Source organism: Enterobacter sp. MEB024 (assembly GCF_030209635.1).
Taxonomy (GTDB): Bacteria; Pseudomonadota; Gammaproteobacteria; order Enterobacterales; family Enterobacteriaceae; genus Enterobacter; species Enterobacter ludwigii.
On sequence record NZ_JARVRQ010000003.1, the window covers coordinates 515,995 to 612,483 of the forward strand.

89 protein-coding genes and 1 riboswitch (1 of these 90 only partly in view) are annotated in these 96,489 nt (G+C 55.0%); of the genes, 58 read left to right on the forward strand and 31 right to left on the reverse strand.

From position 1 onward, the window contains the following. The 4 genes from QRN24_RS08655 to yebS all read right to left on the reverse strand — a co-directional run. Positions 1 to 85, reverse strand: partial view of a YebV family protein gene (locus QRN24_RS08655; protein ID WP_020883412.1) — the 5' portion only. The gene continues 155 nt to the left of window position 1, outside the view; 85 of the gene's 240 nt are visible here — the first part of the coding sequence; its start codon is at positions 83 to 85; the stop codon falls past the left edge of the window. Between the two features lie 105 nt (positions 86 to 190). After that, positions 191 to 1,633, reverse strand: coding sequence for a 16S rRNA (cytosine(1407)-C(5))-methyltransferase RsmF (gene rsmF, locus QRN24_RS08660; RefSeq protein ID WP_032678423.1), 1,443 nt, complete (start codon positions 1,631 to 1,633; stop codon positions 191 to 193). Positions 1,634 to 1,709: 76 nt separating this feature from the next. Further along, on the reverse strand, positions 1,710 to 4,343 hold the full coding sequence (locus QRN24_RS08665; RefSeq protein WP_020883414.1) for a PqiB family protein: 2,634 nt from the start codon (positions 4,341 to 4,343) through the stop codon (positions 1,710 to 1,712). After that, positions 4,312 to 5,595 (reverse strand): membrane integrity lipid transport subunit YebS, encoded by a 1,284-nt coding sequence (yebS, locus tag QRN24_RS08670; RefSeq protein WP_020883415.1) that lies wholly within the window; start codon positions 5,593 to 5,595, stop codon positions 4,312 to 4,314. The genes QRN24_RS08665 and yebS overlap by 32 nt, the downstream gene beginning before the upstream one ends. Positions 5,596 to 5,727: 132 nt before the next feature. On the opposite strand from yebS, the gene msrC reads away from it, so the two are divergent. The 4 genes from msrC (at position 5,728) to htpX (ending at position 10,151) form a co-directional block, all read left to right on the forward strand. Then, positions 5,728 to 6,225: a free L-methionine (R)-S-oxide reductase MsrC gene (msrC, locus tag QRN24_RS08675; protein ID WP_014170613.1), complete on the forward strand. Its 498-nt coding sequence runs from the start codon at positions 5,728 to 5,730 to the stop codon at positions 6,223 to 6,225. A gap of 96 nt (positions 6,226 to 6,321) precedes the next feature. After that, positions 6,322 to 7,008 carry an RNA chaperone ProQ gene (proQ, locus tag QRN24_RS08680; protein ID WP_014170612.1) on the forward strand — a complete coding sequence of 229 codons (687 nt, stop codon included), beginning with the start codon at positions 6,322 to 6,324 and terminating at the stop codon, positions 7,006 to 7,008. A 19-nt stretch (positions 7,009 to 7,027) separates the two neighbouring features. Beyond that, positions 7,028 to 9,076 (forward strand): carboxy terminal-processing peptidase, encoded by a 2,049-nt coding sequence (gene prc / locus QRN24_RS08685; RefSeq protein ID WP_284942616.1) that lies wholly within the window; start codon positions 7,028 to 7,030, stop codon positions 9,074 to 9,076. A 193-nt stretch (positions 9,077 to 9,269) separates the two neighbouring features. Then, entirely contained in the window at positions 9,270 to 10,151 is an 882-nt protein-coding gene (gene htpX, locus QRN24_RS08690; protein ID WP_014170610.1) for a protease HtpX, read from the forward strand. Positions 10,152 to 10,199: 48 nt separating this feature from the next. Here htpX and QRN24_RS08695 read toward each other — a convergent pair whose 3' ends face one another. Continuing rightward, positions 10,200 to 11,573: an MFS transporter gene (locus QRN24_RS08695; protein WP_063858486.1), complete on the reverse strand. Its 1,374-nt coding sequence runs from the start codon at positions 11,571 to 11,573 to the stop codon at positions 10,200 to 10,202. Positions 11,574 to 11,751: 178 nt separating this feature from the next. Between QRN24_RS08695 and kdgR the strand changes: the two genes are divergently transcribed. Then, positions 11,752 to 12,543 (forward strand): DNA-binding transcriptional regulator KdgR, encoded by a 792-nt coding sequence (gene kdgR, locus QRN24_RS08700; RefSeq protein WP_014170608.1) that lies wholly within the window; start codon positions 11,752 to 11,754, stop codon positions 12,541 to 12,543. Between the two features lie 64 nt (positions 12,544 to 12,607). On the opposite strand, the gene QRN24_RS08705 is transcribed toward kdgR, so the two are convergent. Continuing rightward, positions 12,608 to 12,847 carry a YobH family protein gene (locus tag QRN24_RS08705; RefSeq protein ID WP_020883418.1) on the reverse strand — a complete coding sequence of 80 codons (240 nt, stop codon included), beginning with the start codon at positions 12,845 to 12,847 and terminating at the stop codon, positions 12,608 to 12,610. A gap of 159 nt (positions 12,848 to 13,006) precedes the next feature. Here QRN24_RS08705 and mgrB point away from each other — a divergent pair, with 159 nt between their 5' ends. The 7 genes from mgrB to rlmA all read left to right on the forward strand — a co-directional run bounded on the left by mgrB (position 13,007) and on the right by rlmA (position 18,240). Continuing rightward, a complete protein-coding gene (mgrB, locus tag QRN24_RS08710) occupies positions 13,007 to 13,150 on the forward strand; it encodes a PhoP/PhoQ regulatory lipoprotein MgrB (RefSeq protein ID WP_014170606.1) in 144 nt (47 codons plus the stop codon). Positions 13,151 to 13,224: 74 nt separating this feature from the next. Further along, positions 13,225 to 13,515: a YebO family protein gene (locus QRN24_RS08715; protein ID WP_049023015.1), complete on the forward strand. Its 291-nt coding sequence runs from the start codon at positions 13,225 to 13,227 to the stop codon at positions 13,513 to 13,515. A gap of 23 nt (positions 13,516 to 13,538) precedes the next feature. Beyond that, positions 13,539 to 14,528 (forward strand): MBL fold metallo-hydrolase, encoded by a 990-nt coding sequence (locus tag QRN24_RS08720; RefSeq protein WP_284942617.1) that lies wholly within the window; start codon positions 13,539 to 13,541, stop codon positions 14,526 to 14,528. Positions 14,529 to 15,053: 525 nt separating this feature from the next. Further along, a complete protein-coding gene (locus QRN24_RS08725; protein ID WP_032611517.1) occupies positions 15,054 to 15,170 on the forward strand; it encodes a DUF2627 domain-containing protein in 117 nt (38 codons plus the stop codon). Positions 15,171 to 15,209: 39 nt separating this feature from the next. After that, positions 15,210 to 15,419, forward strand: a complete 210-nt coding sequence (gene cspE, locus QRN24_RS08730) for a transcription antiterminator/RNA stability regulator CspE (RefSeq protein WP_001062678.1) — start codon at positions 15,210 to 15,212, stop codon at positions 15,417 to 15,419. Between the two features lie 231 nt (positions 15,420 to 15,650). After that, entirely contained in the window at positions 15,651 to 17,357 is a 1,707-nt protein-coding gene (ftsI2, locus tag QRN24_RS08735; RefSeq protein WP_284942618.1) for a peptidoglycan DD-transpeptidase FtsI2/PBP3(PARA), read from the forward strand. A 67-nt stretch (positions 17,358 to 17,424) separates the two neighbouring features. Next, a complete protein-coding gene (gene rlmA / locus QRN24_RS08740; protein WP_284942619.1) occupies positions 17,425 to 18,240 on the forward strand; it encodes a 23S rRNA (guanine(745)-N(1))-methyltransferase in 816 nt (271 codons plus the stop codon). On the opposite strand, the gene mntP is transcribed toward rlmA, so the two are convergent. The 5 genes from mntP to manX form a co-directional block, all read right to left on the reverse strand. Further along, complete coding sequence (gene mntP, locus QRN24_RS08745) at positions 18,237 to 18,803, reverse strand: manganese efflux pump MntP (RefSeq protein ID WP_014170601.1); 567 nt, start codon at positions 18,801 to 18,803, stop codon at positions 18,237 to 18,239. The two genes, rlmA and mntP, sit on opposite strands and share 4 nt — an antisense overlap. Before the next feature lie 10 nt (positions 18,804 to 18,813). Next, a riboswitch (yybP-ykoY riboswitch) is annotated at positions 18,814 to 19,003 on the reverse strand. 198 nt (positions 19,004 to 19,201) lie between these two features. Beyond that, positions 19,202 to 19,660 carry a DUF986 family protein gene (locus QRN24_RS08750; protein WP_284942620.1) on the reverse strand — a complete coding sequence of 153 codons (459 nt, stop codon included), beginning with the start codon at positions 19,658 to 19,660 and terminating at the stop codon, positions 19,202 to 19,204. A 54-nt stretch (positions 19,661 to 19,714) separates the two neighbouring features. Next, positions 19,715 to 20,566: a PTS mannose transporter subunit IID gene (locus QRN24_RS08755; RefSeq protein WP_006810994.1), complete on the reverse strand. Its 852-nt coding sequence runs from the start codon at positions 20,564 to 20,566 to the stop codon at positions 19,715 to 19,717. Between the two features lie 12 nt (positions 20,567 to 20,578). After that, positions 20,579 to 21,379 (reverse strand): PTS mannose transporter subunit IIC, encoded by an 801-nt coding sequence (gene manY, locus QRN24_RS08760; protein WP_014170599.1) that lies wholly within the window; start codon positions 21,377 to 21,379, stop codon positions 20,579 to 20,581. Positions 21,380 to 21,426: 47 nt separating this feature from the next. Next, positions 21,427 to 22,389, reverse strand: coding sequence for a PTS mannose transporter subunit IIAB (gene manX, locus QRN24_RS08765; RefSeq protein ID WP_014170598.1), 963 nt, complete (start codon positions 22,387 to 22,389; stop codon positions 21,427 to 21,429). Between the two features lie 316 nt (positions 22,390 to 22,705). Between manX and QRN24_RS22825 the strand changes: the two genes are divergently transcribed. Together QRN24_RS22825 and yoaE are read left to right on the forward strand one after the other, a co-directional pair. Then, positions 22,706 to 22,864 (forward strand): protein YoaL, encoded by a 159-nt coding sequence (locus QRN24_RS22825; protein ID WP_376740023.1) that lies wholly within the window; start codon positions 22,706 to 22,708, stop codon positions 22,862 to 22,864. Then, entirely contained in the window at positions 22,852 to 24,411 is a 1,560-nt protein-coding gene (gene yoaE / locus QRN24_RS08770; RefSeq protein WP_014170597.1) for a CNNM family cation transport protein YoaE, read from the forward strand. The genes QRN24_RS22825 and yoaE overlap by 13 nt, the downstream gene beginning before the upstream one ends. Positions 24,412 to 24,417: 6 nt before the next feature. On the opposite strand, the gene pdeD is transcribed toward yoaE, so the two are convergent. The 4 genes from pdeD to pabB form a co-directional block, all read right to left on the reverse strand. Further along, a complete protein-coding gene (gene pdeD, locus QRN24_RS08775; protein WP_020883423.1) occupies positions 24,418 to 26,016 on the reverse strand; it encodes a cyclic di-3',5'-guanosine monophosphate phosphodiesterase PdeD in 1,599 nt (532 codons plus the stop codon). A gap of 141 nt (positions 26,017 to 26,157) precedes the next feature. After that, positions 26,158 to 27,522, reverse strand: coding sequence for an L-serine ammonia-lyase (gene sdaA / locus QRN24_RS08780; RefSeq protein WP_020883424.1), 1,365 nt, complete (start codon positions 27,520 to 27,522; stop codon positions 26,158 to 26,160). A 184-nt stretch (positions 27,523 to 27,706) separates the two neighbouring features. Further along, a complete protein-coding gene (locus tag QRN24_RS08785) occupies positions 27,707 to 28,285 on the reverse strand; it encodes a CoA pyrophosphatase (RefSeq protein WP_014170594.1) in 579 nt (192 codons plus the stop codon). A 6-nt stretch (positions 28,286 to 28,291) separates the two neighbouring features. Beyond that, positions 28,292 to 29,638 (reverse strand): aminodeoxychorismate synthase component 1, encoded by a 1,347-nt coding sequence (pabB, locus tag QRN24_RS08790; protein ID WP_047955762.1) that lies wholly within the window; start codon positions 29,636 to 29,638, stop codon positions 28,292 to 28,294. Between the two features lie 61 nt (positions 29,639 to 29,699). Here pabB and QRN24_RS08795 point away from each other — a divergent pair, with 61 nt between their 5' ends. Beyond that, positions 29,700 to 29,882 carry a YoaH family protein gene (locus tag QRN24_RS08795; protein ID WP_020883426.1) on the forward strand — a complete coding sequence of 61 codons (183 nt, stop codon included), beginning with the start codon at positions 29,700 to 29,702 and terminating at the stop codon, positions 29,880 to 29,882. A gap of 6 nt (positions 29,883 to 29,888) precedes the next feature. Here QRN24_RS08795 and QRN24_RS08800 read toward each other — a convergent pair whose 3' ends face one another. Continuing rightward, on the reverse strand, positions 29,889 to 30,233 hold the full coding sequence (locus QRN24_RS08800; protein WP_014170591.1) for a RidA family protein: 345 nt from the start codon (positions 30,231 to 30,233) through the stop codon (positions 29,889 to 29,891). A 131-nt stretch (positions 30,234 to 30,364) separates the two neighbouring features. On the opposite strand from QRN24_RS08800, the gene yoaA reads away from it, so the two are divergent. From yoaA to rnd, 5 genes are all read left to right on the forward strand, one after another. Continuing rightward, positions 30,365 to 32,275, forward strand: coding sequence for a DNA repair helicase YoaA (gene yoaA / locus QRN24_RS08805; RefSeq protein ID WP_014170590.1), 1,911 nt, complete (start codon positions 30,365 to 30,367; stop codon positions 32,273 to 32,275). A 66-nt stretch (positions 32,276 to 32,341) separates the two neighbouring features. After that, positions 32,342 to 33,037 (forward strand): tRNA (adenosine(37)-N6)-threonylcarbamoyltransferase complex dimerization subunit type 1 TsaB, encoded by a 696-nt coding sequence (gene tsaB / locus QRN24_RS08810; protein ID WP_014170589.1) that lies wholly within the window; start codon positions 32,342 to 32,344, stop codon positions 33,035 to 33,037. 37 nt (positions 33,038 to 33,074) lie between these two features. Further along, positions 33,075 to 33,656 (forward strand): Slp family lipoprotein, encoded by a 582-nt coding sequence (locus QRN24_RS08815; protein WP_020883430.1) that lies wholly within the window; start codon positions 33,075 to 33,077, stop codon positions 33,654 to 33,656. A gap of 202 nt (positions 33,657 to 33,858) precedes the next feature. Continuing rightward, the gene (gene fadD, locus QRN24_RS08820) at positions 33,859 to 35,544 is read left to right on the forward strand and encodes a long-chain-fatty-acid--CoA ligase FadD (RefSeq protein WP_284942621.1); all 1,686 of its coding nucleotides are present in this window, start codon (positions 33,859 to 33,861) and stop codon (positions 35,542 to 35,544) included. 83 nt (positions 35,545 to 35,627) lie between these two features. Continuing rightward, a complete protein-coding gene (gene rnd, locus QRN24_RS08825) occupies positions 35,628 to 36,743 on the forward strand; it encodes a ribonuclease D (protein ID WP_284942638.1) in 1,116 nt (371 codons plus the stop codon). Between the two features lie 77 nt (positions 36,744 to 36,820). On the opposite strand, the gene minE is transcribed toward rnd, so the two are convergent. From minE to minC, 3 genes are read right to left on the reverse strand one after another with little or no spacing between them, the layout of a single operon-like run. Then, positions 36,821 to 37,090 (reverse strand): cell division topological specificity factor MinE, encoded by a 270-nt coding sequence (gene minE / locus QRN24_RS08830; RefSeq protein WP_008500504.1) that lies wholly within the window; start codon positions 37,088 to 37,090, stop codon positions 36,821 to 36,823. A 3-nt stretch (positions 37,091 to 37,093) separates the two neighbouring features. Beyond that, complete coding sequence (gene minD / locus QRN24_RS08835; RefSeq protein WP_014170584.1) at positions 37,094 to 37,906, reverse strand: septum site-determining protein MinD; 813 nt, start codon at positions 37,904 to 37,906, stop codon at positions 37,094 to 37,096. A 23-nt stretch (positions 37,907 to 37,929) separates the two neighbouring features. Beyond that, a complete protein-coding gene (gene minC, locus QRN24_RS08840; protein ID WP_020883433.1) occupies positions 37,930 to 38,637 on the reverse strand; it encodes a septum site-determining protein MinC in 708 nt (235 codons plus the stop codon). Positions 38,638 to 38,761: 124 nt separating this feature from the next. Between minC and QRN24_RS08845 the strand changes: the two genes are divergently transcribed. The 3 genes from QRN24_RS08845 (at position 38,762) to ycgN (ending at position 40,281) form a co-directional block, all read left to right on the forward strand. Continuing rightward, entirely contained in the window at positions 38,762 to 39,037 is a 276-nt protein-coding gene (locus QRN24_RS08845; RefSeq protein WP_020883434.1) for a YcgL domain-containing protein, read from the forward strand. 47 nt (positions 39,038 to 39,084) lie between these two features. Beyond that, entirely contained in the window at positions 39,085 to 39,744 is a 660-nt protein-coding gene (locus QRN24_RS08850; protein WP_020883435.1) for a fumarylacetoacetate hydrolase family protein, read from the forward strand. Between the two features lie 93 nt (positions 39,745 to 39,837). Then, positions 39,838 to 40,281 carry a cysteine cluster protein YcgN gene (ycgN, locus tag QRN24_RS08855; RefSeq protein WP_020883436.1) on the forward strand — a complete coding sequence of 148 codons (444 nt, stop codon included), beginning with the start codon at positions 39,838 to 39,840 and terminating at the stop codon, positions 40,279 to 40,281. A 27-nt stretch (positions 40,282 to 40,308) separates the two neighbouring features. Here the strand turns inward: ycgN and dsbB are convergent, their stop codons facing one another. Next, positions 40,309 to 40,839, reverse strand: coding sequence for a disulfide bond formation protein DsbB (gene dsbB / locus QRN24_RS08860; RefSeq protein ID WP_020883437.1), 531 nt, complete (start codon positions 40,837 to 40,839; stop codon positions 40,309 to 40,311). A gap of 143 nt (positions 40,840 to 40,982) precedes the next feature. Further along, positions 40,983 to 42,521, reverse strand: a complete 1,539-nt coding sequence (nhaB, locus tag QRN24_RS08865) for a Na(+)/H(+) antiporter NhaB (RefSeq protein WP_020883438.1) — start codon at positions 42,519 to 42,521, stop codon at positions 40,983 to 40,985. A 201-nt stretch (positions 42,522 to 42,722) separates the two neighbouring features. Between nhaB and fadR the strand changes: the two genes are divergently transcribed. After that, complete coding sequence (gene fadR, locus QRN24_RS08870; RefSeq protein ID WP_025203875.1) at positions 42,723 to 43,442, forward strand: fatty acid metabolism transcriptional regulator FadR; 720 nt, start codon at positions 42,723 to 42,725, stop codon at positions 43,440 to 43,442. Positions 43,443 to 43,509: 67 nt separating this feature from the next. Here fadR and QRN24_RS08875 read toward each other — a convergent pair whose 3' ends face one another. Beyond that, positions 43,510 to 45,042 (reverse strand): SpoVR family protein, encoded by a 1,533-nt coding sequence (locus QRN24_RS08875; protein ID WP_020883440.1) that lies wholly within the window; start codon positions 45,040 to 45,042, stop codon positions 43,510 to 43,512. Positions 45,043 to 45,363: 321 nt separating this feature from the next. Between QRN24_RS08875 and QRN24_RS08880 the strand changes: the two genes are divergently transcribed. Further along, positions 45,364 to 46,662, forward strand: a complete 1,299-nt coding sequence (locus QRN24_RS08880) for a D-amino acid dehydrogenase (protein WP_020883441.1) — start codon at positions 45,364 to 45,366, stop codon at positions 46,660 to 46,662. Between the two features lie 9 nt (positions 46,663 to 46,671). Beyond that, positions 46,672 to 47,742, forward strand: coding sequence for a catabolic alanine racemase DadX (gene dadX / locus QRN24_RS08885; RefSeq protein WP_025203876.1), 1,071 nt, complete (start codon positions 46,672 to 46,674; stop codon positions 47,740 to 47,742). Positions 47,743 to 47,802: 60 nt separating this feature from the next. On the opposite strand, the gene QRN24_RS08890 is transcribed toward dadX, so the two are convergent. Both QRN24_RS08890 and ldcA read right to left on the reverse strand, forming a co-directional pair. Further along, positions 47,803 to 49,536 (reverse strand): potassium/proton antiporter, encoded by a 1,734-nt coding sequence (locus QRN24_RS08890; protein ID WP_014170573.1) that lies wholly within the window; start codon positions 49,534 to 49,536, stop codon positions 47,803 to 47,805. A gap of 96 nt (positions 49,537 to 49,632) precedes the next feature. Then, positions 49,633 to 50,547, reverse strand: a complete 915-nt coding sequence (gene ldcA / locus QRN24_RS08895; RefSeq protein ID WP_014170572.1) for a muramoyltetrapeptide carboxypeptidase — start codon at positions 50,545 to 50,547, stop codon at positions 49,633 to 49,635. 107 nt (positions 50,548 to 50,654) lie between these two features. Between ldcA and emtA the strand changes: the two genes are divergently transcribed. Beyond that, the gene (gene emtA, locus QRN24_RS08900) at positions 50,655 to 51,266 is read left to right on the forward strand and encodes a membrane-bound lytic murein transglycosylase EmtA (RefSeq protein WP_014170571.1); all 612 of its coding nucleotides are present in this window, start codon (positions 50,655 to 50,657) and stop codon (positions 51,264 to 51,266) included. A gap of 37 nt (positions 51,267 to 51,303) precedes the next feature. On the opposite strand, the gene ycgR is transcribed toward emtA, so the two are convergent. Continuing rightward, on the reverse strand, positions 51,304 to 52,035 hold the full coding sequence (gene ycgR, locus QRN24_RS08905; RefSeq protein ID WP_020883443.1) for a flagellar brake protein YcgR: 732 nt from the start codon (positions 52,033 to 52,035) through the stop codon (positions 51,304 to 51,306). A 207-nt stretch (positions 52,036 to 52,242) separates the two neighbouring features. Between ycgR and QRN24_RS08910 the strand changes: the two genes are divergently transcribed. Both QRN24_RS08910 and QRN24_RS08915 read left to right on the forward strand, forming a co-directional pair. Further along, the gene (locus QRN24_RS08910; RefSeq protein WP_010432765.1) at positions 52,243 to 52,497 is read left to right on the forward strand and encodes a GlsB/YeaQ/YmgE family stress response membrane protein; all 255 of its coding nucleotides are present in this window, start codon (positions 52,243 to 52,245) and stop codon (positions 52,495 to 52,497) included. 111 nt (positions 52,498 to 52,608) lie between these two features. After that, positions 52,609 to 54,711 (forward strand): TonB-dependent siderophore receptor, encoded by a 2,103-nt coding sequence (locus tag QRN24_RS08915; protein WP_284942622.1) that lies wholly within the window; start codon positions 52,609 to 52,611, stop codon positions 54,709 to 54,711. 72 nt (positions 54,712 to 54,783) lie between these two features. On the opposite strand, the gene QRN24_RS08920 is transcribed toward QRN24_RS08915, so the two are convergent. Beyond that, positions 54,784 to 56,469: an alpha,alpha-trehalase gene (locus QRN24_RS08920; RefSeq protein ID WP_047955757.1), complete on the reverse strand. Its 1,686-nt coding sequence runs from the start codon at positions 56,467 to 56,469 to the stop codon at positions 54,784 to 54,786. A gap of 362 nt (positions 56,470 to 56,831) precedes the next feature. Beyond that, entirely contained in the window at positions 56,832 to 57,788 is a 957-nt protein-coding gene (locus QRN24_RS08925; protein ID WP_025203880.1) for an AraC family transcriptional regulator, read from the reverse strand. 115 nt (positions 57,789 to 57,903) lie between these two features. Between QRN24_RS08925 and QRN24_RS08930 the strand changes: the two genes are divergently transcribed. Further along, positions 57,904 to 59,091 (forward strand): MFS transporter, encoded by a 1,188-nt coding sequence (locus QRN24_RS08930; RefSeq protein ID WP_032678410.1) that lies wholly within the window; start codon positions 57,904 to 57,906, stop codon positions 59,089 to 59,091. A 70-nt stretch (positions 59,092 to 59,161) separates the two neighbouring features. Here the strand turns inward: QRN24_RS08930 and gap are convergent, their stop codons facing one another. Both gap and QRN24_RS08940 read right to left on the reverse strand, forming a co-directional pair. Then, positions 59,162 to 60,172, reverse strand: coding sequence for a type I glyceraldehyde-3-phosphate dehydrogenase (gene gap, locus QRN24_RS08935; protein ID WP_040017756.1), 1,011 nt, complete (start codon positions 60,170 to 60,172; stop codon positions 59,162 to 59,164). 78 nt (positions 60,173 to 60,250) lie between these two features. Then, positions 60,251 to 61,231: a GlxA family transcriptional regulator gene (locus tag QRN24_RS08940; RefSeq protein ID WP_059305786.1), complete on the reverse strand. Its 981-nt coding sequence runs from the start codon at positions 61,229 to 61,231 to the stop codon at positions 60,251 to 60,253. A 165-nt stretch (positions 61,232 to 61,396) separates the two neighbouring features. Here QRN24_RS08940 and QRN24_RS08945 point away from each other — a divergent pair, with 165 nt between their 5' ends. After that, complete coding sequence (locus QRN24_RS08945) at positions 61,397 to 62,368, forward strand: fatty acid desaturase (RefSeq protein ID WP_284942623.1); 972 nt, start codon at positions 61,397 to 61,399, stop codon at positions 62,366 to 62,368. Next, positions 62,361 to 63,113: a phosphate/phosphite/phosphonate ABC transporter substrate-binding protein gene (locus QRN24_RS08950; RefSeq protein ID WP_284942624.1), complete on the forward strand. Its 753-nt coding sequence runs from the start codon at positions 62,361 to 62,363 to the stop codon at positions 63,111 to 63,113. The genes QRN24_RS08945 and QRN24_RS08950 overlap by 8 nt, the downstream gene beginning before the upstream one ends. A gap of 12 nt (positions 63,114 to 63,125) precedes the next feature. On the opposite strand, the gene QRN24_RS08955 is transcribed toward QRN24_RS08950, so the two are convergent. Together QRN24_RS08955 and QRN24_RS08960 are read right to left on the reverse strand one after the other, a co-directional pair. Further along, positions 63,126 to 64,028, reverse strand: a complete 903-nt coding sequence (locus QRN24_RS08955) for a LysR family transcriptional regulator (protein ID WP_284942625.1) — start codon at positions 64,026 to 64,028, stop codon at positions 63,126 to 63,128. 23 nt (positions 64,029 to 64,051) lie between these two features. Further along, positions 64,052 to 66,340 (reverse strand): FdhF/YdeP family oxidoreductase, encoded by a 2,289-nt coding sequence (locus tag QRN24_RS08960; RefSeq protein ID WP_284942626.1) that lies wholly within the window; start codon positions 66,338 to 66,340, stop codon positions 64,052 to 64,054. A 1,002-nt stretch (positions 66,341 to 67,342) separates the two neighbouring features. Between QRN24_RS08960 and QRN24_RS08965 the strand changes: the two genes are divergently transcribed. The 26 genes from QRN24_RS08965 (at position 67,343) to QRN24_RS09090 (ending at position 96,354) form a co-directional block, all read left to right on the forward strand. Then, the gene (locus QRN24_RS08965; protein WP_014170557.1) at positions 67,343 to 67,837 is read left to right on the forward strand and encodes a hypothetical protein; all 495 of its coding nucleotides are present in this window, start codon (positions 67,343 to 67,345) and stop codon (positions 67,835 to 67,837) included. A gap of 23 nt (positions 67,838 to 67,860) precedes the next feature. Beyond that, positions 67,861 to 68,364, forward strand: coding sequence for a type VI secretion system lipoprotein TssJ (tssJ, locus tag QRN24_RS08970; RefSeq protein WP_014170556.1), 504 nt, complete (start codon positions 67,861 to 67,863; stop codon positions 68,362 to 68,364). A gap of 28 nt (positions 68,365 to 68,392) precedes the next feature. After that, the gene (gene tssK / locus QRN24_RS08975) at positions 68,393 to 69,736 is read left to right on the forward strand and encodes a type VI secretion system baseplate subunit TssK (RefSeq protein WP_020883454.1); all 1,344 of its coding nucleotides are present in this window, start codon (positions 68,393 to 68,395) and stop codon (positions 69,734 to 69,736) included. 17 nt (positions 69,737 to 69,753) lie between these two features. Beyond that, on the forward strand, positions 69,754 to 70,992 hold the full coding sequence (locus QRN24_RS08980; RefSeq protein WP_020883455.1) for a DotU family type VI secretion system protein: 1,239 nt from the start codon (positions 69,754 to 69,756) through the stop codon (positions 70,990 to 70,992). Positions 70,993 to 70,994: 2 nt separating this feature from the next. After that, on the forward strand, positions 70,995 to 74,615 hold the full coding sequence (gene tssM, locus QRN24_RS08985; protein WP_284942627.1) for a type VI secretion system membrane subunit TssM: 3,621 nt from the start codon (positions 70,995 to 70,997) through the stop codon (positions 74,613 to 74,615). Positions 74,616 to 74,631: 16 nt separating this feature from the next. Beyond that, complete coding sequence (gene tagF, locus QRN24_RS08990; RefSeq protein WP_020883457.1) at positions 74,632 to 75,348, forward strand: type VI secretion system-associated protein TagF; 717 nt, start codon at positions 74,632 to 74,634, stop codon at positions 75,346 to 75,348. Positions 75,349 to 75,359: 11 nt separating this feature from the next. Continuing rightward, complete coding sequence (gene tssA, locus QRN24_RS08995) at positions 75,360 to 76,376, forward strand: type VI secretion system protein TssA (RefSeq protein ID WP_020883458.1); 1,017 nt, start codon at positions 75,360 to 75,362, stop codon at positions 76,374 to 76,376. A gap of 75 nt (positions 76,377 to 76,451) precedes the next feature. After that, positions 76,452 to 76,976, forward strand: a complete 525-nt coding sequence (gene tssB, locus QRN24_RS09000; protein ID WP_008502644.1) for a type VI secretion system contractile sheath small subunit — start codon at positions 76,452 to 76,454, stop codon at positions 76,974 to 76,976. A 3-nt stretch (positions 76,977 to 76,979) separates the two neighbouring features. Next, complete coding sequence (gene tssC / locus QRN24_RS09005; protein ID WP_014170549.1) at positions 76,980 to 78,479, forward strand: type VI secretion system contractile sheath large subunit; 1,500 nt, start codon at positions 76,980 to 76,982, stop codon at positions 78,477 to 78,479. Positions 78,480 to 78,544: 65 nt separating this feature from the next. Beyond that, entirely contained in the window at positions 78,545 to 79,051 is a 507-nt protein-coding gene (locus tag QRN24_RS09010) for a type VI secretion system amidase effector protein Tae4 (protein WP_020883459.1), read from the forward strand. Further along, entirely contained in the window at positions 79,048 to 79,473 is a 426-nt protein-coding gene (locus QRN24_RS09015) for a T6SS amidase immunity protein Tai4 family protein (protein ID WP_284942628.1), read from the forward strand. Before QRN24_RS09010 ends, QRN24_RS09015 begins: the two co-directional genes overlap by 4 nt. A gap of 180 nt (positions 79,474 to 79,653) precedes the next feature. Then, positions 79,654 to 80,136, forward strand: coding sequence for an Hcp family type VI secretion system effector (locus QRN24_RS09020; RefSeq protein WP_014884229.1), 483 nt, complete (start codon positions 79,654 to 79,656; stop codon positions 80,134 to 80,136). 70 nt (positions 80,137 to 80,206) lie between these two features. Further along, the gene (locus QRN24_RS09025) at positions 80,207 to 81,196 is read left to right on the forward strand and encodes a hypothetical protein (RefSeq protein WP_047955750.1); all 990 of its coding nucleotides are present in this window, start codon (positions 80,207 to 80,209) and stop codon (positions 81,194 to 81,196) included. Next, positions 81,190 to 81,606, forward strand: a complete 417-nt coding sequence (locus tag QRN24_RS09030; RefSeq protein ID WP_032680802.1) for a hypothetical protein — start codon at positions 81,190 to 81,192, stop codon at positions 81,604 to 81,606. Before QRN24_RS09025 ends, QRN24_RS09030 begins: the two co-directional genes overlap by 7 nt. Positions 81,607 to 81,695: 89 nt before the next feature. Beyond that, entirely contained in the window at positions 81,696 to 83,480 is a 1,785-nt protein-coding gene (tagH, locus tag QRN24_RS09035) for a type VI secretion system-associated FHA domain protein TagH (protein ID WP_284942629.1), read from the forward strand. Beyond that, positions 83,477 to 84,274 (forward strand): PP2C family protein-serine/threonine phosphatase, encoded by a 798-nt coding sequence (locus tag QRN24_RS09040; protein WP_014170545.1) that lies wholly within the window; start codon positions 83,477 to 83,479, stop codon positions 84,272 to 84,274. The genes tagH and QRN24_RS09040 overlap by 4 nt, the downstream gene beginning before the upstream one ends. Before the next feature lie 16 nt (positions 84,275 to 84,290). Further along, positions 84,291 to 85,277 (forward strand): hypothetical protein, encoded by a 987-nt coding sequence (locus tag QRN24_RS09045; RefSeq protein WP_020883465.1) that lies wholly within the window; start codon positions 84,291 to 84,293, stop codon positions 85,275 to 85,277. 9 nt (positions 85,278 to 85,286) lie between these two features. Continuing rightward, positions 85,287 to 86,099 (forward strand): type VI secretion system accessory protein TagJ, encoded by an 813-nt coding sequence (locus tag QRN24_RS09050; protein ID WP_284942630.1) that lies wholly within the window; start codon positions 85,287 to 85,289, stop codon positions 86,097 to 86,099. Further along, on the forward strand, positions 86,092 to 86,655 hold the full coding sequence (gene tssE / locus QRN24_RS09055; RefSeq protein ID WP_284942631.1) for a type VI secretion system baseplate subunit TssE: 564 nt from the start codon (positions 86,092 to 86,094) through the stop codon (positions 86,653 to 86,655). The genes QRN24_RS09050 and tssE overlap by 8 nt, the downstream gene beginning before the upstream one ends. A gap of 2 nt (positions 86,656 to 86,657) precedes the next feature. Continuing rightward, positions 86,658 to 88,529, forward strand: a complete 1,872-nt coding sequence (gene tssF, locus QRN24_RS09060; protein ID WP_020883467.1) for a type VI secretion system baseplate subunit TssF — start codon at positions 86,658 to 86,660, stop codon at positions 88,527 to 88,529. Then, positions 88,526 to 89,569, forward strand: coding sequence for a type VI secretion system baseplate subunit TssG (gene tssG, locus QRN24_RS09065; protein WP_059305780.1), 1,044 nt, complete (start codon positions 88,526 to 88,528; stop codon positions 89,567 to 89,569). Before tssF ends, tssG begins: the two co-directional genes overlap by 4 nt. Positions 89,570 to 89,603: 34 nt before the next feature. Next, positions 89,604 to 92,219, forward strand: a complete 2,616-nt coding sequence (tssH, locus tag QRN24_RS09070; RefSeq protein ID WP_284942632.1) for a type VI secretion system ATPase TssH — start codon at positions 89,604 to 89,606, stop codon at positions 92,217 to 92,219. A 24-nt stretch (positions 92,220 to 92,243) separates the two neighbouring features. Beyond that, on the forward strand, positions 92,244 to 93,680 hold the full coding sequence (locus QRN24_RS09075; protein WP_251884828.1) for a serine/threonine protein kinase: 1,437 nt from the start codon (positions 92,244 to 92,246) through the stop codon (positions 93,678 to 93,680). A gap of 36 nt (positions 93,681 to 93,716) precedes the next feature. Further along, the gene (locus QRN24_RS09080; RefSeq protein ID WP_050736959.1) at positions 93,717 to 95,135 is read left to right on the forward strand and encodes a Tle-like phospholipase domain-containing protein; all 1,419 of its coding nucleotides are present in this window, start codon (positions 93,717 to 93,719) and stop codon (positions 95,133 to 95,135) included. A gap of 35 nt (positions 95,136 to 95,170) precedes the next feature. Next, complete coding sequence (locus QRN24_RS09085; protein ID WP_198921950.1) at positions 95,171 to 95,893, forward strand: ankyrin repeat domain-containing protein; 723 nt, start codon at positions 95,171 to 95,173, stop codon at positions 95,891 to 95,893. After that, positions 95,869 to 96,354, forward strand: a complete 486-nt coding sequence (locus tag QRN24_RS09090) for a hypothetical protein (protein WP_224212625.1) — start codon at positions 95,869 to 95,871, stop codon at positions 96,352 to 96,354. Before QRN24_RS09085 ends, QRN24_RS09090 begins: the two co-directional genes overlap by 25 nt. The last annotated feature ends 135 nt before the right edge of the window (positions 96,355 to 96,489 follow it).

Here is a 96,489-nt window from a genome sequence, read left to right on the forward strand (position 1 = left end):
TTAACGTTCGTTCGCCCTGTGCTTCGCCGCGCAATTCTGCGTCGTCGATTTCGAAAGCGCCAATACGCACGCTGGTTTTCGTCATATTGCTCTCCGGGTGTGTTATCAAAATCTGGTATGACCAGTATGGGCATCCATTTTTGATCGTAGACAAGGAGAGCAAAATCGCCAGTAAAAAAATGCGCTTTTTTCAGCCGGTGCGATCGTTACCGGTAAACAATCGCCCATCACGAACCAGCTCTCGCGGATAGCTGTTTTTCAGTCGCGAACCCACCTTTTTCGCCAGCCCTAACGGATAACCCTGATAGGTCACCACCACTTCATCATGCGATGGCGTGTTGTCCGGATATACATCACGGCCCCGGTACCACTCTTCGGCTTCCTGGTGCGTCAGGGCGAACGTATTCTCGCTGCCGGCGAGGGCGATAACAGCCTCATGCTGCCAGCGATAGCCTTTATTGTGCACTTCCGCCAGGCGGAGCCCGATGCGGGAAAAACGTACCTTGCCGATAAGCGGCTCAATATTTGCCGGGAAAAGCCAAATCTCTTTATCGCGAATCCAAAGATGGCATGTGTCATCCCAGGCCAGCCCGACCTTAGCGGCGGCGGTAGTGACTTGCTCCGCCTCACGCCTTTTCATGGGGGCGAAGGGGAAATTGCCGACCTTAAACGTCGGGGCTGGCAGTGGCTCAACCGTCTGCGTTTTACGCAACCGTGCGACAAAAAAACCTTCGCAGTCATAAATCTGGGGGAAAACGTGCAGAAATCCTTCAGGCGTGACGGCTTCATTGGCTGAAGCGAACAAGCCGTTTAACGGCAGGAACTCGACGGCATCAGGGTATTGCGCCTTGAGCCACAGACAGACGTCCTCGTTCTCGTCACGGTTTAAGGTGCAGGTCGAATAAACCAATGTGCCACCGGGACGCAGGGCATGGAAGGCGCTGACGATCAGTTCGCGCTGGGTGGCGGCAATCTCAAGGTTACTCTCCACAGACCAGTTTTTTAACGCATCAGGATCTTTACGCACCACCCCTTCGCCGGAGCAGGGCGCGTCCAGCAGGATGGCATCAAACGCTTCTGGCAGGGCTGCGCCAAATACGCGGCCATCGAAGTGCGTCAGGGCAACGTTATGGATCCCGCAGCGGCTGATGTTAGCGTGCAGAACTTTAACGCGACTGGCTGAAAACTCGTTGGCGAGAATGGCCCCGCGATTCCCCATCCTGGCGGCAATCTGCGTGGTTTTGGAGCCCGGCGCGGCAGCGACATCCATGACGCGTTCTGGCGCATTATCATCCGCAAACAGGGCGGCAACCGGCAGCATCGAGCTGGCTTCCTGGATATAAAACAGACCACTCAGATGTTCTGCGGTACTGCCCAATGGCAACGACGCTTCGTCATCCCGTTCAATCCAAAAACCCTCTGCACACCACGGTACTGGCGTCAGTTGCCAGTTATACGGCGAGACCAGCGTCAGAAAATCGGCGACGCTTATTTTCAGCGTGTTGACACGGATACTCCGGCGCAACGGCCGCTGACAGGCGGCGATAAAATCGTCTAACGAGAGGTGAGAAGGAAGCGCCTCGCGCATCTGCGCCAGGAATTGTTCAGGAAGAAATACGGAGTTTTGAGCCACGTGCACACCACAGGGAAAAGTTCAGGGGCGCAGTGTAACATAAAGGCTCCGGTGCGTTGACACCGGAGCCCTGAGATTAACGCGGCAGGGCAGTGCCCCATTCACGCCACTCTTTCGGCTCGCTTTCGAGCAGCAGGAAGTGTTTGCCCGGTTGCGCTTTCGGCGCCAGCGGCGTCCCCGGTGGTGTAGCGAAAGCAATACCGCCACGAATGAACTGGTTGAAGGTGCCGGTTTTAACCACCCCGCCCGTCAGACCGAAGTCCAGTGAATAGCCGGAGGCCAGCCAGAACACCGAGTTATTACGCACAAGGTGCTGGTAACGATCGCTGATGCGTAATGCCACCATCACGCGGTCAGAGAGCGTACCGAGCGTCAGGCCCGTCACTGTGCCCACCTCAATCCCGCGGAACAGCACCGGTGTGCCGATGTTCAGCGAGCCTGCTTCCGGCACTTCCACCACAATGCTCAGGCCATCCAGATAGCGAGAGTCAGTGATCGTGGCTTCCTGCAGTTCAAAGTCACGGCGAGCATTCCCTTTACCGGGTTCGACGTTGATATAAGGCTGCAGGATGGTGTCGAGGTGCTCAACGCCAGCGGCCGAAATCTGTGGCGTCACCACCGAGAAGCGGGAGCCTGAGCGGGCGAAGGTTTGAACATATTCCGGGTAGAGCACGGCGGTGGCCTGCACCTCGTTACGCGCGGTGATAAGCGTCAGCTTCTGGATCTGCCCGATATCAATACCCAGATAACGGATAGGCATCCCTTCCGCCAGCTTCCCTGCATCAAAAGCATGCAGGGTAATCTGTCCGCCAACGGCACGGGCAGCGGTTTCAGACGGGAAGAGAATACGCTTATCGCCTTTACGCAGGTTTGCACCCGCACCGCTGAGGTTATCGAAGCTGATCGCTCCGCGCAGCGCACGTGAAAGCGGGGAGGCCTGCACGGTCAGCCCGTTACCGTTAAGCTGCACTTTCGCACCACCTTCGGCCCAGAACACGCTATTCGGGGTCAGCAACTTGCGATACTCCGGTTTGATATGCAGTTCGATATCAAACGCGTCCGCATGAGGGCGTACGGCAATCACTTCCCCGACCTCAAACTTACGGTACAGCACGACGGAGCCAGCCTGGACATCAGGAAGCGTCTCGGCGCTTAGCGTCAGTGTCGTGGTTGGGAGATCGCTCATGCTGTTTTCAATCGCTTTGTCCAGGTTGGCATACAGCGGATAACTGTCGCGCACCGGGCCTTTATTGCCCGGTAAAATGCGGATCCCGCCGTTAACCCATTCGCTGGCGCTGGCACCGAGGAACTCAACGCCGTCGAGGCCAACCTTCACGTCGACGCGGCTGTTCACCACAAATTTACTGTCGCCATGGACAAGGTCGCTGTATTGCGGATCGATAGCCACCGAGAAGCTCACGCCGTTTTCAGAGAGCGTACGCTCCAGCACCTGGCCCACCTGGACGCCATGCAGAATCAGAGGCTGGCCGGCTTCGATACCGTAACTTTCAGGCGCGGTCAGTTTCACCGTTACGACGCCCGGTTTTTGCAGCAGCGCTTTATCTGCTGGCGCAACAACGAAACTGTTGCTGGGTTGACCTTCACCGGGGATCAGTTCAAACGTATTGCCGGTCAGAAGATTGCTCAGGCTGGTATCGTTCAGAGACAGTTTTGGGCTGCGCATCTCGATACGCGTTTTTTCACGCAGGAGATCAACCACGCTCGGGTCGACGGTCATCTCACCGGTCACGGAACCGCCTGGATTGAGCGTCATTTTGGTGAGCTGCCCAACCTGCAATCCCTGATACATAAGCGGTGTAGAACCCGCTTTCAGCCCTTTAGCATCGGGCAGGGCGAGTTTGACGATCACGCCGCGCTGGCTGTGCGCCAGGTCAGCATACAATCCGAAGGTGTCATCTGCCGTGGCCGGGCTGGAGTTTTCCGGAGAGTCGAAGGCAACGGCACCGTTGACCAGTGCGGCCAGGCTCTCGAGCTTCACTTTGGCACCGCTCAGGCTGAGATCGGCATCCACGCCGGAGACGTTCCAGAAACGGCTGCCTTTTTTCACCAGGTTAGTGAAGCGGCGATCGATTAACACATCAATCGTCACGCCCTGTTTATTCGGGTTGATGGCGTAATCATAAACGCGACCTACCGGAATTTTACGGTAATAAACCAGTGAGCCACTGTTGAGGGAACCCAAATCCGGTGCCTGCAGATGGATCATCAGATCGCCGTTATTCAGTCGGTATTTGGGTTGGGTATCCAGCGCAACAAAGTGATCCTGCGGTTCACCTTTACCCGGCATCATGCCGATGTAGTTACCGCCAACCAGTGCATCCAGCCCTGAAACACCCGCCAGAGAGGCCTTAGGCGTTACCAGCCAGAACTGCGTTTCGCTGCGCAGCGCATCCTGCATATCGGACTTAATGCTGGCGCGGACCTGAATTTTATTCAGCCCTTTTCCAAGGCTGATGTCCTGAACGGTACCCACCTCAACCCCCTGGAAGCGGACAGGGGTTCGCCCGGCCACAATGCCGTCGGCAGACTGGAAGTCAATGGTGATGGTGCTTCCGCGATCTTCATAGCTCGTCCAGATAAGCCAGCCTGCAATCATCAGGGCGATGACAGGCAGCAACCAGAATGGAGAAATGCGGCGTTTTGTTTTAATTCTCGCTTCAGTCGGCGAAGCGGGCGTTTCCTGACTCATGTGCATCCCAAAGTAAGCGGCTATCCAGCCATTCCACAGCAAGAATAGTCAATATCACCGCGGAGCCGAAATAAAAAGCTGCGGGTCCCATTGTAAAAGCCAATAACTGGTCGCGATTGATCAGCGACATCATCAACGAAATCACGAACAGATCCAACATCGACCAGCGGCCAATCCAGGTGACGAATCGCAAAAGCAGAATTCGGGTACGTAAACCTTGCTCACATTTGAAGTGAATACTCAGGAGCAGGGTAAACATCACCACCACTTTGGTAAACGGCACCAGAATACTGGCGATAAACACAATTGCCGCCACCCCCACGTTGCTGTGGGCGAGGGAGATGATCCCGGAGAGGATGGTATCCTCCTGGCGTCCACCATTCACGTAAATGATGGAAATCGGCAGCATATTGGCCGGGATCAAAAAGACCAGCGAGGCAATCAGCGCGGCCCAGCATTTTTGCAGACTGTTGTTGCGCCGCAGTCTCAGGGGAATATGACACCGCGGGCAACGGCCACGTGGGTCGGGCAAGCCAGTATAGTGACACCCCAGACAGACCCGGAGACTTTCATCCGGTCGCGTGGCCGGGCGCTGAGGGTAAAAGCGCTCCCAGAGCTGTTCGACGTTCAGATGAATGAGTGTGAGGATGCTGAGCAAGACCAGGCAAATAAATGCAAAGAGTCCGACCCCGGGCTGCAAGAACGCATAGTCCTGCACTTTTATGGACGCCACGCCGACGCCCACCAGGTAGATATCCAGCATGACCCACTCTTTCAGTTTGTCCAGCATCAGCAACACGGGGCGGAGATTCATCCCCAGAATGTTACCAAACCAAAGATAGGCAATGGCGGCGACCAGCACCAGCGGCGCGCCGACCGTACAGAAAAGCACCATGGCGGCGGTGAGCGGGTCACCCTGGCGCGTCATCTGCCAGATCCCCTGCAGTACGTTGGCATCAATACGCACACCAAGCAGGTACAGCTTCAGCAGCGGTTCGCCCCAGGCAAACGGCATAAGAAGCAGCATGGTGATGGCCATCGCGGCGAGACGGGTCAGCGACCAGTCGCGGCCGTCGCGAATTTTAGCGTCGCAGCGGGGGCAAAAAGCACTTTCATGCGATTTCATCTTCGGCAACATAAAAAGCGTATCGCACTGCGGGCAACGCTGATAATGTGCACGAGGCAAAGCTTCGCTTACCGTATGGACAGTTATCTTTTTTGTCGGCGTAATTTTGGTTGTTTTTAAGGCCATCAGCTGCGCACAAATAAGTATTGTTGAACGTTATATTAACTCATGAACGGATTCATCTTGAGCATGAGCGCATTTAATGCTTATTTTAATAGGCTATGCGGTAATTTTGTAAGACAACTAAGTGATTGAATAATGAACAAAACAGAATTCTACGCGGATCTTAACCGCGATTTTAAGGCATTGATGGCGGGTGAGACCAGCTTCTTAGCCACTCTGGCAAATACTAGCGCATTGCTGTTTGAACGGCTATCAGACGTTAACTGGGCCGGTTTTTACCTTCTGGAAGGTGAAACGCTGGTGCTTGGCCCGTTCCAGGGGAAAATTGCCTGCGTGCGTATTCCCGTAGGACGCGGCGTTTGTGGTACAGCGGTCGCGACTAATCAGGTACAGCGCGTCGAAGACGTCCATGCGTTTGACGGACACATTGCCTGTGACGCAGCCAGTAATTCTGAAATCGTTCTGCCTCTGGTGGTAAAAAATCAGATTATTGGCGTTCTGGATATCGACAGCACGGTCTTCAGTCGCTTCACAACCGAGGACGAACAAGGGCTGCGCGAGCTGGTGGCGAACCTCGAAAACGTTCTCGCCGCAACCGATTATCAAAAATTCTTTGCGAGCGTAGCAGGATAATCAACGGATAACGTAGCATTTACTGATAGCGTCATTATAATGACGCCTGTTCATGCCTGCGCTTGTTGGCAACGTCCGTTGTAATCAGGAAATTTCATGGAAAATCAACCTAAGTTGAATAGCAGTAAAGAAGTTATCGCATTTCTGGCCGAGCGTTTCCCACAGTGCTTCAGTGCTGAAGGTGAAGCTCGTCCCCTGAAAGTCGGTATTTTTCAGGATCTGGTGGCACGCGTTGAGGGGGAAATGAACCTCAGCAAAACTCAGCTTCGTTCCGCCTTACGTCTTTATACTTCGAGCTGGCGTTACCTGTACGGTATCAAAGCGGGCGCGACGCGTGTTGATCTTGACGGCAACCCTTGTGGTGAGCTGGACGAGCAGCACGTTGAGCACGCACGTAAACAGCTGGAAGAAGCCAAAGCACGCGTTCAGGCACAACGTGCAGAACAGCAAGCGAAAAAACGCGAAGCCGCAGCGGCAAACGGCCAGGAAGAAGCGCCTCGTCGTGAGCGTAAACCACGCCCAGCGCCGCGTCGTAACGATAATAACGATCGCAAACCGCGTGCTGACAAACCAGCAGCTAAAGCCCCGCGCGCCCCTCGTGAAGAGCCGCGCCATACGCCGGTTTCTGACATTAACGCCCTGAGCGTGGGTCAGGCACTGAAGGTGAAAGCGGGTAACAACGCAATGGACGCCACCGTACTGGAAATCACCAAAGATGGCGTTCGTGTACAGCTGACTTCTGGTATGTCAATGATTGTACGCGCAGAACACTTGTTGTTCTGAAACGGAGGCCAAGCCTGGCATGAACACTTTTTTTAAGCTCACCGCGTTGGCGGGCCTGTTTGCTATAACAGGCCATGCTTTCGCAGTGGACGATATCACGCGTGTTGATCAAATTCCGGTCCTCAAGGAAGAGACGCAGCACGCGACGGTGAGCGAGCGTGTGACCTCACGCTTCACCCGTTCGCACTATCGTCAGTTCGATCTCGATCAGGCCTTTTCGGCCAAAATCTTTGACCGCTATCTGAACTTGCTGGATTACAGCCATAACGTATTGCTCGCCAGCGATGTCGAGCAGTTCGCTAAGCGTAAATCCGGGGTGGGTGACGAGTTGCGTTCAGGCAAGCTGGATCTGTTCTACGATCTCTATAACCTGTCGCAAAAGCGCCGCTTTGAACGCTATCAGTATGCGCTGAAAGTGCTGGAACGTCCGATGGACTTCACCGGCAACGACACCTTTAATCTGGACCGCAGCAAAGCGCCCTGGCCGAAAGACGAAGCCGAGCTGAATGCGCTGTGGGATGGAAAAGTAAAATACGACGAGCTGAGCCTTAAGCTGACCGGCAAAGATGAAAAAGAGATCCGTGACACGCTGACGCGTCGTTACAAATTCGCTATTCGTCGTCTGGCTCAGACCAATAGTGAAGATGTTTTCTCACTGGCGATGACCGCTTTCGCTCACGAAATCGATCCGCATACCAATTATCTCTCGCCTCGCAATACCGAACAGTTTAATACCGAAATGAGCCTGTCTCTGGAAGGTATCGGTGCGGTGCTGCAGATGGACGATGATTACACCGTGATCAACTCAATGGTCGCCGGTGGCCCGGCGTCGAAAAGCAAAGCGATAAGCGTAGGCGATCGCATTGTTGGTGTGGGTCAAACCGGACAGAACATGGTCGATGTGATCGGCTGGCGTCTGGATGATGTGGTTGCGCTGATCAAAGGCCCGAAAGGCAGCAAAGTTCGCCTTGAAATTCTGCCAGCCGGTAAAGGCACCAAAACCCGTATCGTTACCCTGACGCGTGAGCGTATCCGCCTGGAAGACCGCGCGGTGAAAATGTCGGTGAAGACCGTGGGTAAAGAGAAGGTGGGTGTTCTGGATATCCCGGGCTTCTACGTCGGGCTGACTGATGATGTAAAAGTCCAGCTGCAGAAGCTTGAAAAGCAGAACGTGAGCAGCGTCATTATCGACCTGCGCAGCAACGGTGGTGGGGCGCTGACCGAAGCGGTTTCACTGTCTGGGCTGTTTATCCCGTCTGGTCCGGTGGTTCAGGTGCGCGATAACAACGGTAAAGTACGTGAAGATGCCGACAACGATGGTGTGGTCTATTACAAAGGCCCGCTGGTGGTCTTAGTCGATCGCTTCAGTGCTTCCGCGTCTGAAATCTTTGCCGCCGCTATGCAGGACTATGGCCGTGCGCTGATTGTCGGTGAGCCGACATTTGGTAAAGGTACCGTACAGCAGTATCGTTCTCTGAATCGTATCTACGATCAGATGCTGCGTCCGGAATGGCCTGCACTGGGTTCGGTTCAGTACACCATTCAGAAATTCTATCGTGTGAACGGTGGCAGTACGCAGCGTAAAGGCGTGACGCCGGATATCATGATGCCGACAGGCACGGAAGAGACTGAAACCGGCGAGAAGTTTGAAGATAACGCATTGCCGTGGGATAGCATTAACGCCGCGACTTACGTGAAAGCGGGTGATATGACGCAGTTTGGTCCTGAACTGCTGAAAGCGCACAACGATCGCATCGCCAAAGATCCGGAATTCCAGTACATCATGAAGGACATTGCTCGTTTCAATGCCCTGAAAGATAAGCGGAATATTGTTTCTCTCAACTACGCTCAGCGTGAGAAAGAGAACAACGAAGATGATGCAACGCGTCTGGCGCGTATCAACGATCGCTTCAAGCGTGAAGGTAAGCCTCTGCTTAAGAAACTGGACGATCTGTCAAAAGATTACCAGGAGCCGGATCCTTACCTCGACGAGACGGTGCATATCGCTCTTGACCTGGCGAATCAGGAAAAGGCGAAACCCGCCGTGCAACCCGCACCGGCAAAATAATCCCCCAACAGGCACAAGAAATTGTGCCTGTTTCTTTTTGTTCCGCATTCTCCCGTCAGGCAAATTTCCAATTGTGTAAAGTTGTGTCTTTCTGGTGACTTACGCCCGATGGATGCTTGAAAATAGCCGTAATACCCATACGATGTGGGTAATCGCATAGTGCGCTTTGTTAAACTGAGGTTAAAAGAAAATTATGATGCGAATCGCGCTCTTCCTGCTCACCAACCTTGCGGTGATGGTGGTTTTCGGGCTCGTGCTAAGCCTGACAGGAATTCAGTCGAGCAGCGTTCAGGGTCTGTTGATTATGGCGCTGCTGTTTGGTTTTGGTGGCTCATTCGTTTCACTTCTGATGTCGAAATGGATGGCACTGAAATCGGTAGGTGGTGAAGTCATTGAGCAACCGCGTAACGATATGGAACAGTGGCTGATGAATACTGTGGCTCAGCAATCGCAGCAGGCGGGTATCGCCATGCCGCAGGTGGCCATTTACCACGCGCCAGATATTAACGCCTTTGCCACAGGTGCCCGCCGTGATGCGTCTCTGGTTGCCGTCAGCACCGGGTTGTTGCAGAACATGAGCCGTGACGAAGCCGAAGCGGTTATCGCTCACGAAATCAGCCATATCGCGAACGGCGACATGGTCACCATGACCCTGATCCAGGGCGTAGTGAACACCTTTGTTATCTTCATCTCCCGTATTCTGGCGCAGATCGCGGCAGGCTTTATGGGCGGGAACCGCGATGAAGGGGAAGAGAGCAACGGCAACCCGCTGATCTACTTCGCGGTTGCGACGGTACTGGAGCTGGTATTCGGTATTCTGGCCAGCATCATCACCATGTGGTTCTCCCGTCACCGTGAGTTCCATGCGGATGCCGGCTCGGCGAAACTGGTTGGCCGTGAGAAGATGATTGCCGCGCTGCAGCGTCTGAAAACCAGCTATGAACCGCAGGAAGCGACCAGCATTATGGCATTCTGCATTAACGGTAAATCAAAATCGCTGAGCGAGCTGTTTATGAGTCACCCGCCGCTGGATAAACGTATTGAAGCGCTGCGCAGTGGTGAATACCTGAAGTAACGCTAAGAAGAGCAATGAGCCGGGCTGGAGATATCCGCCCGGCTTTTTTTATGCCTGTACTCTGGGCTGGGTAATGCGCAGCCCGCTGATGATGGCGGCGAGGGTGGCAAGGGCGCCTGCGGTGAAAAGTGCAACGTGGTTGCCATTTTGCCCGGCAAGATTAAACATCAGCGCGACCAGGGCCGCGCCGGTGCTTTGTCCCAGCAGACGTGCGGTGCCCAACATACCGCTGGCACCACCGCTGCGATGGCGCGGCGCTGAGGTGATGATGGTGTGGTTGTTAGGCGACTGGAACAGACCGAACCCTGCACCGCACAGGATCATGCGCCAGATGATATCCAGATCGGTGGGTGATGAGGGGAGTAGTGCGAGTGCGAACAGCCCCGTGGCCATGACGGCAAGCCCCAGCGCGCCAAGCAATCCGGCGTGGACGCGCTCAATCAAATACCCTGCCAGCGGCGCCATTACCATCGTCGCCAGTGGCCACGGCGTTAACAGCAGTCCGGTCTCGACTTCAGTACGTCCCACCACACTTTGCAGGAAGAAGGGCAGAGAGACCAGGGCCAGCATCTGAGCGCAGAATGAGCAAACAGAAGTACAAATCGAGAGAGAAAAAAGAGGAATACGCAGCAGATCGACAGGCAATAAAGGGACAGGGAGCGCGAGCTGGCGGCGTACAAAGAAGAAGCCAATCACCAGCAGCGCAATGAGCTCCGCGGCGGTAAGTATAAGGGACTGACCTTGTGCAAAGCCGCTCAGGGCAGTAATCAGCAGGCCAAAGGTCAGGGCATTCATCACTGCGCTGATAAGGTCAAAGCGTGGCATCGTGCTTTTGGGACCGTTCGCGGGAAGATAGCGCAGAGCAAAGAAGAGGGCCACAATACCCAGCGGTACGTTAATGGCGAATAACCACTGCCAGGACGCGACAGAGAGTATGGCCGCCGCAAGGGTTGGCCCGGCCGCAGACGAGACGGCGACAATAAACGAGTTTATCCCCATACCGCGTCCCAGATGACGCTGCGGATAGATTAAGCGGATCAACGCCGTGTTGACGCTCATCAGTGCCGCGCCCCCAAAACCCTGTGCTATGCGCGCAAGCGTCAGAGTATGCAGCGAATCAGAAAGGGCACAGAAAAGGGAAGTAAAGGTGAACACCAGCAGGCCGCATTGATACACCCGTCGGTAACCGAACATATCGCCCAGGAAAGAGAACGAGAGCAGTGAAACCACGATCGCTATCTGGTAGGCATTGACTATCCATATAGAACTGGCAGGGGAGGCATGCAGGTCGCTGGCAATGGTTGGCAGGGCAACGTTAGCGATTGCACCGTCAAGGACGGCCATTGAAATACCGATAACAATTGTGGCGATAGCGCCATACCGCTGGGGCAAAGGCAGGCCATCGGACAGGTTTTTTTCCATTAGGGATGAAAAGCTCAGTGTGAAATTATTCTCAGGGTAACTATTTTAGCATCGTTATTTCAGTTTTATGTCGCAGATTTGTAACGAAGTAAACGAGGATCGATTGCAGGTAACATGACGGGAATTTATAATAAAAACCGGTTCTGATTTTTATAAAACACTCTCTATGAGGTGGTAAATGGCAATTGCAGATTTGGATAAACAGCCAGATTCTGTTTCTTCCGTGCTGAAGGTGTTTGGAATCTTACAGGCGCTCGGAGAAGAGCGTGAAATTGGTATTACAGAGTTGTCGCAGCGTGTGATGATGTCGAAAAGCACCGTTTATCGCTTTTTGCAAACCATGAAGTCACTGGGTTACGTCGCACAGGAAGGCGAGTCTGAAAAGTATTCTCTGACGCTGAAACTGTTCGAGCTCGGGGCCCGTGCGCTGCAAAACGTGGATTTGATCCGCAGCGCAGATATCCAGATGCGTGAGATCTCTCGCCTGACCAAAGAGACTATCCACCTGGGGGCACTGGATGAAGACAGCATTGTCTACATCCATAAAATCGACTCCATGTACAACCTGCGCATGTATTCACGTATCGGTCGTCGTAATCCGCTTTACAGTACCGCGATTGGCAAAGTGCTGCTGGCGTGGCGCGATCGCGAAGAAGTGAAGCAGATCCTCGAAGGCGTGGAATATAAGCGCAGTACTGAACGCACCATTACCAGCACTGACGAGTTATTGGCCGTGCTCGACAAAGTACGGGAGCAGGGGTATGGCGAAGATAACGAAGAGCAGGAAGAAGGGCTGCGCTGTATCGGTGTGCCGGTATTTGACCGCTTTGGCGTTGTCATTGCCGGGTTGAGTATCTCTTTCCCGACCCTGCGCTTTTCTGAAGAACGTCTGCATGAGTATGTGGCGATTCTCCATACAGCCGCACGCAAGATTTCTGAACAAATGGGCTATAACGACTACCCGTTCTGATCCTTACGGGCACAAAAAACGCCGCACACAGTGCGGCGTTTTTTATCAGTATCAATCGGAGTGATTAGCCGTTATCAATGACGACGGATGTTTTACGCAGAACCGGACAGTTGGTTAAACCAATGATCCCGCTGTCAGAATGAATATATTGTGCCGTGCTCATGCCCTGCGCGGTCATGTATTTGCATTGAATACCTAATCCAGCGGCGTTTTCGGTGCTTCCCACAAGCACGCCATAGCCGGTTAACAGAAGGCCAACCCATACTACGGCCAGTGCAATAATTGTACGAATGATTAAATGCATCATTGCCTCTTTATCTTTGTTGTCATGCAGTAAGCCTAAACGGTTTACTCTATGAAACAAGTGCATGATTCTGAAAACGACCAGATGGCGGTACAGTTAGTCCTTGTTTAAGATAGCCGTGATAACCTGGTTATATCGGGCCTTTAGACGGAGTGTGGAGTGAAAAAAATACGCTGGGTGATTCTGATTATTGTGCTGGTAGCCTGTGTGGTGTTGTGGACGCAGACTATCAATGTGATGTGCGATCAGGATGTACAGTTTTTTAGCGGCGTTTGCGCAATCAATAAGTTTATTCCGTGGTAACACGCATTTTTTCTCAAGGTGATTTCCTTCCTTCGCACCAGTGGTAAGATAGACGTTTTTATTGAGGTGGTGAAATGGGTGAGTTACTGAATTCAGGGCTGCTAAATATGGCATCCCTGATGATCTCGTTGGTTGTTCTGCTGGTGGGGCTTGTCATTTGGTTTTTCGTAAACCGTGCCAGTTCCCGTACAAACGAGCAGATCGAACTGCTGGAAGCGCTGCTTGACCAACAAAAACGTCAGAATGCGCTGTTACGTCGTCTGTGTGAGGCTAACGAACCAGAAGAGAAAGCGTCGGCGAAAGACGCAGTTGCTGAAGACAACACTGACCAGGATGACTTTATCCGCCTGGTGGCTGAGCGTTAATTTGTCTTATCCGGGAGGTGGCTGTGGTCTGGAAAAATCCCTGGTATGACCCCTCCCTGAAACATCACACGCCGAACGGTTTTCGTAATACTGACCCCGTCGGGCATCAGCCCGGTGACGTTGATCGCTGGCGAAAAGCGCGCAAAGAAGCTGGCTTACCCCGCCCCCCGGCAAACGGATATGAGGACTTTATCCGCCAGTGGTGGCAGCCGGCAATGCTTAAGCAGCCGCAGGAAAATGGGGTATGGTGGCTCGGACACGCAAGCCTGTTGTTGCACATTGATGGCAACACCCTGCTGACCGACCCCGTTTTTTCTCGCCGCGCCTCTCCCTTACCTTTCCTCGGACCACAACGTAAAACGCCTCCCGCTCTGTCTGTCGAACAGCTCCAGCAGCTCGATGCAGTGGTTATTTCCCATAATCATTACGATCATCTGGATGACGCGACCATTCGCCGGATCCTTAAACGCTTCCCCGACGTCACTCTGTTTGTTCCCTTAGGTCTGGCAGACTGGTTTCGCCGCCGGGGGGCAAGACGCATTGTTGAGCTCGACTGGTGGCAGAGTTTCACCTGGCAGGGGATAACGCTGTCCGCCGTACCGGCGCAGCACTGGAGTATGCGCACGCTCTGGAACCGCAATCGCTCCCTGTGGTGTGGCTGGGTGTTTGAAGGGCGGCATTATCGTTTCTGGTTTAGCGGCGACACGGGCTATTCACCTGAACTGCTCCGAATACCGGAAAGGCTGGGTAAAATTGACGCCGCGGCGTTGCCCGTTGGCGCTTATGCACCACGGTGGTTCATGGCCGTACATCATATGGATCCGCAATCTGCCGTTGCGTTGTGGCAACAGTTGGGATGCCCACTGGCGTTTCCCATTCACTGGGGCGTGTTTGAACTGGCTGATGAATCGCTTGATGACCCCGTGCGAGAGTTAACTGCAGTCCTCGATAATTTAGCACCAGTTAATAATTCCTTCAGGATACTGAAAATTGGTGAATATTTATCCTTATAAACGAAGCGCTGGATTGTTGCATATATTCTGTATGTCTAAGGTCTAAAGAATGTTTTATTTTTATCGAAACGTTTTGCTTGCCTTGTTTTGATGCAGAGTCATAAAAATTTCATTATTTTGGTGCATAACATTCTTTATTAGCTGGTGCTTTTTAATACAGTTTAGCGTGAAGGATTAACATTGTATTTCCACTGTAACAATACAGGGGCGTTACAATGATTTAAGCATAAGTTTTCACAAATTGTTCTAACTCAATCAATGTAGGGGTTTTTCTTAGCGGGTTGCTGGACGCACTGGAATGATTGAGCTATGTTAAAAAAGTCTTAGATAACAGCGGTTGTGAAAGCAACGGCGAGTCTGTGTAAGTGAGCAGGGCTGTCCATATGTCATGCGCATAATTGTGCAAAAGCATACCGGCACAGTTCGAATTTGTGCGGCGGATCGAGACATGTTTAAAAATGGCTTGCCATATTAAACATAGTGTGTGATAACACGTTTTGGGTCAAACGAGGTACAGTTCTGTTTATGTGTGGCATTTTCAGTAAAGAAGTCCTGAGTAAACACGTTGTCGTTGAATACCGCTTCTCTGCCGAACCTTATATTAGTGCCTCATGCAGTAATGTCTCAGTTTTATCTCAGTAATGCCTGCGGGCTAAGAAAACACTCTAAGGAATTTTGCAAATGGCAAAGATTAAAGGTCAAGTTAAGTGGTTCAACGAGTCTAAAGGTTTTGGTTTCATTACTCCTGCTGACGGCAGCAAAGACGTGTTCGTACACTTCTCTGCAATCCAGGGTAACGGCTTCAAAACTCTGGCTGAAGGCCAGAACGTTGAGTTCGAAATTCAGGACGGCCAGAAAGGCCCAGCTGCAGTTAACGTAACTGCTATCTGATCGAACCACTGCTGACTGAAGCACGTAGTACTTCACTCTCAGATATAAAGCCTCGCATATAGCGGGGCTTTTTTATGTGCCTTATCTTTCAAAATATTACCATCCCCGCTCTTGTTAGTAACTTGTTGCAAAGCTACGAGGTTAGTAGCACTGTTTTCCCTCCCTCTGGCCGTCTTTTCCCGTTAAATCAGGGCGTTGTTTAACAGTCCTGGGGTTCAGGTGAAGAAGAAAATGATAACGACCGCCGGCAATTTCACGCCGGCGCGTTTTGCGCTGCTCTGTTTAGCCATTTTTTGCAGTCTGGCGTTTTTGCTGGGCCGCGTTGCCTGGCTGCAAATTATTAAACCTGACAACCTGGTCAAGCAGGAGGATATGCGATCGCTACGCGAACTGCCGATTGATGCTCCCCGCGGAATGATCATGGATCGTGAGGGCCGGCCGCTGGCGGTCAGTGTCCCGGTCAGGGCCGTGTGGGCCGACCCAAAAACGGTGCTGGCAAAAGGGGGCGTGGGCTTTGACGATCGCTGGCAGGCGCTGGCGAATGCGTTACATCTCTCCCTGAACACCCTGTCATCACGGATTAACGCGAATCCACAGGGGAGGTTCATCTACCTTGCCCGGCAGGTGGATCCTGCTCAGGCAAAATGGATCGATAAGCTGAATTTGCCGGGTATCAATTTACGCGATGAATCACGCCGTTTTTATCCTGCCGGGCATGTGGCGGCAAACCTGATTGGTTTCACCAATATTGACGGTCAGGGTATTGAGGGGGTAGAGAAAAGTTTCAACACCCAGCTAACAGGCAAGCCGGGCGTCCGCCAGGTCAGAGAAGACCGTTACGGTCGCGTGGTGGAGAATCTGACGGAAGTCGCGCCGGTGCCTGCGCACAATATTCAGCTCAGTATTGATGAGCGCCTGCAAACCATCACCGAAGATGCGCTTGATAACGCAGTGGCCTGGAACAAGGCGGAGTCGGGGGCATCAGTGCTCATTAATATCCCCACCGGTGAAATCCTCGCGATGGCGAGCTATCCGGATTTCAACCCCAATAACCGCCAGGGCGCGATAATAGACGATTTTCGTAACCGTGCCATCAGCGATACGTTCGAGCCAGGTTCAACCGTGAAGCCGCTTGTGCTGATGACGGCATTGCAACAGGGGCTGGTGCAGCCTGACAGCGTCATTGACACCCATCCGTATATGCTTGACGGGCACCGCATTCGGGATGTGGGTTACTACCCTGAACTCTCGATGACCGGGATCCTGCAAAAATCGAGCGACACTGGCGTATCTCGCCTCTCGCTGGCGATGCCTGTTCAGCACCTGATTGATACCTACCGGAACTTTGGTTTTGGTACAAACACCGGGCTTGGCTTAACCGGCGAGAGCGCCGGTCTGTTACCCCAGCGTAAATACTGGAGCCAGCTCGACAGGGCGACCTTCGCCTTTGGCTATGGTCTGATGGTCACCCCCCTCCAGTTGGCGCACGTCTATGCCACCATCGGCGGCTTCGGGCTGGAACGGCCCCTCTCAATTACCCGTATCGATCCACCCGTTATCGGGCACAGAGTCATGCCGGAAGAGATTGCTCATCAGGTCGAGCATATGATGGAGAGCGTTGCGCTGCCGGGCGGGGGCGGCGTTAAGGCTGCGGTGCGTGATTACCGTGTGGCGGTGAAAACCGGTACGGCGAAGAAAATCGATGATAGCGGCAAATATGTCGATAAATACGTTGCCTATACCGCGGGCGTCGCGCCTGCCAGCGATCCGCGTTTTGCGCTGGTGGTCGTGATTAACGATCCTCAAAACGGAGCGTACTATGGCGGCGCCGTCTCCGCACCGGTATTCAGCGAGATTATGGGTAACGTATTGCGTCTTGAGAACGTCAAACCCGATGGTCTGGCGCCTGATTCCTCGCACCTTATCGTCATGCGTTAACCCAGGCGTTTTATACCGGGGCGAATAGCGGTACACTTCGCCCTTTGATTTACGCCCCGGAGCTGCCATGTCCTTCAGTTGTCCCCTTTGCCACGCGCGTCTGACGCGATCAGAAAAAAGTTATGCCTGTCCGCAGGGACATCAGTTTGATATGGCGAAAGAAGGCTACGTGAATCTTCTGCCGGTGCAGCATAAGCGCTCGCGCGATCCGGGTGACAGTGCTGAGATGATGCAGGCACGCCGGGCATTTCTCGACGCCGGGCACTATCAGCCACTCAGAGAGGCCGTCGCGCAATTGCTGGAAGATAATCTGACTGACAGTGCAGCAGGCGTGCTGGATATTGGCTGCGGGGAAGGGTATTACACCGCGCGGTTTGCTGAGGTTGCACAAGAGAAGGGTGCGCAGACATTTGGTCTGGATGTTTCCAAAGTGGCTATCCGCGCGGCGGCAAAACGCTACTCCGGCGTGACGTTCTGCGTGGCATCGAGCCACCGGCTGCCGTTTGACGATGCCAGCATGGATGCGGTTATCCGCATCTATGCGCCCTGTAAGGCGCAGGAGCTGGCACGCGTTATCAAACCGGGCGGATGGGTCATTACCGTCACGCCAGGTCCCCGACATCTGATGGAGCTTAAAGGGCTTATCTATGATGATGTTCGGCTGCATGCGCCACATTCTGAGCAACTGGCGGGCTTTACGCTGAAGCAGGAGCAGACTCTGGCCTACGAGATGAACCTGGCAGGGGAAGAAGCTGTAGCGTTGTTGCAGATGACGCCATTTGCATGGCGGGCGAAACCGGACGTGTGGGAAACCTTAGCGAAGCAAACAACGTTTCGCTGCCAGACGGATTTCAGTATCCACTGCTGGCAGAGCGAAGATTAACCGGCGAAGTGTGCCCAGAGGATCTGGGCACCAATGCCAATCAGCACGATACCGCCCAGGATCTCGGCGCGTTTGCCCAGCAGAGGGCCAATAAACCGGCCAACCATCATTCCCAGCGTCGACATAATCAGCGTGGCACAACCAATGGCCAGCGCGGTCGCAATAATATTGACCTGCAGGAATGCCAGGCCCACGCCGACGGCCATGGCGTCGAGACTGGTGGCGATGGCAGTGGTCACCAGCAGCCAGAAACCGTGGCGGTGCTGCGGCTCGTCTTCCTCATCGCCATTGCCGCGAAAACCTTCAATCACCATTCGCCCCCCCAGAAATACGAGCAGCACGAAAGCGATCCAGTGGTTCCACTCCAGTATGAACTGGCTTGCCAGCATACCAAGACCCCAGCCGATGAGCGGTGTCAGCGTTTCGATAGCACCAAAGATAAGGCCTGTGCGAAGCGCTTCAGAGAATTTGGGTTTGTGCAGCGAGGCACCTTTACCGATGGAAGCGGCAAAAGCGTCCATGGACATACCGAAAGCAAGAAGAAGGGTTGCGGAGATATTCATTAAAGCGTCCAGACCGGGAGATATCCATATGACACATCACTGCCCCCAGTAAACAGCAGTTGATGTATCTATGGTCTCGCCTGACCGCCTTGCACAAATCTGTGCGGCAAACGGTCCGTACGTGCCACGTTTTTCAACGAGTATGTTGACACGTACATTTCCTGCGAACAGGAAATCAGCTACTCCCCAACGACGGGCGCAACCTTAACATATTTTGAGAATATAAAACAACAATGAAACGGCATTATTTCGTCAAGGCGTTGATAACGATTTTCATTTAGATTTATGCGTGAAAATAACGTTAATAAATATAAGAGAAATGACAGAATGGAATATAGCTTTGGCTATATCAGGTGCGCAAAATAAACGCAGAATATAGCCAAAGCTATGTGGTTAACTTACTGAGTTTTAAGCATAAGTTTGTATATTCTTTCCAGGTCGTCAATATTCTTGACCCGAATAAGCAGCTGGCGTTGCTCTAATTGCATCACCAGTACACCGTCTTCCGATAAATTCATCTCTTTAATACGGTTATATTCTATCCATACATTGGCAAAGAAAAATCCGCGGCTTTTAAAAATGATTTTCGGAACACGGATCCAGAACAGATAAATCGCCATTAATGCCAGCGCACATAATAACCATGTGGTTAATATTGCACCATGACCGGTCACGTTGTTGTAAATTAGAATGACGATGAGACCGGCGAAGATAAACGCATCCACGCGGCCGCGTCGCAGAAGGGGCAGGGAGAGCAGCGTTTCGCCGTGGCGGCGGGGCATGATGAACTCGTCATAGATCGCATATGCCAGAAGGGCCACAATAAACAAAACCAGTACGATGTCCGTGACAGTCATTCATCCTCCAGATAAAAAAACCGGGGGCAAGCCCCCGGCGTATTACGTGATGTCTTACAGGCCCAGCAGACCGACAGCGTAGCCCGCGATACCGATGACGAAGAAGCCAACAATGATCCACAGCGGGTTAACTTTCTTACGCAGCAGCCACATACAGGCGAAGGTCAGCAGCAGCGGTACCAGACCCGGCATCAGCTGGTCCAGAATCGTCTGCACGGTGGTAACACGGGTCTGACCATCCTGACCGGTGATGGTGGACACCACCAGCGGGATGTTCACGTGCGTCCACTTGTTAACCAGTGCCCCCATGACAAACAGGCCGAGGATTGACGCCCCCTCAGTCAGTTTCTGCAGGAAGCCGCCGCCCATATCCTTAACGATGTCCACCCCTTTACGGTAACCGTAAGCCACACCGTAGTAACGGGTCAGCAGACGCACCGCATTGAACAGGATGAAGAACAGCAGTGGCCCAAGCAGGCTTCCGCTCATGGCGATACCGGCACCCAGCGCCGCGAAGACCGGACGCACGGTACCCCAGAAGATCGGGTCACCGACGCCTGCCAGCGGACCCATCAGACCGACTTTGATACCGTTGATGGCACCATCGTCAATCTCTGCGCCGTTTGCACGCTGCTCTTCCATCGCCAACGTCACGCCCAGAACCGGAGCCGCCACATAAGGATGGGTGTTAAAGAATTCCAGGTGACGCTTAATCGCCTGACGGCGCGCTTCGTTGTTTTCCGGATACAGGCGTTTGATAGCCGGTACCATGGAGAAACAGAAGCCCAGCGCCTGCATACGTTCGAAGTTCCATGAACCCTGAAACAGGTTAGAACGGATGAACACGCCACGAATATCACCCGGAGTGAGTTTTTTCTCAGTGGTAGTTTTTGTCATATCAACCATTTCGCTCACCTGCTAGTCCAGTTCGTTATCGAGATCGTTATTACCAGCAGCCTGCGCTGGGGCACCCGCAACGCGGTTATATTTCGGGCTGAGCTGGATGTAGAGAATCGCCATCACTGCACCAATCACACCCAGCGCAACCAGGTTGAAGTTGGTGAACGCAGCAGTAACGAAGCCGAGGTAGAAGAACGGCATCAGGTAGCCTGCGCGCATCATATTGATAACCATCGCATAACCAACCACCACAATCATACCGCCTGCGATGTTCAGACCGCCGGTGACCACTTCTGGAATGGCGTTCAGCATGCTCTGTACTTCGCTGGTACCGACGGAGATCGCAACGATAACGGCCGGGATCGCGATACGCATCGCCTGCAGGAACAGGGACGAGACGTGGATCCAGGAGAGCGCCGTCAGGTTGCCATTTTCGGCCGCCTTATCCGCCGCGTGCTGGAAGGCCACGGTGATAGTACGCACGATGATGGTCAGTACCTGACCTGCTGCTGCCAGCGGGATGGCCAGGGCAATACCTGCACCGATACTCTGGTGACCGGCAATAACCAGAACCGTAGAAATGATGGACGCCAGCGCGGCATCAGGCGCAACTGCCGCACCAATGTTCATCCAGCCCAGGGCAATCATTTCCAGGGTACCACCGATGATGATCCCGGTTTTCATATCACCCAGAACGGCACCAATCAACGTACAGGCCACCAGAGGGCGGTGGAACTGAAATTCATCAAGTACGGATTCCATACCCGCAATACACGCGACGATGAACACCAGCACAATCTGAAGAGTGGTAATCTCCATTGTACTTCTCCTATTACATAAGCTTTATGTGAAAAACCGGCGCGGGCTTATTTCCCAACTTTACCGATCAGATCCATCATTTTCAGTTTCTGATCCGTGGAAACCTTACGGGCTTCCAGTTCGATACCGCGTGCATTCAGCTTGTTGAATGCCTCGATATCTTTCGCATCGACTGAAATGGCGTTGTTGACCTGCGTTTTGCCCTGACGGAATGCCATACCACCAATGTTTACGGAGGTAATTTTCACGCCGCCTTCAACCAGGCGTTCAACGTCTGTCGGGTTTGTGAACAGCAGCATCACGCGCTCGCCCGCATATTTCGGGTTGTTATAAACGCGGATCATTTTGGCGACATCCACCACGTGCGCGGTAACGCCAGGAGGAGCAACCTGTGTCAGAAGGGTTTTACGTACGGTATCAGCAGCAACTTCGTCGCTGACGACAATAATGCGTCGAACGTTGGTCTCTTTGGTCCAGCGCGTTGCCACCTGGCCGTGGATTAAACGGTCATCGATACGGGCAAGGCCGATCACCATGTAATCATTCGGGCCCATGGGCTTCGCCGGGGCTGCGGCTTTTGGCGCCGCGGCCACTGGAGCAGGCTTCTCAACCGGTTGTGCTTTCAGCGCTTTCACGCCTTCGCGACCGGTTTCAACTGCCAAAGCGACCAGTTCATCGAAACTCGGATTGTCGTCGCGTGCCATGAAGGTTTCCACCAACATGGGGATATTCACCCCGGCGACAACTTCATAATGCTCTTTATCGACGACAATGCGGCTGGCAGCATTGAACGGACTGCCTCCCCATGTATCAACGAGAAACAGCACGCCTTTGCTGGTATCCAGTTTCTGCAGTTGAGCAGTGTACTTCTCAATCAGCGTTTCAGCGTTTTCACCGGGAACGAAATCGATCCAGCCGACGTTTTCCTGCTCACCCAACAGCATCTCTGCTGTTTTGAGTAACTGCTCTGCAGCCCAACCATGTGTGCCTATGACAATAGCAATGGTCACTTGCTACCTCCTTTTATTATCATTAATACGCCTGCCAGGCAGTCGCACTGTGAATCGTATCTGGCCAACCGAATCGATTCAGAAAAGGGTTAGAGTTAAAAAACTAAGACTTCCGCGAATTATTTTAGATAGTGAAAAAATAATTTATGTGATGAAGATCCGTAATTTAGCTATGGGTTACAGAATTATCTGTAAGGTAAAGCAGCTGTGTTACAGATCTTTGCAAAGGAACGTAAATCTTTGCTAAAAACGCATTGTCTCTGATATGTTTAGCCTCCGTTTAATTGTTCAGGAGTATAGGGCTACAGCCCACTATATGGACCGTCACCGACGTCAGTCATCCTCCAGGCCATTCCGCGCCTGTTTCACCGGCGATCCTCGCCACGTATCGACTCTGTCTACATCTGTTTTGCCCACGTTGAGTGGGGCACCGTTTGGTCATTCCGTTAGCAGGAGCGTTTCATGGAATTCTTAATGGACCCGTCAATCTGGGTGGGATTGCTCACGCTGGTCGTGCTTGAGATTGTTCTCGGCATTGATAACCTGGTGTTTATTGCCATCCTTGCGGACAAACTGCCGCCAAAACAACGTGATAAAGCGCGTCTGATCGGCCTCTCTCTGGCACTGGTCATGCGTCTGGCACTGCTGTCCGTGATCTCGTGGATGGTTACGCTGACGAAGCCGCTTTTTTCCGTCATGGATTTCACCTTCTCCGGCCGTGATTTGATCATGCTGCTCGGGGGGATATTCCTGCTTTTCAAAGCGACGACAGAGCTTCACGAGCGGCTGGAAAATCGCCAGCACGATGATGGACACGGTAAAGGCTATGCCAGTTTTTGGGTCGTGGTACTGCAGATCGTGGTGCTTGATGCGGTCTTCTCGCTGGATGCGGTGATCACGGCTGTCGGCATGGTGAACCACCTCCCGGTGATGATGGCTGCGGTGGTTATCGCGATGGCGGTGATGCTGCTGGCGTCTAAGCCACTGACGCGCTTTGTGAATCAGCATCCGACGGTCGTGGTGCTCTGCCTTAGCTTCCTGCTGATGATTGGTCTGAGCCTGGTGGCGGAAGGTTTTGGCTTCCATATACCAAAAGGCTACCTGTACGCAGCCATTGGCTTCTCGATCCTCATCGAGCTGTTTAACCAGATTGCACGACATAACTTTATCAAGCAGCAGTCTACCCAGCCGCTGCGTGCGCGTACGGCTGATGCGATTCTGCGTCTGATGGGCGGTCGCCGTCAGGTCAACGTACAGAATGACAATGAAAGCCGTAACCCGGTTCCCGTCCCGGAAGGGGCATTTGTGGAAGAAGAGCGCTATATGATTAACGGCGTGCTCTCCCTGGCCTCCCGCTCGCTGCGCGGCATCATGACCCCGCGCGGTGAAATCAGCTGGGTCGATTCCCGCCTGAGTGTTGATGAGATTCGCCAGCAGTTGCTCTCTTCACCGCATAGCCTGTTCCCGGTTTGCCGGGGTGAACTGGACGAGATCATCGGCGTGGTGCGTGCGAAAGAGATGCTGGTGGCGCTGGAAGAGGGGATTAACGTCGAAGCTGTCGCCGCCGCATCACCGGCGATTGTGGTGCCGGAAACGCTGGATCCTATCAACCTGCTTGGCGTCCTGCGCCGCGCACGCGGTAGCTTTGTTATCGTCACCAATGAATTTGGTGTGGTGCAGGGTCTGGTGACGCCGCTCGACGTGCTTGAAGCCATTGCCGGTGAATTCCCGGATGCGGATGAAACCCCGGAAATTGTCTCCGACGGTGACGGCTGGCTGGTGAAAGGCACCACCGATCTGCACGCGCTACAGCACACGCTGGGTCTGGAAAACATCATCAACGATGAAGAGGACATTGCGACCGTGGCTGGGCTGGTTATTGCCGTCAACGGACAAATCCCGCGAACCGGCGATATCATCGAACTGCCTCCGCTGCAGATCACGATAATCGAAGCGAATGACTATCGCGTCGATATGGTGCGCATTGTTAAAGAGCAGTCGGCCCACGACGAAGAAGAGTAACTGAGCCTAGCGTAACGGCATCAGCGGAACGATATGCCCGTTACGCGGTGCTGGCGGAGACGAACTCTCCGCCAGCCATTGCGGAAATTCCCTCAGCGGCATAGGCTGCGCAAACAAAAATCCCTGCAGTACCTCTACCCCGTGATGACGCAAATACCGCGCCTGCTCGGGCGTTTCTACCCCTTCAGCCACCAGCTCAATGCTAAGCCGTTGACCGAGCGCAATGATGATGTCCGTCACCGTGGAGTTCACGGCATCAGTGCCGATAGCGCTGGTAAAAGACTTATCAATTTTCAGCACGTCCGGATGCAGCTTTTCCAGCCACGAGAGTGAGCTATTGCCGGTGCCAAAATCATCAATGGCCAGCTTCACGCCCTGACGGTGTAACTCTCTTACAATGCGGTAATCCACGTCCTGCAGCGCGTCACGCTCCGTCAGCTCAACAATCAGCTGCTGGGTGGGATGCGCACTGAACCAGTAGCGGTTCAGGTCCTGAATGAGCGTTCCATGCCGGAAATGGCTGGCGGCGGCGTTGATGCCAATGTGGAAGCCGGGCGTTGCCGGAAAATAGCCAATCTGACTCACCGTCTCGTTAATGACGTAACGTGTGAGAGGGATAATCAGGTTGTGCTCTTCGGCGAGCGGAATAAAAACGTCCGGGGAGATCCATCCCTGACGGGGGTTGTTCCAGCGCAGCAGGATCTCCACCCCCACGCATTTCTGCGTGCGGGCATTCAGCAGCGGCTGGCAAAACAGCTCAAATTCACGCGCGGCCAGGCCAAGGTTAATTTCCCAGGTAAAACTCATGCGGTTCGCGGTCGCAAGCCAGGCGACGTAACCCATCAGGAGACTGAGCATCAGCGCCAGCGGCAGCTGAGAGGGCAAATATATCAACGCCAGCTCGCTGGCTCCCGGGCCACTGACGGTAATGGTGAACGGGAAATGGCTGGATTGCTGGCGCAGAACCCTCTCATCATCGTTTATTGTCAGCGAGTCGGAGACATTTTCACCGTAGCGCAGGTATTTATCCCCTACGGTCAGGGCCACGTCGGTGATAAGCGGGCGCTGTGGCTCCAGCATCAGGCGAGTGATGAGATCGATATTCACAATCTGCATCACACCATCTTCTCCGCTATCAGAAACCGGATACCACTGGATCAGGATCGGGCTTCCCTTGAGCAAGGATTTGTCGGTGGAGAGCACCAGTTTTGTTTCGGCGGAGGGCAGGGCAGGCTGAATCTCTCGCAACGGGACGTCGCGATTGCCGAAAATACTTGAACAGTAAAGGATACCGTCTTTGACCAGTGCAATTGAGCGCACCGTTTGCAGTGAGGCCGCCTGTTTTCGTAACACTAAATGCGCCTGAGAGCAGGGCGCTCCGACCAGTGCCAGCAGCGGGTTGCGCCCTTTTTCCAGCGGCAATAAGACGTTATCCAGCACGTTGACGGAGTGCGCCGCAAAGTTCAGGGTGTTTTGCTGATTTACGTTACGCTGTGAAATAAAGCGTATACCCAGCGTAATGATGAGCGTAAGAAGCGCAACCATCACGCAGACGATGACGCGTTTTCGGCGATACTTTTTTATGATCCTCTGTGCTGTTTGCATGGGAGGCCGCCCAATACGCCTTCAGCACCAAAAGCCGAGGCAACACAGCAAGTGTAGTGGGGAAATATTAAGTCGACGAGAAAGGGATAAAAATTCGCCCATCCGTGGAAGATGGGCGAGAGAGGCGTTGAGGCGAAACGGTTAGTCGCACTGCACCTTTATCGCCAGACCGCCGCGGGAGGTCTCACGATATTTGGCGTTCATGTCTTTACCGGTTTCGTACATGGTCTCGATAACCTTGTCCAGCGAAACGCGTGGCTCGCTGGTACGGCGCATGGCCATACGCGTGGCGTTGATCGCTTTTACCGATGCGATAGCGTTACGTTCAATGCACGGTACCTGCACCTGACCCGCAACCGGATCACAGGTGAGACCGAGGTTATGTTCCATACCGATTTCAGCCGCCACGCAGACCTGCTCCGGGCTGGCGCCCAGCAGTTCTGCAAGACCGGCCGCGGCCATAGAACAGGCCACGCCCACTTCACCCTGACAGCCCACTTCAGCGCCAGAGATAGACGCATTCATCTTGTACAGCGCACCAATCGCCCCTGCTGCCAGGAAGTAGCGAATGTAGATATCAGGCGTTACGGGTTCAATAAAGTGATCGTAGTAGGCCAGTACCGCCGGAACGATACCGCACGCGCCGTTCGTTGGTGCAGTCACCACCCGGCCACCCGCGGCGTTTTCTTCGTTCACCGCCAGCGCAAACATGTTCACCCAGTCGACCACGTTCATCGGGTCGTTAGAGAATTTGTCTGTGGTGACCAGCATACGGCGCAGCGCAGAGGCGCGACGCGGTACGCGCAGTGGCCCAGGCAGTACGCCTTCGGTGTTCATGCCGCGATCGATACAGGCCTGCATGGTTTGCCACACGTTCGCAAAATAGTCTTCAATTTCTTTTTTGCTGTGCAGCGCCAGTTCGTTCTGCATCACCATGCCGGAAAGTGACAGACCGGTTTCATGGCAGTAGTCCAGCATCTCTTTGGCGGACTTGAACGGGTAAGGTACGTTCACATCACCCGTTGTATCTTTGCCGAAGTGTTCCTCATCAACAATAAAACCACCGCCAATGGAGTAATAGGTTTTGCTGTAGATCACTTTGTCGCCGTTAAAGGCGTGGATCTGCATACCGTTTTCATGCAGGGAGAGGTTATCGCTACGAAAACGCATGCCGTCATCATGCGGGAAATCCACTTCATGTTGACCGTTTGCCAGCAGCAGGCGGCCGCGCGTTTCCACGTCGCGGATAAATGCCGGAATGGCATCAATATCCACGGTATCCGGCATATTGCCCGCCAGACCCATAATAATGGCGATATCGGTGTGGTGGCCTTTACCCGTTAATGACAGTGAGCCGTAAACATCCACGGCGACACGGGTAACGCTTTCCAGTAATCCTTTTTCGACCAGATCATCGACGAACTGTTTACCGGCCTTCATCGGGCCAACAGTATGGGAAGACGAAGGGCCAATTCCCACTTTGAACATGTCGAATATACTAATCACTTTCACACTCCTGACAGGGTTACCGGGGTTCCAGTAACGATGTTATAACTGCGCATAGTGTAAGAGGGAAGACCGACCTCGGCTTAACTATTCACATGAATTAAACTAATGGTTAACGATGGTTTTGCTAATAGCGCGACGCCGATCGCAAACCTGGCAGAAGAGGGTGGAATGTAAAGTATAGTCAAGGCTTCAGGCCGATTTGCAGCGCCAGTTCACGAATGATGCCCGCCGTCATGCCCCAGACAAAATAATGCTGATACCAGGACAACCACACCCGGTGCGCATGACCCCGACGCTGGATATCCAGCGGATGATAACGCCCGAGCCGAAGAGCCTCTTCCAGCGGCATCTCAAACACCGCAGACACTTCATCGACGCTGGCGTGATATTGCAGATCCGGCGGGATAATGCCGACCACCGGTGTGACCTGAAAACCGGTCACGCTGTCGACCGGCGGCAGCACGCCAATGATCTCAACCGCTTCAGGCGGAATGGCGACCTCTTCCTGGGCTTCACGCAGCGCGGCGGCAATCAGCGAGGCGTCAGAACTGTCCACGGCACCACCCGGAAAGGCGACCTGACCGGCGTGCTTACGTAAATGTGGCGAACGCTGGGTGAGCAGCAGGCCCGGCTGCTCACGACGGACCACCGGGATCAACACCGCTGCCTGACGTTGATTGAGGGCTTCGCGGCTCACGTTGGGCCGCAAAAGCTGAAAGCGCGACAGAAAATCATCCAGCGTCAGGTTCTCTTTTTCCACCCGTCATTACTCCAGTTGTTTCAGGATACGGTTAACTTTATCAAAGGTTTCCTGATATTCCGCATCGACCTGGCTATCAGCAACAATTCCGCCCCCTGCAGAACAGTACAGATTCCCGTTACAGGCGGTCAGCGTTCGAATGGTGATGCTGGTATCCAGCGTACCGCAGAGACTGATATAGCCAATGCTGCCGCACCAGGCGTTTCGACGATGCGGTTCCAGCTCATCGATTATTTCCATTGCCCGCACTTTAGGCGCGCCGGTTATCGAGCCCCCCGGGAACGCGGCGCGAAGCAGATCGCAGGCCGTGCGCGAGGCGGGCAGTTGTGCGGTAATGGTGCTGACCAGGTGATGCACCGCGGGGAACGGCTCGACGACAAACAGTTCAGGGACACGCACGCTTCCCGGTACGGCGACCCGGCCAATGTCGTTACGCATGAGGTCGACAATCATCAGGTTTTCAGCGCGATCTTTTAACGAGGCCGCCAGTTTTTCCGCCTGCTGGCGGTCGGCAACAGGATCGGCCAGGCGGGGAAGCGTGCCTTTAATCGGTCGCGTCTGAATAGTGCCATCGGCAAGATGAATAAAACGCTCGGGCGAGAGGCTCAGGATAGCGCCCTGTTCCAGGCGCAGAAATGCACTGAACGGTGCCCGGTTACTGGCGTTGAGGCGGGTAAATGCCTGCCACTCATCGCCTTCACAGGTTGCCTGAAAACGCTGGGCAAGGTTGACCTGATAGCAATCACCACTCTGCAGATAGCCCTGAACCCGCTCAAACTTCGCGGCGTACTCCCGCGCGGTCATGTTGGCGCGCCACGCAGAGGTCAGGTGGAAATCCGCTGTCGCGACGGGGACCTGTGCCTCAAGCCAGGCAAGCCGGGCGGACACATCCTGATGGCTGAGCAGAGAGACCGCCTGCTTGTGGTGATCGACGATTATTGCCCAGTCGTAAAGCCCCACCGCCATATCCGGCAGCGGAATGTCGTCCTGCGCAGTCTCCGGCAAGGTTTCGAAGCGGCGACCTAAATCATAGCCGAACAAGCCCAGCGCACCTCCCTGGAAGGGAAGGTCGGGATTTTGCGGGACGGTTAAGTCCAGCGCGTCCAGCGCCTGCTGAAGTAATGACAGCGGATCGTCCGTTGACTGCGTTTCGCCCGTCGTAGTCACATTCCCTTGTGTTATCAGGGTCTGCAGAGGGTCGGCAACCAGAATATCAAAGCGGCTATAGGGATGATCCGCATAACCGGAGTGCAGCAACATCGCAAAAGGAAGATGGCTGAGACGTGCAAACCAGAATTCCGCGGCGTCTGAACGCCAGGGTAACGAAATGACTGTAGGGGGTAACGGGTTCATGTGTGGCATACTACCGGGCAGCGTGAAATAATTAGCGCGGATAATTTAGCAGGAGTTGACAATGTTTGCAGGTTTACCTTCTCTGAGCCATGACCAGCAGCAGAAAGCGGTTGAGCGTATTCAGGAACTGATGTCCCAGGGGATGAGCAGCGGACAGGCGATCACGCAAGTTGCTAATGAACTTCGCGCCACCCACACCGGCGAGCGGATCGTGGCGCGTTTTGAGGATGATGAAGAGGAGTAATCCGGCTTAAACCGCCGCGATAATCTTAATTTCGACTTTGTATTCCGGCTTCATCAGCGTCGCCTGTACGGTACACCGTACGGGCGCATGTCCCGCCACAACCCAGGCATCCCAGGCTTTATTCATCGCCGCAAAATCGTCTTTACTGGCAAGAAAAATGGTCGCATCCAGAATGCGTGATTTGTCGCTGCCTTGCTTTTCCAGCACGGCGTCAATCTGCGCCAGCGTATTCGCCGTCTGTTCGAAGGCATCTGCGTCGAGATTTTCCGGTACACCGGTGTAGTAAAGCGTCTGGTTATGGATGACCACATCAGACCAGCGTGCTTCGGCATCAATGCGCACAATTGTCATAAACGTTTCCTCGTTATTTTCATGTCAGTCGGCAAGACTGCCATATTGTGTTCCCCTCGTCACTATTTGGGGTGGCACTGGAGAGGATGGGCTGACATAATCCCTGTGCAAAAATACAGTGAGAGAGCAACGTGGCAGACGATTTTTCCCCAGAAGGTCAGTTAGCACAGGCGATTCCCGGTTTTAAACCGCGTGAACCCCAGCGGCAGATGGCGCATGCCGTGGCCCGCGCAATCGACACCGCGCAGCCGCTGGTGGTGGAAGCCGGTACCGGCACGGGCAAAACCTATGCCTACCTGGCGCCAGCGCTGCGGGCTAAAAAGAAAGTGATCATCTCCACCGGGTCTAAAGCGCTGCAGGACCAGCTTTACAGCCGCGATCTGCCCACGGTCGCCAACGCCCTGAAGTATAAAGGCCGCCTGGCGTTGCTGAAAGGCCGCTCCAACTACCTCTGCCTTGAACGGCTTGAGCAGCAGGCGCTGGCGGGCGGTGATCTGCCGGTGCAGACGCTCAGCGATGTCATTATTCTTCGCGCCTGGGCCAATCAGACGGAGGAGGGGGATATCAGCACCTGCGCGAGCGTGCCGGAAGACTCTCCCGCCTGGCCGCTGGTCACCAGTACCAACGACAACTGCCTGGGGAGCGACTGCCCGCTGTATAAAGATTGTTTTGTGGTGAAAGCGCGTAAAACCGCCATGGATGCGGATGTCGTGGTGGTAAACCACCATCTCTTCCTTGCCGATATGGTGGTTAAAGATAGCGGCTTTGGCGAACTGATCCCGGAAGCGGACGTGATGATCTTCGATGAAGCCCACCAGCTTCCTGACATCGCCAGCCAGTATTTTGGCCAGTCGCTCTCCAGCCGCCAGCTGCAGGACTTAGCGAAAGATTTCACCATTGCCTACCGCACCGAGTTAAAAGATACCCAACAGCTGCAGAAGTGTGCTGACCGCCTGGCGCAAAGTGCGCAGGATTTTCGCCTGCAACTGGGGGAGCCGGGCTATCGCGGTAATCTGCGTGAGCTGCTGGCAGACAAAAATATCCAGCGCGCGCTGTTGCTGCTCGATGATGCCCTTGAGCTTTGTTACGACGTGGCGAAACTATCGCTCGGCCGTTCTGCACTGCTGGATGCCGCCTTCGAGCGCGCCACGCTCTATCGGGCACGCCTCAAACGGCTGAAAGAGATAAACCAGCCGGGGTTCAGTTACTGGTATGAATGCACCTCCCGCCATTTCACGCTGGCCCTGACGCCGCTGACGGTAGCGGATAAATTCAAAGAGGTGATGGCGCAAAAACCGGGAAGCTGGATCTTCACGTCGGCAACCCTTTCGGTGAATGACGATCTACACCACTTTACCGGGCGTCTGGGGATTGAGGAGGCGGAGTCGCTGCTGCTGCCCAGCCCGTTTGATTATGAAAAACAGGCCTTGCTCTGCGTTCCGCGTAATCTGCCTCTGCCTAACCAGCCCGGCGCGGCGCGCCTGCTGGCGGCAATGCTCAGGCCGATGATCGAGGCCAACAACGGCCGCTGTTTTATGCTCTGCACCTCCCACGCGATGATGCGCGATCTGGCGGAGCAGTTCCGCGCCACCATGACTTTGCCGGTTCTGCTTCAGGGCGAGACCAGCAAAGGGCAACTGTTACAGCAGTTTGTCAGTGCCGGTAACGCCCTGCTGGTAGCCACCAGCAGCTTCTGGGAAGGGGTGGACGTGCGGGGAGATACCCTGTCACTGGTGATCATCGATAAACTGCCGTTTACTTCGCCGGACGATCCGCTGCTGAAGGCACGTATGGAAGATTGCCGTTTGCGCGGCGGCGATCCTTTTGATGAGGTCCAGCTACCGGACGCGGTGATCACCCTTAAACAAGGGGTAGGACGCCTGATTCGCGACACAGACGACCGCGGCGTGCTGGTCATATGCGATAACCGGCTGGTGATGCGCCCTTACGGTGCGACCTTCCTTGCCAGCTTGCCGCCCGCGCCGCGCACGCGGGACATTAAACGCGCGGTTCGCTTCCTGGCAAACCCAACGGCGGAGTAATTTGCCCGTGAGTATGCTAAGATGCGCGCCATTTTGTGACTGACCATTGCGAGAGCGCGACGACTGATGCGAATTCTGGCTATTGATACCGCGACAGAGGCCTGTTCTGTTGCTCTGTTGAACGACGGTGCTATCTCTGCTCATTTCGAAGAGTGCCCACGAGAACACACCCAACGCATTCTGCCTCTGGTTAAAGAGATTTTAACCCGGGGCAACACCACCTTAACCGACCTCGACGCACTGGCCTTTGGCCGTGGCCCCGGCAGCTTTACGGGCGTACGCATTGGAATTGGCATTGCGCAGGGGCTGGCGCTGGGCGCAGAACTGCCGATGATCGGTGTTTCTACGCTGGCAACCATGGCGCAGGGCGCATGGCGCATGACCGGGGCAACGCGCGTTCTGGCGGCCATTGACGCCCGAATGGGGGAAGTTTACTGGGCAGAATACACCCGCGATGAAAACGGCATCTGGCACGGTGAAGAGACCGAGGCAGTCCTCAAGCCGGAAGCGGTGACCGAGCGGCTGAAACAGCTGTCCGGCGAGTGGGCGACAGTAGGCACCGGATGGCCGGCATGGCCAGAGATGGCTAACGGTACCGGGATCACGCTGACAGACGGCAACATGCTTCTGCCCGCCGCAGAGGATATGCTTCCCATCGCCTGCCAACTGCTTGAGGCGGGCAAAACCGTGGCCGTTGAGCATGCGGAGCCGGTTTATTTGCGAAACACCGTCGCGTGGAAGAAACTTCCAGGCCGGGAATGAATCTCAGTAACAGGAACTGAGAAAAAGGAGTCGCATCATGGCGGTTCAGACTAAAGTTGTACGCCTTTTTATGGCAGGCGCAGTGGCCATAGCACTGAGCGGATGCGTTTCCGTTCCTGATGCGATTAAGGGCAGCAGCCCCACGCCACAGCAGGATCTGGTTCGCGTGATGAATGCGCCTGAGCTTTACGTCGGCCAGGAAGCGCGCTTTGGCGGCAAGGTTATCGAGGTGCAAAACCAGCAGGGGAAAACCCGTCTGGAGATTGCCACCGTTCCGCTGGATAGCGGTGCGCGGCCGATCCTTGGCGAACCTTCCCGCGGGCGTATTTATGCCGACGTTGGCGGTTTTCTCGACCCGGTCGATTTTCGCGGACAGCTGGTCACCGTCGTCGGCCCGATTACCGGTTCGGTAGAGGGCAAAGTCGGCAACACGCCGTATAAATTTATGACCATGCAGGTCAACGGGTATAAGCGCTGGCGGCTGACACAGCAGGTCATCATGCCACCTCAGCCGATGGATCCGTGGATGTGGGGTCCACATCCTTATCGGTATGGCTACCCGGGCTGGGGCTGGTATAACCCGGGACCTGCACAGGTTCAGACAATCGTTACTGAGTAACTCCCTGTAATTGTTAGAAAAGAGACAGCGGCTCAGCCGCTGTCTCTGTTTTTTACGAATAAAACGAAAAAAAAGAGTGACGCGCTTCGCAACCTTAAATCTGAACAATTAATAAACTGGTACGCTGAGTTAATATAATGTTAACAAACTGTTTATTATCGGGGTTGTGATGACGACGAACACTCATTTCAGAGGTGATGCATTGAAGAAGGTTTGGCTTAACCGTTATCCCGCAGATGTTCCTGCCGAGATCAATCCTGACCGTTATCAATCCCTGGTTGAATTGTTTGAACACTCGGTGAGGCGTTACGCAGACCAGCCTGCTTTTGTGAATATGGGCGAGGTCATGACGTTCCGTAAACTTGAGGAGCGTAGTCGGGCGTTCGCCGCCTATCTGCAGGAAGGGCTGGGGCTGCAAAAAGGGGACCGCGTCGCGCTGATGATGCCGAACCTGCTGCAATACCCGGTGGCGCTGTTCGGTGTCCTGCGTGCCGGGATGATTGTTGTCAACGTTAACCCGCTGTATACGCCGCGGGAGCTGGAGCATCAGCTCAACGACAGCGGTGCCGCCGCCATTGTGATTGTCTCTAACTTTGCCCACACGCTGGAAAAAGTGGTCGACAAAACCCAGGTCAAACACGTCATCCTGACGCGTATGGGGGATCAACTCTCAACCGCCAAAGGGACACTGGTTAACTTTGTCGTCAAATACATCAAACGTCTGGTGCCGAAATACCACCTGCCGGACGCGATCTCCTTCCGCAGTGCGCTGCAGGCGGGCTACCGCATGCAATACGTTAAACCGGAAGTGGTATCAGAAGACCTCGCGTTTCTGCAGTACACCGGCGGCACAACGGGTGTGGCTAAAGGCGCCATGCTGACCCACCGTAACATGCTGGCAAACCTTGAGCAGGTGAATGCCACCTACGGACCGTTGCTGCACCACGGAAAAGAGTTGGTGATCACCGCGCTTCCGCTTTATCACATCTTCGCGCTGACCATGAACTGTCTGCTGTTTATTGAGCTGGGCGGTCAAAACGTATTGATCACGAACCCGCGCGATATTCCGGGGCTGGTGAAAGAGCTGGCGAAATATCCGTTCACCGCCATGACCGGGGTGAATACGCTGTTTAACGCGCTGCTCAACAACAAAGAGTTCCAGAAGCTCGATTTCTCCACGCTGCACCTCTCTGCGGGTGGCGGTATGCCGGTTCAACAGGCCGTTGCCGAACGCTGGATGAAACTGACGGGTCAGTATTTGCTGGAAGGCTATGGCCTGACGGAATGCGCCCCGCTGGTCAGTGTGAACCCGCACGATATCGACTATCACAGCGGAAGCATTGGCCTGCCGGTTCCGTCGACCGAAGCCAAACTGGTTGATGATGACGATAACGAAGTGGCACCAGGTGAACCGGGCGAACTCTGTGTTAAAGGGCCGCAGGTGATGCTGGGCTACTGGCAACGTCCCGATGCGACCGATGAAATTATCAAAGACGGCTGGCTGCACACCGGTGATATTGCCGTGATGGATGAAGAGGGCTTCCTGCGTATTGTCGATCGTAAGAAAGACATGATCCTGGTTTCCGGTTTCAACGTCTACCCGAATGAAATCGAAGATGTGGTGATGCAGCACAGCGGCGTGCTCGAAGTGGCTGCCATAGGCGTCCCTTCCGGGAGCAGCGGCGAGGCGGTGAAGATTTTTGTGGTCAAAAAAGACCCTTCTCTTACGGAGGAGGCGCTGATCACCTTCTGTCGTCGTCAGATGACCGGCTACAAGGTGCCGAAGCTGGTTGAGTTTCGCGAGGAACTGCCGAAATCGAATGTCGGAAAGATATTACGACGAGAATTACGTGACGAAGCCCGTGGCAAAGTAGACAATAAGGCCTGAGCTTCACGCTAATCGCCCAGACGCCGGTTAAGCCGGCGTTTTTTATGGGCGCAAACAAAAGAGAATCCGTTTTGAATTACCAGATGATCACGAACAACGACGAGCTGGCTTCGCTGTGCGAAGTGACGCGCGACTTTCCTGCCATTGCCCTGGATACCGAGTTTGTCCGCACCCGGACCTACTATCCGCAGCTGGGGTTGATTCAGATGTACGACGGTAAACACGTGTCGCTGATCGACCCGCTCGGCATTACCGACTGGACGCCGATGCGTGACCTGCTGCTCGATACTGCGGTAACGAAATACCTGCACGCAGGCAGTGAAGATCTGGAAGTCTTTCTGAATACTTTTGGCGTCATGCCACAACCGTTGATTGATACACAGATCCTCGCGGCCTTCAGTAATCGACCGCTCTCATGGGGCTTTGCCGCCATGGTTGAGGAGTATACGGGCCTGACGCTGGATAAAAGCGAATCCCGCACCGACTGGCTGGCACGCCCATTAACCGAGCGTCAACTGGAATACGCGGCGGCAGACGTGTTTTACCTCCTGCCGATTGCCGGCCAACTGATGAAAGAGGCGGAAGCGTCAGGTTGGTTGCCCGCCGCGCTGGATGAGTGCCGAATGACGCAGCAGCGTCGTCAGGAAGTGGTTGATCCGAAAGAGGCCTGGCGCGATATCAGTAACGCCTGGCAGCTGCGTACGCGTCAGCTGGCGTGTCTGCAGCTGTTAGCGGACTGGCGTTTGCGTAAAGCACGCGAGCGCGATCTGGCCGTTAACTTTGTGGTACGCGAAGAACACCTCTGGGCGGTCGCGCGGTATATGCCGGGCAGCATGGGCGAACTGGACAGCATCGGGCTTTCCGGCAGCGAGATCCGTTTCCACGGTAAAACCCTGCTTGCGCTGGTGGCAAAAGCGCAGGAAATGCCGGACGAAGCACTGCCGGAGCCACTGCTGAATCTCATGGATATGCCGGGCTATCGCAAGGCGTTCAAGGATATCAAAGCGCTGGTGCAGGACGTCGCGACGCAAAGCAAACTGAGCGCGGAACTGCTGGCGTCACGCCGTCAGATTAACCAGCTGCTGAACTGGCACTGGAAGCTGAAACCTCAGAATGGTTTGCCGGAAATGATGGCGGGCTGGCGCGGGGAATTGATGGCCGATCGCCTGAATACTGTGCTGGAAGGTTATCCGCGATAATGAAAATGCCGGGTCATGCTGACATGCCCGGCACATTTCCCCGGCGGCATACGCTTACCGGGATACACAATCCCGAACTACGGACGTGACTCTTCGGCTTCCGGGAGCGTAACGTTCAGCTCCAGAATCGAAATATCCCCGTCTTTTTGCTCCAGCTGCACCGTGACCATCTCCGGGTCAATCTGCACATACTTACAGATCACTTCCAGGATGTCCTTACGCAGCTGCGGCAGGTAGTGTGGCTCGGCGTCACTACGACGACGCTCCGCAACGATGATTTGCAGTCGTTCTTTTGCGATGTTGGCGGTGTTCTTTTTCCGCGAGAGAAAAAAGTCCAGTAATGCCATAACTTATCCTCCGAACAGGCGTTTGAGGAAACCTTTCTTCTCTTCTTCAATGAAGCGGAAAGGACGTTCTTCTCCCAGCAGACGGTCAACGGTATCCGCGTACGCTTTACCTGCATCTGCCATTGTATCCAGGATCACTGGCTCGCCCTGGTTAGAGGCGCGCAATACGGATTGATCTTCCGGGATCACGCCGACCAGTTTGATGCGCAGGATCTCCAGCACGTCTTCCATGCTAAGCATGTCACCTTTGTTCACGCGACCCGGGTTATAGCGGGTCAGCAGCAGGTGCTCTTTAATGGGTTCTTCGCCATTTTCCGCACGACGCGATTTGGAGGCGAGGATCCCCAGAATACGGTCCGAGTCACGCACGGATGAGACTTCAGGGTTGGTGGTGATGATGGCTTCATCAGCGAAGTAGAGTGCCATCAGGGCGCCCGTTTCGATGCCGGCAGGGGAGTCACAGACAACGAAGTCGAACTCCATTTTTTTCAGCTCGTCGAGCACCTTTTCCACGCCTTCGCGGGTCAGGGCGTCTTTATCACGCGTCTGAGAAGCCGGAAGGATGTAGAGGTTTTCGGTGCGCTTGTCTTTAATCAGCGCCTGGTTCAGTGTGGCGTCGCCCTGAATGACGTTCACGAAGTCATAGACCACGCGACGTTCACATCCCATGATCAGGTCGAGGTTACGCAGACCGATATCGAAATCGATAACGACGGTTTTCTTTCCCTTCTGGGCCAAACCAGTAGCGATGGCCGCGCTGGAGGTGGTCTTGCCAACGCCTCCTTTACCCGAAGTAACAACAATAATGCGTGCCATAGAAATTCCTTGTTAAAAAGGGATCAATTCAACGGTTGAACGGTCAACGCGTCGTCTGCCAGTCGCAGACGAGCCGCTTTGCCATAAAATTCGGCTGGGATCTTGTCGCTCAGCCAATATTCACCTGCGATGGACACCAGTTCCGCCGTCAGATGAGTACAAAATATTTGCGCATCCCTGTCACCACTTGCACCCGCGAGTGCACGCCCACGCATCATACCGTATACGTGAATATTGCCATCTGCAATCAGCTCTGCGCCAGCGCTGACGTGGCTTGTAACAATCAGATCACAGTTTGGTGCATAAATGCGCTGACCGGAACGAACCGGCACATCAATCAATCGCGTTTTTGTGACAGGTGTAACGTTTTGCACCGGAGGAGGGGGCGTTTGGACTGCCGCTGGGGCAGGACGCGCGGCTTTTTCTTTGCCTTCGGTCAGAATGGGCAGACCCGCCCGGTCAATTTCTGCTTTTAGCTCAGCATCTTTGCAGCCGCTGATACCGACGATACGCAGCCCGGTCGCGGCCACAGCTTGCTGGAGAAGTTTCCAGTTGACCGGTGCATCCAGACCACTGACATTCACGACGACGGGGGCATGTTTCAGAAAAGCGGGAGCCTGCGCAATTTTGTCTTCTAACGCCTGACGAATAACCTCGGGTTTTGCATCATGCAAATGTACCACTGATAAGGTGAAGCTACTGCCTTTAAGCTCGATTGGCGTGTTTGACATCCTGGCCTTACTCAATTTGCTATTAACCGCAACACCGCCGTTGCGATATTCCGAAGAGTATCAGGCATGTTATAGTCAGGAGTATATTGAGGCAAGCAACCACCCATTAATTCAGAGTAAAAACATGTTTTGTGTGATCTACAGAAGTACAAGTCGTGACCAGACCTATCTTTATGTCGAAAAGAAAGACGATTTTTCGCGCGTACCTGAAGAATTAATGAAGAACTTTGGCCGACCTCAGCTGGCGATGCTGCTGCCGCTGGATGGCCGTAAGAAACTGGTCAACGCCGATCTGGAAAAAGTGAAAACCGCATTAGCGGAGCAAGGCTATTATTTACAGCTCCCGCCACCACCCGAGAATTTATTAAAACAGCATCTTGAGGTGAACGGGAAAAAATAGTCCCGGCTGTTTTCGGGGTTAACACATCAACCGTTTAGGGGTCGTACATGTATCAACATCATAACTGGCAAGGTGCATTACTGGATTATCCCGTCAGCAAAGTGGTCTGCGTAGGCAGTAACTATGCCAAACATATTCAGGAGATGGGCAGCGCGACGCCAGACGAGCCGGTCCTGTTCATCAAGCCAGAAACCGCGCTGTGCGACATTCGCCAGCCGCTGGCGCTGCCGCAGGGGTTGGGGTCGGTGCATCATGAAGTGGAGCTGGCCGTGCTGATTGGCGCGACGCTGCGTCAGGCCTCCGAAGAGCATGTGCAAAAGGCGATTGCCGGATACGGTGTCGCGCTCGACCTGACCCTGCGTGATGTTCAGGGCAAAATGAAGAAAGCGGGGCAGCCGTGGGAAAAGGCCAAAGGGTTTGATAACGCTTGCCCGATCTCCGGTTTTATTCCGGTAAGTGAATTTACCGACGATCCGCAGAACACCCCGCTCAGCCTGAAGGTTAACGGCGAGATCCGCCAGCAGGGCACCACGGCAGATATGATCCATAAAATTGTGCCGCTGATTGCCTACATGAGCCGCTTCTTTACCCTGAAACCGGGCGATGTGATCCTCACCGGTACGCCAGAAGGTGTCGGCCCGCTGCAGGCCGGTGACGAACTGGACGTCAGTTTTAACGGTCTGTCACTGAAAACTCGCGTGCTGTAAAAGCATCTTGCCGCCTGAAGAGGGCGGCAAAACTTGCAACAACGTGCCAGACTCGTTATAAGGTGCGCTCTCTTTTGACGTGTGGACATCCTGATGAACAACATTCCTTTCTGGCAAAGCAAAACTCTCGACCAAATGACAGACGTGGAGTGGGAATCGTTGTGTGACGGTTGCGGGCAGTGCTGCCTGCATAAACTGATGGATGAAGATTCGGACGAAATCTATTTCACCAACGTTGCCTGCAAGCAGCTGAACATCAAAACCTGCCAGTGTCGCAACTATGAGCGTCGCTTCGAGTACGAGCCGGATTGCATCAAGCTAACCCGTGAGAACCTGCCCACCTTCGAATGGCTGCCGCATACCTGCGCCTATCGTCTGCTGGCGGAAGGCAAAGACCTGCCAAAATGGCACCCGCTGCTGACGGGCTCCAAAGCGGCGATGCACGGTGAACGCATCTCTGTGCGTCATATTGCGGTGAAAGAGTCAGAGGTACAGGACTGGGAAGATCACATCATGAATCATCCCAACCGTGGATAAGAAAAACCCGCCGAGGCGGGTTTTTTTTTACCTGCCAAACAGGTCGCGTTTCTTGGGTTTGAACGGCTGTGCGATGAGCACCAGCAGCGCCACAATGAAGTAGGCCACAAAAATCCCCACCAGCCACTGCGGCATCTCAAGGCTCAGGAATTCCCACTGGCGCACAGAGCAGTCACCGGAAGCAACAAACACCTGCGGCAGCCATTTATCAAGCGGCAGCCAGCTCGGGAAGCGGGCGGCGAAATCACAGGTCATAAAAGGTGACGGATGCAGTTGCATCATGGTGTGCTGCCAGGAGAGCTCAATACCTTTCCAGGCGCTGTACAGCCAGATGGCAATTGCGGCATAGCGTAACGGCGATTTAGGGGCAATCGCACCCACCAGACCCGCACCCATAATGCCGAACAATGCACAGCGTTCGTAAATACAGAGTACGCAAGGCTGAAGTCCCATCACATGCTGGAACCACAGCGCGACCATTTCCAGCGCAAAGGCGGTCAGGGCCATTAACAACCACGCTCCGCGACCGCGAGAGCACTGGTTTAAAAATCTCAACATAATCATTTCCCTGGAACATGCTTAGAAAGCGCAGTGTAAACGAATTCGTTTTTCGCGCCACCTGTACCTGACGAAATAAAACGTAATTGGATGTTTATCGTGCGAAAAGGTAAACGGGCAGCAAGCTGCCCGATATATCAGGTTTACTGCGCGGCAAGTATACCCGCTTGTATCAACCATTGCGTACAGGGAATAAGGGTAATTTTGACGCAAAGCAATCCTACAAGCGTGAGCACCAGCGTATAGGGAAGCGCCATCCAGACCATTCGCCCATAAGAAAGACGTATGAGTGGAGCCAGCGCAGAGGTCAGCAGGAACAGGAACGCCGCCTGACCGTTGGGCGTCGCCACCGACGGCAGGTTGGTCCCGGTGTTAATTGCCACCGCCAGCAGTTCGAACTGTCCGGCGCTGATGACGCCTTGCTCCATGGCCGTTTTGGCCTCGTTGATGTAGACCGTGCCAACAAACACGTTATCCGAGATAGACGACAGCAGCCCATTAAACAGATAAAACAGCGAAAGCTGAGCATCCGGTGCCGCCTGCAAGACAAAGGTAATGATCGGCGCGAAAAGCTTCTGGTCGATGATCACCGCGACGACCGCAAAAAAGACGGCCAGCAGGGCGGTAAAGGGCAGGGCTTCCGTAAAGGCTTTGCCAATCGCATGCTCATCCGTCACGCCGGTAAAACTGGTGGCGAGAATAATCACCGACAAGCCAATTAAACCGACTTCGGCAAGATGAAACGCCAGCGCGGCGATAAGCCAGACGCCGATGACGCCCTGTGCAATAAGACGCAGCGTCTCCTGACGCGTCCGCTGGCTACGGCTTTGCTGGTCGAATTTCTGCAGTTCCTGACGCACGGGCGCCGGAATATGCGCACCATAGCCAAAGAGGCTGAATTTCTCCACCACTACACAGGTCGCCAGACCGCACACCAGAACCGGTATGCTCACCGGTGCCATTCGCAGGAAGAAATCACCGAAATGCCAGCCCGCAGCTTTAGCAATGATCAGGTTTTGCGGTTCACCCACCATCGTCATCACGCCGCCCAGGGCGGTCCCGACGCCGGCATGCATCATCAGGCTGCGCAGGAAGGCGCGGAACTGTTCCAGCACCTCGCGGTGGTCATTATCGACCTGGCTGTCATCAAGCAGGTCATCGCCGGGACGTGAAGAGGCCACCCGGTGATAAATACCATAAAACCCGACCGCGACGCTTATCACCACGGCGACCACCGTCAGCGCATCCAGGAAGGCTGAAAGAAATGCCGCAGCCACGCAGAAAGCCAGCGACAGGAGCGTTTTTGAAGGAATGCTCAGCAGCAGGCGGGTAAAAATAAACAGCAGCAGCTGTTTCATAAAGTAGATGCCGGCCACCATAAACATCAGCAGCAGAAGCACTTCAAGGTTTGAGGCCAGTTCTGCCTTTACATGCTCGGCGCTGGTCATGCCAATGACAACCGCTTCAATGGCCAGCAAACCGCCAGGCAGCAGGGGATAGCACTTCAGCGCCATGGCCAGGGTGAAGATAAACTCCGCGACCAGCAGCCACCCGGCAATAAACGGGTGCACAATAAAGATGAGAGGATTAACAACCAGGAACACCAGAAGTATCAGCTTGTACCAGTCGGGAGACTGGCCTAAAAAATTGCGCCATAACGCGCGCCCAAAAGAAATTTCCACGACAGACGTTCTTCCCCGTGAAGTAAAACAAAACATCAGTATACGCAAAAATCACGGTCTGGAGGGGGATTCGGCTGCAATGTAAATTTCATAAAAATGAAACGGCGATCCCTCTTTTCTCTCACTGCTGCGCTATCTGCCTCTGCGAGCCTCTGGTATGATGAGTGCAATTTGCTAAAGCTGTGTAATGGAAATCTCACTATGGTCATTAAGGCGCAGAGCCCGGCGGGTTTCGCGGAAGAGTACATCATTGAAAGCATCTGGAATAATCGTTTCCCTGCAGGGTCCATTCTTCCGGCTGAACGCGAACTCTCTGAACTGATTGGCGTCACTCGCACCACGCTTCGGGAAGTGCTCCAGCGACTGGCGCGTGATGGGTGGTTGACGATTCAGCATGGCAAGCCAACAAAAGTAAACAATTTCTGGGAAACCTCCGGGCTGAATATTCTTGAAACGCTGGCGCGCCTCGATCATGAAAGCGTGCCGCAGCTGATTGATAATCTGCTCTCCGTGCGTACCAATATCGCCACCATCTTTATTCGTACGGCTTTCCGTCAGCACCCGGAAGATGCGCTCCAGGTTCTGGCCAGTGCCAACCAGGTGGAAGATCATGCGGATGCGTTTGCTACCCTTGATTACAACATCTTCCGCGGCCTGGCGTTTGCCTCCGGTAACCCGATTTATGGCCTCATCCTTAACGGCATGAAAGGGCTCTATACCCGTATCGGCCGTCACTACTTTGCCAATCCGGAAGCCCGCAGTCTGGCGCTGGGTTTTTACCACAAGCTGAGCGAGCTCTGTTCCACCGGTCAGCACGATCAGGTGTATGAAACCGTGCGCCGCTACGGTCGCGACTCCGGTGAAATCTGGCACCGGATGCAAAAAACACTGCCGGGTGACCTGGCCATCCAGACCCGCTAAAAGAAAAAACCTCTCAGCTGAGAGGTTTTTTTTCGCCCTGACGCGGGCGTTTCGGTTCAGGCCGGCACTACAGCGTATTCATTCGCGTCGGGCAGCGCTCCAGCAGCTCCACGCTACCGTCTTCATTCTGCTGCTCCAGCAGCACGTCAAAGCCCCACAGGCGATGCACATGCTTCAGCACCTCTTTGCGCCCTTTATCCAGCGGGGCACGGTTGTGCGGGATGTAGCGCAGCGTCAGAGAGCGGTCTCCGCGGAGATCCACGTTCCATACCTGAATATTGGGTTCAAGATTGCTCAGGTTGTACTGGGAAGAGAGGCGAGAGCGGATCTCCCGGTATCCCTCTTCGTTATGAATCGCTGAAATTTCCAGGAAGTTGTTACGGTCATCATCCAGCACGGTGAAGAAGCGGAAATCGCGCATGATCTTCGGCGACATAAACTGGCTAATAAAGCTCTCATCCTTGAAATCGCGCATCGCAAAATGCAGCGTTTCCAGCCAGTCCGAACCGGCAATATCCGGGAACCAGTATTTGTCCTCTTCCGTTGGCGACTGGCAGATACGTTTGATGTCCTGGAACATCGCAAAGCCGAGGGCATACGGGTTGATGCCGCTGTACCACGGGCTGTTGTAAGGCGGCTGGAACACCACGTTGGTATGGCTGTGGAGGAATTCCATCATAAACCGTTCGGTGACTTTCCCCTCGTCATACAGATGGTTGAGGATGGTGTAATGCCAGAATGTCGCCCAGCCTTCGTTCATCACCTGCGTCTGTTTTTGCGGATAGAAGTACTGGCTGACCTTACGCACAATGCGCAGGATCTCACGCTGCCATGACTCCAGCAGCGGCGCATTCTTCTCCATAAAGTAGAGCAGGTTTTCCTGTGGCTCAGACGGGTAGCGGCGCGCCTCAGCGACAGCTTTCTCTTCTTCACGCTTAGGCAAGGTGCGCCACAGCATATTCACCTGGCTTTGCAGATACTCCTCGCGGCTTTTCTGCCGGGCTTTCTCCTCCTGCAGGGAAATTTTCTGCGGCCGTTTGTAGCGGTCTACGCCGTAGTTCATCAGCGCATGGCAGGAGTCGAGCAGTTTTTCCACTTCATCGACGCCGTAGCGCTCTTCGCAGTCGGTAATGTATTTACGGGCGAAGATCAGGTAATCGACGATCGAGCTGGCGTCCGTCCAGCTGCGGAAAAGATAGTTATTCTTGAAGAAAGAGTTGTGCCCGTAGCAGGCATGCGCCATCACCAGCGCCTGCATGGTAATGGTGTTCTCTTCCATCAGGTAAGCGATACACGGGTTGGAGTTGATGACGATTTCATACGCCAGCCCCTGCTGGCCGTGTTTATACAGCCGTTCCGTTTCAATAAATTTTTTACCAAACGACCAGTGCGGATAATTGATCGGCATCCCGACGCTGGAATAGGCATCCATCATCTGTTCGGAGGTTATGACTTCAATCTGGTGAGGATAAGTATCCAGGCGATAGAGTTTTGCTACCCGGTCGATTTCAGCGAGGTAGACATCCAGCAACTCAAAGGTCCAGTCGGGTCCATCGCTGAGACGTGTGTTGTCCTTGTTCAGGGAATCAATAGTAGCCATTAGCGCGCCCTCGTTGTGGGTGCTCTCTCTGTCTGGAGAGCCTCCTTTCAAGCATAGATCAACGTGTTAAAAAGCGTGCTGGAGCAGAAATTTTTTCTTTACGATTTCCCGTTTTCAATACGGTAAAAAAAGCGGTTCACGCAGAGTTTTATGCTGGTTAAAAATAACGCGCAGCAGGAGATCCCAAATAAGTCCTTTCCCCGCCAGTAGGGGAAGATGTGAGATAAGTCACCATAAAAAAGTCGTATGTTGAATAATATTTTCAACTAGGTTATCAATCTGTAATTAGAAGATTGTTCTTTTGCACATTATGGAGTGGCTATGCGTGTTGTCATACTGGGAAGTGGTGTGGTTGGCGTAACCAGCGCCTGGTATTTAAGTCAGGCGGGGCATGACGTTACCGTTATCGATCGTGAGCCAGGCCCTGCGCTGGAAACCAGCGCGGCGAATGCCGGGCAAATCTCTCCGGGCTATGCGGCACCGTGGGCGGCTCCCGGCGTGCCACTGAAGGCGATTAAATGGATGTTCCAGCGCCATGCGCCGCTGGCCATTAGCCTCGACGGCACGCAGTTCCAGCTTAAGTGGATGTGGCAGATGCTGCGCAACTGCGACACCCGCCATTACATGGAAAACAAAGGGCGTATGGTGCGTCTGGCGGAATACAGCCGTGACTGCCTGAAAACCTTGCGCGCCACCACCGGCATTGAGTACGAAGGCCGTCAGGGCGGTACGCTGCAGCTGTTCCGCACGGCGCAACAGTACGAAAACGCCACCCGCGATATCGCCGTGCTGGAAGATGCCGGTGTTCCGTATCAACTCCTCGAGGCCAGTCAGCTGGGACAGGTTGAACCGGCGCTGGCGGAGGTGTCCCACAAACTGACGGGCGGCCTGCGTTTACCCAACGATGAAACCGGCGACTGTCAGCTCTTTACCCAGCGTCTGGCGCAGATGTGCGAGCAGGCAGGGGTAACATTCCGCTTTAACACGCCCGTCGATAAATTGCTGTCGGAAGGCGGTAATATTTACGGCGTGAAGTGCGGCGAAGAGGTGATCAAAGCGGATGCCTACGTCATGGCCTTTGGCTCTTACTCCACCGCCATGCTGAAGGGCATTCTGGACATTCCGGTCTATCCGCTGAAGGGGTACTCCCTGACCATCCCGGTGAAAGAGGACAGCGGCGCCCCCGTCTCCACCATTCTGGATGAAACCTATAAAATCGCCATTACCCGCTTCGATAACCGTATCCGCGTAGGCGGCATGGCGGAGATTGTCGGCTTCAACACCGAGCTGCTGCAGCCGCGTCGTGAAACGCTGGAGATGGTCGTGGGCGATCTCTTCCCGCGCGGCGGTTTTGTCGAGCAGGCCACGTTCTGGACCGGTCTGCGTCCAATGACGCCAGACGGCACGCCGATTGTGGGCCGCACTCCGTTCAAAAACCTGTGGACGAATACCGGACACGGCACCCTCGGCTGGACAATGGCCTGTGGCTCAGGTCAGCTGTTGAGCGACTTGATTTCCGGTCGCACCCCGGCAATTCCGTTTGACGATTTAAGTGCCGCGCGCTATCAATCTGGGTTCACCCCCTCGCGTCCACAGCACCTGCACGGCGCGCATAACTAAGGAGTTGTCATGTCCCGTCCTGTTCTGGCTCAGCTGGACTTGCAGGCCCTGAAGGATAACCTGCAGATTGTTCGCCGTGCTGCGCCAGGTTCACGCGTCTGGTCGGTGGTGAAAGCGAACGCCTACGGCCACGGTATTGACCGCATCTGGAGCGCGCTCAGCGCGACCGACGGTTTTGCGTTACTGAATCTGGAAGAGGCCATTTTGCTGCGCGAGCGTGGCTGGAAAGGCCCTATATTATTGCTGGAAGGGTTCTTCCATGCCGACGATCTACCGTTGCTGGATAAGTACCGGCTGACCACCAGCATTCACAGCAACTGGCAGGTTAAAGCCCTGCAGGACGCCAGACTGCATGCTCCGCTCGACATTTATCTCAAGGTGAACAGCGGCATGAACCGCCTGGGCTTCCAGCCCGAGCGGGTACATACGGTATGGCAACAGCTGCGCGGCATCAAGAATGTGGGCGAAATGACGCTGATGGCGCACTTTGCCGACGCGGAAAAACCCGATGGCATCGCCGAGGCGATGGTGCGGATTGAGCAGGCGGCTGAAGGTCTGGCGTGTTCGCGCTCGCTCTCTAACTCGGCGGCCACGCTGTGGCACCCGGAGGCGCACTACAGCTGGGTACGCCCGGGGATCATTCTGTACGGCGCGTCACCGTCAGGGCAGTGGCAGGATATTGCTAACAGCGGCCTGAAACCGGTGATGACCCTGCGCAGCGAAATCATCGGCGTACAAACGCTGAAGGCCGGTTCCACGGTGGGCTACGGCAGCCGTTACCGGGCGACAGGCGAACAGCGAATTGGCATTGTGGCGGGAGGCTATGCCGACGGCTACCCGCGCATCGCTCCGACCGGCACGCCGGTGTGGGTGGATGGCGTTCGCACGGGTACCGTGGGGACGGTCTCAATGGATATGCTGGCGGTAGACCTCACGCCGTGCCCGCAGGCGGGGATTGGTTCACCGGTTGAGCTGTGGGGAAATGAAATTAAAATTGACGATGTGGCCGCTGCTGCAGGGACCGTTGGCTATGAGCTGATGTGCGCTCTGGCGCCGCGCGTACCGGTTGTGACGGTGTAACTATGCGATGTGCCGGGGGGCGATAATGCCTTCCCCGGCCAGTAAGACATGTCACCTAAACTACTCTGACTCTTCTTCCATCGGCCTTACGCCGACTTTGCGTACCGCGTTATCTTCTTTCTCGGCCACCGTCCAGATCATCCCGGCAAACTCGACTTGGTCACCAACAACGGGTGCTGCGCCAAGCAGTTGCTGGATAATTTCCCCCAGCGTTTGCTGCTTATCGCGATACTCCAGCCCTTCATCCAGACCGTAAATCAAGGCAACATCCGCAAATTTGGCGCTCGCTTCCAGAATAAAATCGCCGAAGAAACGCTGATCCAGCGCCACCGGTGGCGACTGGCTGAACAATTTACCCAGCGCGGGCAGGTCGCGCTCGCGGCCAATCACGCACAAAATATCCCCTTCACGCAGACGGGTGCTGCCGGTAGGGTGAAGCAGAACATTGTCGCGGAACAAGGCGGCAATCCGCGTTTCGGCGGGCATATGCAGATCGCGCAGCGACGCGCCCACGCACCATTTGTCTTCGCTAAGCTGATACACAAACTGTTCCCACGGGTTTTCCGGATGAATATCCAGCCCGACGCGGGAGACGGGCCAGCCAACGGGGGGGATCACCACTTTTGCCTTTTTCGCCGCCCAGCCGAGTGACGTGCCCTGGAACAGGAGTGAAATCAAAACAACGAAGAATGCGACGTTGAAGAACAGTCGGGCATTATCCAGGCCCGCCATCATCGGGAACACGGCAAGGATAATCGGCACCGCGCCGCGCAAACCCACCCAACTGATAAAGATACGCTCGCGCAGGTTAAAGCCGCGAAACGGCAGCAGGCCTGCAAACACCGACAGTGGACGGGCGAAGAAGATCATCCATGCCGACAGCATCAGCGCCGGCACGGCGATAGGCAGCAGGTCTGAAGGGGTAACCAGCAGGCCAAGCACCAGGAACATGCCAATTTGCGCCAGCCAGGCCAGTCCGTCGAAGTTCTGCAAAATGGCGTGACGGTTGCGAATAGGGCGGTTACCCATCAGGAAGCCGCAGAGGTAGACGGCAAGAATGCCGCTGCCATCCAGCGCGGTGGTGACGGCAAAAATCAGAATGCCGCCGCTCAGCGCCAGCAGAGGGTAAAGCCCGGCCGGAAGTGAAATCCGGTTGATCATCTGCTGCAGCAGATAGCCGCCGCCGAGGCCAAGAATAATCCCCAGACCAAACTGCTGCAGGATATGCCAGGCAAACATCCAGCTCAGCCCGCTTTCGTGCTGCTGGATCATCTCAATCAGCGTGATGGTGAGAAACACCGCCATGGGATCGTTACTGCCGGATTCAATCTCAAGCGTGGAGCCAACACGTTCGTTAAGCCCTTTACCGCCAAGCAGGGAAAAGACCGCCGCCGCATCGGTTGAACCGACAATAGCGCCAATCAGCAAGCCTTCCATGATATTGAGATGGAACAGCCAGGCGGCCATCATCCCGGTCAGGCCGGATGTGATTAATACGCCTACGGTCGCGAGCGACAGCGCCGGCCCTAAGGCGACGCGGAACGAGCTCGCCTGAGTGCGCATCCCGCCGTCCAGCAGGATCACTGCCAGCGCGAGGTTACTCACCATGTAGGCGAAAGGGTAGTTATCGAAAGGAATACCGCCGATGCCATCGATGCCAGCCAGCATGCCGATAGCAAGGAAAATAACGAGAATAGGTATGCCGAGACGCGATGAAAATGAACTTAATAATATACTACAGGTTACAAGCACAGAACCCAGAATGAAAAGGCTGATTATCGCTGCGGCATCCAATGTTGTCTTACTCCCACCTCAATGTTAACGCTGTTACTAAAACCCTAACATATTAACCACGGCAACAGCGTTTTATTAAGGGGTTTAACGGCTTTTTTATGCCTTTATGACCGGATGACCGCTTATTGTTAACCGACTGCCTGAATCATCATGTATCAGGGACGCATGTGCCCCCAGCGCAAGGGTTACGGTTTGTTGCTCATGGCCAAAATCCAGACCAGTGATAACCGGGATATCGAGACGGGAACGGATGAAATCAACCATCGTTTCAAGGGAGTAACCGGCGTCGTAATCATTGGGTGCCGCACCGCTAAAACTGCCCAGCACGATTGCTGACTGACGTTCAAGGATCCCGGCATGATAAAGCTGCAATAACATGCGCTCGACGCGGAACGGATGTTCGTTAATATCTTCCAGCACCAGAATGCCGTCTTCGATGTCCGGCAACCACGGCGTACCGATGAGCGAGACCAGCATTGCCAGGTTACCCCCCCAGAGTTGGCCTTCACAGGCCCAGTGCGGCCCCTGGCCTTGCCACGTTATGCTGTAGGTTGGGTTTCGCAGGGCGCGCCAGAAATGCTCAAGGGTAAACGCATCGAGCGCCGGCGCACCAAAATTTCCGGCCAGCATCGGGCCGCTGAAGGTAATGACGTTATGCAGCGCCAGCAGCCCAAGCTGGATCACCGTGAAGTCGCTGTGGCCGCATATCAGCAGCGGGTCCTGCTGTTGACGCTGCGCCAGACCTTGCCAGTCAATGCTCTCCAGTAACCGGCTCGCGCCGTAGCCCCCCCGCACCGCAAGCACGATCCGATCCTCACCCTTCAGGTTCACCAGGCTGTTGATATCATTCAGTCTCTGGGCCTCGGTTCCGGCAAAACGCTGCTGGCGGCGAGGGATAATCGTCTGATTTTCTACCTGGTGGCCGAAGCCCAGTAAGCGCTGAACGCCCCGTTGTGCCGCGTCCTGATTGATGCAGTAGCCCGACGGTGCGATAAGATGAAACTGAGACATGGCAATTCCTTGCTGAATGAGAAACTAATTGTCTATATCATGCCGCTTATACGCTGCCCGCTTCAAGGGGCGGCGCACTGCGATGACCGGCTATAAGGATAGATGACGTGAAATTGAGATGGTTTGCTTTTTTGATTGTGTTGCTTGCGGGCTGTAGTTCCAGACATGACTATCAAAATCCGCCCTGGAACCCGGAAGTGCCGGTGAAACGGGCCATGCAGTGGATGCCGATCAGCGAGCAAGCCGGGAAGGCATGGGGCGTCAGTCCGCGTCTTATCACCGCGATCATTGCCGTTGAATCCGGCGGTAATCCCACGCTTGTCAGCAAATCAAACGCAGTGGGGCTGATGCAGCTTAAAGCGTCTACCGCAGGTAAAGAGGTCTACCGCTACATGGGCTGGAGCGGTCAACCGTCGACCAGCGAGCTGAAGAACCCGGAGCGTAATATCTCCATGGGGACAGCCTATCTCAGCATTCTGGAGCATGGCGTACTGAAGGGCATCGACGACCCGGAAGTGATGCAATACGCGCTGGTGGTCTCTTACGTCAACGGGGCCGGGGCGCTGTTGCGAACCTTCTCCTCTGACCGTAAAGAGGCGATAGAAGAGATTAACGGCATGGACAAAGATGAATTCGTTGAACATGTGGCGAAAAATCATCCGGCACCACAGGCTCCGCGTTACATCTGGAAAGTACAGAAAGCGATGGATGCCATGTAATGCCGCAGGCGGGCGGCGGTCACGCTGCCCGTTTTCCTCACAGAACTTTATTCGCACGTTCCCGTGCTTCGCGCTCCAGTGCAAAGATAATGCGCTGCAGTTCGCGCTCTGAACCGGGTCCGACGTTCAGGAAGCGAAAACTCAGACGCGGCGTGGTAATCGTTTCGTTTTTGCTGTCCACCACCTTACGCTCGCTGATGGCAATCAACTGGGCATCAAAATAAAACCGTCCCCAGCCGGCCATATCCAGTTCAATTTGCGAGAATCGCATGCCTTCGACCAGTCCGTCAGGTTTCGGCGTATCCATCAGCGCGCCCATACCGCCCAGCGACAGGTCGAAGAGGCGGAAGCGGAGCTCTTTTTTGTCCGGCATTTTAGCCTTACAAAAATAGGCAGGGTGGAGGGGGGCGCTGATGCGGAAATATTCCCGGCGCTGCACAAACCACAGGTTGGCAGGCAGTGGTGTGACAAACGCGGGAAGACCCTGGTATTCGCTCATTTCGAGGCGCGGGAGCACAAATTCCACTTTTGCACCGTGGGTCTCTGCCATCACCGCGAGTTTCTCTGCTTTCAGTGCGGCGCGGTTTTCATACTCCTGACTGCCCAGATCGATAACCAGTCGCTCCTGCGAGACGTCGAGGATCTTGCTGATGAACTGATTGTTTGACCAGCTGATGCGCAGCGGCACTTCACCTTTTTGCAGGTCACGCAATACCCCTAATACAGCCAGCGGATTTTGCTTGAGGAACTGCTCACTGTAATTACTCACGCCGGATGGCTCCTTGATAGATGACAGACTGTCTTTGCGTTATCGGCACTGCACAATGAAACTTAATACAAACCGATGAGTTTTTTTTCAGATTGCAGAGAAGATAAGTCGGTGAGATGAAATTAGTTTTCCAGGGATGACCTATACTTAAGTTACCTGCGCAGAAGGTTTTCTGCGCATGCATTAAACCTGCAAGAGGGCATCGCTATGGGTATTATCGCCTGGATTATCTTTGGTCTAATTGCTGGCGCTATCGCTAAACTTATCATGCCGGGAAATGATGGTGGCGGCTTCATACTGACGTGTGTGCTCGGTGTCGTGGGGGCGGTTGTAGGCGGCTGGCTGGCGACGATGTTTGGCTTTGGTGGCAGCATCAGCGGTTTTGACCTGCACAGTTTCCTGGTGGCTGTCGTGGGTGCCATTGTGGTGCTGGGCATTTTCAGGTTACTGCGACGGGCATAACTTCACTAAAACGGCTCTCAAGGAGGGCCGTTTTTTTACGTGCATATTGATTTGCTAATCGAAATGATAATAATTGTCGTTCCTGATTACATTTAATCACAAGACGACTTTATGAACCCCTCTCGTTTCACGTTATGCGCGTTGGCAGGAGCCGTGACGCTGGCATTGCAGGTACAGGCGTTTGCCGAAGAATCAACCATCGTAGTCACGGGCTCAGAGCAGGGCAGCGTACTGCCCGGCTGGACGAACAGCGCAACAAAATCAGCCGTTGCCGAGAGTAAAACCCCGCAGGTGATCAATACCCTGTCGGCACAGGAAATCGATAAACGTCACGCGAACTCCGTGAATGAGATCCTGCGCTATGCACCGGGTGTGTCGACCGAGGTGCGCGGAAACACCTCCTACATGAGCGAATATAAAATTCGCGGATTTACCGTCGATCAGGAGTTCTACAACGGGCTGCAGTTACCCTATAACGTCACCGGCAATACCAAAGCCCGCATCGATCCGCTGTTGGTTGAAAGCGTTGATATTCTCAAAGGTCCTTCATCGGTACTGTACGGCGGTGCCTCGCCGGGTGGGCTGGTGAATATTCAGAGTAAAAAACCGCAACAAGCCGCACGGACCGAACTGGGCTTTAACACCGGCAACCGTAACCTGAAAGAGGGGTATCTGGATTCGACCGGGCAAATTGCCGATAGCGACTGGAACTACCGTCTGCTGGGGAAAGCGACGGAGAGTGACGATCAGCCGCACACCTCCCGGTATGAAAACTACCTGGTTGCGCCGTCTGTCACCTGGCAACCGGACAACAAAACGCGCCTCACCCTTGATGCGCTGGCGCAAAACTCCCCAAGCCTGACGCCGTCTAACCCGCTGCCGCTCGCCTGGCTGCGTTCGAAATATGCGGGCAAGCGAGATTATGCCGGCGACGAATGGAGCGGGTTTAAACAGCGCCAGTGGATGCTGGGTTACAGCTTTGAACATGAATTTGACAGCGGCTGGGGCTTTAACCAGAAGGCGCGCTATTTTGACATCGATACCCACCAGCGCAGTATTTATGCAACCGGGCCGGGCAGTGAAGTCAATCAGCTTAACCGCTTTGCCTACACCACGGATGAAGATCTCCGGAGCTTCAACATTGATAATCAGGTGACCAAAACCGTTGCGCTGGGTAAGTGGAAACACCATCTGCTGGCCGGGTTTGATTACCAGAAGCTGAATTCCCACTTCCACTACCGCTATGCCTCGACAACACCGGGGATTGATATGCGCAATCCGGACTATTCACAGGTCCATGAGGATGCGCTGGGGCTGTATACCGCGCAGAAAAACCGTCTGAGCTATCAGCAGAATGGGTATTACCTGCAGGATCAGGTGGAGTTTGGCGGCTTAAATCTGTTGGGCAGCCTGCGCTATGATGATTATCGCTCCGTCACCACCGATTATCTGCATAACGGCGACAAGGCGTGGGTATCGCAGGATCGTGTTACCAAACGACTGGGCGCGCTCTACGCCTTCGACAACGGTCTCTCTCCGTTTGTCAGCTATTCAGAAGGGTTTGCCCCGGTCTCGCCGCAGGGAACCCTGACGGCGAAAGAGGTCAAGCCGACCACCAGCAGGCAAGTGGAGGGCGGGGTGAAATATCTGCTGGCAGAGTACGCCACCACCTTTACCGCCTCAGTGTTTACTATTCGCCAGAAGAATGTCGTTACCTCCGATCCCGGCTTCCTGAACTATCGTCAGACCGGCGAAGTGGAGTCTAAAGGGGCGGAGTTGTCTGTGATTGGCCGTCCGACAGACAATCTGAACCTGATTGCCAACTACGCATACACTCACGCCATCAATACGCAGGACGATAAGTATCAGGGCAAACGCCCTACGCAGGTGCCGGAAAATGCATTCAACCTGTGGGGGGATTACACCTTTGAGAATACGCCACTGAAAGGATTGATGCTGGGGGCCGGGGCGCGCTACACCGGGCCGATGGAGATTTCACCGGCGAACGACGCGGGTAAACTCGGTGGCACCACGCAGTACGATCTGGCGGCATCCTATCGGATGGGCGAAATTCTGCCTTCGCTTGAAGGGCTGACCCTGAAAGCGAGCGCGCAGAACATCACCAATAAAGAGACGTTGACCTGTTACGATGCGACCAACTGCTGGATTGGACGTGACCGAACCTATCAGTTAGGCGCGAGCTACAGCTTCTGATGCCCTGTTAAACCCCGTAAGACGGCCCATTCACCCTCTCCTGGCGGGAGAGGGTGAGGGAATGAGGCCGCTTTATTGCGCCGTACTTTTCGCCGGTGCGACAGCATCGTTTGCCGCCGGCTGATTCTCCGGCACGCTGTCGCACGGTTTCTCTTTCGGACAGACCAGATCCAGCATTTTCAGCGTCACGCCGTTGCTCCAGCCGAAGCCATCCTGCAGCGGATATTCACCGCCACCGCCCCCTGTACCGGTACTCGAAACGTCATACTTCTCTACCAGCTTCTGTTCGCGGTCATAGGTATGCTGAACATTTTTCAGGAAGCGCCAGGTCACATCCATTGCCACCTTATCCTGCCCGTAATTCTGCAACCCCTCTGTCGCCACCCATTGCAGCGGTGCCCAGCCGTTAGGTGCATCCCACTGCTGGCCGCTGTTGATGGTGGTGGTGGAAATGCCACCCGGTTTGAGCAGGCGTGACGATGCCGCTGCAGCGACCTTATCAGCGCGATCCTGCGAAGCCGCCTTCACATAGAGCGGATAAAGTGCGGCTGCCGTAAGCTGATTACGTACCTTTTTACTCTTAAGATCGTAATCCGCGTACCAGCCCTCTTTATCATTCCACAGATGGCTCTCGATCGCTTTCTGACGCGCGGTCGCCAGCGCGTCATACTTGCTGGCAGCGGAGGTATCGCCGGATGCCTGGCTTGCCCTGGCCAGCAATTTTTCCATCTTAAACATCAGGGCGTTAAGATCGACAGGCACAATGCTGGTGGTGCGGATCGTGCCCAGTTTTTGCGGATCGTCCATCCAGCGGGAGCTAAAGTCCCACCCCGAGGCGGCCGCTGAGCGTAAATCGCGGTAGATCTCCGTGGCCGGTCGGTTAGGATTGCTTTTAGCGGTGGTCATATCATCGAGCCAGGATTCAGGACGCGGCGTATCGCGGTCATCCCAGTAGCGGTTGAGCACTGAGCCATCGTCCAGCTTCACTACACGTTTGTTGGCTTGTCCGGCCTGCAGCGTGTCGGCCCCCTCCATCCAGTAGGCGTACTCTTTCTCCATTTGCGGACGGTATTTCTTCAGCGCATCGCTGTCATGGGTCGCCAGCAACTCGACCATCAGCGCGAAGAACGGAGGCTGGGAGCGGCTCAGGTAGTAGCTACGGTTGCCGTTCGGGATATGTCCCCAGCTGTCCAGCTCGTAAGCGAAGTTGTCCACCATATCGCTGATTTTGTCCCAGTGGCCACTCTCAGCCAGCCCTAACATGGTGAAATAACTGTCCCAGTAGTAGACCTCGCGAAAACGTCCACCAGGCACGACATAGGGTTTAGGCAGCGGCAGAAGGGAATCCCACTTATTACTCGCTTTATCGGTGGTGCGGGTCAGTACGGGCCAGAGGTCATCAATGTGTGCACGTAAAGTTTGCCCGGCTGGCGGGACGTATTTTTCACCCTCCGCTGGCAGCGTAAAGTTCATTTCCACAAAGTGCTTCAGATCGAAGCCAGACTGGGTACGCTGCATCCGATAATCCGCCAGAATCATCAGCGGATCGCTTTTCGGCACGGCGTCAGCAAAGGTCTTTTGATCGGGAAACAGTTTGGCACTTTGCACATCATTAAAGAGAGGACCAAGTAAAATATCGGGGGAGCTTGTCTGGGTGGTGAGTTGTTCTTCCGCATAACCCCATGTTGTCACACCGAGTAACGCGCCGCCCAAAGCCAGGTGCAAAAGAGCAGGGCGTAGTGTACGAGGTCTTATCATCGGTTCATCTCCTGTATTCGCTGAGCAGCGTTGCCGCTGTTATCAATCACCTGAAAACCTTAGACGAATATTGGCCGCTTCGCGTGTCGAATATCCCATTTTGCGCATAACCAGACAATTTACCGTCTGGTTATGCGCCGGAAGGGATTGGGAGAATTTGCTATCTCGATGAAAGGTAATTCTTTTTTATGATAAATAATTATATTGCTTTTAATTTAATCAACGGGCGCAAATCATGGCGCGATAATAATATGCGCGGAATGCTCTTTTATTCCGGAATAGCGCAAGGTGCTCCCTTAGCACGCCCCATAATTAAATCGCGAAAGGCGACTGGCAAAAAATACGCAGCGCTAACGCCTGGCTCAGACCTCTTCCGGGGTCTGGCTGGTCTCGCGCAACGTGCCCGGCGCATGCCCAATAATGCGCTTAAATGCCCGACTGAACGCGGCCAGTGAACCGTACCCCAGACGCAACGCGACGGTTTCAATAGGCTGGTTTTCGTGGCGGATGTACTGAATGGCCAGCCGCATCCTCAGTTCGCTGAGATATTTTGCCGGTGTGGTTCCCGTGGCCGCCAGAAAACGTTCAGCAAACACGGAGCGGGAAGTGCCCGCTTCTTTCGCCAGATCCGCCACGCTCCAGTTCAGGCCTGGCTGCTGATGCATGGCGTAAATGGCCCGGCTCAAACGCGGGTCGCGCAATACCTGCACCCAGCCGGTAGCTTTGCCGCAGCCACCTTCAACCCAGCCACGTACGATCAACGCGGCCACCACGTCGGCAAGTCGCGCGAGGATCCCGGCGAAACCGGCCTGGCGGGTCATTGATTCCCGCTCCATCGCTGCCAGCAGCGGATGAATTTCCGGCCATGTGGACATCAGCCGGCTCACCATCATCACTTCCGGCATCGCCTTGATCAGCGGCTGCATCCCGCCCAGTTCAAAATCCATGCATCCACTGAAGATGATGGTGTTCTCGCTTTCAGGACACGGCTCACAGGTGATCGCACAGACCGAACCGCAGATAGGCTCGCTGGGGAATGCACTGACCGGGGTAATGCTGGCGTGCTCGTCAGAGAGCAGGGCATGGGCGTTGCCGTTCGGGATAAAAAGGGCGTCGCCGCCATTCAGCGTGAAGGTGGCGCCACTCTCCATACGCAAAAGGGCGCTGCCGTGGCTGACAAAATGGAACTGGGCTTTGCCGGGCGCCTGGTGAAACGCCACGCCAAACGGCGCGCTGGCCTCAATTCGACGGTATTTCACGCCCGACAGGCGCATGCCGTGCAAAAGTTCGCTAATCAAATCGGGTGACTGAGCGGTCATGACGCAACTCCGGACGGATAATCAATAAGTGGAGATTATATGTCATAGATCGTCCAGGGTGAACCCACTATGCTTTTGCGACAGTTGTCACATTTTTATAACGGGAGAACAACAGATGAATTCATGTGTCGTGGCGAGAGAGGCGGTCACGCCTGCAAAACCCGCCTGGCGAGCCGTCTACTCACTGGGGCTCGGCGTATTCGGCCTGATCACAGCAGAATTCCTGCCCGCCAGTTTGCTGACGCCGATGGCCGCGAGCCTGGGGGTGTCCGAGGGGATGGCCGGACAGGCGGTGACGGCCACTGCGCTGGTGGCGCTGGTCACCGGGTTGCTCATCACGCCGGCCACCAAAAATATCGACCGTCGCTGGGTATTGATGTTCTTCTCGGTGCTGCAGATCATCTCCAGCCTGCTGGTGGCCTTTGCGCCCACGCTGCACGTCCTGCTGATGGGCCGGCTGTTGCTGGGTGTGGCGATCGGGGGATTCTGGGCGATGTCGACCGCCACGGCGATGCGCCTGGTGCCCGCCGATAAAGTGCCGAAAGCGCTGGCGGTGATATTCTCCAGCGTCTCGATTGCGACGGTGGTGGCGGCGCCGCTGGGAAGCTATCTGGGTAGCCTGATTGGCTGGCGTAACGTCTTTATTCTCTGCATTCTGCCGAGCATGCTGGCGCTGCTGTGGCAGCTCTGGGTACTGCCGTCCATGAAGCCGGAAAGCAGCGGCAGCCTGAGTACGCTGTTCCGCGTGCTGCGTCGTCCGGGGATGATTGGCGGCATGCTGGCGACCATTCTTATCTTCAGCGGCCACTTTGCCTTCTTTACCTACCTGCGTCCGTTCCTTGAAACGGTGGGGCAGGCGAGCGTGGAGAGCATCTCGCTGATCCTGCTGGGCTTTGGGATTGCCAACTTCATCGGCACCTCCGTCGCCGGGCATCTGCTGGCGCGTAATCTGCGCCTGACGCTGGCACTGGTACCGTTCGCGATGGGCGTGCTTGCTCTCACCATGGTGGCGTTTGGTCATCTGGCGATGCTGGACGGGTTACTGGTCGCGCTGTGGGGCTTTGCGTTTGGTCTGGTACCGGTGGGCTGGTCAACGTGGCTTGCCACCACCGTGCCGGATGAAGCCGAAAGTGCGGGTGGTTTGCTGGTGGCCTCTATCCAGCTGGCGATAAGCGCCGGTGCGGCAGTGGGTGGTGCTGTATTCGACCTCAACGGTGCCAGCGGCGTCTTCGCGGGCAGCGGTTTCCTGCTGGTGACAGCCATGGTAATTGTGTTTATGGGCGTGAAAGTCAAAGCAGAGTGACGAACGCGTGCCCGGTCAGCGAAAGGCTACCGGGCAGCGATACCCACTCAGAGTGGGAACGGGGGGAAGGTTACAACCCTTTCTTATCCATCAGCACCGCCAGATCCACCAGACGGTTTGAGAATCCCCATTCGTTGTCATACCACGCCAGGATCTTCACCATTTTGCCGCCAATCACGAGGGTGGAGAGCCCGTCGATAATTGACGAGCGCGGGTCGCCCTGATAATCACTGGAAACCAGCGGTTCATCGCTGTAACCCAGAATGCCTTTCAGGGGGCCACTGGCAGCGGCTTTCCGGAAGGCGTCATTCACCTCCTCGGCGGTAACGTCACGGCTCAGGGTTACCGTCAAATCCACAATCGACACCACCGGAACCGGCACGCGCAGGGAATACCCGGTCAGTTTACCGTCAAGTGAGGGGATCACTTTCCCCAGCGCTTTCGCCGCACCGCTGGAGTAAGGCACAATCGACAGCGCTGCCGCACGAGCACCGCGCAGATCCTTCTCTGGCTGATCGTGCAGTGCCTGACTGTTGGTATAAGCGTGCGTGGTGTTCATCAGGCCATGCTCAATACCGAACTGCTGATGCAAAACCTGAGCGGCGGGGGCCAGGCCATTGGTCGTACAACTGCCGTTACTCACTACGTAATGCTGAGCCGGATCGTACTGTTCATGGTTGACGCCCATGACCACCGTCAGGTCATCGTTTTTGCCGGGGGCAGAGATGATGACGCGCTTAGCCCCACCGTGCGTGATATGCACGGCTGCTTTTTCCCGCTCCGTAAAGAAGCCTGTGGCTTCTATAACCACGTCAACGCCGGCATCACGCCACGCGATATTCGCCGGATCGCGTTCGCTAAAGACGACGATCCGCTGGCCATCGACCTGCAGCGCACCGTCCGCGGCTTCAACGGGAGCCGGCAGCGTGCCGAGAAGGGAATCATGTTTGAGCAGATGGGCGAGGGTTTTGCTGTCCGTCAGATCGTTAATTGCCACAATCTGCACATCCGGGTTACCCAGCGCCGCGCGCAGGAAATTACGTCCGATACGGCCGAAACCGTTAATGCCGACCTTAACCATAGTGCACTCCTTATCTCTGTTGTCTGGAGTCACTGTAGGCGTTAGGCCGGATGGCGTAAACGACAAAAAAGGATCACATTATGCCATTTTGCGACAGTGGAAGCGCTGACGATACTCGCCAGGCGTGAGGTGGAGTTGTTTCTCAAAGACGCGACGCAAATTGATGCTGCTGCCAAACCCGCTCTGCTCAGCAATGCGTTCGAGAGGGTAGCTAGTCTGTTCAAGCAGTTGCCGGGCGGCGGCAAGGCGTGCTTCGGTGACATAACGCGCCGGAGAGGCGCCTGTTTCACGGGTGAACACGCGGGTGAAATTGCGCGGGCTCATCGCCGCTTTTTGCGCCAGATTTTCCACGCACAGGTCAGCGGTCAGGTTCTCCAGGATCCAGGTTTGCAGGTCGCTTATCGGGCCGGAGGTGCCGGGCTGCTGAAGATTATAGCGACTGAACTGCAGCTGCCCGCCGGGGCGGCGCAGATACATCACCATATCCTGCGCCACCTCGCGAGCGAGGGTAAAACCGTAATCATCTTCCACCAGCGCCAGGGTCAAATCAAACCCGGAGCTAACCCCACCGGAGGTCCAGATGGGACCGTCCTGAATATACAGCGGGCCACCTTCCACATGGATGGCCGGGTACTGGGTTTGCAGGGTCTCCAGCAGCCGCCAGTGGGTGGTCGCCCGGCGTCCATCAAGCAGGCCGGTCTGGGCCAGCAGCATCGCGCCGCCGCAAATGGAGGCTATCCGCCGCGCGTGTGGCGCAGCCAGGTGCAGCCAGTCCACCACCGCCGTGCTCTCCTGCTCGTTCATTCCGCGTCCGGTGATAATAATCGTATCAAGCGGTTCACGCGGATCCAGCTCCGGCAGGCGATAATCCGCCAGCAGATTCAGGCCGGACTGGCCGTGGATCACCTGGTGAGGCTGGGTGGTGGCGATGATAATGCGGTAACAGGGATGGGCTAGGCCTTCCGGATGCAGCCGGTTCGCCTGCATCAGAATGTCTGCGATACCGGCGGCTTCAAACAGCATGCCGCCGTCAGGGACGATAATCAGGATCTTCTTCATGTCCTGAAAAGTACCTTTATTGCAAAATAAGTCAAGCTGCGAACGAGAGGGAGATCTCGCGCTGCCCGCGTTTCTGGCAAAGCAAAGCGATATAAGTTCTTTGTTATTTCAGGCGTTTTCCCCGATCGTCAGGGCATTCTCTCTGGCGAAACGGCGTCTGAAGGCATGGGTAAACGAAGCTCCCTCTATTTACATCCGCAACAACGCGATCAAATTCACCACCTCGCCTCGGGGTTTTTGTGGCGAAGCGAACTGCCCACGTGGATCGTCATCATCACCCTTTACAGTGGCTGGTTTGCCACGCTGGCGTACTGGAAAACGCTGGGATTGCTGCCCGCCACGCTGCTGCTCATCGGATTTACCGCCTGGTATATGTCACTCCAGCATGAACTGATCCACGGCCATCCCACGCGCTTTGCCTGGCTTAACGCGCTGTTTGGCACGCTTCCGCTGGCGGTGTGGTATCCGTATGGTCTGTACCGGGACTCTCATCTTGCCCATCATCGCCACGATAGCCTGACGATCCCGGTGGATGACCCGGAGTCGTACTATTTTACCGAGGAGAGCTGGGCACGCTTTTCGCCCTGGCACAAGCGCGTGATCCATGCACGGAATACCTTCTGCGGCCGGCTGTTGCTGGCACCGCTGCTGGATATCCTGCAGACGCTGGCCAGTGCCGTGACGGCGTTTCGCCATCTTCACCTGCGCGCAATGGCAATGTGGCTCGTCCACGCGTCGCTGCTGGCAGCGCTGTTTGCCTGGATGATGCACAACGGTTTCTCACCCGTCTGGTTTGTGCTGGCGGTAAGTTATCCGGCGCTGGCGCTGACTAAAGTGCGCTCCTTCTATGAACATCGCGCGGCGGATGATCCGCTGGCGCGTTCTGTCATCAACGAAGCAGGGCTGTTCTGGCGGGTGCTGTTTTTAAATCTTAACTACCATTCAGTCCATCACGATTTACCGGGTGTTCCGTGGTATGGGCTAAAAAGCGTCTATCTGCAAAACCGGGCGGCGTATCAGAAGCGTAACCATGGTTTTCTGGTCAGGGGTTATAGTGAATGGATGCGACAGTTTTGGGGGCGGGCGGTCAACGTCACCGCTCACCCAGGGCGTCAACACGAGGGAAGTCATGAGTAACCCGCTGGCGTTTCCGATGTATGCCATTAATCGTGCCGACACGGATGCCCTCTGGCGAGCGGTACAGCACCTGCTTGCCGAACGCGGCGTGCCGGTGAGCGAAGGCGTACCCGATGATTCTCTGCTGGCCCACTGGCAGCAGCCCGGGCTTGTCCTCAGCCAGACCTGCGGCTACCCGCTGATGACGCAATTGCCGGACGTACAGGTCGTGGGCTGTTTTCACTACCAGGCGCCGGGCTGCGAAGCGTTTTATTACCGTAGCCTTCTGGTGACGCGCGCCCAGAAGCGTACCCGGACACTGGCTGATTTTCGCGGCCGATGGGCGGTATGCAATTCTGCGGATTCGCAGTCCGGTTATCACGCGCTGCGAAAAAAAGTGGCGCCACTTGCACCCGATGGCCATTATTTTGCCCGGACGACCTTTAGCGGCAGCCATCGCCAGTCGCTAATTGATCTAAAAGAGGGTATGGGCGATATCGCCGCTATCGACTGCGTGACGTACGCGTTACTGCAGCGTCATGAACCGGCGTTGCTCGACGGGCTGGCGGCGATCGACAGTACTCCCCTGACACCCGGGTTACCGCTAATTACCGCGCACAACACATCCCCTGAAACGCTTAGCGCTATCTGTGATGCGCTGAACACGCTGGTGAATGCCCCGCAATACCGGGACGTTTGCAAGGCGGTGCTGATCGGCGGGTTCAGTGTGGTGACGCGTCAGTCTTATTCAGTGTTGCTCGACTGACGCGTTATCACCTCACTCAATGCCGTTGTTCTCTGCAAGATAAAGCGCCTGCGCGTCGGTGAAACAGCGCAGTGCCAGTGAGGAGACGGGGGCCTGTCGCCGCATGATCAGGCCGATCGGGGCTTCGATGTTCGAGTCGGTGATGGGGGTTATCCGGAAGTGGCTGTTCAGGTTCTCCAGCCCGTTGTTCAGCGGCATCACGGCACAGCACACGCCGCTTTGTACCGCCTGAATGATCTGGAACGTGGAATCGCTTTCAAAGACAGACTCGGGATTAATGCCGGCAGATTTAAAGCTCACCTCCATATGCTCGCGATAATGCATCCCCTTGGTCAGAAACCCCAGCGGAAATGCCATCAGTTCCTGCCAGGTCAGCGTCTCCTGATCCAGCTGGAAGTGGCGGATATCGTGCAGCAATCCCATTTCGGTTTTTGGCAGCTGGATAATGTCAAACGGACGGGTGTCGATGCTGTTCAGGTAGCAAATCCCCAGTTCAAGCTGATTCCGGCTGACGCCGTCGGCAATTTGTTGTGAGGACATTGAGTAGAGGCTGTAGGTCAGCTCCGGGTATTTTTGCGTCAGCTGGCGGATAAAGATCATCGGATCCACGCTGGCCAGCGGCACCATTCCCAGACGCAATTCACCCACCACTTGCCCTTTGCACAGCGAGGCTTCGGCCCGCAGGCCGTCGTGAGCGGCCTGCACCGCGCGCGCCCATGCCAGAATGCGTTCGCCTTCGGGCGTAAAGCCTTCAAAACGTTGCCCGCGAGTAATCAGCACCAGCCCCAGCTCCTCTTCCAGGCTGCGAATACGCATGGAGAGGGTCGGCTGGGTGATGTTGCACTGCGAGGCTGCTTTACCAAAATGCCGGGTCTGATCGAGTGCGATTAAGTACTTTAGCTGTTTTATATCCATCGTATTTCTCTGCGCGGAAAGCCTTACAGCACGCGGATCTCTTTCGAACGCAGGATGAGGCGGACCGGAACCGATTTATAAGACGGCGTACCGCTGTCCTTATCCAGATAATCAAGCGGAACCAGTACGTTGGCCTCCGGGTAGTAGGCTCCGACGGAACCCGGCGCAATGCTGTAGGCCACAACGGTAATGTCTTCCAGACGCTGAACGCTCCCCGGCAGGGCGGTTTCGATATCCACGCGATCGCCATGTTCCAGGCCTGACTGCGCCATATCATCTTCATTCATAAACAGCACATCGCGACGGCCAAAGACGCCGCGGTAGCGATCATCAAGGGCGTAAATGGTGGTGTTGTACTGGTCGTGGCTGCGCAGCGTGATCAGGCGCAGCACATTATCGCCTTCACCACTGGCGTTCTCATTGACGCCGTCGAAAACCGAAAACATCGCTTTGCCCGTCGCCGTTGGCCAGATACGTTCTGTGGGCGGCAGCGGCATGCGAAAGCCACCGGGAATGCGGATCCGTTCATTGTAATTCTCGAAGCCCGGAATGGTCTGCTCAATCAGGTTGCGGATACGGTCATAATCCTCAACCAGCGTCATCCAGTCCACGCGGGTCTCCCGCAGGGTGGCTTGCGCCATTCCGGCGACAATGGCCGGCTCAGCGCGCAGGCGCGGAGAGGCGGGTTTCAGCTTGCCGGAAGAGGCATGCACCATCGACATAGAGTCCTCCACGGTAATGGACTGGCGTCCGGTGGCCTGGACATCCAGCTCGGTACGACCGAGGCACGGCAAAATAAAGGTCTCTTTCCCCACCAGCAAATGGGTGCGGTTGAGCTTGGTACCGATGTGCACGCTCAAATCCAGCGTATTCATTGCCGGAAAACCGTTCTCGTGATCGGGCATCGCCACCGCAAAATTTCCCCCCAGACAGATCAGCGCTTTTGCACGTCCGTCGATCATGGCCTGCGTTGCCTGCACCGCATCATGGCCGTGGTGGGCAGGGGGCTCAAAACCGAATACCTCCTTCAGGCGGTTGAGAAATGCCGGTGTCGGTTTCTCGCTTATACCCACGGTGCGGTTACCCTGAACGTTCGAGTGGCCGCGCAGAGGGCATATCCCCGCGCCGGGTTTGCCAATGTTACCGCGCAGCAGCAACAGATCAGCGATCAGGCGGACATTCGCGGTGCCTTTATTATGCTGGGTGATGCCCATCCCGTAGGTGATGATGGTGGCATTCGATTTTGCGTAGGCCTCGGCCACGGATTTGAGCGCTGCCCGGCTCAACCCGGACTCACGCTCAATGGCCTCCCAGTCGGTTTGCGCAATATCCGCAGTAAACGCCTCAACGCCCTGGGTGTGTTCAGCAATAAAGGCGCGATCGAGCACGTTTCCGCGTTCGTTCTCCATCTCCAGCAGGTGTTTTGCGATCCCTTTTAACGCAGCGGCATCGCCCCCGGCTTTCACCTGGAAATAGGTGGAGGCGATATCGGTAGAGCTGTAGGTTGCCATCTCAATAACGCTTTGCGGATCCGCGAAACGTTCCAGCGCGCGCTCGCGCAGGGGATTAAAAACGATAATCGGTACGTTGCGGCGAGCCAGCTCATGCAGCGTGCCCATCATCCGCGGATGGTTGGTCCCAGGGTTATGACCAATGGAGATAACCAGCTCCGTTTTATCGAAGTCATCAAGTGAGACGGTCCCTTTCCCGATACCAATGGAACGGGGTAAACCGACGCTGGTGGCTTCATGGCACATATTCGAGCAGTCGGGGAAGTTATTGGTACCGTACTCGCGGGCGAACAGCTGGAACAGATACGCTGCTTCGTTCGAGGCTCTGCCGGAGGTATAAAATTCGACCTGGTCAGGCTCAAGACCGCGCAGCACCTCACCGATACGCTGGAAAGCGTCGTCCCATTCCACTGGCTGGAAGGTATCACTTGCCCGGTCATAGCGTAGAGGATGGGTGAGACGACCGTAACCTTCCAGCTCAAAGTCAGATTTCGCCAGCAGCGAGGACACGCTGTTTTTGGCGAGAAAATCCGTGGTGACGCGTTTATTGGTGGCTTCCCAGGTGACGGCTTTCGCCCCGTTCTCACAGAACTGGAACGTGGATTTGTGTTCTTTATCGGGCCACGCACAGCCAGGGCAGTCAAAACCGTCAGGCTGGTTTGTGCGCAGCAGAGTTGCGGGGGCATCCAGCGTATCCATTTGGGTACGTACCGCAATGGCCGTCGCCTTTAACGCCCCCCAGCCACCGGCTGGGCCGTCATAGTGCCTGATACCGGGAACTGAGCGTCTTTTCTTATTCATACCAACTCCTGACTTGTGCGGTCATGACATCACCTGCGCCCATAAACCACCGGGTTTGCCAATAAGCGAAAACAATGATGGCGTCTGTTACCAGAGGCCAGAGCAAAGTTAAATGCATTGAATTTAATGGCTATATTTTACAGTGGCTTACAAGCTAATCGGCGTAAACATTTAAAGAAATTATAACGAAATTTTATCATTTTTATAATAAATCTTATCTATCACCTGTTCACTCTGCGCTATGGCGAAAGCGAAGCGATGATGAAGTCAGCGTTAAATTTCAGATGAAGGTGGCTGAAGGGCAGGGCGACGAAGACCCCTGCAGACAGAAGGAATCGGTGCAAATTAATCGTCGCTTTAACCAGGAATATGTAGCTGTGCTTAATTGTTAATATCGGAAAATTACCAGATTAAATCCGAAAAGGAGATTAAAAGACAAACTTATTTTGAGGTGTAAAATTAACTTTTCTCAGTTTCCCTGAAACAATTTCATATATTGAGACAGGTCTGGCTGAAATTGAAAGTTACCTCGATAATGCAACAAATAATTCATATTGGATATATTTTCTTCGCCCCCCATAAAGCCAGATTCTACTAATTATGGTAGTAGCAGTAATAGGGTTATTGCGTTAATGAAAGTGATTCTCTTTTGTGGAATTTCATTTTAAATCAGATGGATATGTGATTTTGTCTTGAGGGGAATAGACGATTTTAGCTAAATCGTATTTTTTTCTCAGATTAATCCTATAATGTCTCGAGTGCTTCATTAACCATCAGTTATGAAGCGGTAAATATTGAATTGGTGGCAAGCTCATGTAAACTTGCTTACCGTTTGTCAAAATATGTCAGGAAGACGCTGGGCCTTATTCTGAAGGGCTCGTGCGGTAGCTATGCCCTTAAATAGTAACGCCCCGAAAATATACTGACTATTTTAACAATAGCACCTAAGTCAAACTTCATCCCCTTTATCTCCATCATCGAAATATCGCTACGGAAAAGCATATGAAAATGCGCGTACTGTTTTCACTTCTGTTTGTAATGGCGGTGGCGGGCTGTAAAGCGCCGCAGAAACCTGTGATCAACGACGACACGATCGTGACCAGCCAGGTCAATGGCGTCACGTTAACCCACCGTCATGCTGTTTTACCTCCAGCAGAGTTTACTCAGCTCAATGAGCCGTATCGTGCCATGTATCCGGCCTCGCTGATGAGCCGTCCTGACTTCGGCGGAAAGGTTATCCGTACCCTGGAAACCGGTAAAACGTATGTGGTCCTGGGTCAGGTTGAGCACTACTGGATGGCGCTTGCCGATGAGGGAAATGATCAGCTGATTGGCTACGTCCCGATGCGCGCAGTGATCAAAGCCGATCAGTACGAAGCGACCGTCCGTAAGCAGGCCCAGCGTGCGAAAGTGCGTAAGAAGGCAACCTGTGTTGATGTGGACGGTAACAGCAAAGCCTGCAAAGACAGCGCTAACGGTACCTGGATCCTGAACTAAACCGCGTCCCTGAGCGTATTTTTATGAATAATAAAAATTTTCATTGGTTGTGGTCCGTCTTTTACGCGGCGATTTTCGCCCTTGTCAGTGGTTGTACGTCGTCTTCACACAGCGACCCTTCCCGCTACAATCTGCAGTTTCAGGCTCATCCACAAATCAATGAATCTGCGCCGCTAAAAGTCAGAGTGCTGTTGCTGAAATCCGATGCGGATTTCATGTCCAGCGACTTCTATTCCCTGCAGAACAACGCGTCAGCCACGCTTGGCGCGAATCTGCTGAACAGCGATGTTTTCTTCCTGATGCCGGGTCAGCTCTCGAAAACCCTGAGTGGACAGAGCTCTCCCGACGCCCGCTACATTGGTGTGATGGCGGAATATCAGATGCTGGATGGCAAAAAATGGCGCGTTTCACTCCCTCTGCCTGTGCCAGGCGAAAACCATATCTACCAGTTCTGGAAATGGTCAGCGGATGAACTCCAGGCCAACGTGTTTCTCGACGTGAATGGCATCCGGGTCATCAGCCAGTAACGCGCTTCATAACAGGAATTACATCATCATGACGAAAGCAGAAAAGGTCGTCTGGACCGAAGGCATGTTCCTGCGCCCACACCATTTTCAGCGGACTGAAAGCTATCTGCTCAACCACGTTCGTGAATGGGGTGCGCTGCAGCGTTCATACCTTTGGGGCTTTCTCGACGTTGAGCTGGACGAAGCGATGCTGCGCCAGGGATGCATTGCCCTGAGCTACTGCAGTGGACTGCTGCCTGACGGAACCTTTTTCCAGGTGCGCAATGGCCGCAATGGTCCGGTGCCGCTGAAAATCCCTGACAATCTCACCAATGAAAAGGTGGTGCTCGCACTGCCGGTTCGCCGTGGAGAGAGAGAAGAGGTGATCTTCAGTGAAGAGCCGGCCTCGCTGGCGCGCTTCATCGCCTTTGAGCAAGAGGTGGAAGACGACAACGCCATGTCGGTAGGCGATGCCACCGTGCAGTTTGGCCGCCTGCGTCTGACCCTGATGCTGGAAAAAGATGTAACGGCAGAGTGGACCGCTATCGGCGTGGCGTTTGTGACCGAGAAACGCAACGATAACCACGTGCGTCTCGATAGCAGCTACATTCCGCCGATGCTGAACGCCAATAACAGCCCGCAGATCTACAGCATGATTAACGATCTGCACGGCTTACTGGTGCAGCGCAGCCAGCAAATTGGCGGTCGTCTGCGCCAGCCTGGCCGCTTTAATACCTCGGAACTGATTGAATTTACGCTGCTCTCACTGGTGAACCGCCATCTGGGCGAGGTTTCGCATTTAAAAACGCTTCCGCTGCTGCATCCAGAAACGCTCTGGCGCAGCTGGCTGCCGTTTGCGACCGAGCTCGCCACCTGGGCGTCTCAGCGTACCGCTGAAAGCGTGCTGCCAATTTACGATCACGACGACCTCGCGGGTTGCTTCAGCAAACTGATGATGCTGCTGCGTCAGGGGCTGTCTCTGGTGATGGAAGACCATGCCATTCAGCTGCCGCTTAACGAGCGTTCCCACGGTCTGAACATCGCGACCGTGCCGGAAACCAGCATGGTGCGTGAGTTCGGCTTCGTGCTGGCGGTCAAAGCCAACGTGCCGGGCGAACACCTGCAAACCCATTTCCCTGCCCAGATGAAAGTGGCACCGGTCTCGAAAATTCGCGATCTGGTTCAGCTGCAACTGCCTGGCATTATGCTGCGCGCCATGCCGGTCGCACCGCCGCAGATCCCCTGGCATGCAGGCTACAGCTACTTCGAGCTGGAGAAGGGGAGCGAGCTGTGGCACGAGATGGATAAGTCCGGCGCTTTCGCCCTGCATCTCGCAGGCGAGTTCCCGGGACTTGATATGGAGTTTTGGGCCATCCGTAGCCCGACTGAATAATAAAGCGAGCGCTTAATATGCAGGAACGACAGGATACCGGCAGTGATGCCGCGTTTACCGGAGCCAGTAGCAACAATCAGCTGGTGGCGGCCGCCAATCCGCTGCTCAATGCGATTCCGCAAATCCGTCATTCGGTATCACATGACGATCAGGTGGCGTTGCGCCAGCGCCTGATCGATGAGATCCGCCGGTTCGAAGTGCGCTGTCAGCAGGCCGGTCTGGCCTATGAGGTGATCGTCGGGGCACGTTACTGCCTGTGTACGGCACTTGATGAGGCCGCCGCGCTTACCCCCTGGGGCAGCAGCGGCGTCTGGTCCAGCAATGGTCTGCTGGTGACGTTTCATAACGAAACCTGGGGCGGCGAAAAGTTCTTCCAGCTGCTGGCGCGTCTGTCGCAAAACCCGCGCGAACATATTCTGCTGCTGGAGATGATCAACTACTGCCTGCTGCTCGGCTTCGAGGGGCGCTATCGGGTGCTGGATAATGGCCGCACCCAGCTTGAAACCATCAAGCAACGGCTGTGGCAGATGATTCGCGGCGTGCGTGGCAGTTACCCGCCACAGCTCTCTCCGCATCCGGAAGATCGTCCGGTACTGCGCAAGCTATGGCGACCCATGGTACCTCTGTGGGCCTGCGTGGCGCTGGCCGGGTTTATCGCCTGCCTGTTCTATATCGTGCTTAACTGGCGGCTTGGCGATAACACCAACCCGGTATTAGCAAAAATTTATCAGTCACAGCTTCCCGAAACGACTATCCAGCAACCTGCCCGCCAGCTGCCTGCGGTGCTGAACCTGCGTGGTTTCCTGAAGCCGGAAATTGAAGCCGGTCTGGTTGCGGTAAAAGATGAAGCGGACCGTAGCGTGGTGATCCTGAAAGGGGACGGCCTGTTTGCTTCCGCCTCAACCGTGGTACGTGACCGTTATGAGCCGGTGATAAACCGTATTGCACAGGCCATGAATAACGTCAGCGGTAAAATTCTGGTGGTGGGCTACAGCGACAACGTGCCAATTCGCAGTGCGCGCTTTGCCTCTAACTATGAACTGTCGCTGGAACGTGCCCGGTCAGTTCAGAAAATGCTGCAGGGAAGCCTCTCTCAACCTGAACGTGTGAAAGCGGAAGGCCGCGGCGAGATTAATCCAGTGGCACCTAACAATACGCCGGAAAACCGTGCCCGTAACCGCCGGGTGGAAATTACTCTGCTGGTGTCGCCTGAAAATACCCAGGCTGAGCTGAACGGATTGCCGCAAGGAAACTAAGGATGCTGACTACTCTTCTTTCCATTTTGACCAATCGCATTCTGTGGAGCTTCCTGGGCGTCACTGCGCTTGCGGCGGTTATCTGGATGATTGGCCCATTGTTGTCCATCGTGGACACCCGACCGCTCGAATCTGAACAGAACCGCATCATCAGTATTGCGGTGGTTTATCTGCTCTGGGCTCAGGGCCACATTCTGCCGCGGCTGTACAATGCCTGGCTGAACCGCAAGCTGATGGACAAACTCAATGAGAACACCACCAGCCCGGAAGCAGCGGATCCGCAGAAGCGACTGAACAACGAGGAGCAGATCCTCGCCAGCCGTTTTGACGAAGCCGCACAGATGCTGAAAAAAGCGCACTTCAGCAAAGCGGGACAGGGTGCCCAGTGGACGCAGCGCTTTAGCACGCAATATCTGTATCAACTGCCGTGGTACGTCATCATCGGCGCGCCGGGCAGCGGTAAAACCACGGCGCTGGTCAACTCCGGACTGCAATTCCCGCTGGCCGACCGTTTCGGTAAGACCGCGCTGCGCGGGATCGGCGGCACGCGTAACTGTGACTGGTGGTTCACCAACGAGGCCGTACTGCTGGACACCGCGGGTCGCTATACCACCCAGGAGAGCGAACAGGTTCAGGACGCCGGTGAATGGCTTGAGTTTATGGGGTTACTGCGTAAGTATCGCCGTCGCCAGCCGATCAACGGTGTGATTATTACCATCAGCATTTCTGACCTGCTGACGCTCTCGCCTGAAGCGTCACGCCAGCAGGCGGTCAACCTGCGCCAGCGTCTCTCTGAGCTGCATGAGCAACTGGGTATTCGCTTCCCGGTGTATGTCATGGTGACCAAAGCTGACCTGCTTAAAGGCTTCCGTGCCTGGTTTGCCGATTACGACAAAGCGCAGCGCGACCAGATCTGGGGCTTCACGCTGCCGTGGGAGCAAACCAAACACGCTGATTACGACCTGATGGGTAACTTCCAGCAGGAATTTTCCCTCTTACAGCAGCGCCTGGATGCCGGACTGCCGGAAACCCTGCTACAGGAGCATGATGCAAAAGCGCGCGCGGAAGCGTATCTCTTCCCGCAGGAGTTTGCCGCACTGCGTCCGCTGCTGGCTGACTACCTGAGCACGGTCTTTGCCCGCTCTAACTTTGAAACCGAATTCTCCCCGCGCGGGATCTATTTCGCCAGTGGTACCCAGGAAGGTATGCCGTTTGACCGGGTGATGGGCGAACTTAACCGTGCGCTCTCCTTGCCGGAAGGTGAAGAGGGAAATCGCTGGGACTCCGTCAGCAAAGAGGCTCCGATTCCGGGGGCGAAAGGGCAGAGCTTCTTCATCAAGAACCTGCTGCAAAACGTCATTTTCCAGGAAGCTGGCATCGCCGGGGAAAACCGCTGGTGGGAACTGCGTAACCGCGCCGTCATTTGGTCCGGCTATGCGGCGCTGCTGGCCCTGCTGGTGATCCTCGGTGGACTGTGGCTGACCAGCTATGCCAGGAACAAGGCTTATCTGGAAGAGGTGGACGCAAAGGTGCCGCTGCTGGATCAGCAGAGCAAGGCGCTGCAGAATCAGCCTCAGCGCGATCTGTTTGACCTTCTGCCCTTGCTGAATGGCCTGGTCGATCTGCCGAAAAGTAACGCGTTTGATGTTAACGATCCGCCTGTTTCACGCCGAATGGGGCTCTATCGTGGGGATGACGTCAGCGATGCATCGCAGTCTCTGTACCAGAAAGCGCTGGACCAGATGCTGCTCCCTGCCGTGGCGATGCACATCACCACCTGGCTGCGCAACGATGACGGCAGCGATGTGGAATACAGCTATGAAGCGCTGAAGGCCTACCAGATGCTCTATCAGCCGAAGCACTACGATGGCAAATTCCTGCACTCCTGGGTAATGCTCAATCTGCAGCGTAACCTGCCGCAGAACGTGACTCAGGCGCAGCTTCAGCAGCTTGAATGGCACCTGACTCAGCTGCTTGAACCGAAAATTCAGGCCTCGCCGTACGCGCAGGATGAATCCCTGGTCGCGCGTGAAAGGGCGCTAATCAACCAGCAGCCACTTTCCACCCGGGTGTATGGTCGTCTGAAGCGTCTGCTGGAGCATGATGAAAACCTGAAACCGGTGTCGCTCTCCGACCTGGGCGGTCCGCAGAGCGAGCTGGTGTTTTCACGCAAAAGCGGCAAGCCGGTGAGTGAAGGCGTACCGGGTCTTTATACCCCGGACGGTTACTGGAAAAGCTTTAACGGCCAGATTGACAGCGTCACCACTGCCCTGCATGAAGACGATGCGTGGGTGCTGGGGGCGACCTCAGCCCAGGAAGATAAACAGCAGATCGATAACGCCGTGCGCCAGCTCTACATGCGCGACTTTATCGCCAACTGGGATCGTTTCCTCGCCGACATTCAGCTTAATAACAGCGCCGATCTCTCCCAGCGCATCAATACCGCGCGTCTGCTCTCCGGGGCAAACTCGCCGCTGCGCCGTCTGGTACTGAACCTGAGCCAGGTCCTGACGCTTTCACGTAATGCGCCAGCCCCGGATGATGCCGGTAAAGCGCAAGCGCAAAGCAACCGTGCCACCCGCACGCTCGAAGCGTTATTCAGTAATAATGACAATGCCCCGACGCAGGCCGCGGTGGTCACTCAGGCACCTGAACAGCTGGTAACCGATCACTATGCTCCAGTGATTGAGCTGGCGCAGCCGCTGGAGAAGGGCGGGAAGACCATCGTCTTTGATGATTTTCTCAAGCAGGTCGATGAACTTTACCGCTATCTGACTGCCGTTCAGGACGCGGCCAACAGCGGCATGCCTGCTCCGGGAGGCGAGGCGATTAGCCGTCTGCAGGCCAGTGCCGGTCGTCTGCCGGGCGGTCTGCAAACCATGTTCAGCAATATGGCGGTGGGGGCCAGCAGTGATACCCAGCGTCGCGACCTCGAAAACGTGCGTAAGCGGATTAACGTCGAAGTCGGCGGTTTCTGCCGTCAGGCAATCGCTGGCCGTTACCCGCTGGTGCGCAGCGCCAGTACGGAGGCCACGCCGGACGATCTCGCGCGCATGTTTGCGCCAGGCACCGGGCTGATGGACACCTTCTTTCGTGACAACCTGACCAATAAAGTTGATACCACGCAGGCGAACTGGCGCTTTATGCCGGGCATTGATGGAAAAACGCTGCCGGGAAGTGAAGGTCTCCTGAGACCGTTCCAGCAGGCGCAGTCCATTCGCGATGCTTTCTTTGCTAACGGTGCTACCACGCCTTCTTACAAAGTGACGGTGCGCACCGTCAGAATGGATAACACGATCCTTAACCTGACGCTGGATGTTGACGGTCAACTGCTGCGCTACAGCCACGGTCCACAGGCTGTGCAGATCATGAACTGGCCGGGGCCGGGCGGGACTAACCAGGTGCGTATGCAGCTGGGTCTGGCTAACGGCAGCACGGCTACGCTGGTGACGAACGGTTCCTGGGCGCTGAACCGCTTTTTCGATAAAGCGCGTACCAGCCCGGGGGCGGGAAGTCTGAGTCGCCAGGCGACCTTCAACGTAGACGGACATCAGGTTACGCTGGAATTTGCGCCAAACAGTATTCGTAACCCGTTCCAGCTTCCCCGTTTCTCATGCCCATAACCGCAAGGACAGCCGTATGACGAATACCCCTGCGATGAACCGCTACAGCTGGTATGGCAAACTGCCCAGCGCCGGAGATTTTTTGCAGCGTCGCTTTCCTGACACCCTGCAACGCCAGTGGTCGCACTGGTTCCAGGTCGGCCTGCTGGCCTGGCAGCAGGAAGAGCAGCGCAGCGGTGAGCGCCCGTTTAACAAAGCGCCGGTCTGGAATTTTGTCGTACCGCCGATGCTGGGCAGCCAGATGATTCAGATGGGCTGCCTGCTGCCGGGACGTGACAGCGTTGGTCGACAATATCCGGTCTGCATTCAGCTCAGCTTTGCCCCCGCGGACTGGTCATCACGTCTGCTCAGTCAGGCTGAAAGCTGGTATCAGCAGATTGGCCGTCTGGGCCTGCATGCGGTACGTAACAGTTTTTCTGCCTCACAGCTCGATGACATGTTGATGTCCATTCCGGCACCGCAGCCCGTCGAGCCGCAAAAGCGCTCAGATATTCTCGACGTGATTGGTTATGACGAAGACGGCCAGAGCACGCTGGGCTGGCCTCAGGCAGCAGAGTGCTTTGACCCGCTTCGCCAGACCAGCTACTGGTGGACCAACCGCTGCGACGGCTACCCGCTCTACACCCATGTTCACAGCGGCAACTTCACCGGGCAGCTCTTTACGCTGCTGTTCGACCCGGCAGGTGGCGCCCGTCCGGGCCGTCACGGTCTCTATCCGCCCATGTTTGAATAAGCAGGGATCTTATGAATATCGAAGAATTTCTCGCGCCAATAAGCCCCGACAAGCCCTGCGGCGAAAACCTGGAGTATGACGCTGATTTCCAGCTCATGAATCAGGCCAGCCAGGGCAAAGCAGAGCAGCAGTTTGGCGACACCATCATTCCGGCAGAACCTGCTGACTGGAATACGGTGGAAAAATTCGCCACCAGCCTGCTGAGCCGCACCAAAGATCTGCGCGTCATGCTGGCGTTAACACATGCATGGACACGTCGCCGCGGCCTTGCGGGCTACGCCGACGGGTTGTTACTGGTGCAGGAGGCGATCACGCGTTACTGGGAGCCGCTCTATCCGCTGCTGGAAGAGTATGGCGAAACCGACCCGTTTTACCGCATTAACGCCCTGGCCGGGCTGAGTGATAAGTCTGACCTGACCGTCGCCGTGCGTAACGCCTCGCTGCTGCGATCAAATGGCGATGAAATTTCACTTCGCGACGCGCAGGCACTGCTGGATGGCAGTAAAACCGAATGTCCGGATTATCCCGGTGGCCGTCCAAGACTGATTGACGAGCTGGCCCGCGGCGATCAGCCGGGCACGTCGGCGGTGATAGTGATTAACGAACGGCTGCTGGCCATTCGCGAGTTGCTCACCGGCCATCTTGGTGAAAGCGGCGTTCCGGAGATGGAACAGCTGCTGAAAACCGTCGGGCTGGTCGCCAGCGCCTGTCAGGTGACCGACATCAGCAAGCTGCTGCCCAACCGGGAGGCACAGGCTGAGCTCAGCGCTGAACCTCAACCGGCGGTCGCACAACCCGTTCAGCAGGTTACAGACTGGCGCAGCGTGCAGGTCACCAGCCGCGCCGATGCACAGCTGATGCTGGAGAAAGCCAAACAGTATTTTGCGCAGTACGAACCGAGCCACCCCGCACCATTGATGATTGAACGGGTGCAGCGGCTGTCAGAACTTAACTTTATGGACATTATTCGCGACCTGGCGCCAGACGGCGTTAACCAACTGGAAAACATCTTTGGACGCCGCGAATAACGCGTCCTGGCATTATGACGACAGGCATGGAGCCTGCCGTTTCACCTTCACCGCGCATCTTTGATGGAGAACATCATGGCAATGAGTAACAGTGGGCAGAAATTCATCGCACGTAACCGTGCCCCTCGCGTGCAGATCGAGTACGACGTAGAGATCTACGGTGCAGAACGTAAAATTCAGCTGCCGTTTGTGATGGGCGTCATGGCCGATCTGGTCGGCAAACCGGTGGAAAACCTGCCGGCAGTCGACGAGCGTAAATTCCTCGAAATCGACATTGATAACTTTGACGAGCGCATGAAAGCGCTGAAACCTCGCGTGGCGTTCCAGGTGGATAACACGCTGACCGGCGAAGGTAAGCTCAACGTTGATCTGACCTTCGACAGCATGGACGACTTCCTGCCGGACGCGGTAGCCCGCAAGGTTGAGCCGTTGAACAAGCTGCTGGAAGCACGTACTCAACTCTCCAACCTGCTGACCTATATGGATGGCAAAAACGGCGCGGAAGAGCTGATCGCTAAAATTCTGCAGGATCCGACGCTGCTCAAATCTCTGAGCCAGTTGCCGAAAAATGACGAAAGCGCGAAAGGTAGCGAGGAATAATCGATGAGCAACCAGACTCAACAACACGAGCAGCAGAGTGGTCAGGCGTTCAGCCAGGATGAATTCAGCGCGCTGCTGAACAAAGAGTTCCGCCCGAAAACCGATCAGGCGCGCTCCGCGGTGGAAAGTGCGGTAAAAACGCTGGCGCAGCAGGCGCTGGAAAATACCGTGACCTTCTCCAGTGACACCTACCGCACCATTCAGAACCTGATTGCCGGTATCGACGAGCAGCTGTCTCAGCAGGTGAACCAGATTATTCACCATGAAGAGTTCCAGAAGCTGGAGAGCGCCTGGCGCGGTCTGAGCTACCTGGTGAACAACACTGAAACCGACGAGATGCTGAAGATCCGCTTTATGAGCATCTCCAAGCAGGAGCTGGGTCGTACCCTGAAACGCTTTAAGGGCGTGGGCTGGGACCAGAGCCCAATCTTCAAGAAAATCTACGAGCAGGAGTATGGTCAGTTTGGTGGCGAGCCGTTTGGCTGCATCGTCGGCGACTACTACTTCGACCACAGTCCGCAGGACGTTGAACTGCTGGGCGAGATGGCGCGTATCGGCTCGGCGGCCCACTGTCCGTTTATCACCGGTACCGCACCGGGCGTGATGCAGATGGAGTCCTGGCAGGAACTCGCGAACCCGCGCGACCTGACCAAAATCTTCCAGAACACCGAGTATGCCGCGTGGCGTTCACTGCGTGAATCCGAAGATGCACGCTACCTTGGCCTGGTGATGCCGCGCTTCCTGTCGCGCCTGCCGTACGGTATTCGCACTAACCCGGTCGACAGCTTCGATTTCGAAGAGCAGACCGATGGCGCGAACCACAACAGCTACTCCTGGGCGAACGCCGCGTATGCCATGGCTGCCAACATCAACCGCTCCTTTAAAGAGTACGGCTGGTGTACCTCAATCCGCGGCGTAGAGTCCGGCGGGGCGGTTGAAAACCTGCCGTGTCACACCTTCCCGAGCGACGACGGCGGCGTGGACATGAAATGCCCGACCGAAATCGCGATCAGCGATCGTCGTGAAGCCGAGCTGGCGAAGAACGGCTTTATGCCGCTGGTTCACCGCAAAAACTCTGACTTTGCCGCCTTCATCGGCGCGCAGTCTCTGCAGAAACCGGCTGAGTACCACGACCCGGATGCGACCGCTAACGCGCGTCTGGCATCCCGTCTGCCGTACCTGTTCGCCTGCTGCCGCTTTGCCCACTACCTGAAGTGCATCGTGCGCGACAAAATTGGCTCCTTCCGTGAACGTGAAGAGATGGAACGCTGGCTGAACGACTGGGTGATGAACTATGTGGACGGCGACCCGGCTAACTCCTCACAGGAGACCAAGTCCCGTAAACCGCTGGCGGCTGCCGAAGTGCAGGTGCAGGAAATTGAAGATAACCCGGGCTACTACGCCGCGAAATTCTTCCTGCGTCCACACTACCAGCTGGAAGGTCTGACCGTTTCTCTGCGTCTGGTTTCTAAACTGCCGTCACTGAAGACGAAAGACGCGTGATGATGATTGGCGCCGGGAGGCCTTACCCGGCGCCTGCTTTATAGCATGGAAATGTGAGAGGAAATATGACCGCGAGACCTTCGTTTGTTGCTGCCTGGGCGGCGGCAACACGTATTTACGATGCAAATGATTCTATCGGCAAAGTTAAGCAAATTATCGGCGGCAAGGTTAAGCACAACTTCGAAATACCGCAAGATCAGGGTGGGTGGTCAAATAGTTGTGCCGTACGCATGAGTTATGTTCTGAACTATACCGGGCATCCCGTCCCGCGTATTGCAAATCTCACGGTATCCGGTGCTGATAATAAATGGTACTTCTATCGGGTAAAGGATGTTATTGCCTGGTTGACGCGTCAGTGGGGTAAACCTGACATGGTCGTGAGTTATCCTTCCTTACCCGTTCAACAATTAGCCAACAAAAAGGGCGTAATTCTGTTTGAGGTACAGGGCTGGAGTGACGCCGCAGGTCATGCCACATTCTGGAATGGTTTAACCTGTTCGGATCATTGTTATTTCAATGCACCGGAGACGAATTACACGACGACCAAAGCCAATTTTTGGGAGTTGCCATGAAAAAAATAATTGCCAGTCTACTGTTGCTCACCAGTTCCGCCTCTGTTTATGCAATTGACGATCCGGTGATGTTTGTCAAAAAAATGCCTTATAAGCAAGTTGTTAAAGACGTTGTTTTTTCTCGCTGTCTGGCACAAGTTTCAGATGATAAAAGCCAGTTTTCTCTGGATGCAGCGCGTAGCAGTAGTGCATTACTGGAATGGGTGCCTTTCGATATTGAAAATGGCAATGACAAAATTAATGCCCTTATTGATAAATATAAAGGCGCAACCAATGCCTTTCATTCTGAGATAAAACCCGATGTCAAAGGCGTAACGTTAAACTGTCTACGTCTTTATCATAGTGACGAACTTAATAAACTTGTACCTCAATTAATTATAGGCAATCCTGACCGCACCTGGATTCAGGATAATCCGCAGTAGTAAAGACTTCACATTCTTTCCTTTCATTCAGGGGGAATGTCAAGACTGTCAAATGACACGGGTCATTTGATATGAGGCAGAGGTAAAATATGGACGGTTTTATTCAGCCCCATGCTTTCCTGTTTGCCATATAAGTGCTTTTTCGAAAGCAATATTGTTCATCCACGAAGAGTAGATATTATGGCTATTGATATGTTTCTGAAGGTCGAGGGTGTTACGGGCGAATCTAAAGATTCTAACCACACCGGCTGGACTGATATTACCTCCTTCTCCTGGGGCGCTTCCCAGCCAGGTAATATGAGTGTTGGTGGCGGCGGCGGTGCCGGTAAAGTTAACTTTAACGATCTGCACGTTAACGCTCTGATCGACAAATCCACTACAGCAATTCTCAAACACTGCGCAAGCGGTAAGCACCTGACTAAAGTTGAACTGTCCGTGTGCAAAGCGGGTGGTCAGCAAGTTGAATATACCCGCATCACGCTCGAAGATGTGCTGGTAACTTCTGTTCAGTACACCGGTGCAGACAACGGCGACACCGTTGGTGTGACCTATGCATTCCAGGCTGCGAAAGTGAAACAGCAGTACTGGGAGCAGACCACTGCTGGTGGTAAAGGTGCTGAAAGCAGCGCTGGCTGGAACATCAAAGAAAACAAAGAAGCGTAATTGCGTACGAGGCCAGGGGAGTTTTCCCTGGCCCTACGTATTAGTCAAAACTTTGCAAAGAGATCGAGTAATGAGCGTAAAATCAATGGTTGCACCTGGGTATTGTATTGTTCAGCAGCCCGGGACGTTGGATTTTCAGGCGAGGCTTCTGTTTAATAATCCTAATAGCGATGCAGCGCGTCATTTTATGCAAATTAATAGCGATACTCAATGGTCCAAACCTGGTCAAATGTTAATTGTCAATGATCCAGGAAACAATAATGCAGTGCAACTTAAACAACTGCAAATCGCAAAACAGAAAGTTAATAGTTCTCTGGCGGATCTTAATTCAGGTGAGGCTAATTTCCTCTCTCAGCACTATGGCACAATTGCCGCAGTCACAAACTTTATGGATAAGTCCCTTGGTGTGGTTTCTGATGCGGGTGACAAATACTTCAGTGAAATCGAAAAAAAATTAAAATCCATTGAGTTGGCCTATCAAAATCAGTACAGAACGCAAGGGACATTAATAGGGCAACAGTTTTTTGTTGAGCGTCAACGATTGTTCTCTGAGTTAGATGTTTTATTAAATAAACTGTCCAGATTAACTCTTAAAATGAAACCTTATAATGAACTCAGACATGCATTAGGCTTATCGAGCAGATCAATTGTGCATGAATGGAGCACTGCCGGTGTTGGTTCTATTCGGGGTTATTCGACATACATTGATAATGCTTCAAAGGCCGCTCGTTTTCTTAAAATGGGGGGATGGCTTGCAATAGGCTTTGCAGGTGCAAATACGACCAATGAAGTTTACAATGCGTGTACCGTTGGACGAGAGCAGAGTTGCTCAAAAGTTGCTGTAAAAAAATACAGTAGCTTTGGTGCAGGTCTTGCTGGTGGCATTTACGGTGGCAAATATGGTGCCATAGCCGGGGCGGGAGTTTGCGTTGCGCTGGGAGTTGCAACTGGCGGTGTAGGATTGCTCGCATGCTCTATTGTCGGTGCGGCTGCGGGTGGATACGCTGGTAGCGAAATAGCAGGTGGAGCAACAGAGTATATGATGGATAAATTATGGTAAATCTCGAGAATTTACTTTTATTGCTGACTGTGGGTTTGTTTCTCGTTGTTGTAATTATGGATCTGTTTAGTTCTCGTTATTTTAAAAAACACGAGGCTGACTATAATCAGCTCCTTTCTGACTACAGACGCAAAGGTTATGATCTCGATCTGGTAACAAATTACGCTTCTTTTTTTGGATCACTGGCAAACTATCAAAAAATAATCTGGTTTATTCGTCTTCATAAGGGCGTGAAGATGAAGTTTACTCGCGACAGGCTGGTGCAGGAAGAAGCTTATAAATATATTCAATCATTACCAGATGAAAAAATTGCCTGGATGCTAAAACTGCATCGTCGTTATAAAGTGCAGGCATTAATATTCACTCTATGGCTCATTGTTGGATTATTTTTTGTAAATTTCATTAAATAGTTTTGTTGATATTCTCCTCCTCAAACGCCGCCGTTCTCGCCCCGAGAGCGGCAGCGTTTGAGCGCTAATCATACCAGCAGGAATACGCCATGCGATTCACGATTATTTCTACAAAACCCGGTCATCAGCCGCCGCAGAGCAGCTGTGATTTTTATGCCCCGGGCGGCACCATTGGGCGCGGTACGGATAACAATCTGGTATTGCCGGACAATGACCGCACCATCTCGCGTTTGCAGGCCATTGTTCACGTTGACGCCCAGGGCGAATGCCGCGTCACTAACCGTGGCAGCGTCACCCGCGTGGTATTGAATGACATTCCGCTTGAGCGCGGGCGCCAGGTAGAGCTGCAGGATGGGGACATTCTCGGTATTGATGATTACCGCATCGAAGTGACCGAACTGATTCATGATACGCAGCCAGTCAGCCGCATGGCGGCGACCATGCAGCAGCAGGCGCGTCCAGCCGCGGCCCCTGCGGCAGCCCCGCAGCCAAAGCCTGCGAGCGCCGCCCCGCGCGGGAAGGCGGAACCGACTGCTGTGCCGTCGGAAATCTGGGATAGCCTTATGCAGGAGTTCTCTATCTCCGACAGCATTTCCAGTTCTCGGGCGAAGGCGCAGCCGGCAGCGTCGCACGATCCGTTCTCCCAGCCTGTCGCACCTGAGCGTAACGCTGAAGATCCGCTGGCGATGTTCAATGACAGCGATCCGAAGCTTGAGCGTAAGAACGTGGATCCGGATACGCTGTTCAGTGACGAAGCATTGTTCAAAAAAGAGAGCATTTTTGACGACGTCACCCCGTCTACGCTGGTGCCGCCCAATGAAGCTAAACCTGCGCAGCCACAAGAAGAGCATACGGATGAACTCGATCCGCTGGCACTGTTTGGCGGTAGTGCCAGCGCACCTGCTGCACGAAATGATGACCCCCTCGGGTTGATGGGCGGGGCACCGTTAACCCATCCGGATGAAATTGTCGGCGATAAGCCAGAGGCCGTCGTTGAGCCAGACCTGACGCCAGAGCCGCAAGCAGAACAGGAAGAGGACGTCCTTGCCGCTTCTCCGCTGTTTGCTCCTGAGCCGCAGGTGCCGCCGCGCGTGGAAGAAGAAGAGCCGGCGCGACCGGATTATGCCGGCTTCACCATGCCAACCCCGCAGGCCGTGGCGCGCAGTAATGCCCAGGCACCTAAAGGGCGTTTGCGTATTGACCCGGTCAAAAACGCGGCGTCGCCAGCAGCCCATAATGGCGAAAAGGGTGAAGTACTGCAGGGCGAATTACTTGAGGCACTGCTGGAAGGGATGGGGCTCAGCGAAATGCAGCCCGTCCCGCAGTTTGACCGTGAAAATATGCGTCAGCTGGGGCAAATTCTGGGCATGTTCTCTCAGGGCACCGTGGCGCTGCTTTCTTCGCGCTCCATTCTCAAGCGCGGCGTAAAAGCCGATATGACCATGGTACTTGATGATGCCAACAACCCGTTCAAACTGTTGCCGACCGGGAAAACCGTTCTGATCCAGATGTTCGGTACGCCAATGCCGGGCTTTATGCCGCCGACAAAATCCGTGCGTGACGCGCTGATCGATCTGCAGGCGCATCAGCTGGGTATGATCTCCGGTATCCGCGCCATCATTGCCGCCATGCTGCAATCCTTCAACCCGGAACAGCTGGAAGAGCAGGCGAAGCAGAACGGGATGACCTCCCGACTGGCGTTGCCGGGCAGCCGCAAAGCAGCACTGTGGGACTACTTTGTCCGCAGCTACGGTGAAACGGCAGGCGAGATTGAGGATGACTTCCACACCCTGTTTGGCGAAGCCTTCCTCCATGCCTATGACATGGAGGTAAATCAGTACAAAGACTCACAGAGCGGATCGGAAGAAAAATGAATATCGCAACGGCTTCTCTCTCCCGCCAGGGGACGCGCGCCAGCAACCAGGATCAGACGGGAGAAACCATAGGGGAACGTTCAGCCTGCTTTGTCGTCTGTGATGGTATCGCTGGTCTGCCGGGCGGTGAGGTGGCCGCTGAACTGGCCCGCAACAGTATTATCTCCCGCTTCGATGGCGACAAGCACCTGAACGCGCAGCATATTCGCGACTATGTGCAAACGGCGAATCGCACCATTCTCAGCGAACAGCAGGCGGTTCAGGATTATCGTCGGATGGGCACCACGCTGGTCAGTCTGTTTATCGACAGAGATTACCGGCTGGCCTACTGGGCACATGCCGGGGACAGCCGCCTGTATCTGTTTCGCCGGGGCTGGCTGTGGCATGTCACCACCGATCACAGCCTGGTTCAGCAGATGAAAGATGCAGGACACGACACCGATAACCTCAACAGCAATCTGCTCTATCTGGCGCTGGGTATTGAAAACGGCGGGCCGGAAGCGAGCTACAGCGATGTGGTGCAGGTCGAAGACGGAGATGCATTTCTACTCTGTACGGACGGTTTCTGGCACGGCGTCAGCGAAGAACAGATGAAACAGTCGCTGCACATGGTTAACACGCCACAAGAGTGGCTGACCTTAATGAACCAAATCATCCAAAAGAATGGCGAACAGGAGGGGAATGCTCAGGATAACTATACCGCCCTGGCGGTATGGATGGGCAACCCTCAGGACACCACTTTGCTGCATACGCTTTCTGACGCAGCACAATTTCTTCCCTGCGGAACTGATTAGACACACAAGGAACGATATGAAACTTTGGCTATCGGGTTTAGCACTTCTGGCGGTGGCGTCCACCGCGCAGGCTGAGAATTTCCGCATCGTGCAGTCTCCTGCGCAGAAGCTGGATATCTGGATTGATAACATCAAAGACAACACCCCACAGAGCTGGTGTAAGTCAGAGATTGCGCTGCGTATCGTGGCGAACGGCAACAAAGACGTTTCGGTTCTGGAGAACTTTGTCCCGCGTCTGGGCTCGCTGCTGGAACACCAGTGCAGCAAAGTCAGTAAACTGAGCTGGACGCTGAACGATCCGTCCGGGACGACGCTGGCGCAGGGGACAGCAGGCAAAGCGCAGGACTGGGCGCTGGTGGTAAAACAGCAGCAGACTGCGCCAGTGAGTACTCCGGCCAGCGGTGCGTTGCTGCCGCCGGACCAGAACGCGGAAACCCACACGGTTGCTGCCGATCGCACGCCGTGGCAGGAATTTACCCTTCAGGACGGCTGCCATCTGCGTACCTTCTGGGAAGGAGGCTCGTCTGCTCCGGCGCTCTTTATTCCGGATTCAGACACCACCCGCTGCGGAAACGGGAGCTGGCTGAGTGGTCATACGGTTATCTCCCAGTCCCGTAATGGTGGACAAAAAGAGATACCGGTGACCTACATTCACGGCTTCCCGGTCATGGGACTGAATCAAAGTGCCGACCCGGAAAACGCGCTGATCACCTCTGTCAACAAAGAGCGCATGGTTTTCAGCACCTCCAACAGCGACCAGAGCTGGATGATCCTGCCTTACGACAGCAGCCTCAACGGCTGGAAAAGCAACGGCACGGTGGCCGTGGAGATTTCACGTGAGACCGCCAGCGACGATGCAAAACTGCAGGCGCGTATCGCCGCGGTGAAAAAAATCTGGGGCGCCTGGGTTACCCCTGGCACAACGCTCAATATCGTCCTGATTGACACCCTGCGCCCACAGTTGCGCGATCCGGCAGTCGGCGCCTGGCGCGCGGCAAACTAAGGAATGGCTATGAATACGCTCTATCAACACCTGGCGGGTGAATCGCTGAGTGACGCGCTGGTGCGTCTTGAAGCTGAGATCAAAGCCCGTCCGGCCGATGCCGATCTCCGTGCCGCGTTTGTGCAATTTTTGACCCTCAGTGGTAACTGGACGCGTGCCCTGACTCAGCTGAAAAGCTGGCTGGCACTTAAGCCCCAGGCTAAACCAACCGTTACCCTGCTGGAGCAGTCCATCCAGGGCGAGCTGCAGCGCGCGCAGGTGATGACGGGGCAGGCTCGTCCTGCCATGCCTGAAACGCAGTGGCCGTGGCTTACCACGCTTGCCGCCGCGCTTAATGACGCGGGAGAGCGTGCTCAGGCGCTGCGTCTGGAAGCCCTTGAGCAGGCGCAGGCAACGGCGGGTCAAATCACGCTTGAGAATGACGAGACGCAGGCATTCGCATGGCTGATGGACGGCGATGCTCGTCTGGGGCCCGTGTGTGAAACCATCGTCAACGGCCGTTATTTCTGGCTGCCGTTTAACGCCATCGCCGAGATCCGTTTCCAGGCGCCTGCCAGCGTGACTGACCTGGTGTGGCGTCATGCGCTGGTGCGCCTGACGGACGGTACCGAACAGGTTTGCCAGATTCCGGCGCGCTATCCTTTCGCAGCGGATGCGTCTGACGCGGTTAAGCTCGCGCGCACCACCGAATGGCTGCCGCTCGACAATGACGGCACGCTGTATGAAGGCATGGGGCAGAAAGCCTGGCTAAGCGAGCAAAGCGAAAGCCCATTGCTGTCGTTGAACCTGGTGACGTTTGCTGCGGATGGAGCCCATGAGTAATCCCGCTGGCGAAGGCGATCTGCTGCGCAGCGGCTGGCAAGCCCGCAGCAAGCAGGAGAAGGTGGGGGCGCGCGATAAAATGCAGCCCTCGCTGCTGGATCGCCTCACCGATAACGATCCGGAAAAAAAACGCGAGTCCGCCAACAGTAATCTGATTACCCACGCCGCCCTGCGCCGCAACGTGCTGCGGGATCTGCAGTGGTTGTTTAACACCATCAACCATGACGCATCCGGTGACCTGAGCGCGTTGCCGCATGTGAACCGCTCGGTGGTTAATTTTGGCGTCGCGCCGCTGGCCGGGAAAAGAATGTCAGACATTGAATGGCACGACATTCAGCACAAGCTTACCGAGGCCATCATTAACTTTGAACCGCGTATTTTGCCGCAGGGACTGCAGGTCCGCTGCGTGTCAGACACCACGTCACTGGATCTGCACAACGTGTTGTCCATTGAGATAAAAGGGCGTCTGTGGTGTGTGCCGTACCCGCTGGAGTTTCTGTTTCGCACCGATGTCGATCTGGAAAACGGCCATTTTGAACTGAAAGATGCGGGGTGATCATGGAAAGTAAACTGCTCGAATATTACAACCGTGAACTGGCCTATCTGCGTGAAATGGGCGCTGAATTTGCCGAGCGCTATCCTAAAGTCGCGGGTCGACTGGGCATGCGCGGCATCGAAGTGGCGGACCCGTATACAGAACGCCTGATGGAGGGGTTCGCGTTCCTGACCTCCCGCGTGCAAATGAAAATGGATGCGGAGTTCCCGCGCTTCTCCCAGCGTTTGCTGGAAATGATTGCGCCAAACTATCTCGCGCCAACCCCCTCAATGGCGATTGCTGAAATCCAGCCCGACAGCACGCGTGGCGATCTGAGCAACGGTTTTAAGGTGCCGCGCGGCACCATGATGGACAGCCTGGCGCTGAAAAAGACCGGAGTCACCTGCAGCTACACCACGGCGCATGAAGTTAATCTGCTGCCGCTGAAAATCGATAAGGTCGAGCTGGGCGGTGTGCCTGCCGATCTGCCGCTGGCGCAGCTGGGCCTGAGCCAGCGGGGGATCAACAGCGCGTTACGGATCCGCATTGCCTGTGATGGCCCGCAGCATCTTGGGCATCTGGATTTTGACCGTCTGGAGTTTTTCCTTAGCGGCCCGGATATTGAGGCGCTCAAGCTGCTTGAGCTGGTCATGGAGCACCACGCCGGGATTGTCTGCCAGACCGTCAGCAAGCACCCGCAGCGACAGCTGCTCTCTGCGGATGCCTTGCGACAGGAAGGGTTTGAGCCGGACCAGGCGCTGCTTCCGGACGACCTGCGCAACTTTGACGGCTATCGTCTGCTGCAGGAATACTTTGCGTTTCCGGCACGGTTCCGCTTTATCAGCCTCAGCGGTCTGGGCAAGCTTATCCAGCACTGTGAAAATGAAAAAGCGTTCGATATTTTCATCCTGCTGGATAAAAGCGATGAGCAACTGGAGCGGGTGGTTGATGCCAGCCATCTGGCGATGCATTGCACGCCGGTGATCAACCTTTTTCCGAAAGTGGCGGCGCGGCAGAAGCTGAGTGAGAGCCAGCATGAATATCATCTGGTGGTGGATAACATCCGTCCCCTGGATTATGAAATTTATGCGGTAAACAAAATCTTCGGCAGTGCCGACGGCCAGCGTGACGACCAGACGTTTCGTCCTTTCTGGAGCACCTGGAGCGGTGATGCGGGCAACTATGGCGCCTATTTTTCCCTGCGACGCGAGCAGCGAGTGCTCTCTGAACATGCCCTGCGCTACGGCACCCGCACCGGTTATATCGGCTCCGAAGTCTTTGTTTCGCTGGTGGATGAACAGCATGCACCCTGGCAGGAAAATCTGCGCTATATCTCCGCGGAAGTATTGTGCACCAGCCGCGACCTGCCGCTGATGCTTCAGCAGGAACTCGGACAGTTCATCATGGCCGATTCCATGCCGGTGAAATCCCTGACCCTGCGAAAAGGCCCAACGCCGCCACGCCCGGCTCTGGCCGAAGGGTTTAGCACCTGGCGATTGATCAGCCAGCTGCAGATGAACTATCTCAGCCTGATGGACAGCGAAAACGAAGAGGGCGCCGCCGCCCTGCGTCAGCTGTTAGGGCTGTATGCTAACCTGGCGGAGACGCCGGTAGCGCGTCAGGTTGAGGGCGTTCGCCACTGCGTGCTGGAGCCGGTTCACCGTCGCGTTCCGGAGCCGGGCCCGGTGGTCTTTGCGCGCGGGATCGGCATTACTCTGACGGTGGATGAGCGTGCGTTTTCCGGCGCCAGCCCCTGGCTTTTCGGCAGCGTGCTGGAACGCCTGTTTGCCCGTCTGGTGTCCATCAACAGCTTTACTGAATTCACGCTGAAGAGTCAGCAGCGCGGTGAGATTGGCTACTGGGCACCGCGTATGGGGAAAAGGGCACTACTATGAGCGAAGTCGCCTCCGCGCCGCTGCGTGTCCATCGCCTGACGCCGTTGCCGGACGCTTTCTGGCGCGGCGTTCGCGAGACGCCGTGGCGCTACGATCTGTTCCAGCTATTAAGACGCATTGATGCCCAGGGCGGTGAACGTTATCCGCTGGGGCGCGCGCCGCTGCCGAAATTTGAACCGTTACGTATCGGTCAGCAGCCATCGATGAGCTTTGCGCCGTCGACCCTCGCGCAGGTGCGCCAGCGTGAAGAGAACGGGCTGCACGAGGTGTCTATCCTCAGCTTCGGTCTGTTTGGTCCAAATGGCCCGCTGCCTGTCCATATGACAGAGTACGCCCGGGAGCGTATTCATCATCATCAGGACACCAGCCTGAGCGCGTTTGCCGATCTGTTCCATCATCGCCTGACGCTGTTGTTTTACCGTGCCTGGGCTGATGCGCAGCCCGCCGTCTCTCTTGACCGCGCGGACAACAAACGCTTTGAGGGGTACCTGGCATCCTTGATCGGGATGGGCCAGCCGGGGCAGATGACCAAAGGCAGCCTGAGCGCACATGCCCGTTTTACTCACGCCGGACACCTGACTCGTCACGCACGGGATCCGGAAGGGCTGGAGAAGATCCTGCGCAACTATTTTAACGCCCCGGTAAAACTGGTCACGAACGTGGCGCAGTGGATGCCGCTTTCGCCGCGGGAACAGGCGCAGCTGGGTGAAGGGCGTCGTCTGCCGCGGATGGGAGAATCCGCTTTTCTCGGCGTTGCGGTGCGCGACGTGCAGCACAAGTTTCGTATCGAAATCGGCCCACTGAGCGCGGACGAGTACAACCGCTTCCTGCCAGGCGAAGCGTGGGTCACTGAACTGCGCGACTGGGTACGCCAGTACGCAGGGGTAGAATTTGAATGGGAAACTCGGGTTATTCTGCGCGCCGACGCGGTGCAGGGTGCCTCGCTCGGTAGCGCCGGGCGGTTAGGTTACAACACCTGGCTGGGCCTTCAACCTCAGCCTGTCCCACGTGGCGATCTGGTGTATCGCGCAGAGCGATAATTTTTCTCACGCATTGTTATCAACGGAACCGAACATGTCAGAAATCAGCCGTGCCGTGCTTTTCGGCAAACTGGATACGCTGTTATTTACCTCACTGGAAAGCGCCACCGCGTTCTGCAAGCTGCGCGGCAACCCCTATGTTGAGCTGGTGCACTGGCTGCATCAGCTGATGCAGCAGCAGGATGGCGATCTGCAACAGGTGATACGTCATTTTGCTCTCGATGAACAGCAGCTGACGCGCGATATCGTGGCCGCACTGGATGCGCTGCCACGTGGCGCGAGTTCTGTTTCCGATCTGTCAGAACATATCGACAGCGCCGTGGAGCGCGCGTGGGTGTTTGGCTCGCTGAAGTATGGCGTCAGCCGTATTCGCGGCGGACATTTGCTGATTGGCATCCTGAAAACCTGGAATCTGGCTAACGTGCTGAAAAGCATCTCGGCGCAGTTCACCCGCCTAAACGTCGACGTGCTGATCGAGCAGTTTGATGCGATTTGCGCTCAGAGCAAAGAGACGCAGCAGGCGGCCGCTGCCGCGGATACGCCAGCCGGTACGGTGCCTGCCGCACAAGGGACGCTGGCCCAGTATGGTCAGGACCTGACCGCGCGCGCGCGTGAAGGGAAGATTGACCCGGTTGTCGGGCGCGATGAAGAGATCCGCCAGATGGTCGATATTCTGATGCGCCGTCGCCAGAATAACCCGCTGCTGACCGGGGAAGCTGGCGTTGGCAAAACGGCGGTGGTGGAAGGGCTGGCGCTGCGTATCGCCGAAGGCGTCGTGCCGGCACCGCTGCAGAATATTCAGCTTTGGCTGCTGGATATAGGCATGCTGCAGGCCGGCGCAGGCATGAAAGGCGAGTTCGAAGCGCGTCTGCAGGCCCTGATTAATGAAGTGCAGTCCAGCGCTACGCCAGTCATTCTGTTTATCGATGAGATCCACACCCTGATTGGCGCTGGCGGTCAGCAGGGTACCGGCGATGCCGCTAACCTGCTCAAGCCGGCCCTGGCGCGCGGGCAACTGCGCACCATCGGGGCCACCACCTGGGCGGAATACAAAAAATACATCGAGAAAGACCCGGCGCTGACCCGTCGTTTCCAGACGGTACAGGTTCACGAGCCGGACGAAGCCAAAGCGATTCTGATGCTGCGCAGCACCGTGTCGCCGCTGGAGACGCATCACCAGGTACTGCTTCTCGACGAAGCGGTCAGCGCGGCGGTCAAGCTTTCACATCGTTATATTCCGGCGCGTCAGTTGCCGGATAAAGCCGTTGCGCTGCTTGATACTGCCTGTGCCCGCGTGGCGGTCAGCCAGAGCGCGCCACCGGCACAGCTGGAAGATTGCCTGCGCCATCTCGCGGCCCTGGATGTGGAGATCGAGATTGCCGGACGCGAAGCGCGCGTGGGTGCCGGCGATCCGGAGCGCGTCGCAGCCTTGACCGCCGAGCGCGATACATACGAAACAAAGCGCGAAGCCCTGACCCAGCGCTGGGAAGAGGAACGTGCTCTTGTGACTGAAATCATCCGCCTGCGTGCCGCGCTGTTTGCCGCGGGTGATGACGAGACCGGCGAACTGCGCAGCGCGCTTAACGCGCAGCAGCAGGCGCTCAACGCTTTACAGGGCGACGAGCCGCTGCTGTTTGCGGCGGTGGATGAAAATGTGGTGGCGGCGGTGGTCTCTGACTGGACCGGTATCCCGCTGGGCCGGATGGTGAAAAACGAGATTGATGCGGTGCTCAACCTGGCTGATACCCTCAACCAGCGCGTCATCGGCCAGCGTCACGGCCTGGATCTCATTGCCCGTCGCGTGAAAACCTCGCGGGCAAAACTCGACGATCCGAACAAACCTGTTGGCGTATTTATGCTCTGTGGCCCGTCCGGCGTGGGGAAAACGGAAACCGCACTGGCGCTGGCGGAGTCGCTTTATGGTGGTGAGCAGAACGTTATCACCATCAACATGAGTGAATTCCAGGAAGCCCACACCGTTTCCACCTTAAAAGGTGCGCCTCCAGGATACGTGGGTTATGGTGAAGGCGGGGTGCTAACCGAGGCCGTTCGCCGTCGCCCGTACAGCGTGGTCTTGCTGGACGAAATTGAAAAAGCGCACCCGGATGTACATGAAATCTTCTTCCAGGTCTTCGATAAAGGCTGGATGGAAGATGGCGAGGGCCGCCATATTGATTTCCGTAACACCATCATTATTCTGACGTCCAACGTCGGCACCGATCTGATCAGCGCCATGTGTGCCGATCCAGAACTGATGCCTGAGCCTGAGGCGTTAAGCGGCGCGTTGCGTCAGCCGCTGCTGGAGGTCTTCCCACCGGCGCTGCTGGGCCGTCTGCTGGTGGTGCCGTATTATCCACTGAGCGACGAGATGCTGGGGCAGATTGTCCGCCTGCAGCTCAAACGCATTCAGCGTCGTCTGCAAGAGAATCACAATATTATTTCCGAGTTTGATGACAGCGTGGTGGAACAAATTGTTCAGCGCTGTACCGAGGTGGAGTCTGGCGGCCGCATGGTGGACGCTATTCTGACAAACACCTTGCTGCCTCAGATGAGCCAGATATTACTTACCGCCAGCCGCAGCGATGAGCAGTACCGACGTCTGCACGTCACCTGTGAGCAGGGCGAGTTTCACTGTCAGTTTGCCGCGTAATAATCATCAAGAGAACTGTAAAAGATGACGGATAATGATAACAATCGGACTGTCCCAAACGCGCTCCCGGTCGGGTATCGCTTCAACGAGTTTGAAATTAAAGAGGTGATCGGCGGCGGCGGGTTCGGCATCGTCTATCGCGCGTGGGATCATCAGCTCGAACGCACTATCGCTATCAAAGAATTCATGCCTGCCTCGCTCGCCGTGCGCGGCGACGATATGACGCTGGTACTGCGCAGCGAACGTTTTGGCAAAGCGTTTTCCGCCGGCCTGAACAGCTTCATTCAGGAAGCCCGCCTGCTGGCGCGCTTCAACCACCCGAACCTGCTTCACGTGCTGCGTTTCTGGGTGCAAAACGATACGGCCTATATGGGAACGCTGTTCTATAGCGGTACCACGCTTTCCCGCCTGCGCGAACAAAAACCGGAGCTGATTAACGAAGCCTGGATCCGTCGTATGCTGCCAATGCTGTTCGGTGCCATTAAGACAATCCATGACGAAGGCTATCTGCACCGCGACATCTCTCTGGATAACATCCAGATTCAGGACAACGGCCTGCCGGTTCTGCTCGATTTCGGCTCAGCGCGCCGCACCATTGGTAATCTCTCTGACGAGACGGAAACCATGCTGCGCCCGGGCTTTGCGCCAATCGAGCAGTACACTGACGACAACGAAAGCGAGCAGGGCCCGTGGACGGATATTTATGCCCTCGGCGCCGTGCTGCGTACCCTGATTGTCGGCTCACCGCCGCCGGTCAGCGTGGTGCGCTCAATCCAGGACACCTGCAAACCGCTGGTGGAACTGCAGCCACAGGGTTATTCCCTTTCGCTGTTGCAGGCCATCGACCGGGCGCTGGCGTTGCACATGGAAGACCGACCGCAGTCCATCGATGAATTCGCGGCGCTGATTGAGATGCCGGTAGCGGGTATCGACGATGTACTGAGCGCGAAAAAACCGGGCACGATGCTGGTACCGGTAGAGGAAGAGGCACCGGCTTCTGCACTGGACTGGCACCGGTACAAAATCCCGGCAATGGTTGCTGCGGGCGTGCTGGTTGGCGTCGTCGCCGGAGCGATGCTGTTTAGCGGTGGCGACCATGATGCGCCAGAGCAGGCGGCGCAGGCCCCCGCTGAGACGCGCTCCGTTGAAACCGCATCGAACGCGCCGGAAGTGAAACCGGAAACGGCGAAAGCCAGTGAACAGACTGCTCCGACTGCGACAGCGCAACCGGCCACCCCGCCGGTGGATGCCAGCCCGGTGGCACTGGTCTATATCCGTATTCTTGACGGTGAGACCCTGAAAGTGAACGGTGAGCCAAAAACACTGCGTCCGGCAAATAACGGTTATGCATCGCTCAAGCTACCTGCGGGCGAGGCCAGAATTGAACTGCAGGGCAACGGGAAAACGCGTACCCAGACGCTGGATATCGCGAAGCCTGGCACCTGGCTGGTGAATCCGTAAGTAAGGTAAGCAGGGACCGGTAACAGGACGGAGCGAATGTATAACCTCAAGTTTGTCTATCTTTTCAGCGAGAATGTCTCGCCAGCGCTTTTCGCGAAAATTATCCGCCCGTCCGTAGCCGGGCAGTGGATAATGTCAGTTCCCGACAATTCGCTGCGCTCGCTGTTTACGCGTTACGATTTGCTGCATTCCATCACCGGGGCGAATCCCTATCAGTCAGGACGCGATACCCGTAAGCTGATCGTGCAGGATCTCGATATCGGCAGGATCGTTGCCATCGACGAGAGTTTCCGCAACTGGTCATCGGTAACGGAGATATTTTATATCAATGCCGATGGCCGACTGCAGGCGGCCTCGCTTACCGGTCTGGGCTGGTATCCGGTAAGCACAATCGTCGATCGCTACGAAACCATGGTGCGAACCTACGGTGCCCGTCCTGCGCCGACGGTACTGCCGAAGCAGGTGGTGAAATCCAAAGCGGCACAGGTGCCGGATGAGGCCACGCCGGGCAAAGACGGTAAAACCTATGCTTCGCAGCTACAGCAGATGACCAAGGCGGAACGCTGGCAGGCGCGTAAGGATCTGATCGCGAAGGGGAGTAATAGCCTTTACCCGGATGCGCAGATCGCCGCTAAACGACTGGCGGCGAATAATATTGCGGTGGAGAAAGCGAAGCTTGCTGAGAATGTTTATAAGACAGTGAATCCGCTGCAGACAACGCCGGAGGTGCCAGAGGGCTGGAAGGATATAAGCAACGATGCATCGGTGCTAAAGAAGTTAGGTCTTAAAAGTAAAACACTTTATGACAAGAGTGAGGATCCTGATTTTCTGGCACGCGTCTATCAGCCTGACCCTGACGTTTTTGGTGGCGATATGAACCCTACGCTGGTGTTCAGAGGGTCGAGGCAACCAGAGTTTTTCCCCATGAAGAACATGACTGACTGGAAAAATAACGGTGCGCAGGGGCTTGGGTTGGAGTCGGATTATTACCGAAGAGCCGTAAGTATGGGCGAGCAGCTCGCCAAATCAGGTCAAAAAATAGACATTGCGGGGCACTCTCTTGGGGGAGGTTTAGCATCAGCCACCTCTATGGCAAGCGGTATGGCGGGATGGACGTTTAATGCTTCTGGCCTAAATTCCGGTACCGTCGAGAAATATGGCGGAAGCATATTGGGCAGCACGGATAACATTCAGGCTTACCGCGTCGAGGGTGAACTGCTGACCAGGACTCAGGAAGTAAATGTTTGGGAAGATTTTAAAATGGTAAAAGGGCACGTGCCAGCACTTATAGCGAAAGAAGAGATTTCTGCCATTATGCCCAATGCTGCCGGAATAGCTCACGACCTTCCTGGTGGAATGGGGAGTGCATTTGACCGACATGGAATAGATCAAGCGATAAACTGTATTGAACAACAGAAGGATGAGGATATCTCTATTATCAGGAGCCGCGCGTGAAATCACTAATTTTTGGCTGGGTAGCGCTTTGTTTAATGTTTATGGTTCAGGGGTGCAAGCAAAATATGGATTTACAACCAGATAATTACTTTAATGGTGACCAGCTCACATTAGCGCGCGCAATTGAGAATGGTGACGGCGATGAGGTGAAAAAGTTAGCTTCGAAAACTGATTTAAACAAACCTGGTAAAGAGGACATGACCCTGTTGTTTTGGGCGGTGATGAATTCACTTAACGATAAAAAAACGCCTGAACATTTAAAAATTATCACTACTCTGATTAAGGCTGGCGCAGATCCGCTGCAGCCGAGGCCGCAGGGAAAAAGTTCGCCTGCAGAATTAGTATTAAAAGCGGACAGCGACGTGTGGATAAAGGCGATGCTGGACGGCGGATTATCTCCAGATGCAAAAGACAAAACGTTTGGTGAGCCTATAATATTCGAAAGTATCGAAGCGAAAAATACCGAGACACTCAAGGCGATGCTTGACGGCGGAGCGGATATTAATATTACCGACTCACTGGGTAGTACATTGTTAGTAGCCGCGCTGGATTACCACGCTTACGATCACGTGCTCCTTTTGCTGAAACGCGGTACTGACCCTGAAATTAGGACTATCAATGGCTGGACGATGGGTAATCAACTTCAACGTTATCTGAACAGAACAGAAGAAGGCAGTGAAGAATATAAAAAACTAACTGAAATCAAAGAGACGCTTATTCAACATGGTGGTAAATGGCCGCCAGCACCAGTCAAGTAAAGGTTAGGGCGAACATGACCGCGAAAAATAAAATTTTCTATTTCTGGGGTGTTATGGATGTCATCGGGATTGTGTTTTATTCGATTGGTCCATACCATTTACTTGAGTCATGGTGGGTTTCCACCGGAGGAAATCCGGGTGTAATTATCTTTATGCTGATAGCAGGTGGCGTAAACGGAATAGTGACAGGTGCTTTTTACCTTGTTTATCTCCTCATGCCAGTTTCCTTGCTTTTTTCTGCCTGGTTTTTTTTCACAAAACATCGATATGCGGTCGGTTTTGCTCTTATACAAGAAGTGCTGCGCGTTATCATCTTCAGTTGCTCAGTGACACTTTTCCCTATGGCGATCGCTGGTTTAGGATTGAGCGTTATTTCCATTAATATTGCTTTATTTATATTATCGGAAATATTAAAGATTGGCTCTCTCATATATATAATCAAAACAGTTCGCGCTAAATAACCAATCTGACACTGCATAGTATTACCATGACACATTTAGTGCCGTGAGTCTTTGCATCGCATAAGCCATATGGAATAAAGTTATGCTCAACCGAATTACCGTTCAGCTCCCGGTGGAGGGGCTTCTGTTCTGGAA

Excerpts from the sequence above, each read along its gene's own strand:
- QRN24_RS08795 (WP_020883426.1), top strand. The coding sequence starts at position 29,700 with ATGTTTGCAGGTTTACCTTCTCTGAGCCATGACCAGCAGCAGAAAGCG.
- QRN24_RS09040 (WP_014170545.1), top strand. The coding sequence starts at position 83,477 with ATGAATATCGCAACGGCTTCTCTCTCCCGCCAGGGGACGCGCGCCAGC.
- rnd (WP_284942638.1), top strand. The coding sequence starts at position 35,628 with ATGATCACGAACAACGACGAGCTGGCTTCGCTGTGCGAAGTGACGCGC.
- tssA (WP_020883458.1), top strand. The coding sequence starts at position 75,360 with ATGAATATCGAAGAATTTCTCGCGCCAATAAGCCCCGACAAGCCCTGC.
- QRN24_RS08695 (WP_063858486.1), bottom strand. The coding sequence starts at position 11,573 with ATGGAAAAAAACCTGTCCGATGGCCTGCCTTTGCCCCAGCGGTATGGC.
- QRN24_RS08960 (WP_284942626.1), bottom strand. The coding sequence starts at position 66,340 with ATGAATAAGAAAAGACGCTCAGTTCCCGGTATCAGGCACTATGACGGC.
- QRN24_RS09090 (WP_224212625.1), top strand. The coding sequence starts at position 95,869 with ATGGCCGCCAGCACCAGTCAAGTAAAGGTTAGGGCGAACATGACCGCG.
- QRN24_RS08665 (WP_020883414.1), bottom strand. The coding sequence starts at position 4,343 with ATGAGTCAGGAAACGCCCGCTTCGCCGACTGAAGCGAGAATTAAAACA.
- QRN24_RS09025 (WP_047955750.1), top strand. The coding sequence starts at position 80,207 with ATGAGCGTAAAATCAATGGTTGCACCTGGGTATTGTATTGTTCAGCAG.
- dadX (WP_025203876.1), top strand. The coding sequence starts at position 46,672 with ATGTCCCGTCCTGTTCTGGCTCAGCTGGACTTGCAGGCCCTGAAGGAT.
- QRN24_RS08750 (WP_284942620.1), bottom strand. The coding sequence starts at position 19,660 with ATGACTGTCACGGACATCGTACTGGTTTTGTTTATTGTGGCCCTTCTG.
- tssC (WP_014170549.1), top strand. The coding sequence starts at position 76,980 with ATGAGCAACCAGACTCAACAACACGAGCAGCAGAGTGGTCAGGCGTTC.
- QRN24_RS08950 (WP_284942624.1), top strand. The coding sequence starts at position 62,361 with ATGAGTAACCCGCTGGCGTTTCCGATGTATGCCATTAATCGTGCCGAC.
- yoaE (WP_014170597.1), top strand. The coding sequence starts at position 22,852 with ATGGAATTCTTAATGGACCCGTCAATCTGGGTGGGATTGCTCACGCTG.
- dsbB (WP_020883437.1), bottom strand. The coding sequence starts at position 40,839 with ATGTTGAGATTTTTAAACCAGTGCTCTCGCGGTCGCGGAGCGTGGTTG.
- pdeD (WP_020883423.1), bottom strand. The coding sequence starts at position 26,016 with ATGCAAACAGCACAGAGGATCATAAAAAAGTATCGCCGAAAACGCGTC.
- tsaB (WP_014170589.1), top strand. The coding sequence starts at position 32,342 with ATGCGAATTCTGGCTATTGATACCGCGACAGAGGCCTGTTCTGTTGCT.
- minD (WP_014170584.1), bottom strand. The coding sequence starts at position 37,906 with ATGGCACGCATTATTGTTGTTACTTCGGGTAAAGGAGGCGTTGGCAAG.
- pabB (WP_047955762.1), bottom strand. The coding sequence starts at position 29,638 with ATGAACCCGTTACCCCCTACAGTCATTTCGTTACCCTGGCGTTCAGAC.
- QRN24_RS09085 (WP_198921950.1), top strand. The coding sequence starts at position 95,171 with ATGTTTATGGTTCAGGGGTGCAAGCAAAATATGGATTTACAACCAGAT.
- QRN24_RS09080 (WP_050736959.1), top strand. The coding sequence starts at position 93,717 with ATGTATAACCTCAAGTTTGTCTATCTTTTCAGCGAGAATGTCTCGCCA.
- QRN24_RS09015 (WP_284942628.1), top strand. The coding sequence starts at position 79,048 with ATGAAAAAAATAATTGCCAGTCTACTGTTGCTCACCAGTTCCGCCTCT.
- QRN24_RS08800 (WP_014170591.1), bottom strand. The coding sequence starts at position 30,233 with ATGACAATTGTGCGCATTGATGCCGAAGCACGCTGGTCTGATGTGGTC.
- tssG (WP_059305780.1), top strand. The coding sequence starts at position 88,526 with ATGAGCGAAGTCGCCTCCGCGCCGCTGCGTGTCCATCGCCTGACGCCG.
- tssH (WP_284942632.1), top strand. The coding sequence starts at position 89,604 with ATGTCAGAAATCAGCCGTGCCGTGCTTTTCGGCAAACTGGATACGCTG.
- tssK (WP_020883454.1), top strand. The coding sequence starts at position 68,393 with ATGACGAAAGCAGAAAAGGTCGTCTGGACCGAAGGCATGTTCCTGCGC.
- fadR (WP_025203875.1), top strand. The coding sequence starts at position 42,723 with ATGGTCATTAAGGCGCAGAGCCCGGCGGGTTTCGCGGAAGAGTACATC.
- QRN24_RS09020 (WP_014884229.1), top strand. The coding sequence starts at position 79,654 with ATGGCTATTGATATGTTTCTGAAGGTCGAGGGTGTTACGGGCGAATCT.
- QRN24_RS08955 (WP_284942625.1), bottom strand. The coding sequence starts at position 64,028 with ATGGATATAAAACAGCTAAAGTACTTAATCGCACTCGATCAGACCCGG.
- tssB (WP_008502644.1), top strand. The coding sequence starts at position 76,452 with ATGGCAATGAGTAACAGTGGGCAGAAATTCATCGCACGTAACCGTGCC.
- tagF (WP_020883457.1), top strand. The coding sequence starts at position 74,632 with ATGACGAATACCCCTGCGATGAACCGCTACAGCTGGTATGGCAAACTG.
- ldcA (WP_014170572.1), bottom strand. The coding sequence starts at position 50,547 with ATGTCTCAGTTTCATCTTATCGCACCGTCGGGCTACTGCATCAATCAG.
- ftsI2 (WP_284942618.1), top strand. The coding sequence starts at position 15,651 with ATGATAACGACCGCCGGCAATTTCACGCCGGCGCGTTTTGCGCTGCTC.
- prc (WP_284942616.1), top strand. The coding sequence starts at position 7,028 with ATGAACACTTTTTTTAAGCTCACCGCGTTGGCGGGCCTGTTTGCTATA.
- tssF (WP_020883467.1), top strand. The coding sequence starts at position 86,658 with ATGGAAAGTAAACTGCTCGAATATTACAACCGTGAACTGGCCTATCTG.
- QRN24_RS08930 (WP_032678410.1), top strand. The coding sequence starts at position 57,904 with ATGAATTCATGTGTCGTGGCGAGAGAGGCGGTCACGCCTGCAAAACCC.
- tagH (WP_284942629.1), top strand. The coding sequence starts at position 81,696 with ATGCGATTCACGATTATTTCTACAAAACCCGGTCATCAGCCGCCGCAG.
- QRN24_RS08755 (WP_006810994.1), bottom strand. The coding sequence starts at position 20,566 with ATGGTTGATATGACAAAAACTACCACTGAGAAAAAACTCACTCCGGGT.
- QRN24_RS08910 (WP_010432765.1), top strand. The coding sequence starts at position 52,243 with ATGGGTATTATCGCCTGGATTATCTTTGGTCTAATTGCTGGCGCTATC.
- QRN24_RS08845 (WP_020883434.1), top strand. The coding sequence starts at position 38,762 with ATGTTTTGTGTGATCTACAGAAGTACAAGTCGTGACCAGACCTATCTT.
- QRN24_RS08705 (WP_020883418.1), bottom strand. The coding sequence starts at position 12,847 with ATGCATTTAATCATTCGTACAATTATTGCACTGGCCGTAGTATGGGTT.
- msrC (WP_014170613.1), top strand. The coding sequence starts at position 5,728 with ATGAACAAAACAGAATTCTACGCGGATCTTAACCGCGATTTTAAGGCA.
- QRN24_RS08850 (WP_020883435.1), top strand. The coding sequence starts at position 39,085 with ATGTATCAACATCATAACTGGCAAGGTGCATTACTGGATTATCCCGTC.
- QRN24_RS22825 (WP_376740023.1), top strand. The coding sequence starts at position 22,706 with ATGGACCGTCACCGACGTCAGTCATCCTCCAGGCCATTCCGCGCCTGT.
- kdgR (WP_014170608.1), top strand. The coding sequence starts at position 11,752 with ATGGCAATTGCAGATTTGGATAAACAGCCAGATTCTGTTTCTTCCGTG.
- QRN24_RS09050 (WP_284942630.1), top strand. The coding sequence starts at position 85,287 with ATGAATACGCTCTATCAACACCTGGCGGGTGAATCGCTGAGTGACGCG.
- tssJ (WP_014170556.1), top strand. The coding sequence starts at position 67,861 with ATGAATAATAAAAATTTTCATTGGTTGTGGTCCGTCTTTTACGCGGCG.
- minE (WP_008500504.1), bottom strand. The coding sequence starts at position 37,090 with ATGGCATTACTGGACTTTTTTCTCTCGCGGAAAAAGAACACCGCCAAC.
- QRN24_RS08940 (WP_059305786.1), bottom strand. The coding sequence starts at position 61,231 with ATGAAGAAGATCCTGATTATCGTCCCTGACGGCGGCATGCTGTTTGAA.
- QRN24_RS08945 (WP_284942623.1), top strand. The coding sequence starts at position 61,397 with ATGGGTAAACGAAGCTCCCTCTATTTACATCCGCAACAACGCGATCAA.
- QRN24_RS08815 (WP_020883430.1), top strand. The coding sequence starts at position 33,075 with ATGGCGGTTCAGACTAAAGTTGTACGCCTTTTTATGGCAGGCGCAGTG.
- mntP (WP_014170601.1), bottom strand. The coding sequence starts at position 18,803 with ATGAATATCTCCGCAACCCTTCTTCTTGCTTTCGGTATGTCCATGGAC.
- QRN24_RS08915 (WP_284942622.1), top strand. The coding sequence starts at position 52,609 with ATGAACCCCTCTCGTTTCACGTTATGCGCGTTGGCAGGAGCCGTGACG.
- QRN24_RS08875 (WP_020883440.1), bottom strand. The coding sequence starts at position 45,042 with ATGGCTACTATTGATTCCCTGAACAAGGACAACACACGTCTCAGCGAT.
- QRN24_RS08965 (WP_014170557.1), top strand. The coding sequence starts at position 67,343 with ATGAAAATGCGCGTACTGTTTTCACTTCTGTTTGTAATGGCGGTGGCG.
- QRN24_RS09010 (WP_020883459.1), top strand. The coding sequence starts at position 78,545 with ATGACCGCGAGACCTTCGTTTGTTGCTGCCTGGGCGGCGGCAACACGT.
- QRN24_RS08925 (WP_025203880.1), bottom strand. The coding sequence starts at position 57,788 with ATGACCGCTCAGTCACCCGATTTGATTAGCGAACTTTTGCACGGCATG.
- QRN24_RS09075 (WP_251884828.1), top strand. The coding sequence starts at position 92,244 with ATGACGGATAATGATAACAATCGGACTGTCCCAAACGCGCTCCCGGTC.
- gap (WP_040017756.1), bottom strand. The coding sequence starts at position 60,172 with ATGGTTAAGGTCGGCATTAACGGTTTCGGCCGTATCGGACGTAATTTC.
- proQ (WP_014170612.1), top strand. The coding sequence starts at position 6,322 with ATGGAAAATCAACCTAAGTTGAATAGCAGTAAAGAAGTTATCGCATTT.
- QRN24_RS08920 (WP_047955757.1), bottom strand. The coding sequence starts at position 56,469 with ATGATAAGACCTCGTACACTACGCCCTGCTCTTTTGCACCTGGCTTTG.
- rlmA (WP_284942619.1), top strand. The coding sequence starts at position 17,425 with ATGTCCTTCAGTTGTCCCCTTTGCCACGCGCGTCTGACGCGATCAGAA.
- htpX (WP_014170610.1), top strand. The coding sequence starts at position 9,270 with ATGATGCGAATCGCGCTCTTCCTGCTCACCAACCTTGCGGTGATGGTG.
- QRN24_RS08880 (WP_020883441.1), top strand. The coding sequence starts at position 45,364 with ATGCGTGTTGTCATACTGGGAAGTGGTGTGGTTGGCGTAACCAGCGCC.
- manY (WP_014170599.1), bottom strand. The coding sequence starts at position 21,379 with ATGGAGATTACCACTCTTCAGATTGTGCTGGTGTTCATCGTCGCGTGT.
- tssM (WP_284942627.1), top strand. The coding sequence starts at position 70,995 with ATGCTGACTACTCTTCTTTCCATTTTGACCAATCGCATTCTGTGGAGC.
- QRN24_RS08980 (WP_020883455.1), top strand. The coding sequence starts at position 69,754 with ATGCAGGAACGACAGGATACCGGCAGTGATGCCGCGTTTACCGGAGCC.
- cspE (WP_001062678.1), top strand. The coding sequence starts at position 15,210 with ATGGCAAAGATTAAAGGTCAAGTTAAGTGGTTCAACGAGTCTAAAGGT.
- minC (WP_020883433.1), bottom strand. The coding sequence starts at position 38,637 with ATGTCAAACACGCCAATCGAGCTTAAAGGCAGTAGCTTCACCTTATCA.
- ycgN (WP_020883436.1), top strand. The coding sequence starts at position 39,838 with ATGAACAACATTCCTTTCTGGCAAAGCAAAACTCTCGACCAAATGACA.
- QRN24_RS08725 (WP_032611517.1), top strand. The coding sequence starts at position 15,054 with ATGTGTGGCATTTTCAGTAAAGAAGTCCTGAGTAAACACGTTGTCGTT.
- QRN24_RS09045 (WP_020883465.1), top strand. The coding sequence starts at position 84,291 with ATGAAACTTTGGCTATCGGGTTTAGCACTTCTGGCGGTGGCGTCCACC.
- yebS (WP_020883415.1), bottom strand. The coding sequence starts at position 5,595 with ATGGCCTTAAAAACAACCAAAATTACGCCGACAAAAAAGATAACTGTC.
- QRN24_RS09030 (WP_032680802.1), top strand. The coding sequence starts at position 81,190 with ATGGTAAATCTCGAGAATTTACTTTTATTGCTGACTGTGGGTTTGTTT.
- QRN24_RS08715 (WP_049023015.1), top strand. The coding sequence starts at position 13,225 with ATGGGTGAGTTACTGAATTCAGGGCTGCTAAATATGGCATCCCTGATG.
- tssE (WP_284942631.1), top strand. The coding sequence starts at position 86,092 with ATGAGTAATCCCGCTGGCGAAGGCGATCTGCTGCGCAGCGGCTGGCAA.